Below are 115,343 nucleotides of genomic sequence, written 5' to 3'. Positions count from 1 at the left end.
TTAAAGATGGGGTGTCTGGGGTCATATGAACGAACAATATTCCGCGTTGCGTAGTAATGTCAGTATGCTCGGCAAAGTGCTGGGAGAAACCATCAAGGATGCGCTGGGAGAGAACATTCTTGATCGCGTAGAAACAATCCGTAAGTTGTCCAAATCATCTCGCGCTGGCAATGAAGCTAATCGCCAGGAGTTGCTCACCACGCTACAGAACCTGTCTAATGACGAGCTACTGCCAGTTGCCCGCGCGTTTAGCCAGTTCCTGAACCTGGCCAACACCGCCGAGCAATACCACAGCATTTCGCCAAAAGGCGAAGCTGCCAGCAACCCGGAAGTGATTGCTCGCACCCTGCGTAAACTGAAAGCCCAGCCCAACCTTGATGAAGCCACCATCAAAAAAGCAGTGGAGGCGTTGTCTCTGGAGCTGGTACTGACCGCACACCCGACCGAAATTACCCGTCGCACGCTGATCCATAAAATGGGTGAGGTCAATGCCTGCCTCAAACAACTGGATAACAAAGACATCGTCGATTACGAACGCCACCAACTGATGCGCCGCCTGCGCCAGTTAATCGCCCAGTCCTGGCATACGGATGAAATCCGTAAAATACGTCCCAGCCCGGTTGATGAAGCCAAATGGGGCTTCGCCGTGGTTGAAAACAGCCTGTGGGAAGGTGTGCCGAACTATCTGCGTGAACTGAACGAACAGTTGGAAGAGCATCTGAACTATAAGCTGCCCGTCGATTTTGTCCCGGTCCGATTCACCTCCTGGATGGGGGGTGACCGTGACGGCAACCCGAACGTGACGGCGGATATCACCCGTCATGTACTGTTGCTCAGCCGCTGGAAAGCGACCGACCTGTTCCTGAAAGACATCCAGTTTCTGGTTTCTGAGCTATCGATGGTCGATGCCACTCCGGAGCTCTTAGCGCTGGTGGGTGAAGAAGGGGCGGCAGAACCTTACCGCCACCTGATGAAAATGCTGCGTTCACGCCTGATGACGACCCAGGCCTGGCTGGAAGCGCGTCTGAAAGGCGAAAAATTGCCAAAACCTGCAGGCTTGTTGACGCAAAACGAGCAGCTATGGGAACCGTTGTACGCGTGTTACCAGTCTCTGCAAGCTTGCGGTATGGGTATCATCGCCAATGGCGAACTGCTCGATACCCTCCGCCGGGTGAAATGTTTTGGCGTACCGCTGGTGCGTATCGATATTCGTCAGGAAAGCACCCGTCATACCGAAGCGCTGGGCGAACTGACCCGTTATCTGGGAATTGGCGACTACGAAAGCTGGTCAGAAGCAGACAAACAGGCCTTCCTGATCCGCGAACTGAATTCCAAACGTCCACTGCTGCCACGCAGCTGGGAACCGAGTAACGAAACCCGTGAAGTGCTCGACACCTGTCGAGTGATTGCCGAAGCACCTTATGGCTCTATTGCCGCCTACGTTATCTCGATGGCGAAAACGCCGTCAGATGTGCTGGCCGTTCACCTGCTGCTGAAAGAAGCTGGCATTGGTTTTACCATGCCGGTAGCACCGCTGTTTGAAACGCTGGACGACCTGAACAATGCTGACGATGTTATGACTCAGCTGTTAAATATCGACTGGTATCGCGGTCTTATTCAGGGCAAACAGATGGTCATGATCGGCTACTCTGACTCGGCAAAAGACGCAGGCGTGATGGCGGCCTCCTGGGCGCAATATCAGGCACAGGATGCGCTGATCAAAACCTGCGAAAAAGCCGGCATTGAGCTGACGTTGTTCCACGGCCGTGGCGGTTCAATTGGACGGGGTGGCGCACCAGCCCATGCCGCGTTACTCTCCCAGCCGCCTGGCAGCCTGAAAGGCGGACTGCGTGTGACTGAGCAAGGTGAGATGATCCGCTTCAAATACGGTCTACCGGAAGTCACCATCAGCAGTCTGTCTTTGTACACGGGCGCAATTCTGGAAGCCAACTTGTTGCCACCGCCAGAGCCGAAAGATGCCTGGTGTCATATTATGGACGAGCTTTCAGATATCTCCTGCGAACTGTACCGTGGTTATGTTCGCGAAAACAAAGACTTTGTTCCGTACTTCCGCTCTGCAACCCCGGAGCAAGAGCTGGGTAAATTACCGCTCGGCTCACGTCCGGCAAAACGCCGCCCAACTGGCGGGGTAGAGTCTCTGCGAGCCATTCCGTGGATTTTTGCCTGGACCCAGAACCGCCTGATGCTTCCGGCATGGTTGGGTGCAGGTACCGCGCTGCAAAAAGTGGTTGAAGATGGAAAACAAAGCGAGCTTGAAGCAATGTGCCGCGACTGGCCTTTCTTCTCCACGCGTCTTGGCATGCTGGAAATGGTGTTCTCGAAAGCTGACCTGTGGCTGGCAGAGTACTACGATCAGCGTTTGGTCAAAAAAGAGCTCTGGCCGCTGGGCGAAGAACTGCGTCACCGTCTGGAAGCTGACATCAATGTGGTGCTGGCGATTGCCAATGACTCACATCTGATGGCCGACCTGCCGTGGATTGCCGAGTCTATTCAGTTAAGAAATATTTATACTGATCCGCTAAACGTTCTACAGGCAGAGCTTTTACATCGTTCGCGCCAGGCGGAAGAACAAGGTAAAGCACCGGATCCACGCGTTGAACAAGCGCTGATGGTCACTATCGCAGGTGTTGCTGCCGGTATGCGTAATACAGGTTAAGTTAATCCCCCGTCACCCTCGTGCTATTGCGCGGGGGTGACCTCGAAAACGCTTGTCATAACCACTTCATTTCAAATATATTTCCAGCCTGATTCATTCATTTCATGAATAAATCATCAACAAAACGCGATATTTACGTCGCGAAGCTTCAGTTCCTCTTAATATTTAGCCGCTACTCTTGGCGACACGATTAAAGACAGGCTCACACTATGCAATCCTTACAACTCCAGCCTAAACCTTTGTTTAGCTGGAAAGCCCTGGGTTGGGCGCTCCTCTATTTTTGGTTTTTTTCCACCTTACTACAGGCCGTTATTTATTTCAGTGGTTACAGCGGGTCTACCGGATTACGCGACTCTTTACTGTTCAGCTCACTGTGGTTGATCCCAGTATTCTTATTTCCAAACCGTATTCGCATTATCGCCGCCGTTATTGGCGTGGTGCTGTGGGCTGCTTCACTGGCTGCGCTGAGCTATTACGTTATTTACGGACAGGAGTTCTCGCAGAGCGTTCTGTACGTGATGTTTGAGACCAACGCAAACGAAGCCAGCGAATACCTGAGCCAATACTTCAGCCTGAAGATTGTCCTTATCGCATTGGCCTACACGGCAGTTGCTATTCTGCTGTGGACCCGTCTGCGCCCGGTCTATATTCCGTCACCCTGGCGTTATCTGGTGTCGTTTGCGCTGTTATACGGTCTGATTCTGCATCCGATGGCCGTTAATACGTTTATTAAACACAAACCTTTTGAGAAAACGCTGGATGGCCTTGCTTCACGTATGGAGCCAGCCGCGCCGTGGCAGTTTATCTCAGGCTACTATCAGTATCGTCAGCAACTGACCTCATTGAATAGCCTGCTGAATGAGAACAATGCGCTGCCGCCACTGGCTAACTTTAAAGATAACTCAGGTGATGCCCCGCGCACGCTGGTACTGGTGATTGGTGAATCAACTCAGCGTGGACGCATGAGTTTGTACGGTTATCCACGTGAAACCACGCCTGAGCTGGACGCATTGCACAAATCTGATCCTAATTTAACCGTGTTCAATAATGTCGTGACCTCACGTCCGTACACGATTGAAATCCTGCAGCAGGCGCTGACCTTCGCTAACGAGAAGAATCCGGATTTGTATCTGACGCAGCCGTCACTGATGAATATGATGAAACAGGCGGGGTATAAAACCTTCTGGATCACCAATCAGCAAACAATGACTGCGCGTAATACCATGCTGACCGTATTTTCTAAGCAGACGGACAAGCAGTTTTATATGAATCAGCAGCGTACCCAAAGTGCGCGCGAATACGACAGCAACGTGCTGGCTCCATTTAAAGAAGTCATGGCTGACCCGGCACCGAAAAAGTTCATCATCGTTCATCTGCTGGGTACGCACATTAAGTACAAATTCCGTTATCCGGAAGGTCAGGGCAAGTTCGATAATAATATCGACAACGTTCCTCCGGGTCTGAGCAGCGATGAACTGGAGTCATATAACGATTATGACAATGCCAATGTTTATAACGACCACATCATTGCTAGCCTGATCAAAGATTACAAAGCGACCGATCCGAACGGCTTCCTGCTCTATTTCTCTGACCACGGAGAAGAAGTATATGACACACCGCCGCATAAAACGCAGGGTCGAAATGAAGACAACCCAACTCGCCATATGTATACGGTTCCGTTCCTGCTGTGGACCTCTGAAAAATGGCAGGCCGCGCATCCACGAGATTTCTCCCAGGATGTGAATCGAAAATACAGCAGCTCTGAGCTTATCCATACCTGGTCTGATTTAGCTGGCTTCACTTACGATGGATTCGATCCGACCCGTGCTATTACCAACCCGCAGTTTAAAGAAACAACCCGCTGGATTGGTAATCCGTACAAGAAAAACGCCCTGATTGATTACGATACTCTGCCGTATGGGGATCAAATCGGGAATCAGTAATAGAACGCCTTATCCGGCCTACGATCCACTCAGTCCCGTAGGCCGGAAAGCGCAGCGCCATCCGGTAATTTATCACTTGAGACTCCCCGCTTTCGACGCTACTGTTTCCCTGTCTGCGATCTGCAAGGGATTAACATGTATCACGACATCAGCCATCTTCTCTCCCGCCTGATTAACGGCCCGACACCACTGTGCAAGGTGTATTTCCCCAGTACTAATGGTTCAATGCCAGAGCTGGCATATCAGGTTGATTTTCCGCGACTGGAGATTGTGCTGGAGGGCGAATTCACCGATAGCAGTGTTGCAGGCGCATCCACTACGTTAACGCCTTATGATGTTCTGTATATCCCGGCAGGTGGCTGGAACTTCCCACAATGGCAAACACCGGTAACGACACTGAGCATCTTATTCGGCAAACAGCAACTGGGTTTCAGCGTCGTACAGTGGGATGGTAAGCAGTATCAAAACCTCACAAAGCAACACGTCGCACGACGCGGGCCACGTATCGGTTCTTTCCTGTTACATACACTCAATGAAATGCAGATGCAGCCTCAGGAGCAGCAAACGGCCAGACTGATCGTCTCCAGTCTGCTCAGCCATTGTCGCGACCTGCTGGGAAGCCAGATCCAGACGGCGTCACGCAGCCAGGCGCTTTTTGAAGCTATTCGTGACTATATTGACGAACATTACGCCTCTCCGCTCACCCGGGAATCCGTGGCCCAGGCGTTCTACATCTCTCCAAATTACCTTTCGCACCTGTTTCAAAAAACAGGGACCATTGGCTTTAACGAATACCTGAACCATACGCGGCTGGAGCACGCAAAGACGCTGCTAAAGGGTTACGACCTGAAAGTCAAAGAAGTGGCCCACACCTGTGGATTTGTTGACAGCAATTACTTCTGTCGCCTGTTTCGAAAAAATACCGAGCGTTCACCTTCAGAGTATCGTCGGCAATATCACAGCCAGTTGACGGACAAGAAAGTTAGTCCAGAATAAGATGAGTATGTTGTGGTGCCGACAGTACTTTACGTACGGCACTCATCACCCGTTGAGGTTCCCGCAAAAAAGCGCTAATTCCCGACTGGACGTAGCGACTTTGCGTAAATCGCTCAGCACCTGCCAGCTCAATATCGGTAATCAGCAACACCACATCGGCGCGACTAATATCGTCTTCCGTCAAACGATTCTCCGTTCCCAGCGCCCCCTGAGTTTCAATCTTGATGTTCCACTTGTCCTGCTGAAAGAGTTTTTCCAGCCGCTCGGCAGCCATATAGGTATGTGCGACGCCGCTGACGCAAGCGGTCACTGCAACCAGATATCGAACAGATGCGACTGCCATATCAACCTCCTACGGTTACCTGAAATCCGGCGTCTTCTGCCATCTTACGCAACGTCGCCACCTCTTGTGCTGACGGGGCGGGCACATCCTTCATCGACCACTGCTGCCCAAGAAGGCGATATTTCGGCTCACCATACTGATGAAACGGTAGCAGATGTACTTGCTTTATATCTAATGATGACAATAAGGTCAGCGCACGCTGCATGTTCTCCACGCTGAGCGTAAAGCCCGGAATCAGCGGCAGACGAGGGATCACATTGACCCCCTCACCAACTAATAGCTGTAAATTCTTTAGTACGCGCGGCAGATTCATATTCACCACCTCGCGAGCCTGGCTTTCATCCATAATTTTAAGATCGAAAAGCACCTCATCGCATAACTTTGCCAGCGGGAGCAGACGACTGGCGGGAGCATCCCCCGCCGTTTCAATCGCGCACTGCACACCGTTGCGTCGCAGACGCTGTAAAAACCGGATGGCGAAAGCGGCCTGCATCAGTACTTCGCCACCAGAAAGCGTCACCCCGCCACCAGAGGTTTGAAAGAAAATATCATCTTTCATTACCTCACGTTCCAGCGCATCAAGGGAGATATCACGACCAATGTGCTCAAACGCGCCGGAAGGGCATTCATCGACATCTCGCAGACACGGCGCGCAGTGCAGACATTTACTCTCCCGCCGTACTGTTTCAATACGCGGGGAAATAGATTCAGGATTAGCACACCACGGGCAGGTGTGCGGGCAGCCTTTAAAAAAGACTACAGTGCGGATCCCCTGCCCGTCATTCAGCGAGTAACGCTGAATATTGAAAATGCGTGCAACCTCCTCGCCGGATATCTCCACAACCTCACAGTTGATGTGCGGTCCGGCGAATAATGTCATCCTGAATCTCCTTCGATAATTCGACAAAGAAAGCGCTGTATCCAGCCACGCGAACCACCAGTCCGGCGAAGTCCTGCGGACGCTGCTGGGCTTCCCGCAACGTATCGGCATTCACCACGTTAAACTGGATATGCTGTAGTTTAAGCTGGGTAAACGCCCGCAAGAAATCCGCCAGCTTGCGCAAACCAGCCTCACCTTCCAGCGTGGCCGGTGTGAACTTCACGTTCAATAACGTGCCGTTCGACAGCAGGGTGTTGTCCAGCTTACTAACTGACTTCAGCACCGCTGTCGGCCCCTGCATATCCTGACCGAGCATCGGCGATAAGCCGCCATCAGCCAGCTGCTCCCCGGCATAACGACCGTCCGGCGTCGCCCCAACGACCGATCCCAGCGGTACGTGTGCAGATACGGTATATGAACCGGGTGTAAATTGCCCACCGCGCGGATTCTGGTATTTTTCCACCTCTTTGCAATAATGACGCAGCAGTTCGGCACTGATGTTATCCACATCATCAATATCGTTACCGTATTTCTCAAATCGGTTAATCAGTCTGGCGCGAATTTTCTCGCCCTCCGTCGTAGCGAAATTACGCTTCAATACCGACAACAGCTCGTCAAAACTTAAGCGCTGCTGTTCGAATACCAGCCCATTAAGGGCATGCAGAGAGTCACTCAGGTTGGCAATACCGATCCCTTGTACGCCGGAGAAATTGTAACGCGCTCCACCATCGGTGATATCGCAGCCCTTCACCAGACAATCGTTAATAAACGAGGAGAGCAACGGTACCGGAGCCCAGTCACGATGACCGATGTCGCAAATATTACTCCCTTCCACCATCAGGGTAATGTAGTGGCTGATTTTGGCTCGAATGTGTGACAGCAGACCTCCGAACGTCAACTCGTGGTTACCCTCATTCTCATACAGGCTGATTTCCATCACTTTCAGCAAATTAAACATGGCAATATCGTGCAGACCGTAGGTTCTACCCGGGATCGACAGCTCCACACAGCCCACCACCGCGTAATCTCGCGCATCTTCCAGCGATACGCCCCGGTTCAGGAAAGCAGGCACCACCACTTCGTCGTTAAAGACTTGAGGAATACCGGTGCCCAGGCGGATGGTTTCCGCCGTTTTCATCAGGAATGGCGTATCAATTAACGCATTGGTGCGTACACCGAGATTTGGCTGTGGTAGTTGCACACTCTGGTAGGCATCAAGGCAGAGGAAAGAGAGCACGTTTACCGCACTGCGCCCGCTCTCCGTCAACCCACCAAGCAATGCGGTATACCCCGTCGGGAATCCGGCGAAGTAGCGCGCGCTACTGGTGGAACGCAGCAGCACGATGTCATTGCATTTCACCCACAGCGATTCGAGCAGCTCTTTTAAGAAGGCTGGATCGTCTCCCTGGGTCAGGGAAACCTGGTAAAACGGCAGCATATACTGATCAAAACGTCCCAGCGAGAGCGAGCTGGCATTGGATTCATACTGCAGAATGATGTTCATGTACCAGAACAACTGGCACGCCTGCCAGAAAGTTTGTGGCTTATGTTGCATGTTATGACGAGAGTTAGCAGCAATAGCGAGCAGTTCCTGACGACGATGCGCATCCGGACAGCTTTCCGCCATTTTCTCTGCCAGTGTGGCATAACGTTGAATGTGGTTTTGCGAGGCCTCAAGTAACAACAGCGCCGCCTGATAAAAATGGTTATCCGGATTCAGTCGACTATGTGTACGCATCTGCGATACCAGTTCACCCAACCCGTGTTTCAACAGGTGCGGATAATCAATAATGATATGCCCCTGTCCTTTATCCGTTTGGTTAATGCTAAAAATCTGTGTACTGACTGCCGCCTTCACCTCATCGGTCATCTGGCCGTTGATGAAATCTTTCATCGAGCGTTTTTCCCAGTAGGGAAACAACACCTCGCGATAGAGACGCTTATCTTCTTCGCTGATGTCAAAACGATCCTGCGGACGTGTCGGGAACTGATCCAGCTCCTTAAGCAACCAGTACGGGTCCATTTCCGGCGACATAATACCTGCTCGCGGCTTCACGGTACGGTTCCCGGCAATCAGCTCCTCATCACGAATCGATATTTCAACATGCTCAAGGATATATGCGGTTGCTTTAGCCCGACGCAGAATAACCGGCTCCCCTTCTGTCTGCTGATGGCTAGCGGTATACAGCTGCGCACGCTCGAGCGAAATCTCACGATGGTTTTTAAACAGAGCGGCTTTGAGGCGTTGAATACGATTCGTCATGAGGCAGGCTCCCTGGCATATAAAGTTACGCGGTTTGCGCCAAATGCGCGCCAATCTTGTTCATGATGGCATCGGCACGTTTTACCGCATCGCTAATGTTGACACGAACGATGGTTTTCCCCGCAAAGCGCTCCTCAAACTTGATACCGATATCTTTGGTCAGAATCACCATATCGGCATCTGCCACATCCGCTGCGGTCAGTTCGTTTTCCAGACCAATCGAACCCTGTGTCTCAACTTTTATCTCCCAGCCCCTGGCCTTCGCTGCGTTTTCCAGCGCTTCGGCTGCCATATAGGTGTGTGCAACACCAGAAGGACATGCTGTTACTGCGATAATTTTAGTCATAGCTCATTCCTCACTTAATTCGTTTCAAAATCTAAATCCAGATCGTCTTCATTCTCGTCAACCAGAGACACTTTCTTCCTTGCCAGGCTTTTCAGCACGTTAACGCAGACCGCCGTCACCACTGCCCCAACCACGACCGCCGCGATATAACCCAGTTTTCCTTCCACAACGGGCAGAACAATTAATCCCCCCCAACCGGCATAACACTGTGCGCCAAACAACGCGGCCGTTACTGCACCACAAGTCGAACCGACCATAATGGATGGAATTACGCGCAGTGGGTCAGCAGCAGCAAAAGGAATCGCCCCTTCCGTAACACCAACACACCCCATCACCAATGCGGCTTTACCCGCTTCGCGTTCTTCAGAAGAGAAATTTTTACGACTCATTAGCGTCGCTAGCCCTAATCCCAGCGGTGGTACACAGATCCCCACAGCCGCTATCGCTACCACGGTATAAACACCCTGCGCTACGCAAATCAGCATGAACGCATAAGCAACCTTGTTAATCGGGCCACCCATATCAAAAGCCAGCATCAGACCCATAATGACCGCTAACATCACGACACTGCCCTGCTGCATTCCCTGCAACCATTGCGTCAAATTGGCGGTTAACGCACCGACCGGTTCACCCAGTCCCCACATCATGATGCCCGCAGTAATAAAGGTGCCGACAATAGGAATAACAAAGATGGGCATTACCGAGCGCAACACCTTATGCACCGGAATCTTCTTCAGATAGTGAACAACAATACCGCCGATGACCCCGGCAATTAGCGCGCCAAAGAATCCAGCGCCAAAGCTGTTGCCCACCCAGGCACCAATCGCACAAGGTGCCAGCGCAGAGCGCTCGGCGATCGAGTACCCGATGTATGCCGCAAGAAAAGGCACCATTAAGGTCAGCCCAGCGACACCAATATCGAATAGCTTCTTGAGATTGGGATCGGTCACAGCATCCGGTACAGCTCCTTTGCCATACAGCATGACGGAGACCGCCAGTAAAATACCGCCCGCTACGACGAAGGGGATCATATGCGAAACACCTGTCATCAGGTGCTGACGGGTGTTTTTCAGGATCTGCACCAACTCTTTCATAAGTCGCTCCCGGGCTTTTTGAGGCCCATGTCCATAATGTTGTTGCGGAAACAATAGGCAATCCGATGCAGCGCAGACAGTGGATAAAAAGGCCATTTACTGGATTTTTGTAATATCAGTACAAAAATGCGATCCGCCTCATAACTTGCGGAATACCAGGAATTCTTAAATGGATTAAGACTTGTGAGGTATATCCCACTTTGAAACTTACATTACATTTGTCCAGTTTTTGACAGATTTGTCACATGGCAGGCCTGGGCATTGCCCTTTTATTCTGTAGTCAGAAATCGTTATGGGAGAGAGGCTATGGCCCTGATTGTGGAATTTACTTGTGAGCTACCCAATGGCGTACATGCCCGTCCGGCAAGCCACATTGAAACGCTGTGCAACAGCTTTATCTCACGCATTGAGTGGCATAATCTTCGCACTGACCGAAAGGGCAACGCCAAAAGCGCGCTGGCGCTAATTGGCACCGACACTCTGACAGGTGACAACTGTCAACTGCTGATCTCCGGTGCCGATGAGGAGACTGCTCACCAGAGATTGAGTCAGTGGTTACATGATGAATTCCCTCACTGTGATGCTCCGATGGAAGAGGTCAAAAACAGTGAACTGGAACTGCTTCCGACGTCACTAACGAATCTTAATCCTCAGCTTTTTCGCGCCAGGGCAGTCTGCAGCGGCAGTGCAGGCGGCATGCTGACACTTCTCTCTTCACTGGATCTTAACGCGCTCGGCGAACTCCCAACTGCCAACGATGTGGAAGCCGAGCAATCCATGCTCGATAATGGCCTGACGCTGTTGATGAAGAATATTGAGTTCCGCCTGCTCGACAGCGATGGTGCAACCAGTGCAATTCTGGAGGCTCACCGCTCACTGGCCTGTGACACCTCCCTGCGTCAACATTTGCTGACAGGCATTTCTCGTGGTTTAAGCTGCGCCCAGGCGATTGTCGAAAGCGCCAACCATTTCTGTGATGAGTTCACCCGCTCCAGCAGCAGTTATTTACAAGAACGCGCACTGGACGTACGCGACGTCTGCTTCCAACTTCTGCAACAAGTTTATGGCGAACAGCGCTTCCCGGCACCGGGCAAACTCAGCCAGCCAGCAATCTGTATGGCTGATGAACTCACACCCAGCCAGTTCCTCGAACTGGATAAAACATTCCTTAAGGGCTTATTGCTAAAAAGCGGTGGCACGACTTCCCATACGGTTATTCTTGCACGCTCATTCAATATTCCCACGCTAGTGGGCGTGGATATTGAAGCCTTAACGCCGTGGCAACAACAAACCGCCTACATCGACGGCAACGCAGGCGCGATCGTCGTCGCGCCGACTGAACCCGTTGCCCGCTACTACCAACAGGAAGCCCGCGTACAGGAGGCCTTGCGCAAACAACAGCGTATCTGGCTGACTCAGGAAGCTCGTACTGCAGATGGTATACGTATGGAGGTTGCAGCCAACATTGCTCATTCCGTGGAAGCACAGGCGGCTTTTGGCAACGGTGCAGAAGCCGTTGGCTTGTTCCGTACAGAAATGTTGTATATGGACCGCACCAGCGCTCCCGGTGAAAATGAGCTGTACAACATTTTTTGTCAGGCACTGGAGTCCGCACAAGGACGCAGCATTATTGTGCGGACCATGGACATCGGTGGTGATAAACCCGTTGATTACCTGAATATTCCAGCCGAAGCGAACCCGTTCCTCGGCTATCGCGCAGTCCGTATTTATGAAGAGTACGCTTCGCTGTTTACTACGCAGCTCCGGGCGATACTTCGAGCCTCTGCACACGGCAGCCTGAAAATCATGATCCCAATGATCTCCTCAATGGAAGAGATCCTGTGGGTCAAAGAGAAGCTGGCAGAAGCCAAACAACAGTTGCGTAATGAACATATCCCGTTTGATGAGAAGATTCAGCTCGGCATCATGCTGGAAGTACCATCAATAATGTTTATCATCGATCAGTGTTGCGAAGAAATTGATTTCTTTAGTATTGGTAGCAACGACCTGACCCAGTACCTGCTGGCGGTCGATCGCGACAACGCCAAGGTTACGCGCCACTACAATAGCCTGAATCCAGCTTTCCTGCGCGCTCTGGATTTCGCGGTACAGGCGGTACATCGTCAGGGTAAGTGGATTGGCCTGTGCGGTGAACTTGGCGCAAAAGGATCGGTGTTGCCGCTACTGATTGGCCTGGGATTAGATGAAATCAGCATGAGCGCACCATCCATTCCTGCCGCCAAAGCACGGATGGCGCAACTGGACAGCCGCGCCTGCCGCCAGTTACTGAATCAGGCGATGGCCTGTCGCACCTCGCTGGAAGTGGAGCACTTGCTGGCCCAGTTCCGCATGTCTCAACAGGATGCCCCGCTGGTTACGGCGCAATGTATTACTCTGGATAGCGACTGGCGCAACAAAGAGGAAGTGATCAAAGGAATGACTGACAACCTGCTGCTGGCAAATCGTTGTCGCTACCCGCGCAAGCTGGAAGCCGATCTGTGGGCACGTGAAGCGGTCTTCTCCACTGGATTGGGCTTTAGCTTCGCCATTCCGCACAGCAAGTCTGAACATATTGAACAATCCACGATTAGCGTGGCGCGCCTGACAGCACCTGTACGCTGGGGTGATGAAGATGCACAATTCATCATCATGCTTACGCTCAACAAACACGCCGCCGGTGACCAGCATATGCGTATTTTCTCACGCCTGGCGCGCCGCATTATGCATGAAGAATTCCGCAACGCACTGGTTAACGCGGCATCTGCCGATGCTATTGCCAGCCTGCTGCAACACGAGCTTGAACTTTAAGAGGGTATTTATATGGAACTGTATCTGGATACCGCCAACGTGGCGGAAGTTGAACGTCTGGCCCGCATCTTCCCTATCGCAGGTGTGACCACCAACCCGAGCATTGTGGCGGCAGGTAAAGAGCCCATCTGGGACGTACTGCCACGCCTGCAAAAGGCCATTGGCGAAAATGGCGTTCTGTTTGCCCAGACGATGAGTCGGGATGCGGATGGCATGGTGAAAGAAGCCAAACGCCTGAGCAACGCGGTACCGGGCATCGTGGTGAAAATTCCGGTCACTTCCGAAGGTCTCGCAGCTATCAAACAATTGAAAAAAGAAGGCATTACAACACTCGGCACTGCCGTATACAGCGCGGCGCAGGGACTGCTGGCAGCGCTGGCCGGGGCAAAATATGTCGCACCGTATGTTAACCGTATTGACGCTCAGGGCGGCGACGGTATCCGCACTGTACAGGAGTTGCAAACATTGCTGGAGCTGCATGCACCAAACAGCATGGTGCTGGCAGCCAGTTTTAAAACGCCACGTCAGGCACTGGATTGCTTACTGGCAGGATGTGAGGCAATCACCCTGCCATTAGATGTAGCGCAACAAATGCTCAACACCCCTGCGGTAGAGTCAGCAATAGAGAAGTTTGAGCAGGACTGGAACAACGCATTTGGTCACATCAACCTGTGAAGAGGATTAAAGTATGGATCGCATAATTCAATCACCTGGTAAGTACATCCAGGGGGCAGATGTTATTACCCGTCTTGGCAGCTATCTCAAACCACTGGCAGAACGCTGGCTGGTCGTTGGGGACAAGTTTGTCTTAGGTTTTGCACAACCCGCTGTAGAAAAAAGCTTCCATGATGCCGGTTTATCACTGGAAATCGTGCCATTTGGCGGTGAATGTTCACAAAACGAAATCGACCGCCTGCGCGGTGTGGCTGAACAAGCGAAGTGTGGCGCGGTTCTCGGTATTGGCGGTGGTAAAACGCTGGATACCGCGAAAGCGCTGGCTCACTTTATGGACGTGCCCGTCGCCATTGTGCCAACCATTGCTTCAACCGATGCGCCATGCAGCGCGCTGTCCGTGATTTATACCGATGCTGGCGAATTCGATCGCTATCTGCTGCTGCCCAACAATCCAGACAGGGTTATTGTTGACACCAAAATTGTGGCGGGCGCACCGGCGCGTCTGTTAGCTGCGGGTATTGGCGATGCGCTGGCGACCTGGTTTGAAGCACGCGCCTGTTCACGCAGTGGCGCCACCACGATGGCGGGTGGTCAGTGTACTCAGGCTGCGCTGGCGCTGGCTGAACTGTGCTACAACACGCTGATTGAAGAAGGCGAAAAAGCCATGCTTGCCGCCGAGCAGCATGTGGTTACCCCGGCACTGGAACGCGTCGTTGAAGCCAACACCTATCTGAGCGGCGTTGGTTTTGAAAGCGGTGGTCTGGCTGCCGCGCACGCAATCCATAACGGCCTGACGGCAATCCCGGATGCACATCACTACTACCACGGAGAGAAAGTGGCTTTCGGCACGCTAACGCAACTGGTACTGGAAAACGCACCGGTAGAAGAAATTGAAACCGTCGCCGCATTGTGTCATTCCGTTGGTCTGCCGATTACGCTGGCGCAGCTGGACATCAAACAGGATATTCCAGCCAAAATGCGCATAGTGGCACAAGCAGCCTGTGTCGAGGGCGAAACAATTCACAACATGCCTGGCGGTGCGACACCCGATCAGGTTTATGCCGCCCTGCTGGTGGCAGACCAGTACGGTCAGCGTTATCTGCAGGAATGGGAATAAAATCTGACCAAGACTCCCGGCTCACGCCGGGAGTCTTTTTGAATGTCCTTCCTGTCGCTTCATTTTCCATCCGCCTGCGTTTTCCGGCTCACAAGCGCTAACGCCAGTACAATCAGCACAATGCCGCCGCCTTCAATCGGTCCTGGATTTTCACCAAGCAACCACCAGGAAAACAGCACACCGCATACTGGCACCGCCAGCGTACTTAAACTGGCAATGCTCGCAGGAAGATTTTTCAGCACAAATAACCACAGGCTCCAGGCCAGCGCAGTGGCCAGAATGGCGCTATAGGCCAGTGCCCAAAAGACAATAGGTTGCCAGTTAACTTCCGGTTGGGGCACCCACCAGGCAACGACGCTCATGACCAGCGCGGCATACAGCATTTGCCACGCCGTGAGTGAGAGCAAATCAATCCTGGGATGACGAGCGTACATTCGCTTGGCGACAATTGCGCTCGCCCCCCAGCTCACACCGGAAAGGATCGCCAGCAACGCACTTTTCATCGAGGTGAAATCAAGCTGCCACGGTTGCATCACCAGCACCAGTCCAACAGCGGCAATGCCGATTGCCGCATATTGCATACGTCGAAACCGCTCCCCCAGAAACAACGCCGCCAGGATCACCACCCAGAATGGCATGGTATAAGTGAGGATGGCGACCTTTCCCGCCCCGCCGCTGACCAGCGCCCATTGCGCCAGTCCGATCATGCCACAGGTCTGTAACAACGCTATCGCCAGGGTAAATTTAAACGGCGTCGGTCTTAATCCACGACCACGCAAGAGCAAAACAAGAAATAAGACGAGGGTGCCGAAAATACAGCGAAGAGATGTAAAGTCGAACGCGCCAATATAGCTCGTGACTTGCTTCATGAAGATCCAGCTATAACTCCAGATAAGAGTGAGAACGAGAAGACCACTGACAGCCAGTGGGTTGCTCTTTCCTGAGGCAGACATGATAAATCCCGTAGAGTGACGTTTCCTTTATGTACTATACCTTAAATAATTCGAGTTGCAGGAAGGCGGCAAAGGAAGAAATCCCCAGGGGCATAGATAACTATGTGACTGGGGTTTCTGAGTGTAGCCAACACACCGGCAACTTGAAGTATGACCGGTATATACGCCTCAAAAAAAACTTCAGCGACTGCCGGGAAGCAGCCGCTGAAGTGTTAGACGTTGAGATTACAGCAGATCAAAACGGTCCAGATTCATCACTTTCACCCATGCCGCGACAAAGTCCTTCACGAACTTCTCGTGGGCATCGCTGCAAGCATAAACTTCTGCCAGTGCACGCAGTACCGAGTTAGAACCGAATACCAGATCGGCGCGGGTAGCGGTGTATTTCACATCACCGTTCAGGCGGTCGCGCCCTTCAAACAGTTCTTGCGACTCATCCACCGCTTTCCATTCGTTGCGCATATCCAGCAGATTGACGAAGAAATCATTGCTGAGCACGCCAGGACGATCGGTAAAGACGCCATGCTGGCTACCATCAAAGTTGGTTCCCAGCACACGCATACCGCCCACCAGCACGGTCATTTCCGGTGCGGTTAACGTCAGCTGCTGCGCTTTATCAATCAGCAGCGATTCGGTGGTTGATACGTCAGGACGGGAACGATAGTTACGGAAGCCATCGGCAATCGGCTTCAGCAATTCAAACATCTCAATATCGGTTTGATCCTGACGCGCATCCACGCGGCCTGGAACAAAAGGTACAGTGATACTGACGCCCGCTGCACTTGCTGCCTTCTCCACACCGACAACACCGGCCAGCACGATAATATCGGCCAACGAGGCTGTATGGGCAGATTTATAGATACCTTCCAGCACAGGCAGAACACGTGCAGCAGTGGCATTCACATCCCAACCACGTTGTGGATTCAGCGCCAGGCGAGCACCGTTAGCACCGCCACGTTTGTCACCACCACGGAATGTAGAAGCCGAAGCCCACGCCACCGATACCAGCTCGCCTACGGAAAGTCCGGAAGCCGCGATGGTCGCCTTCAGGTTAAGAATATCTTCTTCGCTTGGGTTGAAGAACGCATGCGGCAGCGGATCCTGCCAAATCAGATCTTCTTGTGGTACTTCCGGTCCAATGTAACGCGCTTTCGGCCCCATATCACGGTGCGTCAGTTTAAACCACGCACGGGCAAAAGCTTCGTTGAACGCCTGCGGATCGTTAAGGAAACGACGAGAGATTTTCTCGAACTCAGGATCAAAACGCAGCGTCAGGTCGGTGACCAGCATCGTCGGCTTACGTTTTTTCGACGGATCAAACGGATCAGGAATGATTTCTGGCGCATCAACCGCTTCAAACTGGATAGCACCAGCCGGGCTGCGAGTTTGTACCCATTCGTATTTGAACAGGTTCTCGAAGAAATAGTTGCTCCACTGGGTTGGTGTTTGCGTCCAGACCACTTCCAGACCAGACGTGATAGCATCTGCGCCCGCACCGCTACCATAGCTGCTGGCCCAGCCTAAACCCTGTGCTTCAATCGGTGCTGACTCTGGGTCGGCCCCGACATGTGACGCAGGTGCTGCACCGTGAGTTTTACCCAACGTATGACCACCACCGATCAGCGCTACGGTTTCTTCGTCGTTCATCCCCATGTTGCCGAATGTCGCACGAATAGCTGCAGCTGCAGAAAGCGGCTCACCGCTGTGATCCGGACCTTCCGGGTTTACATAGATAAGCCCCATCTCGGTCGCGCCCAATGGCGCTTTTGCCAGCTCTTCAGGGTGGCGGTGAGTCAGCCAGGCTTTCTCATCACCCCAGTTTACGTCAAGATCCGGTTCCCAGACGTCTTCACGACCAGCACCAAAACCGAAGGTACGGAAACCTGAGTTTTCCAGCGCTACGTTACCCGCAAGGATAAACAGATCAGCCCAGGAAATTTTCTGACCATATTTCTGCTTAACTGGCCACAGCAGACGGCGTGCCTTATCAAGACTCACGTTGTCCGGCCAGGAGTTCAGTGGTGCAAAACGCTGCTGTCCACGACCCGCTCCACCGCGTCCATCAATAGAGCGATAGGTACCTGCGCCGTGCCATGCCATGCGGATAAATAAACCGGCATAAGTGCCCCAGTCAGCGGGCCACCACGGTTGAGATTCGGACAGGAGGGCTCTGAGATCCCCTTTCAGGGCAGAATAGTCGAGTTTGCTAAATTCTTTGCGGTAGTTAAAGTCCTCACCCAGTGGGTTCGAACGGTTGGAATGTTGGTTCAGCAGATCTACACGGAGTTGATTAGGCCACCAGTCGCGGTTGCTCGTTCCTGCTCCCGCGCTCTGGTCGTGACCGCCTTGATGAAAAGGACACTTACCGGCAGTTGATGCGTTATGGTTATCGTCGGACATGCTCATCTATATGCTCCCTTTACAGTGTTCTGACTACGATATACACCACCAGAGATAAGATATAGTCGAAATAACCCACAGATTCGATAGCTAATTCCTTTTATATTTTAAGTTACAGAGATGTAGATCAAAATGATCAATAAAAAGCCCTCCGTAGAGGGCTGGGGCATCTGTTTAATTCGGTCTTACACCCAGCGTGTGGCAAATAGCGTAGCTCATTTCCGCACGATTGAGGGTATAGAAGTGGAAATCTTTCACCCCTTCACGACTTAAAATCTTCACCATATCCATGGCGATATTCGCCCCAACCAGCTTACGGGTCTCGGCATCGTCATCCAGGCCATCAAACATTGTCGACATCCACGCCGGAATGCGAACGTTAGTCATGTCAGCAAATTTTTTCGCCTGCTTAAAGTTAGAAACCGGCAGAATGCCCGGGATAATCTCCACATCGATCCCCGCAGACACACAGCGATCGCGAAAACGCAGATAGCTTTCCACATCAAAGAAAAATTGGGTGATCGCGCGGTTCGCTCCGGCATCGACCTTACGCTTCAGGTTGAGCAAATCAGCCTGTGCGCTTTTCGCTTCAGGATGCACTTCCGGATAAGCCGCAACTGAGATATCAAAATCTGCGACATCTTTCAGCAAGGTCACCAGATCAGAAGCGTACATATCCGGCTTACCACCACCTGCCGGCAAATCACCGCGCAGAGCAACAATATGACGAATACCGTTGTTCCAGTAATCCTGAGCAATAGTGCGCAACTCATCACGGGTAGCATCAATACAGGTCAGGTGCGGAGCCGCTTCGAGGCCCGTGCGATCCTTAATTCCCTTAATAATGCTGTGCGTGCGGTCACGCTCACCCGAGTTTGCACCATAGGTGACGGAAACAAACTTAGGTTTCAGACTGCTCAGACGATCGATGGAGTTCCACAGGGTTTGCTCCATTTCACTGGTGCGCGGCGGGAAAAACTCGAACGAAACGTTAATCTGACCCTGCACTTCTGCCAGGCTCTGATTCAGGGCTTCCCGCTGGTTGGCGTGAAAAAAGCTCATACCTTACCTCATCAATCTTTTGTCGTTATATGTTGTGTTGTGAACTGCTATACGTTTAGACGTCTAGATGTAAAAATGACGGAAAAGCGCAGTGACGTCAACTGAAAAATCATTGTGGAAGGTGAGGAATACTCAGCGAAGGTGAAATAAATTCATTCTGGTTTGCTGGCAGAAGAGATTTTATCAACGCCGGGAGCCATTTCAGGCGATCTTCCTGCCCTGGTGATATCACCAGACCAGTGTTGATACGCAAATCACAGCCATTCAGCGGGCAAAAAGTCACGCCCTGACGCTGAATAGCCGCAAAAGAGGCGGGGAGAATACTCAGGCCATCGCCATGCGCAATTCGGGCTAACAAAACATCATGTTCAAGAGGTTCTTCAATGCAGGCAGGAGAATAACCTGCGCGTCTGAATATCTGGTGGGTATAGTCGAAAAAGGCCGGATTACGCTCTCTCTTAAACCAGAACAGCGGCCTGTGATTGAGCGTCCTCAGTGACAGCGATTTCTCAGCCGCTTCTGGCCAGGAGGCTGGCAACGCGGCAATCAGCGGCTCATGCCAGGGTAAATCCGTCACCGTAACCCCCGCCGTTTCCAGCGGTAATGCCACCAGCGCAGCATCCAGTTTACCCCGGCGTACCTGCCGCACCAGTTCGGTCGACGCGTGACGTACAATGTGCAGCGTCTCGACACGCTCAACCAAATGCGACTCAAACGATGCAAATATACCTTGCTCAAACGCAGTGCTTAACCCCAGTCGTAGCCCTTGCCCATCCGCTTTCGCCAGTTGGCTCAACGCAAGATAGGTTGTGTCCTGTAGCGTCAGCAGCGGGCGAACCATCTCCAGTACACGCAACCCATCTTCCGTCAGCGAGAGTCCACGGCTATGACGGGTAAAAAGCGTCACCCCCAGGCGAACTTCAAGCTGGCGAATATGGCGACTGAGCGGAGGCTGCGACATAAACAGGCGCTGTGCCGCACGGCTCATGTTGTTCTCTTCCGCTACCACGACGAAATAGCGTAGCAGGCGGATATCCAGAGAATTAAGCGGTTGGGTTGTCATACCGAAAAGGTATCACGAAAACGGTATTATCTATAGAAACGCCCACAACCTATCCTCACGTCATACACCAGACAAACGAGGGATAAACCATGTTTTCAGAACGCTATATTACCGGACAAAAAATGCTGCAACAGGTGGATGGCAAAAGCGGCGACGCAGTGCTGGAAAGCCTGAAAGATATTGCGCCAGATTTCGCCCGCTATCTGCTCGAATTTCCTTTCGGTGATATCTATTCCCGACCGGGACTCGATTTACGCAGTCGGGAAATTGCGACCGTCGCCGCATTAACCGCTCTTGGCAACGCGACGCCACAGTTGAAAGTACACATTGCCGCTGCTCTGCATGTTGGATTAACGCAGGAAGAGATCATTGAGGTGATAATGCAGATGGCTGTATATGCAGGTTTTCCAGCCGCGCTGAATGGCCTTTTCGCTGCAAAAGAGGTCTTTTCAGCTCACGAATAGCGAAGCTGCCCGCCGGATAAGATGCGTTAACATCTTTATCCGGCCTAACAATCACACTGGCCGGATAAACTCAGCGTCATCCGGCAACAAAACTACAGCAGTTGCGCCAGGCGATTGATATCCGACTGAATAGCGCCAGCAGTCACATCTCGACCCGCCCCCGGTCCGCGAATCACCAGCGGGTTATCGCGATACCAGCGACTTTCAATGGCGAACACGTTATCGCACGGCAGTAGCGCCGCCAGCGGATGTTCTGGTCGCACCGCTTCAACACCGACGCGTGCTTTGCCGTTAGCATCAAAACGCGCCACGTAGCGTAGCACCAGCCCCATTTCACGGGCGGCTTCCAGACGCTGTACCATCTGCTCGTTCAGCTCATCGCCATTTTCAAAGAAATGATCAATTGAGCCTTCTTCACAGTGCGCTGGTACCAGGGACTCCACACGAACCTGATCCGGTTCGATATCGTAACCGGCTTCGCGCGCCAGAATCACCAGCTTGCGCATCACATCTTTGCCCGAAAGGTCCACTCGCGGGTCCGGTTCAGTCAACCCCTGCTGCCACGCCTGATCCACCAGATCGGTAAACGGGACAGATCCGTCAAATTGCAGGAACAGCCACGACAGCGTACCGGAGAAGATCCCACTGATCGACAGAATGGTATCACCGCTATCAATCAGATCGCGCACGGTATGGTTGATCGGCAACCCGGCGCCAACGGTGGCGTTATACAACCAATGGCGGCCCGTTTTTTCGAAGGCATCGTGGATTTGGCGATACTTGTTACTGGTGCTCGCGCCTGCCAGTTTATTGGCGCTGATAACGTGAAAACCGTGGCTGGCGAAATCCAGATACTGATCCGCCAGCTGTTCGCTGGCGGTCACGTCCAGCACAACTAAATCATCATACGGGTGGGCGCGCATCCACAGGAACAGCGACTCTTCATCCTGTTCCACTGCTTCGTCATCGAAGAAGGCTAATGCGCGGCTGGCATCCAGCCCTTCATAGTTCAGCAGGCTACGGCGGCTATCCACCACGCCTGCCAGCACAAACTCAAAACCGGTACGTGCAGAAAGCGTGCTTTGTTCACGGGCGAACAGTTCCAGCCAGCGAGAACCAATATTCCCCTTCCCGAACAACACCAGACCAATACGTTTTTCTGCGCGGAAGATAGACTGGTGCAGTCCCTGAATCAGGCTTTCAGTCGGACCGGTACGCAGTACGGCAACCAGACTGATGCCCTCTTCCGACTGCCAGGTAAACTCTACCGGCTGACCTTTCAGTTGCTGCCAGAAACGGTGGCAGTGCAGCGGATTGCGTGTCACGCCAGCCCCAACCATCGCCACCAGCGCCAGCCCCTGACGTAAACGCAGCTCGCCAGGTAAACCGGCCTCATCAAGAATTTTCAGTGCGCCGTCAGCGACTTCTGAGGTGTAGCAAAATTGCAGGAGTTGGCGATCGGGATGCACGCCAACCGCCAGCGGACGCACCTGTGTGCGTTTTAAAATCTGATCGATCTCTTTATACGCCAGCTTAAAGTCCTGACCGCCTGGAACCAGGAATTCAATCAGGCAGACATCGTCATGGCTGGTCACAATACGCGCTCCGGTACCGGAAGCCAGCACGCGTTCAATGCGCGTAGATCCCTGATCCGGCGTATAGCTGCAGCGCAACTGAAGGTCGATATCGCTGCCAGAAACCGGCTGTAAAGTCCGGGCATGCAGAACCGGAGCGGCCAGACGAGCCAGTTCGCTGGCTTCGTCCAGACGCAGCAATGGCAACAGACAGGCATCCTTCACTTTTCGTGGGTCCGCACTGTATACCCCGGCGACATCGCTCCAGATGGTCACCCGGGAAACACCCGCCAGCGCACCGACTTGCGTCGCAGAGTAGTCAGAGCCGTTACGCCCCAGCAATACCGTTTCGCCCGCATTGCTGCGACTGATAAAACCGGTCACTACCAGGCGCTTGCCCGGATGCTGAGCCAGCAGTTGTTGTAATAATGGGTAAGAGAGACCTTCATCCACCTGCGGTTGAGCGCCGCGCTCAGCACGCAAAAACTCACGCGCATCCAGCCAGGTCGACTCCAGCCCCTGCTGATTAAGCACGGCAGACATCAGGCGTGCCGACCACACTTCGCCATGCCCTACGACTTCGGCGTAGACCGCATCGTTCACGCCACTGTCGAGCAAACCGGCCAGGCGCTCCAGATCGTTGATAAACGCGCCGATCAACCCATCGGCCACGTCTGGCGGCAATAAGCCGCTAATAAGTTCGCTCTGATAGCGGCGTAACGCCTGCTGAACCTGATGCGCAGAAAGACGATCGGTCTGGCTTAACTTCAGCCAGCTAATCAACTGGTTAGTGGTGCTGCCTGCAGCTGAAACAACCATCATATCGTCAGGCTGCGAGTACTCCGCCATAATACCTGCGACACGCAAATAACATTTCACGTCTGCCAGACTACTACCACCAAATTTGTGCAGTTGACGACCCTTCGCCCCTGCCTGCGCAATCACACTCATGTTTACCCCTTGTTTGCAGCCCGGAAGCCATTTTCCAGGTCGGCAATTAAATCTTCGCCATCTTCAATACCGGTGGAGATACGCAGCAGCGTTTCAGAAATTCCGGCAGCAGCACGCGCTTCTGGTGCCATACCCGCATGTGTCATGGTTGCGGCGTGGGAGATCAGACTTTCAACTCCCCCTAATGATTCCGCCAGCGTAAACAACGACAACCCGCCCAGGAAGCGACGCAGCGTTTGCTCATCACCATCCAGTTCAAAACTCAACATCGCGCCAAAACCTTTTTGTTGGCGCGCGGCAATCTCATGCCCCTGATTATCCGGCAGTGACGGGTGATACAGTTTTTTCACCAGCGGCTGGGTTTGCAAATAGTCCACAATCGCCTGAGCATTACGTTGTGCCACTTCCATACGCGGTGACAAAGTACGCAGGCCACGCAACAGCAGATAGCTATCAAATGCGCCGCCGGTTACGCCAATATTATTCGCCCACCATGCCAGCTCAGTGACCGTTTCAGGATCTTTCGCAATCACTACGCCAGCCACCACATCAGAGTGACCGTTTAAATATTTCGTGCATGAATGCAACACCAGATCGGCGCCCAATGCCAGTGGATTTTGCAGTGCAGGGCTTAAAAAAGTGTTATCCACAACACTCACCGCGCCAGCTTCACGCGCCAGCTGGCAGATTTTCGCAATATCCACCACGCGTAACAGGGGATTACTCGGGCTTTCCACCAGCACTAACTGCGGTTTTTCCGCCAGTGCCGCCTTGAGTGCCTGCTCATTACCCTGATCGACAAACAGGACGCGATAACAACCGCGCTTCGCCAGACTGTCAAACAGACGATAGCTGCCGCCGTAACAGTCGTGTGGCGCCACCAGTAAATCACCAGGCTTCAGGAACACCGTAGTCACCAGATGGATCGCCGACATGCCAGTATTGGTCAGCACTGCACCAGCCCCTCCTTCCAGCTCAGCCAGCGCGCGCTGGACGACATCACGCGTCGGGTTGCCGCGACGTGAATAGTCATGGGCTCGCGGCTCATTAAAACCAGTGAAGTTATAGGTACTGGAAAGGTGAATCGGCGGGACAACGCAACCGTACTGCTCGTCGTCATTTAATCCGCTACGCACTGCGATGGTGGCCTGTTTACGCGTCATATTGAGGAGTTCCTGGCTGAGCCGGTGAAAAGTCAGGCACCAGAGTAATCATTGTTACAATAGCCGTCAATACATCTGGACATCTAAACTTCTTTGCGTATAGATTGAGCAAACTGGAAATAGCCGTTAAAATTATATGCATTAGCGCACATCTGCGATGGCTAACTTCGTGTCAGGGCCTCGCCACTACGATAAACTACGCGCAATGAAATTATGGCTCGGGCTCAGTTTCCGGCCTCAATATAAATGACAAAGAGGATTAGGTATCTCATGGCTGAATGGAGCGGCGAATATATCAGCCCATACGCTGAGCACGGTAAGAAGAGTGAGCAAGTCAAAAAAATTACGGTTTCCATTCCTCTGAAGGTGTTAAAAATCCTTACCGATGAACGCACGCGTCGTCAGGTGAACAACCTGCGCCACGCCACCAACAGCGAACTGCTGTGTGAAGCGTTTCTGCATGCCTTTACCGGGCAACCGTTACCCAACGATGATGATCTGCGTAAAGAACGCAGTGATGAAATTCCTGAAGAGGCGAAGGTAATTATGCGTGAACTGGGGATCGACCCGGAAACGTGGGAATACTAAACGCCGGGTACAAAAAAAGCGCCGTAAGGCGCTTTTTTTTGACAGCAGAAAAACTTATTTGCTGCCCGGGATGCTGAAACGCTTGTTGAAGCGATCAACACGGCCACCGGTAGCAACATCACGCTGCTTGCCAGTATAGAACGGGTGGCACTGACCGCACACGTCCAGGTTCAGATCGTGACCGACGGTAGAGCGGATTTTCATGACGTTACCGCAAGAGCAGTTTGCAGTAATTTCTTCGTATTTCGGGTGAATATCTTTTTTCATGGGGAAACCTCGGTTTAAGGCCGCGTCGCTCTTCCAGCCCTAACGCCAGACACCACGCGATGTTAATAGTATAGGTCAGTGATACAAATTTGTATCAAAGGCGGCGAATCATACAGAAATTAACCTGCTCATGCAAACTGATCCGCATTCCGCTTCTCACTAATGTGTATACTAACCCGCCAGAATTCAAGTCAGGATGATTAAATGCCCGTTGCGCACGTTGCCTTACCCGTCCCGCTACCCCGCACCTTTGACTACCTCTTGCCGGAAGGCATGAACGCAAAAGCCGGGTGTCGCGTACGTGTGCCCTTTGGCAAGCAGCAGGAGCGTGTCGGCATTGTCCTGTCGGTAAGCGAGCAAAGCGAACTGCCGCTGAATGAATTAAAAGCCGTGATTGAGGTACTGGACAGCGAACCGGTCTATTCCTCCTCCGTCTGGCGTTTACTGCTGTGGGCTGCTGATTATTACCACCACCCTATTGGCGACGTGCTGTTTCATGCTTTGCCTATTCTGCTACGCCAGGGAAGACCTGCCACTAACGCGCCAATGTGGTACTGGTTTGCCACCGAAGAAGGTCAGGTTATTGATTTAAACAGCCTGAAGCGCTCCCCCAAACAACAGCAGGCGCTGGCAGCGCTACGCCAGGGAAAAATCTGGCGTGACCAGGTGGCTGAACTCGAATTTAATGACGCCGCATTACAAGCACTGCGTAAAAAAGGTCTCTGCGACCTGGCGAGCGAAACGCCAGGTTTCAGTGACTGGCGCACGCACTACGCCGTTTCCGGTGAGCGGTTACGGCTAAATACCGAACAGGCCACTGCCGTTGGAGCGATTCACAGCGAATCAGACTGTTTTAGCGCCTGGCTACTAGCAGGCGTGACGGGTTCTGGCAAAACAGAAGTCTATCTGAGCGTACTGGAAAATATCCTCGCCCAGGGCAAACAGGCGCTGGTGATGGTGCCGGAGATTGGTCTGACACCACAAACCATTGCCCGCTTTCGCGAACGCTTCAATGCTCCGGTAGAAGTATTGCACTCCGGTCTGAATGACAGCGAACGTCTTTCTGCCTGGCTGAAAGCGAAAAATGGTGAAGCGGCGATTGTCATCGGTACGCGTTCATCACTGTTTACACCGTTTAAAAATCTCGGCGTAATTGTCATCGACGAAGAGCACGACAGCTCCTATAAACAGCAGGAAGGCTGGCGCTATCACGCCCGCGATCTGGCGGTTTACCGCGCCCACAGCGAGCAGATCCCCATTATTCTCGGGTCGGCCACTCCGGCGCTGGAAACGCTGTGCAACGTGCGGCAAAAAAAATACCGTATGCTGCGCCTGACGCGCCGCGCCGGAAATGCGCGTCCTGCCATTCAGCACGTACTGGATCTAAAAGGTCAGCAGGTACAGGCCGGACTGGCTCCTGCGCTTATCACCCGCATGCGTCAGCATCTGCAGGCGGATAATCAGGTAATTCTCTTTCTTAATCGCCGGGGATTTGCCCCTGCACTGCTATGCCACGACTGCGGCTGGATTGCCGAATGCCCGCGCTGCGATCACTACTACACGCTGCATCAGGCGCAGCATCATTTGCGCTGCCACCACTGTGACAGTCAGCGTCCCATACCGCGTCAGTGTCCTTCCTGCGGTTCTACGCATATGGTACCGGTCGGACTCGGCACCGAACAGCTTGAACAGGCTTTAGCCCCCTTCTTCCCAGGTGTACCGATTTCGCGTATTGACCGCGATACCACCAGCCGTAAAGGGGCGCTGGAGCAGCATCTGGCAGAAGTGCATCGCGGCGGCGCACGAATTCTTATCGGCACACAAATGCTGGCAAAAGGTCACCACTTCCCGGACGTCACACTGGTGGCATTACTGGATGTGGACGGTGCGCTATTCTCGGCAGATTTTCGTTCAGCAGAGCGCTTCGCCCAGCTTTACACACAGGTATCCGGGCGTGCAGGCCGTGCCGGTAAACAGGGTGAAGTGGTGCTGCAAACGCACCACCCTGAACATCCACTGCTGCAAACCTTACTGTATAAAGGTTATGACGCCTTTGCCGAACAGGCACTGGCCGAACGCCAAACGCTGCAGCTTCCACCGTGGACCAGTCATGTGATCGTACGGGCAGAAGACCATAACAATCAGCATGCGCCGATGTTCCTGCAGCAACTGCGCAATCTGATTCAGGCCAGTCCGCTGGCCGACGACAAACTCTGGGTGCTCGGCCCGGTTCCTGCACTGGCACCCAAGCGTGGCGGCCGTTATCGCTGGCAAATTTTGTTGCAACATCCGTCACGCATTCGACTGCAACATATCGTTAGCGGGACACTGGCGTTAATCAATACGCTGCCTGATGCACGCAAGGTCAAATGGGTGTTGGATGTCGATCCCATTGAGGGATAGCCCCCTCATGATGCGAGGCGGATCGTAAAATTAAATATCCATCACACTTTTTATGAAAATTCTGTAACTGCTTCTATTCACTATCTGATAAAAATATTTCAAATGAAGGTTACCCAGGGACAGGTCTGCGCCAGCAGCTCTCTGGCGAGGAGAAAGAGTGAAACCGAATAAGCAGGTCGCTGCCGCTACGATGAAAGATGTTGCCCTGAAGGCGAAAGTCTCCACGGCAACCGTCTCCCGTGCATTAATGAACCCGGACAAAGTCTCTCAGTCCACCCGTAGCCGGGTTGAGCAGGCCGCGCTGGAAGTGGGATATCTCCCCCAATCGATGGGGCGCAACGTTAAGCGCAATGAATCACGTACCATTCTGGTGATTGTTCCGGATATTTGCGACCCGTTCTTTAGTGAAATTATCCGGGGCATTGAGGTCACCGCCGCGGAGCAGGGGTACCTGGTGCTGATCGGTGATTGCGCGCACCAGAACCAGGAGGAAAAGACTTTTCTTAACCTCATTATCACCAAGCAGATCGATGGCATGGTACTGCTTAGCTCACGTCTGCCGTTTGATGCCAGCGTGGAAGAGCAACGCAATTTGCCACCGATGGTGATGTCCAACGAATTCGCGCCAGAGCTGGAGCTCCCCACCGTTCATATTGATAACCTCACCGCTGCGTTTAATGCGATGAACTATCTGCTTGAACTGGGTCATCAGCGTATTGGCTGTATCGCCGGGCCAGAGGATATGCCACTGTGTCACTACCGCCTGCAAGGTTACGTTCAGGCGTTGCGCCGCAGCGGGATTACGGTCGATCCACATTTTATCGCGCGCGGTAATTTTACCTATGAAGCAGGTGCAAACGCACTGAAACAGCTGCTTGAGCTACCACAGCCGCCTACCGCTGTTTTCTGTCACAGCGATGTCATGGCGCTGGGCGCACTCTCATATGCCAAACGTCAGGGCTTAAAAGTACCTGACGATTTATCCATTATTGGCTTTGATAACATTTCACTCACAGAATTTTGTGATCCACCCCTGACAACCGTTGCACAGCCGCGTTTCGATATCGGACGTGAAGCTATGCTGTTACTGCTCGATCAATTACAAGGGCATAACGTCAGTAGTGGCTCACGTTTACTGGACTGTGAGCTTATTATTCGGGGCTCTACGCGGGCATTGACTTAAAGTAAAGTGCTTTCGGACTCCCCTGTCTGGTCAAAGGCCCGCCGCTTAAGTAACATGGCGGGCTGACGAACGAATAAATACAGCGAAACGATAGTGGCACAACGAGATTATGTACGTCGCGGCCAACCGGCACCTTCGCGGCGCAAAAAGAGCACTTCACGGAAAAAGCAACGCAATACGTCAGCGGTATCCCCCGCGATGGTCGCTATTGCGGCAGCCGTACTTGTGACCTTTATCGGTGGTCTGTACTTCATTACGCATCACAAGAAAGAAGAGTCCGAAACGCTGCAAAGCCAGAAAGTCACCGGTAATGGGATCCCACCGAAACCGGAAGAACGCTGGCGATACATCAAAGAGCTGGAAAGCCGCCAGCCGGGCGTGCGTGCGCCAACCGAACCTTCTGCTGGCGGTGAAGTGCTTAACGCCGATCAGCTTACCAATGAGCAGCGTCAGCTCCTGGCGCAAATGCAGGCTGATATGCGTCAGCAGCCCACGCAGCTCAATGAGGTACCGTGGAACGAACAAACGCCTGAACAACGCCAGCAAACTCTGCAGCGCCAGCGTCAGGTGCAGCAACAGCAGTGGACCAACGCACAGCAACAGGCTCAGCAGCCGCGTACGCGGGTAACGGAACAACCTTACCAGCAACAGCAACAGCAACAGCAACAGCAACAGCAACAGCAACAAACGCGTACGGTACAAGCTGCGCCGGTACAACAGCCGCGTCAAACGCAGCCAAAACCGGCGGCCCAACAGCCGTACCAGGATCTGTTGCAGACGCCAGCGCATACCACAGCTGCTCAGCCGAAAACGCAACCAGCCGCGCCGATTACGCATGAAACAGAAGCGCCAAAACAGACGGCAGAGAAAAAAGATGAACGTCGCTGGATGGTTCAGTGTGGATCATTTAAAGGGGCTGAGCAGGCAGAAACTGTGCGTGCTCAGTTGGCCTTTGAGGGCTTCAATTCCCGCATAACCACCAACAACGGCTGGAATCGCGTGGTCATTGGCCCGCTCAAAGGCAAAGAAAATGCCGACAACACTATCAGTCGTCTGAAAGTGGCTGGCCACACAAACTGCATTCGACTCGCTACCGGGGGTTGAAACCCCCAAAATCCCCCCCATCTATACTTGCATTACGCCCCGTACACTGTGCGGGGCCTGTATTCTGCATTTGTAACCAAGGGGTCTGCTCGTGACAACAATAGTAAGCGTACGCCGTAACGGCCATGTGGTAATCGCCGGTGATGGTCAGGCCACACTGGGTAACACCGTAATGAAAGGCAACGTGAAAAAAGTCCGCCGTCTGTACAACGACAAAGTCATTGCGGGCTTTGCGGGCGGCACTGCGGATGCATTCACGCTGTTTGAATTGTTTGAACGCAAACTGGAAATGCATCAGGGTCATCTGGTGAAAGCTGCCGTTGAACTGGCGAAAGACTGGCGAACCGATCGTATGCTGCGCAAACTCGAAGCATTGTTGGCCGTTGCAGATGAAACTGCATCGCTCATCATCACGGGTAATGGCGATGTCATCCAGCCAGAAAACGATCTGATTGCCATCGGCTCCGGCGGTCCCTACGCCCAGGCTGCAGCACGCGCTCTGCTGGAAAACACCGAGCTTGGCGCACGCGAGATTGCTGAGAAAGCGTTGGATATTGCAGGGGATATCTGCATTTATACCAACCACTTCCATACCATCGAAGAATTGAACTCCAAAGCGTAAGGATCCCCCATGTCTGAAATGACCCCACGCGAAATTGTCAGCGAACTGAACAAACACATTATCGGCCAGGATAACGCCAAGCGTTCCGTGGCGATTGCCCTGCGTAACCGCTGGCGCCGTATGCAGCTCGACGAAGAGCTGCGCCATGAAGTCACGCCAAAAAACATTCTGATGATTGGTCCAACCGGTGTCGGTAAAACCGAAATTGCCCGCCGTCTGGCAAAACTGGCCAACGCGCCGTTCATCAAAGTTGAAGCAACGAAATTCACCGAAGTCGGCTATGTTGGTAAAGAAGTTGACTCCATCATCCGCGATTTAACCGACGCAGCCATTAAAATGGTTCGCGTTCAGGCTATCGAGAAAAACCGCTTCCGTGCAGAAGAAATGGCGGAAGAACGTATTCTCGATGTGCTGATTCCTCCAGCCAAAAATAACTGGGGACAGTCAGAACAGCCGCAGGAACCTTCCGCTGCACGTCAGGCGTTCCGTAAAAAACTGCGTGAAGGCCAACTGGACGATAAAGAGATTGAGATTGATCTCGCTGCTGCACCGATGGGCGTAGAAATCATGGCGCCTCCGGGAATGGAAGAGATGACCAGCCAGTTGCAGTCCATGTTCCAGAACTTAGGCGGCCAGAAACAAAAACCGCGTAAGCTGAAAATTAAAGATGCGATGAAGCTGCTGATTGAAGAAGAAGCGGCGAAACTGGTCAACCCGGAAGAGCTGAAACAGGAAGCTATCGACGCCGTTGAACAACACGGGATCGTGTTTATCGACGAAATCGACAAAATCTGTAAGCGCGGTGAATCTTCTGGTCCGGATGTGTCCCGTGAAGGCGTACAGCGCGACCTGCTGCCGCTGGTTGAAGGCTGCACCGTCTCCACCAAGCACGGCATGGTGAAAACCGATCACATACTGTTTATCGCCTCCGGCGCGTTCCAGGTGGCGAAACCGTCTGACCTGATCCCAGAACTGCAGGGTCGTCTGCCAATCCGCGTCGAGCTACAGGCGCTGACCACCAGCGATTTCGAGCGTATTCTGACTGAACCGAATGCCTCTATCACCGTGCAATACAAAGCGCTGATGGCGACCGAAGGCGTGAATATCGACTTCACTGAATCAGGTATTAAACGTATTGCCGAAGCGGCCTGGCAGGTCAACGAAACCACCGAAAACATCGGTGCACGTCGTTTGCATACCGTTCTCGAGCGTCTGATGGAAGATATTTCCTATGATGCGAGCGATTTGAACGGCCAAAGCATCACAATTGATGCCGAATATGTGAGCAAACATCTGGATGCGCTGGTCGCAGATGAAGATCTGAGCCGTTTTATCCTATAATCGCGTTCAATGCATTTTCATCACTGTTGATGGGGCTGATAAAGCCCCATTTTTATTGGCGCTAAATATGACTGAACAACAACAAATTAGCCGCTCACAAGCCTGGCTGGAAAGTTTACGACCTAAGACCTTACCGCTCGCCTTCGCGGCGATCATCGTCGGTACGGCATTAGCATGGTGGCAAGGGTATTTCGATCCGCTGGTTGCTCTGCTGGCATTAATCACGGCAGGACTGCTGCAAATTCTGTCCAACCTTGCGAACGACTATGGCGATGCTGTCAAAGGCAGCGACAAGCCCGACCGCATAGGGCCGTTACGTGGAATGCAAAAAGGGGTCATCACGCAGCAGGAAATGAAGCGCGCGTTGATTATCACCGTGGTCTTGATCTGCTTGTCCGGTCTGGCGCTGGTAGCAGTGGCCTGCCACACGCTGACTGATTTTGTCGGCTTTTTGATACTCGGCGGCCTGTCGATTATCGCCGCTATCACTTATACCGTAGGTAATCGTCCTTACGGCTATATTGGCCTGGGCGATATTTCCGTGCTGGTCTTCTTCGGCTGGCTCAGCGTTATGGGGAGCTGGTATCTGCAGGCGCATACGCTTATTCCCGCGTTGATTTTGCCGGCAACGGCCTGCGGTCTGCTGGCAACCGCCGTGCTCAATATCAATAACCTGCGCGATATCAACAGCGACAGAGAAAATGGCAAAAACACGCTGGTTGTACGTTTAGGCGCCGTCAATGCCCGTCGTTACCATGCCTGCCTGCTGATGGGTACGCTGGTCTGCCTGGCACTGTTTAACCTGTTCTCGCTGCAAAGTCTGTGGGGATGGCTGTTTATTCTGGCCGCTCCGTTGCTGATCAAACAGGCAAGATATGTGATGCATGAGATGGATCCTACAGCGATGCGCCCAATGCTGGAACGCACCGTGAAAGCTGCGCTATTAACTAACTTACTGTTTGTTGTTGGGATTTTCTTAAGTCAGTGGTCCCTTTAACTGACAAATATCAATTAACAATTGATGATTTTGCCAACAGTACACATAGCGCGATATACTAAAAATTCTCGCAGCAACTGAACGTTAAGCCTATGAAATACGATACATCCGAGCTTTGTGACATCTATCAGGAAGATGTCAACGTCGTGGAACCGCTGTTCTCTAACTTTGGGGGACGGTCGTCGTTTGGCGGACAAATCATCACGGTAAAATGTTTCGAGGACAACGGGTTGCTGTACGATCTGCTCGAACAAAATGGCCGTGGTCGAATTCTGCTGGTCGATGGCGGCGGTTCTGTCCGTCGTGCGCTGGTCGATGCCGAACTGGCTCGTCTGGCTGTACAGAATGAGTGGGAAGGTCTGGTCATCTACGGCTCAGTCCGCCAGGTAGACGATCTGGAAGAACTGGACATCGGCATTCAGGCGATTGCCGCTATTCCGGTGGGTGCCGCAGGTGAAGGAACCGGGGAAAGCGATGTGCGCGTCAACTTTGGTGGCGTGACGTTCTTCTCCGGCGACCATCTGTACGCCGACAATACCGGGATAATCCTTTCCGAAGACCCGCTCGATATCGAGTGATCAAAAAAGGCACCGCAAGGTGCCTTTTTTATGCGTTATCGCTGAGTACCGGAAGCAGCTTGCGCCTTATCCAGCCTACACGTAGGGGCGATTACGCGAGAGATTTCGTGTTGTAGCAAGGCGGCAAACGAAGGTATCCCCAGGAGCATAGTAAACTACGAGACTGGGGGTAACTAAGCGCAGCCAACGCTGCTACGGCGCGAAAGATAAAGCGTAATTAGACTTCTTCCATACGGCCGAGCAGAGCATGCAGACGATCCTGCCAGCCATTCTGCTGTTCTTTCAGACTGTTATTCTCACGCTCCAGCTCTTCACGCTGCTGCTGTGCAGACTGAACTTCCTGCGTCAGTGAGTTATTCTTTTCTTTCAGCTCTTCGATTTCCATCTGCAACAGCGTGATGGTATCAATCGCCTGCTGTACTTTTGCTTCCAGTTTCTCAAACACTTCTAATGACATCGTCATACCTCTCCTGAATTGCAAGGCGTTGATGGATAAAAATCCTCGTCCCGATAACCGGCGACGCCTTAATAAAAACGAGCGCACTCTACTTAGCTCCGATTGTATGAAGCCGCGCCATCCCTGTCCAGCAGCATCCCGCGCAGATTGCGGTTTGCAACACTTTTAATCTTTGTCCTGGTGACAGACAGCGCATAACTCAAAAGTGTTAACATATTGGTTAATGAAATGATTCAGCTCACACTCTTTTTGTATAACAAATACCTCGTTATGGCGCGATAACGCTCATTTTGTTGATGTAGTACACACATTTCAATTTCGATATTTCTCGTTTTTGCTCGTTAACGATAAATTAACAGTGTGCCTACCGGCTCCGGGGATGTCAGTGACCTTCTCGAACACAATAAACATTAAACTCTCTTCAGGATCCGATTATGAGTCAAACATCAACCTTAAAAGGCCAGTGCATTGCTGAATTCCTCGGTACCGGGTTGTTGATTTTCTTCGGTGTGGGCTGTGTTGCTGCACTTAAAGTGGCTGGCGCTACTTTTGGTCAGTGGGAAATCAGTATCATCTGGGGTCTGGGGGTAGCGATGGCTATCTATCTGACGGCAGGCGTTTCTGGTGCACACCTGAACCCAGCAGTCACAATCGCACTCTGGTTGTTTGCGTGTTTTGACAAACGCAAAGTAGTACCTTTTATTATTTCGCAAATTGCCGGCGCCTTTTGCGCAGCGGCATTGGTTTACGGGCTTTATTACAATCTTTTCATCGATTTCGAACAAACTAACCATATCGTGCGCGGCAGTACCGAGAGCCTGGGTCTGGCTGGTACTTTCTCCACCTACCCGAACCCGCATATCAATTTTGTGCAGGCCTTCGCGGTTGAAATGGTCATTACCGCTATTCTAATGGGGCTGATTCTGGCACTGACCGACGATGGTAACGGTGTACCTCGTGGTCCGCTGGCACCCCTGCTGATCGGCTTATTGATTGCCGTTATTGGTGCCTCCATGGGTCCACTGACCGGTTTTGCGATGAACCCGGCTCGTGACTTTGGGCCGAAACTATTCGCCGGGCTCGCAGGATGGGGTGAGATTGCCTTTACAGGTGGTCGCGATATTCCTTACTTCCTGGTACCGGTGTTTGGCCCGATTACCGGCGCGATTTTGGGCGCATGGGCATATCGCAAACTGATTGGTCGCCATTTACCGTGCGATGTCTGCGCGATTGAAGAGAAAGACATTGCGGCCAACACTCAACAAAAAGCTTCGCAGTAATGTGACTACGGGACAAAAAATTATGACTGAGAAAAAATATATCGTTGCGCTCGACCAGGGCACCACCAGCTCCCGCGCGGTCGTGATGGACCACGATGCAAATATCGTTAGCGTTTCACAACGCGAATTCGAGCAAATCTACCCGAAAGCAGGCTGGGTAGAACACGACCCAATGGAAATTTGGGCGACCCAAAGCTCCACGCTGGTAGAAGTGCTGGCGAAAGCCGATATCAGTTCCGATGAAATTGCAGCGATTGGTATTACTAACCAGCGTGAAACCACTATCGTCTGGGAGCGTGAGACCGGTAAACCTATCTATAACGCCATTGTGTGGCAGTGTCGTCGTACCGCTGATATTTGCGAGAAACTCAAGCGCGACGGGATGGAAGATTACATCCGTAACAACACCGGCCTGGTAATTGACCCGTATTTCTCCGGCACCAAAGTAAAGTGGATCCTTGACCACGTAGAAGGTTCTCGTGAGCGCGCTCGTCGCGGTGAACTGCTGTTCGGTACAGTGGATACCTGGCTTATCTGGAAAATGACTCAGGGACGTGTACACGTAACGGATTACACCAACGCCTCACGTACCATGCTGTTCAACATCCACTCCCTGGACTGGGACGACAAGATGCTGGATGCGTTGGACATCCCGCGCGCAATGCTGCCGGAAGTTCGTCGTTCCTCCGAAGTCTACGGTCAGACCAACATCGGTGGTAAAGGTGGCACACGTATTCCAATCTCCGGTATCGCAGGCGACCAGCAGGCTGCGCTGTTCGGCCAACTGTGCGTGAAGGAAGGGATGGCGAAAAACACCTACGGCACCGGCTGCTTCATGCTGATGAACACCGGTGAGAAAGCGGTTAAGTCCGAAAACGGACTGCTGACCACCATCGCCTGTGGCCCAACCGGAGAAGTGAACTACGCGCTGGAAGGTGCGGTGTTTATGGCTGGCGCATCCATCCAGTGGCTGCGTGATGAAATGAAACTCATCAGCGATGCTTTCGACTCCGAATATTTTGCCACCAAAGTGAAAGACACCAACGGCGTGTACGTTGTTCCGGCATTCACTGGTCTGGGTGCACCGTACTGGGACCCGTATGCCCGTGGCGCGATTTTCGGTCTGACCCGTGGCGTAAACTCTAACCACATCATCCGTGCAACGCTCGAGTCTATCGCTTACCAGACCCGTGATGTTCTGGAAGCGATGCAGGCCGACTCCGGTATTCGTCTGCACGCACTGCGTGTTGATGGCGGTGCGGTTGCCAACAACTTCCTGATGCAGTTCCAGTCAGACATTCTCGGCACTCGCGTTGAGCGCCCGGAAGTCCGCGAAGTTACCGCACTGGGTGCCGCATACCTGGCAGGCCTGGCCGTAGGTTTCTGGCAGAATCTGGATGAATTGCAGGAAAAAGCTGTTATTGAACGTGAATTCCGCCCTGGTATTGAAACCACAGAGCGTAACTTCCGTTACAGCGGCTGGAAAAAAGCGGTCAAACGCGCCCTGGCGTGGGAAGACCACGAAGAGTAATGCTGAAATGCCGGATGGGGCTAACGCCTTATCCGGCAAAACCTTCTCAACCCTGCACACGCACACACATCAATAATCCAGCCCCTTACCCTGTGCTACACTTCGCGCCATTCCTTTCTGCTACGAGTTTGCAATGAGACGAGAACTTGCCATTGAATTTTCACGCGTGACCGAAGCAGCCGCACTGGCTGGCTATAAATGGCTGGGTCGCGGCGATAAAAACATCGCTGACGGCGCGGCGGTGAACGCCATGCGTATTATGCTCAACCAGGTCAACATCGACGGCACTATTGTTATTGGTGAGGGCGAAATCGATGAAGCACCAATGTTGTTTATCGGTGAGAAGGTTGGGACCGGTCTCGGCGATGCCGTAGACATAGCTGTCGATCCAATCGAAGGCACGCGCATGACAGCAATGGGCCAGGCGAATGCCCTGGCAGTACTGGCTGTCGGTGATAAAGGCTGCTTCCTGAACGCGCCGGATATGTATATGGAAAAGCTAATTGTCGGCCCTGGTGCGAAAGGATCAATCGACCTGAATCTGCCGCTGGAAGCTAACCTGCGTAACATTGCTGCCGCACTCGGTAAACCACTTGGTGAGCTGACCGTCACCATCCTTGCAAAGCCTCGTCATGATGAAGTTATCGCTGAGATGGCGAAGCTGGGCGTACGCGTGTTTGCCATTCCTGACGGCGATGTCGCCGCCTCAATTCTGACCTGCATGCCAGACAGCGAAGTCGACGTACTGTACGGTATCGGCGGTGCACCGGAAGGTGTAGTTTCCGCTGCCGTAATCCGCGCACTGGATGGCGACATGCAGGGCCGCCTGCTGGCACGTCACGACGTCAAGGGCGACAGCGAAGAGAATCGTCGCATTGGCGAACAGGAACTGGCTCGTTGCCAGGCAATGGGCATTGAAGCAGGCAAAGCGCTGCGTCTGGACGAAATGGCGCGCAGCGACAATGTGATTTTCTCAGCGACCGGGATCACCAAAGGCGACCTGCTGGAAGGGATTAGCCGTAAAGGCAATATCGCAACCACTGAAACACTGCTGATCCGCGGGAAATCGCGCACGATCCGCCGCATTCAATCCATTCACTACCTGGATCGCAAAGATCCTGATGTGCAGGCGCACATCCTGTAACAGATTTGTTTGATTGAGCTTTCCAGTCCTCCGGGACTGGAATTTTTTTGTTCAGCGAACGAAGATAAGGCAAGCAAATCAGACAGGAGAAAACCATGGCAGATTGGGTAACAGGTAAAGTCACGAAGGTACATAACTGGACCGATGCCCTGTTTAGTTTGACCGTGCGAGCTCCAGTTCATCCCTTCACTGCTGGTCAGTTTACTAAGCTTGGCCTTGAGATCGACGGTGAGCGCGTCCAGCGCGCCTATTCCTATGTGAACGCGCCTGATAATCCTGATTTAGAGTTTTATCTGGTGACCGTTCCCGACGGTAAACTCAGTCCACGTCTGGCTGCGCTGAAACCTGGCGATGAAGTGCAGGTCGTAAGCGAAGCCGCAGGATTTTTCGTGCTGGATGAAGTTCCCGATTGTGACACGCTCTGGATGCTGGCAACCGGCACCGCTATCGGCCCATATTTGTCGATTCTGCAGTTGGGTAAAGATCTTGATCGCTTTAAAAATCTGGTGCTGGTCCATGCTGCCCGTTATGCCGCCGATTTAAGCTACCTGCCGCTGATGCAGAGGCTGGAAAAACGCTACGAAGGTAAATTACGTATCCAGACCGTCGTCAGCCGTGAAACGGCTACAGGCTCGCTTACTGGACGGGTTCCCGCGCTAATTGAAAACGGCGAGCTGGAAAAAGCAGTTGGGCTGGCAATGGATACCACCACCAGCCATGTGATGCTTTGTGGAAATCCACAGATGGTACGCGATACCCAGCAGTTACTGAAAGAGACCCGGCAGATGACCAAACATCTGCGTCGTCGACCGGGCCATATGACTGCCGAGCACTACTGGTAAGACATTGCCGTGGGTTTATTGATTTTGTAGGTCCGATAAGCGTAGCGCCAGCGGGCGATCTGCCGGATGGCGGCAACGCCTCATCCGGCCTACGCTTTACCCTTTATACTTCACATCCAGCGTATCTACGCCAAATTTGTTTTCACCCTGAGTGCCAACAAACGCGCCCAGATCGATAATCATACCGACCAGAATCAGCGTAGGAATAAAGCGACCTACCACCCACTGCCAGATGCCTGGCAATATCGCCCAGTTTCCGGCCAGCAGCATCCACGCCAGAATCATCAATAGCGCCCACAATCCAGAGCGCCCCCGGTCATGCAGGCGTTTTACCGTCACTGCCGCCGTCGGCCAAAGCAGACAGACCAGGCAAAACGCAGCCGTCTGGATATCGAGTAATTTTTTACTCGCCAGTGAGAACAGAACCAGCATACCGACAATCCAGAGGCCGACCCAAATCCAAAAATCACGGCGTCCGATACGCCCTTTAAATGAGAATAACCACTGCTGTATGGTCATGTAGGTTCCTTTAAAATTGGCCTTCAGAACAGTTTACCCTTTTGACAAGCCCGACAGTTATCGTTTTAATCGTGGACAGTCATAACGAAAGGTACGATTGATGAAGCAAGGATTTACTCTGTTTTTATTATTGTTTTCAGCCCTGTCCGTAAACACTACGGCACTGGCGGAAGAGCACTCGACAGCAACCACAGCCCCCTACCTGCTGGCGGGTGCGCCGACGTTTGATCTGTCGATCAGCCAATTTCGTGAAAACTTTAATACGCAGAATCCAAAACTTGCATTGAATGAGTTCCGTGCCATCGACAGCAGCCGTGATAAGGCAAACCTCACCCGCGCCGCCAGTAAGATCAATGAAAACCTGTATGCGTCATCTGCTCTTGAGCGCGGTACGCTGAAAATCAAAAGCATGCAGGTAACCTGGCTGCCGATTCAGGGGCCGGAACAAAAGGCCGCCAAAGCGAAAGCGCTGGAATACATGAGCGCCATCATCCGCACCGTAGCCCCTTTACTGACCAAAGAACAAAGCCAGAAAAAGCTGCAAAAATTGCTCACCGCAGGCAAAGGTAAGCATTACTACGCAGAAACTGAGGGTGCAATTCGCTATGTTGTTGCAGATAACGGCGAAAAGGGGCTGACCTTCGCTGTTGAACCGATTAAGCTGGCATTATCTGAGAGTCTGGAGGAGTCGAATAAATGACAAAAAGCAAAGCCTTTCCAGGGATGAATCTCTATACTGTTTCACAGACCATGCTGCCCTGACGGGCGGCCATATTCCTTAATTCGCTGATAAAGCGTGGAGAAATGAAATGCGACATCCTTTAGTGATGGGTAACTGGAAACTGAACGGCAGCCGCCATATGGTAAACGAACTGGTTGCTAACCTGCGTAAAGAACTGGCTGGCGTAGCTGGCTGTGCAGTAGCAATCGCTCCACCGGAAATGTATATCGACCTGGCAAAACACGCTGCTGCCGGTAGCCACATCATCCTGGGCGCGCAGAACGTTGACCTGAACCTGTCTGGCGCATTCACTGGTGAAACTTCAGCTGAAATGCTGAAAGACATCGGCGCGCAGTACATCATTATCGGCCACTCCGAGCGTCGTACTTATCACAAAGAGTCTGACGAGCTCATCGCTAAAAAATTCGCTGTGCTGAAAGAACAGGGTCTGACCCCGGTTCTGTGCATCGGTGAAACCGAAGCAGAAAACGAAGCAGGCAAAACTGAAGAAGTTTGCGCACGTCAGATCGACGCCGTTCTGAAAACTCAGGGTGCTGCGGCATTCGAAGGCGTGGTTATCGCTTACGAACCTGTATGGGCTATCGGTACTGGCAAATCTGCAACTCCGGCACAGGCTCAGGCTGTTCACAAATTCATCCGTGACCACATTGCTAAAGCTGACGCGAAAATCGCTGAACAAGTCATCATCCAGTACGGCGGTTCCGTAAACGCAGCTAACGCAGCAGAACTGTTTGCCCAGCCGGACATCGACGGTGCGCTGGTTGGCGGTGCTTCGCTGAAAGCTGACGCCTTCGCGGTGATCGTTAAAGCAGCTGAAGCCGCTAAACAGGCTTAAGTCGTTGCGACGGGAGGCATGCTCCTCCCGTCACATCCGGCGATTCCGTTTTACCAGTATCCCAGCCAGTGCCACCAAAAGGCTCCGGTCACTCCCCAGATAGTCAGGTTGACCACGCTCATCACTAGCCCCGTTTTCCACCACTCCGCCAACGTGACATAGCCCGAACCAAAGATGATGGGTGCAGTACCCGTACCATAATGCGTGAGCGACATCATCAGTGAAGAAGAGAAACCCAGCATCAGTCCAAGCAGTGCCGGGGGAGCGCCGAGACCTAATCCCGCAGCGAAGAACGCCGCGAACATGGCCGTAATATGCGCGGTGGTACTGGCGAAAAAGTAGTGTGAATAGACGTAAAGCAGGATCAGCAGCAGTGTCGCGATACTCCAGTGGACACCGAGATGATCAATTGCACTGCCCACGCTCGTCGCCAGCCAACCCACCAGACCCAGTTTGCTCAGGAAGTCCGCCATCATCACCAGAGCGGCAAACCAGACTATCGTATCCCATGCACCGCGGCATTTAAGAATATCGTCCCAGTTTAATACCCCCGTCACGAGCAGAATGGATAGGCCAATTAACGCCGCACTGGTGGGGTTAACAGCCCAGCCGTTGCCCATCAGCATCGCAGGAACACCCGCCCACAGGCAAAGCAACAAAACGAAAACTGCGAGGGTGATTTTTTCTGCCAGCGATAGCGGGCCAAGCGCACCCAGCTTTTCCCGGGCAAACTGCGGCGCATTCGGCGTACGCGTAATGGCCGGTGGATAGAGCCACCAGATAACGATGGGCATCACGATCAATGAGACGACAGCAGGAAGGAGCGCCGCGATAGCCCACATCCCCCAGGTCATATTCAGCACCCCATCTGACCCTTTAGTCAAAAAGCTAACAATTAAGGGGTTAGGTGCAGTCGCTGTGATAAACATTGCTGAACTGATCGGGTTAATGTTGTAGTTCACCAGTGCAAGATATCGCCCCGTTGAACCATTTTCCTTGTCGCCGGGTTGAGACCCGAGACTTTCTGCAATCGCCCGCATCACCGGATGGATAATGCCGCCGCCGCGCGCGGTATTGCTCGGCGTTACGGGCGCGATCATCGTTTCCGCCAGCGTTAATGCCCAGGCGATACCCAGTGTTCTTTTGCCGAACAAGGCAATAAACCCATAGCCGATACGCGCACCCAGCCCCGTTTTCAACAGACTTTGCGACAGCATGATGGATAACCCAATCAGCCAGATCAGTTGGTTCGAGAAACCGCTTAGCGCGTCGTTCAACGCCGCTGAGGGTTTACCAGGGTTGGTAACGCCTGTCATAGCCACCAGCATAATCGCCACAATTGCGATAGCGCCGATGGGCATGGCCTTGCCAATAATCGCCGCGATCGTGCCGATAAACAGCGCCAACAGATGCCACGCCTCAGGAGTTACGTCAGGGGGGCAAGGAATAATAAACCAGATTGTCAGCGTAATAACGATCGAGATGATGGCAGGCCAACAGCGGATGGGGGTCAATCTGTCCATGAATCAATCCTTGAGTTTCCAGTGCGCAAGTACGCGCTCCGGTATTAACCGGTATCAGCACAAATAAAACAATTCATCATCTCACAAAACAAAAAATTAACACCACGATGAAACTATAATTTCCCTAATACGCTAAACCACACGTAATCCAGCGGCAACAGTACCAGATACGTCGCCACCGCCAGCGTAATACACAGCAACATCCCTGCTCTTGCGGGCACTTTCCCTAACGCCATCGCCACCACAATCGGTGATGCCTGATACGGCAACAACGGGGTGGAATAACCCAGAACCTGAATCATAATCACCGACAGCAGCGGGAACCCGGTCGCATCGGAAAAGCTCTGGGCCAACGTGGTATACAGTGCCGGAACGCCGTTAGCCGTCATAATAAAATTGAGCGCGGTGGTGATACCGGTCAACGCCAGGAAGCTGGTAAACGGTTTATTCGCATCCAACGGCATCACCTGTAACAGTGCTTCGCCCACCGCACTACCAATGCCGGTCTGCGTCACAGTGATCGCCAGCCCCAGGATACCTGCCACATATATACAGGTGCGGATATTTACGCCACTGGAAAACTCCTCCCCATTAATAAAACCAACACGGGGCAACAGCGTAATGACCGCTGCCGTCAGGCCGGTCCAGGCTGGACCAATGCCGTGCCAGCTTTCACTCACCCACATAATCAGCACGACCGTCAACATCCAGGCCAGACGTTTCTCATCACCACTCATCGGTTCAGGTGGCGTCAGATCACGCGGTGCATGAGGCTTGCCGGGGAACAGCCAGCAAATAAGCACAATAAGTACCACACCTTTCAGCCAACCCAGCACAGGCGTATGTAACAGCAAATAGGGAAGGTAATTCAGATGGATACCGTAAGAGCCTTCCGCTGCACCACTCATTACCAGGTTAGGTACGTTCGCGGGTAGAATTGTGGCGGAAAGCTGGAAGGTGCCAAAACCAACGGCTAACGCCAGGCCGTACCAGGCGCGGGTACCATCGGCAATTCCGGCACGTTTCGCCATCGCCGCAACAATCGGCATCAACAACGCAATGCGCCCCATATTGGATGGCATTACAAACGCCAGCGCATAGCTAAGCAGCACCACGCTCGCAACCATTAACGGCCAGGAGTCGGTCAGCCGGGACGACAACGCACGCGCAGCCCGATCCGCCAGTCCCGTTTTACGAATCGCGATACCCAGTATGAAACCGCTAAAGACCAGCCAGAACGCTGACGATGCAAAGCCACCAAAGATCACATCCGGTGGAGCAATTTTGGCCACCATCGCCACAGAAAAGAACAGCAGAGCGGTTATAAACTCCGGTAACAGCGACGTTGCCCAGAGCAGAATGGTGATGCCAACCACCAGAGAAGGAATAAACAGAGGGTGCGTAAGCCAGATCGACATGCCTGTCTCCTGTTGTTTTTTTCAACAAGAATACGGGGACAGGCAAAGAGAGTAAACGCCAGATTAGGTGGGGTTACTTCAGAATATCACATTGATGATCCTGAATTTCCTCGGCGGAGGCGAGATTCAATGACAGCAGATCGCGCTGCGTCGCCAGCAGGACAAAGGAGTCATCGCTCTGGCGTGCCATCGCCAGCGCATAGCTGCCCATGTGCTCACGCGCATCAGGAACTTCTTCCGCCAGCATCATAAACGGGCTACGTTGTACCAGCTCGCTTTCCGTCACGCGGCGCGCCAGATACTGGTGTCCGCGTAGCCCACCGGGTAAAGGCAGCCAGCGAGTACCGATCTTCGCCAGATTGTCATCCAGTTGCGTTCTGACATCAGGACGCAGACAAGAGATATGAATATGAAAGTGGTTTTGCGTGCGACCAGTGACTGAGTTGATCGCCAGTGATACTGCCTTGTCGGGAATTTCCTGACCATATTTCTGACTCATAAAGCTACGCGCCTGCCAGGCGAGCCAGAAAAAGTTTGGCGTGCCCGATTTCAGCAACAGCGGGCTTTCCATCCCGTTAATACGGTAGCCAGGCATCAACAGATATTGCAGAGGGCCGTTACGGTCCTTGAACACCACGTATCCGGCATCCGGCTTAACTTCAGCGCACGGTGCAGGATTTTGGTGTTGTAACTGGTTCGGCAGACATTGCTCAAGCACAATCTGGCGTAACGCGTCCGGATTAGCGGTAAACTTCCAGTAGCCAATGCCCGCCGTCGCAGCGATAACGATCACCACCAGTAAAAAATAGCCTGCTTTTTTCATTGCGCGTTCCCTGTATCTTATTGAAGTGGAAGAGTAACGCAAAATGATGACAAATAAAAAAGCCCGGTCGCATTATGCCACCGGGCCTGAAAACGACATCCGCACTTACCGTTTACTAATCTGATCGAACGTGCCGCCGTTAGAGAAGTGTTCTTTCTGCGCCTTTGTCCAGCCGCCAAACTCCTCGTCGATGGTGAACAGCTTCAGCTTCGGAAACGCATTTTCGTATTTCTTCGCAATTTCAGGATTGCGTGGACGATAGTAGTTTTTCGCTGCAATTTCCTGACCCTGCGGGGAATAGAGATACTTCAGATAAGCTTCTGCCACTGCTTTGGTCTCTTTCTTTTCGACCACTTTGTCGACAACAGAAACGGTCGGTTCCGCCAGGATAGATTCGCTCGGAGTGACAATTTCGAACTTATCTTTACCCAGTTCATTCGTCGCCAGCAGCGCCTCATTTTCCCAGGCAATCAGCACATCACCGATCCCGCGCTCGACAAAAGTATTGGTTGAACCACGTGCGCCGGAATCCAGTACTTCAACGTTTTTAAACAGAGCCTTGACGAAGTCCTGTGCTTTGGCCTGATCGTTGTTGTTGTGGTGCAGCGCGTAGCCCCACGCGGCCAGATAGTTCCAGCGGGCGCCGCCTGAACTTTTCGGGTTTGGCGTAATGACCGACACGCCCGGTTTAACCAGATCGTTCCAGTCATGAATTTGCTTTGGATTTCCTTTGCGGACCAGGAAGACGATGGTGGAGGTGTAAGGCGCAGAGTTATCCGGCAAACGCTTAATCCAGTTTTTATCGATACGACCACGTTCAGCGATGGCATCAACATCATAGGCCAGCGCCAGGGTTACCACATCGGCTTCAATACCGTTAATAACGGAGGTTGCCTGTTTGCCGGAGCCACCGTGTGACTGGCGGATCACGACATTATCACCCGTTTCTTGTTTCCAGTGCGCGCTGAATGCTTTGTTGTACTGTTCGTACAGTTCACGCGTTGGATCGTACGATACGTTAAGTAACTGAATATCCTTTGCCAGAACGCTGGTCGATGCCAGCAATAATGTTAACCCCACGCTCCATTTGTTCATCGCCCAGCTCTCTTATGTTGTGTTGTGATGAGCAAAGCGTGCCAGAAAGCGATCCAAACATTAAAGAATAAAAAAAGATTTGCTATAACTTGGGGGAATAAAAACGAGGGGATGTGCCGGATGGCGACTAACGCCCTATCCGGCCTACAAGTCTCTGCAACCTGTAGACCTGATAAGCGTAGCGCCATCAGGCGCGGAAAAAACAATCAGTACAGTTTTTTCGCGCAGTCCAGCCAGTCACCTTTGAACGGACGCTTCATGTTTTCAATTGCGTCAATGATGTCGTGGTGAACCAGTTGTTCGTTCTGAATGCCGACGCAACGACCGCCATGACCTTCCAGCAGCAGTTCAATGGCATACGCGCCCATACGGGAAGCCAGGATACGGTCGTAAGGCACCGGAGAACCACCACGCTGGATGTGGCCCAGTACGGTTGAACGCGTTTCACGGCCTGTTTCTTTCTCGATGTAATGCGCCAGTTCGTCAACGTCACACATGTGCTCAGTGATGGCGACGATGGCGTGTTTTTTACCTTTCGCGATCCCAGCTTTGATTTCAGCGACCAGATCGTCACGGCTGAATTCCACTTCCGGTACCACAACAAACTCACAGCCACCCGCGATTGCTGCCGCCAGGGTCAGATCGCCACAGTAACGGCCCATCACTTCAACGATGGAAATACGCTGGTGAGAAGAAGAGGTATCACGCAGGCGGTCAATCGCTTCTACCACGGTACCCAGTGCAGTGAAGTAGCCGATAGTGTAGTCAGTGCCTTTAATATCGTTGTCGATCGTGCCCGGCAGACCGATGCACGGGAAACCCATTTCAGTCAGGCGTTTTGCACCCAGGTAAGAACCGTCACCACCAATAACAACCAGTGCATCAATGCCACGTTTCTTCAGGTTTTCGATAGCCACTGCACGCACATTTTCGTCGCGGAATTCAGGGAAGCGAGCAGAACCGAGGAAAGTACCGCCACGGTTAATCATGTCGGATACGCTGTAGCGGTCAAGCTGGACCATACGGTCTTCATACAAACCCAGGTAGCCATCATGGATCCCCATGACTTCCAGTCCTTCCGACAACGCTGCACGTACAACACCACGGATTGCTGCGTTCATGCCCGGCGCATCACCGCCGCTTGTCAACACACCGATTTTCTTAATCATGACTACCTCTGAACTTTGGAATGCAAAATGAAATCTGCTGCCGGAAGTCGATTCCGCATATCGAAACGATCCAACGAATATGCAGATAGTATAACAATCACTTCCTGCTGAATTGATTCAGGTCAGGCCAAATGGTGGTAATTTATACACAAAATGCTGGCCTGGCACACTTTTTACAACGAATTAAACATCTTGCCTTCCCTGGGTACGACGGAACAGGGATCCTGGTGAATAATCACATCCGATCCCGGGAAACGCCGCAAAATTGCCTGCTCAACCTGTTCAGCCACTAAATGCGCCTGAACGAGCGGCAGATTATCTTCCATTTCCAAATGAATCTGAATAAAGCGGGTCGGCCCTGACTGCCGCGTGCGAAGATCGTGAGCGCCGCTGACTCCCGGCCATGACGTCACAATATCAATAATTTCCTGACGTTCCCCATCGGGTAAAGCGCGATCCAGTAAGGATTGCACCGCCTCATACCCCATACGTAATGCGCTATATAAAATATAGATGCCAATTCCGAGGGCAAACAAGGCATCCGCACGATGCCAGCCATACCAGGCAAGGCCAAGCGCAACGAGGATCGCTCCGTTCATCATAACATCAGACTGATAATGAAGCATATCTGCCCGGACAGCCTGACTTTGCGTACGTTTCACAACCCAGCGCTGAAACGTGACCAGTATGATAGTACAAATTAACGCAATGACGGTGACGATCACCCCTACGCCCGGATCTTTCATCGGCGTCGGCTGGACCAGATGCTGAATACCGGTCAAAAACAAAAACAGCGCCGAGCCTGAAATAAACATACTTTGTGCCAGCGCCGCCAGCGATTCTGCCTTCCCATGTCCGAAAGTGTGCTCATCATCAGCCGGTTGCAATGAATAACGCACCACCAAAAGATTGGTCAACGACGCGGCGATATCTACCAGAGAATCCACCAGTGCAGCCAGAATACTCACCGATCCGGTGTACCACCACGCAAAAATTTTGATCAAAAGTAACAGCGATGCCATCACTGTCGCGGCGATTGCCGCCCGGCTCACCAGCCGCCCATAGGTTTGATTCATAAACACTCCTGCCAGGATATGCCGCTAGTATAACGGATGAAGTAAAACAGTCAGGCAATAACAGAGCGTCAAATTTTGGGCAAAAAAAACCCCCACATCATGTGGGGGAAGACAGGGATGGTGTCTATGGCAAGGAAAACAGGGTTACTACTGGGAACGTGAGTTGCTACTACTCAATAAATTCAACGATGAGCTTTTTTGCCATTGCGCCATGTCGCGCAGTTGCTCCATTCGTTGTTCATGTTTCTCATTTAAAACCGCTTGCTGCTCGGGCGTTAACAGGCGATACATCTGGTTGCGAACCTTGGCTATTTCAACCTGGCGGGCAACCTGCTCTTGTGCCATTTTTTCTGCCTGAGCGCGCACAGCGCTTTCATCAAATTTCTCTGCGGTGACAAGGCGATGCATTGTCTCCATTTCGCTAACATTAACAGGAGGCTGCTCATGTCTTGCCTGCTGCATTAAATCTCGCATCTGTTGGCGTTGATGTTCGGTTAAACTGATACCGTCGAACATGTGGCTCTGCGCATTACGTTGCGAGCCGCTTTCTCCCAGGTGCCAGTGATCGCCTGTGACGACTTCAGCTGCATGGCTTAAAGTGCTGAGTGCCAGCGTTGAGGCCATGACGGCAGCGGTAACTTTGCCCATCACTTGCTCCCAAAATCTTTTCTGTCGCGATTCAACGAGAGACAGTTTACGATTCGGGCTGCAAACATGCGTCAGGGGGTGTAAAACAACGTAAAGTCATAGATTAGCGCCGCCTGATGACGTAATTTCTGCCTCGGAGGTACGTAAACAATGAATAAAATCCTGTTAGTTGATGATGACCGAGAGCTGACATCCCTGTTAAAGGAGTTGCTCGAAATGGAAGGTTTCGATGTGCTGGTTGCCCATGACGGGGAGCAGGCACTTGAGCTTCTGGATGACAGCATCGATTTACTTTTGCTCGATGTCATGATGCCGAAGAAAAACGGCATTGATACGTTGAAAGCGCTTCGCCAGACACACCAGACACCTGTAATCATGCTGACCGCACGCGGCAGCGAATTGGATCGCGTACTCGGCCTTGAGCTGGGCGCGGACGACTATTTACCGAAACCGTTTAACGACCGTGAACTGGTCGCGCGCATCCGCGCTATTCTGCGCCGCTCACACTGGAGCGAACAGCAGCAGAACAGCGACAACGGTTCGCCGACGCTGGAAGTGGATGCGTTAAGCCTCAACCCAGGTCGCCAGGAAGCCAGCTTCGATGGACAAACCCTGGAGTTAACTGGCACCGAATTCACCCTGCTCTATTTGCTGGCACAGCATCTCGGTCAGGTGGTTTCTCGTGAACATTTAAGCCAGGAAGTGCTGGGCAAACGTCTGACACCGTTCGACCGTGCTATCGATATGCATATCTCTAACCTGCGTCGTAAGCTGCCAGAGCGTAAAGACGGACACCCGTGGTTTAAAACCCTGCGCGGTCGCGGCTACCTGATGGTCTCCGCTTCATGATAGGGAGCTTAACCGCACGCATCTTTGCCATCTTCTGGTTGACGCTGGCACTGGTGTTGATGTTGGTACTGATGTTACCCAAGCTCGACTCACGCCAGATGACCGAGCTACTGGACAGCGAACAGCGCCAGGGGTTGATGATCGAGCAACACGTTGAAGCTGAACTCGCGAACGATCCACCCAATGATTTGATGTGGTGGCGTCGCCTGTTCCGTGCAATAGACAAGTGGGCACCGCCGGGACAACGTTTATTGCTTGTTACGACGGAAGGACGCGTGATCGGTGCAGAACGCAACGAAATGCAGATCATTCGTAACTTTATTGGTCAGGCGGATAACGCCGACCACCCACAAAAGAAAAAGTACGGTCGCGTTGAGATGGTCGGGCCTTTCTCTGTCAGAGATGGCGAAGATAACTACCAACTGTATCTCATTCGACCTGCCAGCAGTTCACAATCAGACTTTATCAACCTGCTGTTTGACCGACCGCTGTTACTGCTGATCGTCACCATGCTGGTCAGTTCCCCGTTGTTGCTCTGGCTTGCCTGGAGCCTGGCGAAACCGGCACGTAAGCTGAAAAATGCGGCGGATGAAGTGGCACAGGGTAACCTGCGTCAGCATCCGGAACTGGAAGCAGGCCCGCAGGAGTTTCTTGCAGCAGGCGCCAGTTTTAACCAGATGGTGACCGCTCTGGAACGGATGATGACCAGCCAACAACGGCTGTTGTCGGACATCTCCCACGAGTTGAGAACGCCGCTGACGCGCCTGCAACTGGGTACCGCTCTGCTACGCCGTCGTAGCGGTGAGAGCAAAGAGCTGGAACGTATTGAAACGGAAGCACACCGACTGGACAGCATGATCAACGATTTACTGGTCATGTCGCGTAATCAACAGAAAAACGCGCTGGTCAGTGAAACCGTGAAAGCAAACCAGTTGTGGGGCGAAGTGCTGGATAACGCCGCCTTTGAAGCTGAGCAGATGGGTAAATCGTTAACGGTAAACTTCCCGCCAGGGCCGTGGCCGCTGTACGGTAACCCGAATGCGCTGGAAAGTGCGCTGGAGAACATTGTTCGCAACGCCCTGCGTTACTCGCACACCAAGATTGAAGTTGGCTTCGCGGTGGATAAAGACGGGATTACCATCACCGTAGACGATGATGGCCCGGGGGTGAGTCCCGAAGACAGAGAACAGATTTTCCGTCCGTTCTATCGTACCGATGAAGCGCGTGACCGCGAATCCGGCGGTACCGGTCTGGGTCTGGCGATTGTCGAAACCGCTATTCAGCAGCACCGTGGTTGGGTGAAGGCCGAAGACAGCCCGTTGGGTGGTCTGCGTCTGGTTCTCTGGCTGCCGCTGTATAAACGCTCGTAATTAAATCTGTTGTGCCGGGCGGCGACTTCGCCTTACCCGGTCTACGTTTCTGCTGGGGGGAATTATTTCCCCCACAATCTCCGCGAATTGTCTTCGATTTTGCCGCTTAAACGACGTTTCTGCATCGTTCTGGTCCAGCTTTTTGATAATCCCGCAGCCGACAGCAAACGGTGGTACTGCTCATCATCGAACGGCGTATGCCAGGCAATAGCAATTGCCTCCTGTACGCTGACGTCACTGACACGTGAAGTCAGAATCAAGGGGGCATCCGCCGACACCATCCCTGGCGCGATAACGCTGTACAGCCAGCCGGTTTTGCCTGCGTTTTGCATCTGGCTGGCCATATCACTGATGCCAAAATGGTAGTTAAGCTTAAAACACGGCGAGCGCGGCTGCGTGACCTGAATCAGTGCCTCTCCCCAATGGAAGATATCACCGATATAAACATTCTCTTCCGTCATTCCTTCAGTTGAGAGGTTCTCACCAAAGGCGGGGGCAATAAATAACTCTGACTGTTCGGGGAATTCTTGTCTCCAGTGCAGATAGTGTTCACGCGGATAGTGGCACAGCGCGCGGTCCGGTCCACCGTGAATTTTCGTTTCCGCCTGCTCATCGCCTGCCAGACCCAGTTCAGTCAATATCAGCTCGCCATCGACCTGAACTTTCGCAATCGCACTGGGACGGCTTCCTATGTAGTCCCGAATCTTGCCTGTAAAAACATCAACCGGATATCGCATCTGTTCCCTCTCCCGATAAATTTCCCCCATTACACCATATTTATTTTACCCCAGTCGCTCAAAATGAGAGCACGGTTCACATGAAAATTAGGTACACATGCTATCAATGTAAACTGGTTTTGAAACATCATTTCAATTAAGGAGTCAACAACGTGACTGGTCAATCGCAATTTGCTGGCGTCTGGTGTCCGTCCATTACGCCGATGGACAATGATGGCAAGATCGATCTCAACGGTCTGAGTCAGCATCTCAAACGCCTTACCGAGGCAAAGATCGACGTTATTTTACTGATGGGCAGCATTGGGGAATTTGCCTCCTTTACGCTGGAAGAGAGACTGTTGCTGATCCGTGAGGCCCGGGCCATGAGCTCGCTGAAGATGGTCGCAAATGTCTCATCCACATGCCAAAATGATGTTCTGCTGATGGCGCAAGAAGCGTTTCACTCAGGATATGATGCCGTCATGATCCTGCCACCTTACTACTACGGACAAACATCGAAACAGTTGCTGAGCTACTTCCGCCAGCTAGGACAGAAGCTCAGTGGAAAATGGTTTGCCTATAACTTCCCGGCACGTACCGGCTGTGATTTAACGCCTGAACTGGTTGCCACACTCGCCGCTGAGTTCCCGAACTTCGCCGGTATTAAAGACACCGTGGACTGCCAGTCGCATACCCGCAGCATGATTCAGACAACCCGCGCCGTGCGGGAAGATTTTGCTGTGCTCTCCGGCTACGACGAATACTACATTCCTAACCTGCTGGCAGGTGGCGCAGGGATTATCTCAGGGTTGAACAACGTCATGCCGGAACTGTTTGTCAGCGCGCGCGAGGCATTTAAGCAGGGCGACCTGGCGGCGCTACGCGACATTCAGGATAAGATTGGCACGTATATGTCCATCTACGCGATTGGCGAGGATTTTGTCACCACCATTAAAACTGTAGTGTCACGTAAGTATGGTTATTGCTCAGGGGTTTCACGTAATGCAGGTGGGGAACTGAACGAGAGTGAGTGTCGGACAATTGACGAGGTCTTTGTCCTTTAGTTTTGCACCTGATGCCCGGTAGCGCGAACGCTTACCGGGCCTACATTGGCTGGATAAGCGCAGCGCTATCCGGTAAAAAATATTTACTTCACCGTGCCGCGAATATCAATTTCCGCCGCTCTGGCTTTAGCTCTTTTCGACCAGATAGAAGTGATAATCGGCACAAGAATTGATGTCACAATCACCGAGGTTGCCACCAGAGAAGTCGCTGCCGGAGCCATTGGTTTAAACGCTGGAACCATTTCGGCAATCAGCACCGGCGTGGCAACTGCCGCACCTGCAGAGCTGGAAGCCGCAATCCCCGCCGTACCATCCCCGCCGCCAATCAGTTTATCGGCGATAATCAATGGGATACCGGTGACGATAATCACCGCTACGCCCAGCAGTATACCCAGCACGCCGGTCTGAGCAATCACGCTCAAATCAATGGTGTTACCCAATGCGAAGGCAAAGAAAGGTATCAGCGTTTGCACCGCTTTACTGAAGAACTCGCGAAGCTCAGGGTCCAGATTTCCCAGTGCAAAACCAATCAGGAACGGCAACACCGCACCGACAAACACATGCGGTTCAAACGAAGCAATCCCCGCAGTTCCCAGAATGACCATGGTCATGAGCGGGCCGGACTCCAGTGACATCAGGACAAACGCCCCAGCCTCTTCCTTGGTGCCGTATTGCTGCATGATCGAGGCATACAGCCCGCCGTTGGTCATATCCATTGCAGCCACCAGCGCCAGCGTGGACAACCCGGCAAAGAACCCCACCTCCACTCCATGTTCTGGAAGAATGCGCGAAGCGATCGCCGCCACTACCCATGCCACCAGAATCTTGGTTATTACTAACGTGCCAGATTTACGCAGTACGGTTCCGGTGGCGCTTAGCTTAATCGACGCCCCCATGCAAAAGAACCAGACAGCCAGAATCGGCACTGTGCCAGTGATCATACCGTTGGTGAATGAGCCGAAGTATTTTCCGGCGCCGGGTGAAAAGGTGTGACATAACGCGCCCAGAAATAGCGGCACCAGCATCATACCGCCTGGGATTTTCTCTATCGTACGTTTGATATGCATTTCCATCACCTGTAGACATAAAAATGGGGCATTTTTATGGGCGATTGCATCTTGCTTATGAGATGCGCCCGTCTTGATGGAAAGAAGATAGACACTCAGAGGACAGATAAAAGTGATCCTAATCGCACAATAAAACATTGTTTCAATTTAAATGGATCAATGTTCCCATATTGATTTTGATCACAAAAAAGCCCCCACAAGCATGACTTGTAAGGGCTGTATCAGGTCATCAGATCCTGGCCTGATAATCGTAACGCTATCAGGTTTCAGGCATCATCAAACTTATTTTTTCGCCGCAAAACGCGCTGCTGCTTCGTCCCAGTTCACCACGTTCCAGAACTCTTTGATGTAGTCCGGGCGACGGTTCTGGAATTTCAGGTAGTAAGCGTGTTCCCATACGTCCAGACCCACGATCGGGAAGCCAGAAGCACCAGAGATAGCTTCGCCCATCAGCGGGGAATCCTGGTTAGCAGTGGAAACAACAGCCAGCTTGTCACCTTTCAGAACCAGCCACGCCCAGCCAGAACCGAAACGGGTTGCTGCCGCTTTTTCAAATTCAGCTTTAAAGTTATCAACAGAGCCAAAGTCGCGCTCAATAGCGGCTTTCAGATCGCCCTGCAGCGTGGTACCGGTTTTCAGCCCTTTCCAGAACAGGCTGTGGTTAGCGTGACCGCCAGCGTTGTTACGCAGTACGGTTTTCTTATCCGCAGGCAGTTGATCCAGTTTGGTGATCAGCTCTTCAGCAGACAGGTTGGCGAATTCAGGCAGGCTTTCCAGCGCAGCGTTAGCGTTGTTTACATAGGCCTGGTGGTGTTTGGTATGGTGAATTTCCATCGTCTGCTTATCAAAGTGCGGTTCAAGGGCATCATAAGCGTACGGCAGGGATGGCAGTGTATAACTCATAATCATCTCCAGTATTGTCGGGCGGCCAGTGTTAACGCCGCGTAAGCAGTTGAGTCATTATAGTTAATTAAATGATATTGAAAATGATTATCAATGCCGTACTTTTTACATGGCTATTATGAGATGAAAATGTGAGCATTAGCGGAATAATCAGGAGAATTTTGCCAACACGCAGAGAAAACAGGCAACGACATAAAGGACACGGGAGACAAAGCAAGAGATAGTCTCTGGATTATCTCACGAGGAAATATTGCTATGTCTGTCAACATCGCCCTTTTCGGTATCGGCCTCGACACATACTGGCCCCAGTTTACTGGCCTGGAGTCACGACTTCAGGGCTATCTGCAAACAATTGACGAGCGTCTGACGGCGCAACAAGCCACCGTAATTAACGGCGGCCTGATCGATAACGTCGACAAAGCCGACGCCCTTATCAGGCGGTTGCAGCAGCAGCCTGTCGATGCTGTCTGCCTGTACATCAGCACCTATGCCCTCAGCGCAACGGTACTGCCTTTGGTGCAAAGCATCAACAAGCCGGTCATTATTCTGGCCTTACAGCCAGAGCCTGGCCTGCCCTATTCGACGATCCGTCAAATCCCGGATCGGGGCGGGCGTACCGGAGAATGGCTGGCGCACTGCCAGGCCTGTAGCGCGCCCGAACTGGCAAACGTGTTTAACCGCGCGAATATCCGCTTTCAACTGATTGTGGGTGCATTACAGGGCGATGAGTACGTCTGGCAACAAACTGCGCAGTGGCTACAGGCCCTGAACGTACGCCAGATGCTGTCAAACTGTCAGGTCGGCGTACTCGGACACTATTATGACGGTATGGTGGACGTTTACAGCAATATGACGAATTTATCCGCCAGATTGGGCGTACGTTTTAAGCCGCTGGAAATGTGTGAGCTGGCGGAATATCGCGAGCAGGTCAGCGAGACGGACCTCTGCGCTAAACGGCAAGAGACGAACCGCGTGCTACAGGTGGAAGCAGCCTGTGAACCCGCTGAACTTGACCGCGCGCTCACCACGGCCTGCGCCATGGATAAACTTATTGCCCGGAATACCCTTGGCGCACTGGCCTATTACTACGAAGGTCGAAGCGGTAATGCTTACGAAAATATCATCACCTCAATCATCCTCGGTAACACGCTGCTCACCCACCGCGGTATTCCCGTGGCAGGAGAATATGAAATCAAAAACGTGCTGGCAATGAAAATCCAGCAGCTCCTGGGGGCCGGAGGTTCGTTCTCTGAACCCTATGGAATTGAATTTAATGACAATGTTGTACTGTGGGGGCATGACGGCCCGGCACATCCGCTGATGGCGGACGGCCCGGTTAACCTGGTACCGCTGCCGGTTTATCATGGTAAACCCGGTAAAGGTGTATCTATCCAGATGACCGTAAAACCCGGCCCGGTAACCTTTCTTTCAGTTGTTGAAGATGCCGAAAACGGCGTGCGTTTGCAGTATGCCGAAGGTAAAGCTGTGGCGGGTGAAGTACTGGATATCGGCAACACCAACAGCCGCTATCGTTTCCCTTTATCGGCTCGCGAATTCACAACGCAGTGGTGCCTGGGCGGTCCAGCCCACCATTGCAGCATTGGCCTTGGTCATCATGGCGACGTGCTGGATAAACTCGCCTGGCTGCTGGGCATTCAGGCAGTAAAAATCTGCTAACCCGCGACATTTCCGCCCTTCTCAAAAAAGAGGGGCGGAAGATCAATTTGTGATCAACATCCCTATCATCCCCTGAATTTTGCCAGCATTGCCAATCCTGCGGCAGCATGCTGAAGGTTAATTCATTGCTCACTCTTTAGACTTTCGATCATCAAAACGGGAGATTTTTATCCAGCCAGATCGATAATTTAAAAGGAAACAGAATGGGTAACGCAATTACGATGGGGATATTCTGGCATCTTATTGGTGCCGCAAGTGCCGCTTGTTTCTACGCCCCTTTTAAAAAGGTACAACACTGGACCTGGGAAACCATGTGGTCCATAGGCGGTTTTGTTTCATGGCTAATCCTTCCCTGGCTCGTCAGTTCGATCCTGCTACCGGACTTCTGGGCCTATTACCGTTCTTTCAGCGCTTCCACACTGCTGCCGATATTTTTATTTGGCGCGATGTGGGGGATCGGTAACATTAACTATGGTCTGACCATGCGCTACCTCGGCATGTCGATGGGAATCGGGATCGCCATCGGCATTACGCTGATTGTCGGCACCTTAATGACGCCTATCATTGCCGGTAAATTTGATGTGCTCGTCGGCACACCCGGTGGCCGTATGACCCTGTTCGGTGTGCTGGTCGCCCTGATCGGCGTCGCGATTGTCACCCGCGCCGGGCAGCTAAAAGAGCGCAAGATGGGCATCAAAGCGGAAGAGTTCAACCTGAAAAAAGGTCTGATACTGGCGGTGATGTGCGGCTTTTTCTCCGCCGGGATGTCCTTTGCAATGGATGCGGCAAAACCGATGCACGAAGCCGCTGCCGCACTCGGGATCGATCCGCTGTATGTTGCCCTGCCAAGCTACGTGGTGATCATGGGCGGCGGTGCGGTAATCAACCTCGGCTACTGCTTCATTCGTCTGGCAAAAATGAAAAACTTGTCGATAAAAGCCGACTTCTCGTTAGCAAAACCGCTGATTATCAGCAATATCCTGTTTTCGGCGCTCGCCGGGCTGATGTGGTATCTCCAGTTCTTCTTTTACGCCTGGGGCCATGCCAAAATTCCGGCGCAGTATGACTACATGAGCTGGATGCTGCACATGAGTTTCTACGTCCTGTGCGGCGGTATTGTAGGCCTGATTATGAAAGAGTGGAGCAATGCGGGCCGACATCCGGTCAGCGTGCTCAGCCTCGGCTGCGTGGTGATTATCGTCGCGGCCAATATTGTCGGTATGGGAATGGCAAGCTAATCGTTTTGATTACCGAGATGACGCCACTGGCTGGGCGTCATCCCGGTTTCCCGTGTGAACACCACCGAAAAATAGTTACTGTCCTCAAAGCCACAGCGCATAGAAATTTCACTGATCATCAACCGACTATGCTGAAGCAGATACTGAGCATGGCAAATTCGCACTTGCCGGAGGTACTGGTTGATAGTCATTCCTGTCTGGTTACGAAACTGCTGGCGCAAAACACGTTCGCTGCACTGCTCACGGTCGCAAAATTTGTCCAGTTCAAAGGCGTGTTCATGGCTCCCGGCCAGAGCGGTGATCAGTTTATCCAGCAGCGTTTCACTTGATGTCGCCGGAAGCGTGTCCGTGGCATAACGATGCCGTTTCAGGATCATCACCAGTTGTCCAAATAACAGCTCTGCCAGGTCAAAAGCCTGCGGGTCGCGTTGATGGCTCTCATGCTCAAGCTGGCTAATGACCTGCCGGGCTTGAGTCATCCCGGCGCTGCCCAGTCGCCAGTGCGGCTGTCCCGCCGAGTCATTAAATCCTGGGATCGCGCTTTCCCAGCCCAGATTCAACGTCAGCCGTTCCGGGCAGTAGATAATATTCTGCAAAACGAGGTCGTTAACTGAGGTGTAGGAATGTTTATCTTCAGCACGAATATAAAACAGATCGCCACGGGTGATGCGGTACGGGCGATCGTTGAGAACATGCAGGCCATTGCCTCGCCAGACCATAACCAGTTCGCAAAACTCATGGGTGTGCTCAGCAAAGACGTTTTGCGGATAGCGATCGGCAACGGCGACCGCCTGCCGGGCATTGGCAAAAAAGTCTGACTTTAGAAGAATTAACCGCTCAGTCACCGTACCACCTCGATGCTTTGTTGCCTGATGGCGATACGCTTATCAGGCCGACACTGCGCCCTTGTAAGCCGGATAAGACGAAACTGTCATCCGGCGTTAAGGAACGTGATTATCTGAGAACTGGCGGCAAAAAACGTTGATAGCATTCGCGTTACTGGAGGCTGCTTCCCGCAGTGCGGTCACGTCCCTGGCGAATATCGCGTGGCGACCAGTCGAACTCCCGGCGAAACAGCGTCGAAAAGTGGTTACTGTCGCCAAAACCACAGCGATAAGCGATGTCCGTAACACTATCATCGCTGTGGCGTAATAAATGCCGGGCCTTAATGAGCCGCAGACGATTAAGATAGCGCTGTGGCGTCAATCCGGTTTGCTGTTTAAGCTGGCGGTGCATAGTGCGTAAAGAGAGCGAAAACTTTTCGGCTACCGCTTCCCAGCACACCTCATCGGCAAAGTGATCTTCCAGCCACGCCATCAGCTGATTAAGCCGCGCATCATTATCTGTAGCCACTTCCATCAGGCTACTTTTGCGTAACAACACCAGCAGTTGCATAAACAGGATCTCGCGATTTGCCGCCGACGGCGTGTCCATCTCATCACCGAGTTTTTCCATCTGCCCCACCAGCAAACGAACCTGTTGCAACACGCCCTGATTTACCCGCCAGTGGGACGGATACTGACCGTTCAGTTCCTGGGGCAAAAGCTGGTTCAGTCCGGCCAGAAACTGAAACGCATCCGGGGAACGATACAGAATATTTGTCAGACACAGGTTGTCAGTATGTTCATATAAGTGTCTGTCATGATCGCGGACAAAACAGACTGTTCCGCCGCTGATGGTGTAGGGCTGTCCGTTGAACACATGGATACCTGTCCCATGCTCAACCACCACAATTTCATGAAAATCATGGTGATGTTCAGGGAATGCTGACTGAGGAAGCCGCGGTTCAATCGTGAGGGTTGCTTTACCTGTCGGAAAAAAATCCACGCAATGCAGTACGGTCATGATGACATCCTTCCCGATCAAATGAACATGGCTGAATAGTAATTAAGGGTTACCACCCTCACCTTAAATTTTTGACGCCAAAGCGCGTAAACAGAGTTAATTCTTCAAGAAATAGTGGGAAAAAACGGGAATTGCGGAAGGGGTCACACCAGGCAAAATCACCTCCATTACCAGGAATTGTGAACACCATCACGTTCACCTTTGCCAGGCTGCCAGCCGCTTATTGAGGCTGTCACTAACAAGAAGGTACACCTTTCCGGGAGTTCTTAGACTGAGCGTAATAAAACTCAGAAGGACCTCGCTATGACTCTTCGCCATTGTGTCGCTGTCGATCTCGGCGCATCCAGTGGACGCGTAATGCTGGCGCGTTACGACAGTGAACACCGCACCCTGACGCTGCGTGAAATCCATCGCTTCGTTAACTGTCTGCAAAAAACAGACGGTTTCGACACCTGGGACATCGACAGCCTGGAAAACGACATTCGCCTTGGTCTGAAGAAAGTCTGCGATGAAGGCATTCGGATAGACAGCATCGGAATTGATACCTGGGGCGTGGATTACGTTCTGATCGGCAAAAACGGTCAGCGTGTCGGACTCCCCGTCTCTTATCGCGACAGCCGCACAACGGGCGTTATGGCACATGCCATGGCGCAGCTTGGCAAAAGCGAGATCTATCGCCGTAGCGGTATTCAGTTTCTCCCCTTCAACACCTTGTATCAGCTCCGAGCCCTGACAGAACAACAGCCAGAACGGGTCTCCCAGGTGGCCCATGCCTTGCTGATCCCCGATTACTTCAGCTATCGCCTGACCGGTGAACTGAACTGGGAATACACCAACGCCACAACCACCCAGTTAGTCAATATCAACACCGACGACTGGGATGACACTCTGCTGGCCTGGACCGGTGCAGCAAAATCCTGGTTCGGTCGTCCCACACATCCGGGGAACGTTATCGGCAACTGGATTTGCCCGCAGAAAAATCAAATCCCTGTGGTTGCCGTCGCCAGCCACGACACTGCCAGTGCGGTGATCGCGTCACCGCTGGCCGATCAAAACAGCGCGTATCTCTCTTCAGGCACCTGGTCACTGATGGGGTTTGAGAGCAGAACACCGTATACCAACGATACGGCGCTGGCAGCCAATATCACTAACGAAGGCGGCGCGGAAGGACGCTACCGCGTGCTGAAAAATATCATGGGGCTGTGGCTGCTCCAGCGCGTGTTAAAAGAACGGAACATCACCGACCTGACGGCGCTTATCGCCCAAACGCAAGCCTTACCGGCCTGCCGTTCCCTGATAAACCCTAACGACGACCGCTTTATCAATCCTGACGATATGTGCGCGGAAATTCAGGCGGCATGCCGCGAAGCAGGTCAGGCCGTTCCCACGCAAGACGCTGAACTGGCTCGCTGCATTTTCGACAGCCTGGCATTGCTGTACGCCGACGTCCTGCAGGAACTGGCGGACCTTCGGGGTGAGGCATTCAGCCAATTACATATTGTCGGTGGCGGCTGCCAGAACGCGTTACTCAACCAACTTTGCGCTGATGCTTGCGGTATCCGCGTCATGTCCGGGCCAATTGAAGCCTCTACCCTCGGCAATATTGGCGTTCAACTGATGACGCTGGACGAGCTGAACAACGTCGATGATTTCCGCCAGCTAGTGATAGCCAACTATGACCTGACGACCTTCATTCCAAATCCTGAAAGTGAAATTGCCCGCTACCAGGCGCAGTTTCAATCAATACGACAGACAAAGGAGCTTTGCGCATGACCACTCAACTTGAACAAGCCTGGGAACTGGCAAAACTACGTTTTGCAGCGGTAGGTATCGATGTCGAAGAGGCATTACGCCAGCTCGATCGCCTGCCAGTCTCTATGCACTGCTGGCAGGGCGATGATGTCGCTGGATTCGAAAACCCGGAAGGTTCGCTCACGGGCGGTATTCAGGCTACCGGCAACTATCCGGGCAAAGCGCGTAATGCCGTCGAACTACGTGCCGATCTGGAGCAGGCGCTGAGCCTGATCCCTGGTCCAAAACGTCTGAACCTGCATGCTATCTATCTGGAATCCGATACGCCAGTTGCCCGTGACCAAATCAAACCCGAACACTTTAAAAACTGGGTTGAATGGGCGAAAGCAAACCAGTTAGGCCTGGACTTCAACCCATCCTGTTTCTCTCACCCGCTGAGTGCCGACGGCTTCACGCTGGCACATGCTGACGACAGCATCCGTCAGTTCTGGATTGACCACTGCAAAGCCAGCCGCCGCATTTCGGCCTATTTCGGCGAGCAATTGGGAACACCATCGGTGATGAACATCTGGATCCCGGATGGCATGAAAGACATTACCGTCGACCGTTTGGCTCCGCGTCAGCGCCTGCTGGAAGCGCTGGATGATGTCATCAGCGAAAAACTCGATCCAGCGCATCACATCGATGCCGTGGAGAGCAAACTGTTTGGCATCGGCGCAGAAAGCTACACCGTCGGCTCCAACGAGTTCTACATGGGCTATGCCACCAGCCGCCAGACTGCGCTGTGCCTGGATGCGGGTCACTTCCACCCGACTGAAGTCATTTCCGACAAGATCTCCGCTGCCATGCTGTACGTACCTCGCCTGCTGCTGCACGTCAGCCGTCCGGTACGTTGGGACAGCGACCACGTGGTGTTGCTGGATGATGAAACCCAGGCGATTGCCAGCGAGATCGTCCGCCACAACCTGTTCGACCGTGTACACATCGGTCTCGACTTCTTCGATGCCTCAATCAACCGCATCGCGGCCTGGGTTATTGGCACCCGCAATATGAAAAAAGCCCTGTTGCGTGCGCTGTTAGAGCCGACTGAACAGCTTCGTCAGCTCGAAGCCAGTGGTGACTACACCGCACGTCTGGCCCTGCTGGAAGAGCAGAAATCTCTGCCGTGGCAGGCGGTCTGGGAGATGTATTGCCAGCGTCATGACGCTCCGGCAGACAGCCAGTGGCTGGACAGTGTCCGCGCCTATGAAAAAGAGATTCTGAGTAAACGTAAATAACCCTGATTGCCGGATGGCGCTGCGCTGATCCGGCCTACGGAAACGACATACATCGTAGGCCCGATAAGGCGTAATCCGCCATCGGGCAACAAAACAGACAGGAACACCAAACATGCAGAACATAACCACATCCTGGTTCGTTCAGGGAATGATCAAAGCCACTTCTGATGCCTGGCTGAAAGGCTGGGATGAGCGCAACGGAGGCAACCTGACGCTGCGCCTGGATGAAGCGGATATTGCGCCCTTTACCGCCGATTTCCACAAAGAACCACGTTATATCGCGCTGAGTCAGCCGATGCCGCTGCTGGCGAACACGCCTTTTATCGTCACCGGCTCCGGCAAATTCTTCCGCAACGTCCAGCTCGATCCGGCAGCAAATTTGGGCGTAGTGAAAATCGACAGCGACGGTGCGGGCTATCACATTCTTTGGGGGCTGACCCACGAAGCCGTTCCAACTTCCGAACTGCCAGCTCACTTTCTTTCCCACTGTGAGCGCATTAAAGCCACCCACGGTAAAGACCGGGTGATCATGCACTGCCACGCGACCAACCTGATTGCCCTGACCTACGTGCTGGAAAACACCACCGCGCTGATCACCCGTAAACTGTGGGAAGGCAGCACCGAGTGCCTGGTAGTGTTCCCGGATGGCGTCGGCATTCTGCCGTGGATGGTGCCTGGCACCGATGAAATCGGGCAGGCCACCGCGCAGGAAATGCAAAAGCACTCACTGGTACTGTGGCCGTTCCACGGCGTGTTCGGCAGCGGCCCTACACTCGACGAAGCGTTCGGTTTGATAGATACCGCAGAGAAATCTGCTGAAGTTTTAGTCAAAATTTATTCGATGGGCGGTATGAAGCAAACCATCACGCGTGAAGAGCTGATTGCTCTCGGCAAACGTTTCGGCGTCACCCCGCTTGCCAGCGCATTAGAGCTGTACTGATACCTCCCACCGTAGGCCTGATAAGGCGCGCCAGCGTCGTCATCAGGTAATAACACAATGCCGGATGGCAGTTCGCTTTATCCGGCCTACAGGACATTACTTTTAAGGAGAATATTCATGAGCTTTATGTTGGCACTTCCTAAAATCAGTCTTCACGGCGCAGGGGCAATTGACGACATGGTTAATCTGGTCGCTAACAAGCAATGGGGTAAAGCGCTGATCGTTACCGATGGTCAACTGGTCAAGCTGGGCCTGCTGGATAGCCTGTTTGCCGCGCTTGATACGCATAAAATGTCGTATCACTTATTCGACGAGGTGTTCCCTAACCCAACAGAAGAACTGGTGCAGAAAGGCTTTGCGGCGTATCAGGACGCACAGTGTGATTACATTATCGCTTTCGGCGGCGGCAGCCCAATCGATACCGCCAAAGCGGTGAAAATTCTGACCGCAAACCCTGGTCCGTCTACCGCGTATTCCGGGGTGGGCAAAGTGAAAAATGCGGGCGTACCGCTGGTCGCAATTAACACCACCGCAGGCACAGCGGCAGAAATGACCAGTAATGCGGTGATCATCGATTCCGCGCGCAAGGTCAAAGAGGTCATTATCGATCCGAACATTATTCCTGATATCGCCGTGGATGACGCCAGCGTCATGCTGGAAATTCCGGCCTCTGTCACCGCGGCCACCGGTATGGACGCCCTGACTCATGCGATTGAAGCCTATGTTTCCATCGGCGCGCATCCACTGACCGACGCCAACGCGCTGGAAGCCATTCGCCTGATCAACCTGTGGCTGCCAAAAGCGGTTGACGATGGTCATAACCTCGAAGCGCGTGAACAAATGGCGTTTGGCCAGTACCTGGCGGGCATGGCGTTCAACAGCGCCGGCCTCGGGCTGGTGCATGCGCTGGCACATCAGCCGGGCGCAACGCATAACCTGCCGCACGGCGTTTGCAACGCCATCCTGCTGCCCGTTATCGAAAACTTTAACCGCCCGAACGCCGTGGCTCGCTTTGCTCGCGTAGCGCAGGCAATGGGTGTCGATACCCGAGGGATGAGCGATGAGACCGCAAGCATGGAAGCCATCAACGCTATCCGCGCGTTAAGCAAACGTGTCGGTATTCCTGCTGGGTTTAGTTCGCTTGGCGTCACCAAAGAGGATATCGAAGGCTGGCTGGACAAAGCACTGGCCGATCCGTGTGCACCATGTAATCCGCGCACCGCCAGCCGCGACGAAGTCCGCGAGCTGTATCTGGAGGCGTTATGATCCGCAAAGCCTTTGTGATGCAGGTGAATGCTGATGCACATGAAGAGTATCAGCGTCGTCATAATCCCATCTGGCCGGAACTGGAAGCCGTACTGAAAGCCCACGGCGCACATCACTATGCCATTTATCTCGACCAGGAACGCAATTTACTGTTCGCCACCGTTGAGATTGAGTCCGAAGAGCGCTGGAATGCGGTAGCCAGTACCGACGTTTGTCAGCGCTGGTGGAAGCATATGCGTGACGTAATGCCTGCCAATCCGGACAACAGCCCGGTAAGTGCAGAGCTAAAAGAAGTGTTTTACCTGGAGTGATGTGTACATCGGATGGTGCTTGCGCTTGACCGGCCTACGGCGAATACAGTCCACAGGCCGGATAAGGGTGCAAGCACCATCATCCGGCACAACGTCATTTTGAGATCAGTTCTGCTCTGCCACCAGAATTGCCTGCGTGTCAGGCTCCAGCGCTTTAAAGATATGTTCCTGATCAGCGGGGTAACAAATGTAGTCCCCTTCTGCCAACTCCTCGGGGGCTTCGGTCAGTCCCACCAGCGCCTTGCCCTGCGTCACAATAATGTGCTCGACCGATCCCGGCGGATGCGGGTGAGAAATACGATCTGCTCCCGGTTGTGTCAGCAGCAAATAGATATCCCTTCTTGCACCCGGTGGACAGGCTGCCAGTAAAATCGCCTGATAATGAGCCTGCTCAGCTACCACTTTTGTCCCTTCGCCGCGACGTATCACCTGGGTTTTTTGCTCCAAAGGCTCCAGCAACCGTGCGAAGGGAATATCCAGCGCCACACACAGCGACCACAGCGTTTCCAGGCTAGGATTTCCATTGCCCGCTTCCAGTTGCGAAAGCGTGGATTTTGCAATCCCCGCGCGTCGTGCAATCTCTGCCAGTGACAGACCGGTACGCTGACGTTCGCGCACCAGGCTTTTCGCAATCATACTGATGGGTTGGGTCATACATGACTCCATGTTTTTTATATCGAACGAATCGTTCGACTTGTAAAGCAAATCTGTTACGTTCATTATAATGGAAATTCGTTCGATATAGCCAAAACAGTATGAAACATTATTTTTCCAGTCTTAAAGGCGACACGATAAAAGCAATACTTTTAGTGTGTCTGGCGGTCGGTGTGGTAGGGATGTCTTACGGCTCACTGGCAATGGCTTACGGATTTCCACTTTGGGTACCGTTTGTACTCTCCATTACTGTGCTGGCTGGCGCATCCGAATTTATGTTTATCGGCATTGTCGCCAGCGGGGGTAACCCGCTGGCCGCAGCGGCAGCCGGGCTGCTGGTTAACGCCCGTCACGTCCCGTTTGGCGTTACGGTGCGCGATCTGGTGGGAACACGTGCCGCCAGTTTCCTCGGCTGCCATATCATGAACGATGAAAGCGTGGTGTTTGGCCTGTCGCAAAAAACACCGGAGCAGCGTAAAGCGGCCTACTGGCTGTGCGGTTTGGGCGTCGCCATTATCTGGCCATTGGGCACGCTGCTTGGGGCGATGGTTGGCAAGCTGTTGCCAGCACCAGAAACCATCGGTCTGGACGCCGTGTTTCCCGCCATTCTGCTGGCCTTAGTTGTTCCGGCATTTAAAAACCGCACCACACTGGTCCGCGCCTGTAGCGGTGCTGCGCTGTCGCTCGCCGCCGTACCTTTTGCCCCGGTGGGACTGCCGGTGTTGCTCTCACTGTTTGGCCTACTGACGAGGAAAAAATAATGGGCAACATGACGCTGTTTATCGTCGGTATCGCCATCCTGTCTCTGGGAACGTATCTAATGCGTTTAGGGGGAGCAAAACTGGGTAGCCGCCTGGCGTTCTCCGAGCGTTCCCAGGCGCTGCTTTCAGATGCTGCAACGGTATTACTGTTCTCCGTCGCACTGGCAACCACCTTTTATGAAGGCGAACATTTTGCCGGTATGGCGCGCCTGCTGGGTGTTGGCTTCGCCGTATTTCTCGCCTGGCGTAAGATGCCACTAATTGTGGTGATTATTGCCGCGGCGGTCATGACAGCACTGTTGAGAATGGCAGGAATAAATTGATTCCTCCTTTAACCTGATGACGACAAATTCATCAGGTTAATTTTCCATATGATTATGTGTAGCACCCCGCAAAAACAGTACCCGACTCAGCGGTGTATTGTCACATTTCCCCGACATATTGCCGCTCATCTCTTCACCGTCCCACCGTTAAAATCAAATCAAACAGGTTTTAATGGAGTCTTACCATGGCAGCCCTCACCGCAAACTGTCTTGATCTGAATATTCAGGGCAATAGCGTTTATTCCATTCTAAAGCAGTTCGCAAATATGGCATTTAAGAACGGCTATATCACCGATCGCCCCCTGTTCCTGCAAACGCTGCTGCTACGAGAAAAATTGCATTCCACCGGATTTGGATCGGGTATCGCTGTTCCCCACGGCAAAAGCACCTGCGTGAAGCAGCCCTTCGTTCTGTTTGCGCGTAAATCCGAAAGCGTGGACTGGAAAGCCAGCGACAGTGAGGACGTCAACTGCTGGATATGCCTCGGTGTACCGCAAACCGGCGAAGACTCCCAGGTCCAAATCATCGGCACCCTGTGCCGAAAAATTATCCATCAGGATTTCATCAACCAACTGAAACAGGGCAACGCTGAACAGGTTCTTGCCTTGCTAAATCAGACCTTAACTTCATAAGGAAGCGGCTATGGAGTCATCCTTACGTTTAGTGGCGATCACCAACTGTCCTGCGGGAATCGCCCACACCTACATGGTGGCAGAAGCGCTGGAACAGAAAGCGCAGTCACTTGGTCATACGATTAAAGTCGAAACTCAAGGCTCAAGCGGCGTCGAAAACCGCCTGACCAGCGAAGAAATAGCCGCTGCGGACTACGTGATTCTGGCAACGGGACGCGGCTTAAGCGCCGAAGATCGGGTTCGGTTCTCCGGGAAGAAAGTGTATGAGATCGCTATTTCCCAGGCGTTGAAAAATATCGATCAGATATTCACGCAACTTCCTTCACATTCGCAGCTGTTTACAACAGATAGTGGCATGAAATTAGGTAAACAGGATGTTCAGCAAGGCAGTGTGATGAGTCATCTGATGGCGGGAGTTTCCGCCGCGCTGCCGTTTGTTATTGGCGGCGGTATTCTGGTTGCGCTCGCCAATATGCTGGTGCAGCTCGGTTTACCGTATACCGATATGTCGAAAGGTGCGCCGTCGTTTACCTGGGTAGTCGAGTCTATCGGCTATCTCGGCTTCACCTTTATGATCCCGATTATGGGCGCATACATCGCATGGTCGATTGCTGATAAACCCGCTTTCGCTCCGGCATTTCTGGTTTGCTATCTGGCGAACGATAAAGGATTGCTGGGCACCCAGTCTGGTGCGGGTTTTCTCGGCGCGGTGGTGCTGGGACTGGCGGTCGGCTATTTCGTGCTGTGGTTTCGCAAAGTACGCCTCGGCAAAGCGCTCCAGCCGCTGCTCGGCTCAATGTTGATCCCATTCGTGACTCTGCTGGTGTTTGGGGTATTGACCTGGTATGTCATTGGCCCGGTGATGTCCGACATCATGAGCGGATTACTGCACTTCCTGAACACTATTCCCCCATCAATGAAAATGGGTGCAGCCTTTCTTGTCGGAGCGATGCTGGCATTCGACATGGGCGGACCAATCAACAAAACTGCATGGTTCTTCTGCTTCTCACTCCTGGAAAAACAGATCTACGACTGGTACGCCATCGTCGGTGTAGTGGCACTGATGCCCCCCGTCGCAGCGGGTATCGCTACATATCTGGCGCCTAAACTGTTTACTCAACAGGAGAAGGCCGCCGCCAGTAGTGCGATTGTGGTAGGCGCAACGGTTGCGACTGAACCCGCAATCCCTTACGCGCTGGCCGCACCGTTACCGATGATCACTGCCAATACGCTCTCTGGCGGTATTACTGGCATGCTGGTAATCGCCTTCGGAATCAAACGGCTGGCGCCGGGATTAGGTATCTTTGATCCGCTGATCGGCCTGATGTCGCCGGTTGGGTCGTTTTATCTGGTGCTGGCAATCGGTCTGGCACTGAACATTGCGTTAATCATCATCCTTAAAGGACTGTGGCTCAAACGGAAAGCTAAGGCCGCGCAGCAGGAGCTTGCACATGAACAATGAATTACTTCAGCAGTTATGCGAGGCCAGTGCCGTCAGCGGCGATGAGCAGGAAGTGCGCACCATCCTCATCAATTCGCTAGAGTCCTGCGTGGATGAAATTACCTTTGACGGTCTGGGTAGTTTTGTCGCCCGCAAAGGACATCGGGGACCGAAAGTTGCAATCGTCGGCCATATGGATGAAGTCGGTTTTATGGTGACGCATATCGACGCTAGCGGTTTTCTGCGTTTTACCACTATTGGTGGCTGGTGGAACCAGTCGATGCTCAACCATCGGGTAACCATTCGCACCCGCGAAGGATGTAAAATTCCTGGCATCATTGGCTCCGTAGCGCCCCATGCTTTAACGGAAAAGCAGAAACAACAACCACTGAACTTTGACGAAATGTTCATTGATATTGGTGCGAAAAGTCGTGAGCAGGTGAAAAAACGGGGCATCGCCGTCGGTGATTTCATCAGCCCGGAGGCGAATTTCGCTCGTTGGGGTGAAGATAAAATAGTGGGTAAAGCGCTGGATAATCGCGTCGGTTGCGCTCTGATGGCGGAGCTGTTGCAGACGGTGGATAACCCTGAAATTACCCTGTACGGCGTCGGCAGCGTGGAGGAAGAAGTTGGGCTGCGCGGAGCGCAAACCTCAGCCGAGCACATTAAACCTGACGTGGTGATCGTGCTCGATACCGCCGTCGCGGGCGACGTGCCGGGAATCGACAGCATCAAATACCCGCTGAAACTGGGTGATGGGCCAGGCCTGATGCTGTTTGATAAACGCTATTTCCCTAACCAGAAGTTGGTCGCCGCGTTAAAAGAGAGCGCGGAAAGCAGTGGTGCCCCGTTGCAATTTTGCACCATGAAAACCGGCGCAACGGACGGCGGTCGCTACAACGTGATGGGCGGCGGTCGCCCCGTCGCGGCATTGTGCCTGCCCACCCGCTATCTGCACGCCAACAGCGGCATGATTTCTGCAACAGACTATGACGCCCTGTTTACGCTGGTGCGAGAACTGTTGTGTTCACTGACTGCAGAGAAGGTCGAAGAGTTTACCCACTTTCGCCAGGATATCGATACACGAACTCGTTCGGGTTACATCAAAGCGGCAAATGAATGAATCCACAGGAGCGTACAGGTAGTACGTAACCGGGGTGAATGAATACGGCCAACGCAGAAGCAGCCTGAAAGAGGAAATGTATATGTTGAACGACCGCCAGTTAAAGATCGTGGACATTCTGGAACAGCAGGCCAGCCCGCTTAGCGAGCTGGCACGACAAACTGGCGTTTCGGGCAGAACCATCCTGCGTGATATTGATTACCTTAATTTTACTCTGAGCGGCAAAGCGCGTATCCAGCCAGGTGGCAGCGCGGGATATCAGTTGGATATTGTTGACAGACGTAGCTACTTCCAGCTTCTGCAACGACATGATAATGATGACCGGTTGCTGGCGTTTCTATTACTGAACACCTTCACGACCCGCCTGCAGCTGGCGTCTGCGTTAAACTTACCCGAGACCTGGGTGGCCGACAGATTACCGCGCCTGAAGCAACGCTATGAGCGCACATTTAGCATTTCCAGCCGTCCGGGCGTGGGGCACTTCATTGATGAGCCGGAAGAAAAACGTATTATTCTGCTGGCGAACTTGTTCAAAAAAGACATGTTCCTGATCCCGCTACCAGGCCTCACACATGACAATATTGAACGGCTCAACGTTGCATGTGAAGGCCTCGATGAACTCCCCCTGATATCAGGTGAATACCTCGCCAGCCTGGTACTGGCGGTCTATGCCTTGCGCAATCAGCTCACCGCCTGCTGGCCCGAATGTCGGCATACGTCGCTGAAAAATACCGTGGAACAGAGTGGGATCTACCTGGGAGATAACGCATTCAGAACGCTGAGTGGGTTGCTGGAAATGCAGCAACAGCAAGCCGCGGCGATAACCCCCGGTGCTATAATTTCAGTGCTACAAAAGTTACCGGGCACCACCTCACTCAACATTATCGATAGCCAGTTGGTTGATAACATCACCGGACACTTACTGAGATGTGTTGCAGCACCTGTCTGGATACCTGAACATCGCCAGAGCAGCATGAACAATCTAAAAGCAGTCTGGCCAGCCGCCTTCGATATGAGTTTGCGTTTTATTGCCCTGCTGCGTGAGCAGTTAAATACTCCACTTTTTGATAGTGATCTGACCGGGCTGTATTTTGCCTGCGCACTGGAACGGCATCAAAATGAGCGTCAGCCCATTATGTTGTTATCTGACCAAAATGCGATTGCCACGATTAACCAGCAAGCCATTGAACGGGATGTATTAAATTGCCGGGTAATCATTGCGCGTACGCCTGGCGAACTGAATGCAATTTTCCAGGAAGTAAAACCGTTACTGATCATCAATAACAGCCATTATTTACTTGATGATTCAGTAAAAAATGTCATCACCATTAAAAGCATCATTACCTCGGCAGGAACAGAGCAGATCAAAAACTTTCTTGCCACGGCCTTTATTCGCCAGCAGCCGGAGCGTTTTTTTTCAGCGGCGGGTAGCTTTCATTATCCGAATACACCGGACGAAAGCTGGCGGAGCATTATTGTGAAAATTTGCGCACAGCTCGTGACGCAAGAACATATGACTGATGATGAAGCGCGGCATATCTGCGCTCGTGAGAGCGAAGGTGAAAATCTGATTGTCAACCGGCTGGCGATCCCCCATTGCTGGAGTGAGCAGGAACGCCGCTTTCGCGGTTTTTTTATTACTCTCACCCATTCGGTGCAGGTTAACAACGAACCGGTCAGCCATGTCCTTATCGCATGTGCCGCCGCCGACGCACGGCATGAATTAAAAATCTTCAGTTATCTGGCCAGCGTGCTGTACCGCCATCCAGCCGAAGACATTATCGAATTAACTGGCTATGAAGCATTTATCTCGCTACTAAAAGAGTAACCACAGAAATGAAAAAAGCGCCCTGAGGCGCTCTTTCAACAATGGTCTGCAATATTATTTCAGCAGTTCAGCGGTCATATGCACGCGGTTACCGGTGTATGCCTGAGTAATTTTATAATCGCTGGCACCTGCACGTTCAGCCTGTGCAGCGATTTTTGCTTCAGCGCTGTCCAGTGTAGAACCGGTTGCAGTAACTGATTGAGCAGCGAAAGAACCGAATGAAGTAGCGAGAGCGATAACTGCGACAAAAGTTTTGATGCTTTTCATGATATAAACCCTTTAACTTAGTTGTTTGAATAAGGCACCGTGCCTTGATGTGATAAATAATAGCCCTCACATCACACAACTAAAAGCGGAAGGATTTGCCAGTCTTGTTCAATTTTTTTGAATTTATATCATTCAGCAATCAGACGCTGTGGGTGCGTATAAATTGTCGCCCTACCCGGTTTGCAAAAACCCACCAGCGTCAGGTTACAACGTTCGGCAACTTCAACGGCGAGCGTCGTAGCCGCAGAAACAGCGAACAGGATCTCAACACCACACATCGCTGACTTCTGCACCATCTCATAGCTGGCACGACTGGAAACTAATACCGCCCCCTGCTGCCAACTTTCCCCTTCGATTGCGCGCCGCCCCAGTAATTTATCCAGTGCAACATGGCGGCCAACATCTTCATGCCCGCCCGCCAGAATCCCCGACGGCTGTACCCAGGCCGCCGCATGCGTGCAGCCAGTACGTTGACCTACGGGCTGGAAATCATTCAGATGCGTTAATGCGCGATCGAGGTCCGCCAGATCAAATGTCTGCGTAAACGGCAGAGGCTGGACCGGCTTACCAATGTCATTGAGTTGTTCCACGCCGCAAACGCCGCAGCCAGTGCGACCTGCCAGTGCGCGACGACGCTCCTTCAACCCCATAAAACGGCGGCTGGAGAGTTCAACCTGCACCTCAAGTCCGTTACAGGAAGGAACCACTTCCATCCCGAAGATATCTTGTGGGCTCTCAATAATGCCTTCAGAAAGCGAAAAGCCCAGCGCGAAATGCTCAAGATCTTTCGGTGATGCCATCATCACCACGTGTGAAATCCCGTTGTAAACCAGCGCAACAGGCACTTCTTCAGCCACCTCATCCGGCTGAGGATGTTGCAAATCCTCACGTTTCCAGAGGGTCAACTGACGTGATCCCGTAACAGTCGTCACATTTTGGTTGTTTTCTTGAATAATCTTATTCACTTTCTTTTAACCATATTGGAACACACATACCAACATTGTGGTATTCTTTACAAACCCCTCCTGGACGGAGGGAAATTCACCCAATTCTGGACCTTTGCGGTCCCGTCCGCAAAGAAAAATAACAACCACTTCCCTCGCGTTCGCGTTACAAAAAACGAAGGGAACGTGACAATGTCGAAACAAGGAGCGAACCATGCAGGTCAGCAGAAGGCAGTTCTTTAAGATCTGCGCTGGCGGTATGGCAGGCACCACGGCAGCGGCACTGGGCTTTGCACCCGGCGTAGCGCTAGCGGAAACACGGCAATATAAATTGCTGCGCACCCGCGAAACCCGTAACACCTGCACTTACTGTTCCGTTGGCTGTGGACTGTTAATGTACAGTCTCGGTGACGGAGCAAAAAACGCCAAAGCATCCATCTTCCATATCGAGGGTGATCCGGACCATCCGGTCAACCGTGGTGCGCTTTGCCCTAAAGGGGCCGGTCTGGTGGATTTTATCCATTCCGAAAGCCGCCTCAAATTCCCGGAATACCGCGCGCCTGGCTCCGATAAATGGCAACAAATCAGTTGGGATGAGGCATTTGACCGCATCGCTAAACTGATGAAAGAAGACCGCGACGCAAACTACGTTGCGCAGAACGCCGAAGGCGTTACCGTTAACCGCTGGCTTTCAACCGGGATGCTGTGTGCTTCCGCTTCCAGTAATGAAACCGGCTACTTAACGCAAAAATTCTCTCGCGCGCTCGGTATGCTCGCGGTCGACAACCAGGCGCGTGTCTGACACGGACCAACGGTAGCAAGTCTTGCTCCAACATTTGGTCGCGGTGCGATGACCAACCACTGGGTCGACATCAAAAATGCCAACCTTATCGTGGTGATGGGCGGTAACGCCGCTGAAGCTCACCCGGTCGGATTCCGCTGGGCGATGGAAGCCAAAATTCACAACGGCGCGAAGCTGATTGTGATCGATCCGCGCTTTACGCGAACTGCTGCTGTGGCTGATTTTTATGCCCCAATTCGTTCTGGTACTGACATTGCATTCCTGTCAGGCGTTTTGCTGTACCTGCTGAATAACGAAAAATTTAACCGCGAATACACCGAGGCCTATACCAACGCCAGCCTGATTGTGCGTGAAGATTATGGCTTCGAAGATGGCCTGTTCACCGGCTATGACGCGGATAAACGCAAGTATGATAAAACCAGTTGGAACTACGAGCTGGATGAAAAAGGCTTCGCCAAACGCGATGTCACCCTGCAACATCCGCGCTGTGTCTGGAACCTGCTGAAAAAACACGTTTCCCGCTACACGCCGGACGTCGTAGAAAACATCTGCGGTACGCCGAAAGCCGACTTCCTGAAAGTCTGCGAATATATCGCTGAAACCAGCGTGAAAGATAAAACCGCCTCGTTCCTGTACGCGCTGGGCTGGACACAACACTCCGTTGGTGCGCAGAACATTCGTACCATGGCGATGATCCAGTTGCTGCTTGGCAATATGGGTATGGCTGGCGGCGGTGTTAACGCCCTGCGTGGTCACTCCAACATCCAGGGGCTGACTGACTTAGGTTTGCTGTCACAAAGCCTGCCAGGCTATATGACGCTGCCAAGCGAAAAACAAACCGACCTGCAAACCTACCTTGCTGCTAACACACCAAAACCGTTGCTGGAAGGTCAGGTAAACTACTGGGGCAACTACCCGAAATTCTTCGTTTCGATGATGAAGGCCTTCTTTGGCGATAAAGCGACAGCGGAAAATAGCTGGGGCTTCGATTGGCTGCCGAAGTGGGACAAAGGGTATGACGTTCTGCAGTACTTCGAGATGATGAACCAGGGCAAAGTGAATGGCTACATCTGCCAGGGCTTCAACCCGGTTGCCTCATTCCCTAACAAAAACAAGGTAGTGGCTTCACTGTCGAAACTGAAGTTCCTGGTAACTATCGATCCGCTCAACACCGAAACGTCCACCTTCTGGCAAAACCACGGTGAGTCGAACGATGTTGATCCCTCGAAAATCCAGACTGAAGTTTTCCGCCTGCCGTCCACCTGCTTCGCGGAAGAAAACGGTTCTATCGTTAACTCTGGTCGCTGGCTGCAATGGCACTGGAAAGGTGCGGATGCCCCAGGGATTGCCGCCACTGACGGTGAAATCCTCGCCGGTATCTTCCTGCGTCTGCGTAAAATGTACGCCGAACAGGGCGGCGCAAACCCGGAACAGGTGCTGAGTATGACCTGGAACTACTCCACACCACATGAACCGGCTTCGGAAGAAGTGGCGATGGAGAGTAACGGTAAAGCGTTGGCTGACATCACCGATCCGGCTACCGGCGCGGTTATCGTCAAGAAAGGACAACAGCTTAGCTCGTTTGCCCAGTTGCGCGATGACGGTACGACCTCCAGCGGTTGCTGGATTTTCGCCGGAAGCTGGACGCCGGAAGGCAACCAGATGGCGCGTCGCGATAACGCCGACCCGTCGGGCCTTGGCAATACGCTGGGCTGGGCATGGGCATGGCCGCTCAACCGGCGCATTCTGTATAACCGTGCCTCCGCTGACCCACAGGGTAACCCGTGGGATCCGAAGCGCCAGATCCTGAAATGGGATGGGGCGAAATGGAGCGGGATGGATATTCCGGACTACAGCGCCGCCGCACCTGGCAGCAATGTCGGACCGTTTATCATGCAGCCCGAAGGTATGGGACGTCTGTTTGCTATCGATAAAATGGCAGAAGGCCCATTCCCGGAACACTACGAGCCGTTTGAAACCCCACTGGGGACTAACCCGCTGCACCCGAACGTTATCTCTAACCCTGCCGCCCGTATCTTTAAAGGCGACGAAGAAGCACTGGGGAAAGCAGATAAGTTCCCGTACGTCGGGACAACGTATCGCCTGACCGAGCACTTCCACTACTGGACCAAACATGCGCTGCTGAACGCCATCGCCCAGCCAGAACAGTTTGTAGAAATTGGTGAGAAGCTGGCGAATAAGCTCGGTATATCCCACGGCGATACTGTCAAAGTCTCCTCTAACCGCGGCTACATTAAAGCCAAAGCAGTGGTGACAAAACGCATTCGCACGCTGAAGGCAAACGGTCAGGATATCGACACTATCGGTATTCCTATTCACTGGGGCTACGAAGGCGTGGCGAAAAAAGGCTTTATCGCTAATACGTTAACGCCATTCGTCGGTGATGCGAACACGCAGACACCGGAATTTAAGTCCTTCCTCGTGAACGTGGAAAAGGTGTAACGGAGACGACCTATGGCTTATCAATCGCAAGACATCATTCGTCGTTCCGCCACTAACGGTTTCACGCCCGCGCCTCAGGCGCGGGACCATCAGGAAGAGGTGGCAAAGCTTATCGACGTCACCACCTGCATCGGCTGTAAAGCATGTCAGGTGGCGTGTTCGGAATGGAACGATATCCGTGATGAAGTGGGTAACAACGTTGGGGTATATGACAACCCAGCTGATTTAACCGCCAAATCCTGGACGGTGATGCGTTTCTCGGAAGTGGAACAAGACGACAAACTCGAATGGCTTATCCGTAAGGATGGCTGTATGCACTGCGCCGATCCGGGCTGCCTGAAGGCATGTCCGGCTGAAGGCGCAATCATTCAGTATGCCAACGGTATCGTCGACTTCCAGTCAGAGCAGTGTATTGGCTGCGGTTACTGCATCGCGGGCTGCCCGTTCGACGTGCCACGACTCAACCCGGACGATAACCGCGTCTATAAATGTACGCTGTGCGTTGACCGTGTCGTGGTCGGGCAAGAACCGGCCTGCGTGAAAACCTGCCCAACCGGCGCGATTCATTTCGGTACCAAAGAGTCGATGAAAACGCTGGCAGGCGAGCGCGTGGCGGAGCTGAAAACTCGTGGTTACGACAATGCGGGTCTGTACGATCCAGCGGGTGTTGGCGGTACGCACGTAATGTATGTATTGCACCACGCCGACAAGCCGAATCTGTATCACGGCCTGCCGGAGAACCCGGAAATCAGCGCCACCGTGAAGTTCTGGAAAGGCATCTGGAAACCCCTCGCAGCCGTCGGCTTTGCAGCGACATTTGCGGCCAGTATCTTCCATTACGTCGGTGTCGGTCCGAACCGTGCGGAAGAGGAAGAAGACAATCTGCATGAAGAAAAAGACGAGGTGCGCAAATGAAACGACGTGACACCATCGTGCGCTACACGGCGCCGGAACGCATCAACCACTGGATCACCGCCTTCTGTTTCATCCTGGCGGCAGTGAGCGGGATGGGCTTTCTCTTCCCGTCTTTTAACTGGCTGATGCAAATTATGGGCACTCCACAACTGGCGCGAATTCTGCACCCGTTTGTCGGTGTGATCATGTTTGCCTCGTTTATCATCATGTTTTTCCGTTACTGGCACCACAATCTAATCAATCGGGATGATATCTTTTGGGCGAAGAATATTCGTAAGATCGTCGTCAACGAGGAAGTAGGTGACACGGGACGTTATAACTTCGGCCAGAAATGCGTATTCTGGGCGGCGATTATCTTCCTGGTCCTGTTGCTGGTGAGTGGAGTGGTCATCTGGCGTCCATATTTTGCGCCTGCTTTCTCAATCCCGGTGATCCGATTCGCGTTAATGCTGCATTCATTTGCCGCAGTAGCGTTAATTGTGGTTATCATGGTGCACATTTACGCCGCCCTTTGGGTGAAAGGCACCATTACCGCGATGGTGGAAGGATGGGTCACCAGTTCATGGGCGAAGAAACATCACCCACGCTGGTACCGTGAAGTCCGCCAGAAACAGGAAAAGTCATCTGAATGAGTATTCGCATAATCCCGCAAGATGAGCTGGAGAAGAGCGATAAACGCACGGCGGATATGATTCCGCCGTTATTATTCCCCAGGCTCAAAAATTTGTATAACCGCCGTGCTGAACGTCTGCGCGAGCTGGCTGAAAACAACCCGCTGGGTGATTACCTGCGCTTTGCCGCGCTGATCGCCCATGCACAGGAAGTGGTGCTGTACGACCATCCGCTGCAGATAGACCTGACCGCACGCATCAAAGAAGCAAACGATCAGGGCAAGCCGCCGCTGGATATCCACGTCCTTCCACGCGATAAGCACTGGCAAAAGCTGCTGCAATCGTTAATTGCTGAGCTGAAACCGGAAATGAGCGGTCCAGCTTTAGCAGTGATCGAGAATCTGGAAAAAGCCTCAGAGCAAGAGCTGGAACTGATGGCCAGTGCGCTGTTTGCTTCTGATTTTGCGTCTGTCAGCAGCGATAAAGCGCCGTTCATCTGGGCCGCTCTGTCACTCTACTGGGCACAAATGGCAAGCCTGATCCCCGGAAAAGCGCGTGCAGAATACGGTGAACAACGCCAGTTCTGCCCAGTGTGCGGTTCGATGCCAGTTTCCAGTATGGTGCAAATTGGTACCACTCAGGGGCTGCGCTATCTGCACTGCAACTTGTGTGAAACCGAGTGGCACGTCGTGCGCGTGAAGTGCAGCAACTGCGAGCAAAGCCGTGATTTGAACTACTGGTCACTGGATAACGAGCAGTCAGCTATTAAAGCTGAAAGCTGTGGCGACTGCGGAACTTACCTGAAGATTTTATATCAGGAAAAAGACCCTAAAGTAGAAGCTGTTGCCGACGACCTCGCCTCACTGATGCTGGATGCGCACATGGAACAAGAGGGTTTTGCCCGCAGTTCCATCAACCCGTTCCTGTTTCCGGGAGAGGGAGAGTAAATTCTCTGTTGTACCGGGCGGCGTAAGTCGCCCAAGTTACCATTCGTATGGCGTCGTCACGCCCGGTATTCCGGCAAAGTCCCTGGTGTTACGCGTGACCAGTTCAAGGCGATGAACCTGCGCTGTCGCCAGAATAATGGCATCCGGAAGTTTCATTCCATACTCTTGGCGCAAAGCAACACTTCGCTCGGCAATTTCCTGCGATACACCGATAACATTAAATGCGCTCATCGCAACGCGCGTGCGGTGCTCCTGATTGTACTTTTTGGCACCAACCATCACTTCCATCCAGGTAATAAGGCTAATCGCATTCTGCGGCGGCCATGCATCTAACGCTTGTTTTGCTTCGCACCGCCCGCTGAATAAGTCGATTAAAATATTGGTGTCAAAAAGTGCCGATCCATTAGCCATTACCACTCCTCACGCAGTTTGCGCTGGTATTCCACACCGTCTTCTTCACAGCCCTGCCATAAGCCAAGTGCGCTAGAAATCGTGGTTTCTGCCTGCTCCTGTCTTTCCAGATATTGCTCAACCGCCTCTCGCAACAGTTCCGCGCGGGGAAGATTGCGCTGCACTTTGAGATCGTCCAGTCGTTTAATCACTTCATCTGATAAATCGAGTAAAATTCGGCCCATACCAAGTCCAACCATCACGCTCATATATATCTCCAGTATATCACTCAAGATTAAAACACGAGCAATTTATACCCGGTAAATTCTAAAGAGAAGAGCTCTGCGAGTGGTTAATTTACTTTTGCGAGCCGCTTTCCAGAATCACTGTCCAGACAAAATTCTCCATTTTCTTTTGCTAATATCCAGGCTATAACACTGTATATTCACACAGGTTAAAGACAAAAAAATGGCACTGGAAAATGGAATTGCACAGCTGGTTGAAGAGTTTATTGCAGCGGGTCGCCCTTCTTCACGCACACAGAGTATTGATGACCGGAGAGCAGGGTACATCGCCAGCACCGTGCTCGCCGGGGAAACAGAAACCCACGTACAGGTTGAAGATATTGAACTCGATGCCATGACATTTCGCGTCGTTTCGCCGCCCGGCGTCTCGGGTTTACTGCCCTGCGTCATCTATTATCATGGTGGTTGCTTTGTCAGCGGTGGATTTACGACACATGATAACCAACTGAGGCAACTTGCCTGGTACAGCGGCTGCCGGGTGATTGCGGTGAAGTACCGCCTTGCGCCAGAACACCCTTTCCCGGCAGCACATGATGATGCCGAAAGAGGGTCTAATATCATCTGGAAGTATGCCGAGAAACTGGGTGTAGACCGCAATAACATCACGCTTACTGGCGATAGCGCGGGCGGGCATCTGGCGCTGGTCACCGCACTACGCCTGAAAGCCAAAAATATCTGGCAACCCGCCAAGCTTATTCTGATTTACCCAATGCTGGATGCAACCGCCAGGTTTGAGAGTTATACCCGTAATGGGCAGGATTACATCATTACTCGCGACACGCTGCTGTCTGGCTATGAGATGTATTTGTCGCATACCGATCCTCTCCACCCTGAGGCCAGCCCATTGTGGCGGGATGATTTCAACGGTTTACCACCCACACACATCATTACCGCTGAATTTGACCCACTACGCGATGAAGGTGAAGCCTTGTATCAACGGTTCCTGGAGCAAGGTGTAGAGTGCACCTGCCAGCGTTATTTCGGTGTCATCCACGGTTTTTTTCAGCTTGCAGGTATTAGCCATGCGGCACGCAATGCTATACGTGACGTGGCCTGGAGAGTGGGATACCTTCAATGATGCAGTAAAAACTATTTCTTTGTGAAGCCAAAGGTGCAGCGAAGCCGAGCATCACAAGGCGCTCGCAGCACCCTGTAATTTTCCGGCAGACGCGTTCATCGAATAAAAAGGAATCCCTTTCTGATTACTCTTCCTCGTTGCCGCCCTCTTCCAGCGGTCCGAAGGGTTTCGCAGGCAACACGATGTACGTGCCTTCAAATACCACGCCCGCCGTATCATCGCCAAACAGCTCTACCTGCATCTGAACTCGCGCCTTGCGGCCTCTCGCCAGACGGTCGAGGTCTCCACTCAGTGAGCCCAGATCAGCGATGGCAGTGGGTTTCCCGGTGATAGGCCTGCTGTATCGGATATGTGCGTCGGCGAGGATAATTGTCCCGCCCAGATGGCGCTCGCGTAACATCAACCAGATGAGTCCCCAACCGGTTAATGTCGCCAGTGAAAACAGGCTTCCCGCGAACAAGGTATGGTGAGGATTTTGATTGCCGGTCTCGGGCATCGTCGTAATAAATTTTTGCCCGGTATACTGCTGAATACGCACACCCATCTTCTCACTCAACGGAATATGCTCGTACCAGGCTTGCTGTAACTGCCCACACCAGTCACCACGATGGAGAATATCATCCAGCGTAGCTATGGGTTTAATCATCAAAAAGTGGCGCACTGGCGTGGTCTGCGGCGTGGTAATTTCTCCCTGACTCACAAATCCCAGCTTGGCGAAAAATTCGACTGCGTCTTCACGGGCGCTGCAGGTTACGCGCTTAACGCCTTCCTGACGCGCCACGGACTCGAGGGTCATCGCCATTAGCGTTCCCAGTCCCTTCTCCTGTACTGACGGATCAACCGCCATAAAGCGTATAGAGGCTTCGTTATCCGCGTTGATGTACAGACGGCCTACAGCAACTAGATTACCCTCTTCATCCACCACCATCTGGTGATGAGCCATGGCATCCCAGGCATCCCGTTCTGAGCCTTTTGGCTGGTGCAGCGGTTTACGCAGCATCTCCCAGCGGAACTGGTAGTAACGCTCCAGTTCTTCTTCTGTTTGCGGTACTCGAAGGTGATACATAGTTGTATTCTCTCTTGTTACCCGCGACCACGCCGGAAGCTGGTTCATACCTGTAACCAGAACGTCACGGGGCCATCATTAACCAGTGAAACCTGCATATCAGCAGCGAATCGTCCGGTCTGCGTGTTCATTTCCTGCTGACGGCAGCGCTCAACGAAGTACTCGTACAGCGCCTCTGCCCGATCGGGTGCCGCACCCTTTGAAAATCCGGGGCGCATACCGCGTTCGGTATCTGCCGCCAGCGTAAACTGTGATACCACCAGCACACTGCCACCGGCCTGCTGCACGTTCAGATTCATCTTACCTTCGGAATCACTAAAAATTCGATATCCGAGCACGCGTTCACACAGGCGGTTCGCTTTCTGTTCGTCATCATCCTTTTCGACACCTAATAAGACCAAAAGTCCTGGGCCGATTTCACCCGTCACCTCGCCCTCCACGGTGACGCTGGCACGGGTTACGCGCTGAATTAATGCAATCATGGTTGCTCTGCTTCTTCTTGTTCTGCGGCTTGTTTAAGTTTGCGGTATTCCCCGAGAGTGACAGTTATTTCCGCGCCTAGCAAGACGATACACCACGTCCAGTACACCCAGACAAATAAAATGGGGATCACCGCCAGGACACCGTAAATAAGCTGATAAGACGGGAACATAGTGATGTAGAGCGCAAATCCTTTTTTCCCGGCTTCGAACAAAACGGCGGCGACAAATGCCCCGATCACCGCATCGCGATTGGGTACGCGCGTCGTGGGTACGATGCTGTAAAGCAGCCAGAATGAGAGCCAGGAGAGCACCAACGGAAAAATGCGCAGTACATCATCAATGACTGAGTTGAGATCGCTGGCCCAGCGAAGTGACAACAGATACGAACTGATTGCCAGGCTGGCCCCTGCCAACAGCGGACCCAACGTTAAAATCATCCAGTAGACAGCAAAAGAATACACTTTAGGCCGTGTACGCTTGCTACGCCAGATGGTATTCAACGCGCTGTCTATGGCATACATCAGCAATAGCGACGTCACAATCAGCCCACACGCGCCAACAGCCGTCATTTTGTTTGAGTTTGCGACAAACTGTTCGATATAACGCTGAATGACATCACCTGTCGCCGGGATAAAATTAGCAAAAATAAAATGCCGTAGCTGAATGCTGACGTCAGAAAACATCGGAAATGCGGCGAAAAGAGCAAAAACAACGGCGATAAGCGGCACTAATGAGAGCAATGAAACGTAGGCAAGATTTCCTGCCAGCGTCGTCATATTGTCCTCATCAATGCGATGCCATAATAGCTTAAGCCAGGCCCATACAGGACGCGTATGATGCCGGGCTTTTTGGTGTACATTTTTTAGCATAACAACTTCGCGAAATAGTCAGGAATGGTCGTTTTATCGACGACCTGGATACTGGTGATGCCTAGCCGGTTAGCCCCTTCAATATTATCGGCGTTGTCATCAAAAAAGACCGCATCCGCAGCGGAAAAACCTTCAGACTGCAGGACATGCTGGTAAATCCGCGCTTCCGGTTTACGCATGCCGAGTTCCTGGGAAAGATAAATATGGTCAGCAGCCTGACGAACTTCAGGATACTCATCCGGCCAAAACGTCGTGTGCAAGCGGTTGGTATTCGAGAGCACGACCACGCGATGCCCTTGCTCACGCAGTTTATGCATAATGTCGATCACTTCAGGTCGTAATGCGACGAAAACAGCCTGCCAGCCATGAGAGAACTGCTCATAACTCAACGGAAGCGCCATGTCATGGCACAGAGCCTCGGCAAAGGCCTCATCCGTTATTTCACCCCGTTCATGCTGGTGAAAAGCATCTCCCATGGTAAAACTTTGCTTCAACGAAGCCAGCGGTACACGACTCAGATCGCTCCATGTACCTAACACGCGATTGAAGTCGATATCGACAATCACATTACCCAAATCAAAGATATAGAGCATGCCCTTCTCCTTACTCGCCGTGGATGAATAACTGTAGCGGGAAAGGAGAAGTTTGACTATGAGTCCCTGTCGGGATTATTCGGTAATTACCTTAGTCTTCATGACTAAATTGCCAGCGAGACTCAATCACCAGTGGAAGATCGACGCTGACAAATTGTGGCGTCACATTTATTGCATTCGGTGCCTGAGTGAGCGGGTTGACACAGGTTGCATCGGGCTGTTTATCAAAGACAACCAGACTTTGTGCAGCCGATGTCATCACCATGCTCAGCTTTCCTGGCCATTGTAATCTGACATGAAGATCGGCATTAAAACCAAAGCAGTCATCCCATGGACCAAGCTGCGGAGAGACCTTGTTGCCTGTCGGTAGTTCATTACTTCCAGCTTCTTCCTGCCAGTCGGCATTAAAGCTCACCCGCAATTCCTCATCTTCATGCTGCGCATCCAGGTGTTTAACAAACCAGGGGTGCCAGCCTGCTGATGCCGGAAAGGTTTCTGACATAGAACGAATTTCTAATCGCAGAATTAGCGCGTTGTCTTCTAGGGCTAGCGTTTGCAAGACCTCACCCTGCCAAGGCCAAGGCGCACCCAACGGCATACGCAGCATCAATTTATCTTTCTTATGTTCAATAATTTCCCATGATGAATAACAAGCCATACCGTGCAAAGCATGGGGGGGCTTATTAGCCGGTAAATCATACTGCTTCTCACCCACTTTCAGCGTTGCATACCCGAGGCGCCCCGCCCAAGGGACCATGGGAAAGCAGCCATATTGAAACGCCCTGCGCTGCGGTTCCCATTGCCTCAAGACTTCAAAGCCAAATGCCTGTAGCGAGGTAATTCTGGCACCATCACGCGGAAAGACCTGAAGACGGAGATGGCCTTTTTCCAGCAAAACCGGTTGGCCGATAGGCCCTGGCCAGGGGGCATCAAACGCACGCTGTAATGCTTGTTGATGTTCGGTACTCAGTTCAGTATTCATTTAATTTTTCTCTGATATTTAGGTAAGAAGTTAATTATTGTTAGCGTCATTTTTGTTGTCCGAATGTGGCTCAATAAGCCAGACGCAAATAAATGAAAGTATTGAGATAACAAACAGAAACAGTGCTACATACCACGGCTTACCGCCACCCAGAGCCAGCAAACTGGAGGCAATCAACGGGCTTAACCCGCCCAGAATGGCAGAAAACTGATAGGCAAATGACAGCCCCGTATAACGAACCCGGGTACCGAACATGCGGGTAAACAGCGTGGGCTGTACCGCAAACATCATCGTAGGCCCCAGGTTATAACCAAGGATCATGCAGCCCCAGATGATAAGAGTGTTCTTTGTGTCCAGCAGCAAGAAGAAGGGGAACGCAAACAGAATACAAAAGCCCGCCCCGAGCAGGTACATTTTTCGTTGCCCGACACGGTCAGAGATCCAGCCAATTAACGGACAACTCACAATACCAATCGCTGAAGCGATCAGCATACCGTTGAGTGGGATATCCCTTGATAACGCCAGTTGACTGGAAATATAGACAATCCCAAACGCGTTGATGATGTTCGATGAAACACTCTCTGCCAACCTGGCACCAAGCGCCAGCAGAATATTGCGCGGGTGTTTACGGAAGAGTTCAATCAGCGGAGGGGTCGATTTGGTCTGCGTTACAGCATTTTTTTGCTGTTTAAAATCCAGAGTCTCTTCGGTATGAAGTCGTATGAACATCCCCACAATTAACATGATGGAGGATAACCAAAATGGGATACGCCATCCCCAGGAAAGAAATTCCTCCTGGGTCAGGAAATGGTTACACAGTGCGAATACGCCCGTTGCCAGCATAATTCCGACTGAGGCCGCCGTTTGCGGGAGCGAACCTAAAAATCCACGCTTCGCCTCGGGAGCAGATTCAATGGTCATCAACGCCGCTCCACCATACTCGCCTCCCAAACCAAACCCCTGAACCAGACGCAAAATCATCAATATAATCGGCGCCCAGATACCAATATCCTGGTATGTTGGTATAAAACCGATTAAAAACGTTGAGGAGCCGACAATTGCTAATGTCCAAATCAGCGTTATTTTGCGGCCAACTTTATCGCCGAAATGACCAAAAACAATGCCGCCTAGTGGACGGGATAAAAAGCCCACGCCAAAGGTTGCGAAAGCGGCAATCAAACCAATAAAAGGATCACTATCAGGGAAAAACAGGGGAGCAAAGACCAGTCCTGCCGCTGTTCCGAAAATAAAAAAGTCGTACCATTCCATCAACGCTCCAGCAAAACTCCCCATGACAACACGCCTCATGGCTTTGCCGGATAGTTCTTTCCCTGGTGTATGTTCTTTTTCAGCCATAATTTTCCTCTCCGGGTCGGCGAGAAATCTGCTCAACAGAATCACTTAAAGACGGAGGATTTTTATGAGAAAGCGCGCCTACACATGCGACGCGCTTGCTTGTTATTTCTCCAGCTCAGCCAGCACCTCAGCATCTTCAGCATCAACATTTGCACCAAGTGGTTCCCACTTAATCAATACACATGTCAGAAAGCCGAGGAAAGGAACAATTGCCAGCCAATAGAATGCTTCTGTCTTTAATGCCCCCCACAACATAGGCCAGAAGATCAACCCAGCTATCGCCCCCGTACGCATAATGGCACGCGCGAATCCTACACCGGTCGGACGAATGGTTGGCGGATAAGAAAGCGTGGCGATGGTCATTCCCAGACCACCAGGGCCAGCAGAGTGGAAGAAAATAATTGCGCCCAACAACCCTAAAGAAAGCCATGGATTTGTGGTTGCCAGCGTTCCTAATGCCAGCAACGCTACCGTCACGACAGCGAATCCATACATTGACTGAAGACGTGTCCCCAGCCGCTGGAGAATAAGTGAGCCGATCAATCCCCCGGTAATTCCACATAACGCATTCACAACTGCGGAACCGCTAAGCGCGCCGGTTAATCCTCCACTCAGTATTCCCGCCAGGGTCAACGGTAAATAAACACCCACAGCGTTATATTGCCAAGCCTGCATTGTCGCCACGACGCAACCGAGGATGGTACGTTTGCGGTAACGTGAATTAAATAAGATGCCATATCCACCGTGAAACTTACTTTCTGTTTTTTCGGAGGAAATATCATTGTTTTTTGACGTGGCAGCAACGCGAGCATGGACACCATAACGTTTTGCCAGAATACCGCAGGCTTCATCATAACGTCCGACTCGCGCAGCCCACATTGCAGACTCACCAATAAAGAAGTAACGCAGGATCATGATAATGACGGCAAAAATAGCGCCAATGAAAATCCCATAGCGCCACAATTGCTCTTCAGCAATACCCGACAGCAGCAGCGGGAGCAGCACAAGATAGACAACTGTAGTTGAGACATACCAGGCCATTTGCCAGAGGTTAACTGACGAACCAGTCTTCCTGGAGGTTGAACCTCGTAGTTCCGCAACTGCGTTTGTTGCCAGAGGGAAATCAATGCCCAGGCCAAATCCCATAATCACACGGCACACTAGCACCCACCATATATTGGGGGCTATCGCGACAGCTGCTGCACCAATCGTGCACAACCCCATCCCGATGATAAATGCACGCTTTTGACCAAAGCGATTAATCACACGGTTCGCCAACAACCCACCAATCAGGGCTGCAACTAAAACAGATGCGTTGACCGTTGCCGCAAGGCCCGGTGAAATACCAAATTGCAGTGCGATATATTTGTTACCAAACCCCACCATCGCCGCCTGATAAGCATCAATAAGAATACCGCCCAGAGCGATAAAAATGATGCCGACACTGGTGTTTACTGCTGAATGTTTATTAACAATATCAATCACGTCCTGGGGACGACCGATCGAATAAGGTGCAGGACTGGTGATGTGACTCATCGCAGTATCCTTTTTCATTGTTGTAGGGTGGCGCTACCATTAAGTAGCGCCAGACAGAGGGTTATGCCATCAAGCCTCAGCAAATTGCAGCATGACTTTTATCGAGTCATTTTGCTGCGCACGTTCAAACGCCTTCGCCGCATCTTCAATCGGGAATAGATCGGTCACCAGTTCGCTGGTATCAAACCGCCCATCCGCAAGCCACTCGATTACCGCATCAAAGTCTTCCGGGATATACATGCCAGAATTCAGTAGATCACGTTCGAAACGCTGCATCATCGGGAGAGGGATTTCGCGTGGACCGCTTGGTACGCCCATACACACCACGGTTCCCCCGGCATAGACATGGGTAAAGGCATCATTCAGCGTGGCTTGCGCAGCAACAACATCGATTGCACCCGTAAAACGAGCCTGCGGATCCAGTTCCCCCGGAGCGCAAACTTCTGCCGCCCCCAGCTTTAACGACAGCGCTCGTTTGTTAGGATCAGGTTCGATGACGGTGATTTTTCCTGCCCCCATGATGCGCAGCGCCTGCACAATGGATAAACCAATGGTTCCGGCACCAATCACTAATACACTTTCCAGAGAAGCTGTCGGCATACGGCTCACACAGTGACGCGCGCAGGCTGCCGGTTCAGCAAAAGCAAGCGTCTTAAGTGGCAGGGAAGCAGGGGCAACATGACAGTTTCGCGACGGAACAATATGTTGCGATCGGGCGAAGCCCGGCGCGCGGAAACCAGCTACCTGCGGAGGTTCACACAAATTAAAGCGGCCGGCTTTACAGGCTCGACACTCCATACAGGCCATAATCGGGTCGACAACAACATGGTCGCCCGGTTTAACATTCGTCACCTCACAGCCAACCTCTGTTACACGTGCCGCTATTTCATGTCCTGGCACAACCGGGGGTTTGGCAAAGGGATGCCCCCCTTTCAGTACATGCAGATCAGAGCCGCAAATTCCGTAGAAAACAGGGGCAATGCGGACTTCCATCGGTTTAAGTTCCTGGTGCGGCAGCTCAACATATTGAGTCGTCACTGTCCCAATATCAGAAAATAGAACTTGGGTAATCTTATCCATGGTTCTGCTCCAGATTCGTTAAAAATCGGTGATTAACGCTGAGAAATACCTTCATCCACAATTTCTGCCAGACGTTGTAAACGTGGAACGGACACATCACGCAGCATAGTTTGCGGATCCTGAGCGCCAACAACCGACGCCCATACAGCACGCCCAGCCAGGAATCCCGAAGCACCACCCTTCATGGCGATGCGAACTGCGCGGCCAAAGATATCCGCATCAACGCCAGAGGAGAGAATGACCCATGGCATTTTCATTTGATCATGTAACTTTTGACATGCAGCAAGCAGGGTCTGTTCATCACCTTTGCCGCCTAATGGCATTTCCGCTTTATAGAGGTCGGCATCAGTGCAGCCAAGCTCCGCCGCAGCAGCAACAATGGCACTTTCCTTGTCAAATACCCAACCGCGACGTGGGGGACGGACGACCGGCTCAATGATGCTAACCAGCCCGGCACTACGGCATCGTTGAACAAACTCCTCCACCATGGCCAGACGTGCTTCCGCTGGTTCATCTTCGCGCCATAGCACCAACAGCTTCATCGCTTTTGCCCCCATCTCACGGGCTTTATGAGGGTCAATTGCCCTGTCGATTTCTACACTATCTACCGGGATACCATTGCCCGGGACAAAATGGTCAGCCGCCACAATCAGGCCGCATGAATCCGCTACTGCGCCCTGTGAGACAATCTGCTCGAGGCAAAATTGTTTATCGGCCAGAACCGCAGAGGCATAAGGAGACAGAATTTGGGTCGCAGCGACTTTAAAATCAGTTAATACGCTGTCAGCAACTGGTTTAGGATGCCCTGAAGCAGCAAACATCAGGCGCATAGCTTCACGCTGATCGACAGCCAGCATGGCAAATCCTCCACCAGGGCGAGAAATATCTTTCAGCGTGTATGAGGTATTGTGGGAAGACATAGTAACTCCTGTGAATGTTTAAAATTTAAAGTGAATCTGGTCGACCAGCCTGCTGACGAACCTGAGATAACAGAGCGCTCCAGTCCTGACGGCCTCTACCATTCTCACTGGCGCTGGTGTAATACGTTTCAGCAGCAATCCCCATATTGAGTGGTGCACCGGTCTGGCTGGCGACATCGACAGCAATACGTAGATCTTTCAACGCCAGGTCCACCATAAATGCCGGGGAAAGATCCCCTTTCAGCACTTTGCCAGGCCAGGTTGTCGTAAAGTGCCCCTTACCTGCGGCCGTACCGCTCATGACCTTGATTGCTACATCCAGACTCAGACCCAATGATTCGCAAAGCACTGCTGCTTCCGCTGACAAGGCATTTAGCGCGATGCTCATGTAATTGTTGATAAGCTTTACGCGGATCCCCATACCAGGCCCCCCGGCTTCTACCAACTCATTTCCCATGCACATCAAAACTGGACGCGCGCGTTCAACCTGTTCAGGTGTACCGCCCGCGAGGATCAGCAGCGTACCGTCGATAGCGTTAACGGACGTTCTGCCTACCGGAGCATCCATCATGCTGATGCCTTTCTCTTGCATTTCATTAATCAACGCATCAGTCTGCAATGGATGAATGGTGGACATATCAATAACCAGCGCATCATGAGACAGACCTTCACTCACCCCATCTTTGCCCAGTAGCACTTGCCGAACGATGTCGCCATTTGGCAGCATAGTGATAATGAATTCGGCACCTTTAGCAGCTTCGGCGGGAGTTTGGGCAGCAATTGCACCTTTTTGTACTAACTCATTAACGGCCTGTTGGTTTACGTCGAACACGCGTAAGGCATGTCCCTTTTGCAACAGATTGTTAGCCATTGGGCTGCCCATCTGACCCAATCCCAAAAATGCAACGGTAATCATGAACGGTCTCCTGTCTTAGGTTGACAAAATAATTACAAACAAAAACTCATTTCCGTCTGTTTTTGAGCATATTTGTAATTTATGACGAAAAACAAGACATACGTCACTAATTTGATCATTTATGTCATTAAAATGAACAAAAGAAGACAGGATCACACAGGACTAAACAAATATGACCAGAATCGCATGTGTTGGAATTACCGTTCAGGACCGTATTTACTCGTTAAACACGCTGCCTGACGGCGGTGGGAAATATCAGTCAAATCAATATCTGGAGACAGGTGGCGGCCCGGCAGCAACAGCGGCCGTCGCTATTGCCCGGCTCGGCGTTGACGTCGATTTTATCGGTCGGGTGGGTGATGACAGTTGTGGGAATACCTTGCTTAACGAACTTCAGGGCTGGGGGGTTAATACACAATTCTGTCGTCAGTACCCAAATTCCCGTTCATCTCAATCCGCAATATTGGTTGATCAACACGGCGAACGCATCATCGTGAACTATCCAAGCCCGGATCTCGATACAGATGCAAAGTGGCTAGAATCGATTGATTTTACTCGCTATGACATCGTTCTTGCAGATGTGCGTTGGCATGAAGGGACATTAAAATCCTTCGCACTGGCACGTGCAGCTGGTGTACAGACGCTACTGGATGCAGATATGACACCGCAAGATATAACCCCATTGGTGGCACTTGCCGACCACGCGGTTTTTTCGGCTCCAGGACTTAAGCGAATGACTGGGCAGGATAATACACAACATGCTCTAAAACTGGCTGCCGGGCGAACTGATGGTAAAGTGTACGTTACGCTTGGTGGCGAGGGGTCGCAATGGATTGAAAATGAACATATGTATCAACAGGCTGCATTTTCAGTCAATGTGGTAGATACAACCGGAGCAGGCGATGTTTTCCACGGTGCAATGGCGGTTGCTCTTGCAGAGAAAATGCCCACCGAACAAGCGATCAGCTTCGCAAGTGCGGTGGCCGCGATGAAATGTACTCAGGCTGGCGGACGAGCCGGAATTCCTAATCGTGCGCAAACCGAATCATTTTTGTCACTTTATGCGTAAAATAACCAGCAATTACGGGGAAGAAGTCCAGGAGTATTCATGAGCATCATTGAAGTCACCGGTAATCCGCGACACGATCAGCTTGTTCATTACATTACAGAACGCGGCTATATGAATATCGAAGAGCTGGCGCAGTTGCTGGATGTTTCCACGCAAACTGTGCGCCGGGATATTCGTAAGTTGAGCGAACAGGGCCTGATCACCCGACATCATGGTGGAGCCGGACGAGTATCCAGCGTCATGAATACCGCCTTTGAACAGCGGGAGTTGTCTCTTACTCAGGAAAAAGAAGCGATCGCGGAGGCGGTTGCTGACTATCTTCCTGAGCGTTGTACGGTTTTTATTACCATCGGAACAACGGTAGAGGCCGTCGCGCGGGCTTTGTTAAATCGCCGGGACTTACGCATCATTACTAATAGCCTTCGTGTTGCGCAGATCCTGTATAAGAATCAAGATCTTGAGGTAATGGTGCCTGGCGGAACATTACGTGCTCATAATGGCGGTATTGTTGGCCCTGGCGCAGTGAACTTCATTGAAGGATTCAGAGCCGATTATTTGATTACCAGCATTGGTGCCATTGAAGAAGACGGCACGCTACTGGAATTTGATGTTAACGAAGCGCTTGTAGCTAAAACTATGATCAAACATGCACGTAATACGCTGTTGGTTGCCGATCATACTAAGTTTACCGCCTCGGCTGCTGTTTCTATTGGTAATATGCGTAAAATTCGGGCATTTTTTACCGATGCTCCACCGCCAAACTCCTTCAGGCAATTGCTTGATATAGAGAATATTGAACTGGTTGTTGCTGATCAGGTGACCTCCTGATCCGTTTGATAAAAAAGCCGCTGATAATCAGCGGCTTTTTCGTATTCTTCGATATCGAAGCCTGTTACGCCTCTGCAGTTTCCAGCATTTTCTTGCGTTGGCTAATCCGTTTAACCAGCATCACGGAGACAATCGCACCGCAGAAGGCAAAGCACGCCATGATGCCAAACACGATTTTGTAGCCGATAAGACCTGGGTTTAAATCCAAAATATATCCGTACAGACTGAAGCAGAACATCGCCGGGGCGTAACCGATAAAGCTGCCCAGCGCCATTGCAGCGCCCGTCTGGTTCTCGGCAATTTTGGCTTCACCAATCGGGGCAAAGAAAACAGCGCGCTGCGTAAAGACGATCGCACCGAAGCCCAGTGTACACACCATGCCTAAATAAACCGGCATACTTTCATGCGGCAGAATCATCAGCAACACCAGAGCTACCGTGCTGATCATGAACGTATAGCATAAGTATTTACTGGGTGATTTCAGGATCTTATCCGAGATCATCCCGCCAATCGGGCCACCGACCATTTTCAGACAGTACTGGTTAATAATCCCATAAGCCCCCACCAGCGCGACCGGCAGCATATAGATGTTTTTCAGGAACGGGATGAAGAATGTTAATCCACAATAGACGGCATACACAAAGAAGACGTTGAAGGCGATTAACCAAATGGTTTTATCCTTCAATACCGATGTCATGCTGGGATTTTTCGGCGCATCTTCTGCATCCTGCACTTTTGCCACAGGCGCATCTTCTTTATCATTCAGCACAAAGAAGATAATGATCCCCACGATAATCACGATGGCAGAGTAGAACCAGATACCGGCTTTGAATCCCAGCAACCCGCTACCGAACCAGGTAAAGACGGCCAGCGCGGAAAATGCGACAACCGTATCAACAATACCGCGGCCCGTTTCGAAGAAACCAAACAATCGACCCTGTTGTTCACTATTCCCCAGACGGCTAACAGATTTTAATAGCACTGGCCAGTTCATCATGTCACAGGTGACGCCAAACAGCGCCCAGACAAAGAGGATCCCCCAATAGCCAGGCATAGAGGTCAAATAGACCCCCAACAATCCCGTGGCAATAAGAGAAAAAGACATGGTGTATTTACGTGGCAATTTATCTGCAAAATAAATAGATAAGAAAAAGCCCACGGTAGTCACAAATGAGTTCACTGACATTGCATTACCAATTTGACCATTGGTCAAATGGAAGTATTCTTGCATCGGAATATAGAACGCATCTTTCAGTGAAGGTAATTTGTAGATTGTACCGCCGCACAGCGTTAACAGGCTAAAAAGTGCCCATTTCTTTTTTGTGAGCATAGCATCCCCTAAATGATTATTTAAATCATTTGTTTTGAAAATAACAATATGACCATTCCCCTGGAATGGTTTAAGCAACCTAAAAAGAAACGAAGATTTTTTAATTAGTTAGAATATCATGTGCCTCATTTTTAATTTGTTGTAGCACACTACGCACAAATTTTAATTGTTGAATAGCATCGTTTTTTTCTTTAATTAGACGTTCTTCCAGAAGATCAGCTGCAGGCAACGGTGTTTCACTCATTTGGCGCCATGGGATCCATGGATTATCACCTTCATTTTCAAAACGAAACGCTGGAGCATAATAATCAACTTCCTCTTCCAGTCCGTAAGCCATTACCTGTGGCTTATCATCACCTAAACAGATCAGTTTGGTCAGTAGCGCCTTAAATGGCATATCTCCCTGGCCCGATGTACAGGCTTTGTGGCCCAGCCCCGCTTTTTCATTAATGATTAACGCATCTTTAATATGCACCTGAGTAATGTGCGGTGACATCGTATCTAGCGCTGTTAACGGATGTTCATTCGCATTGATCATATTTGCGAAATCAAAGAGTAAAGAGAGTGACTCCATATCGCTGTTCTGAATTAATGACACTAATTCATGGCTCTTCAAGTCTTCATGCTGTTCTAACGTAAATATCAGTCCGCTATCCTGATATCTTTCACGCAAATATTTGATATCTTGAGTTATTGTTGCAAGAACATCCTGAAGATTTCCTTCGTAGCGTGGATAAAATCTTACGGAAGAGGCACCTGTTTTTAAGGCAATAGAGACGGCCTGGTCAATGGCCTTTTTATCAGAGGAGCTGGTTTCAATATGAATATCCAGCTGCAACTTACGCGCTTTATCACCAAATGCTGACAGCTCATTGTCATTCATATTTTCCAGAGAATAACGCTCACCATCAAGAACGTGAATTTTCACGCCGCGCAGATTATTTTCATTAGCAATATCTAATAAATCATTCGGTAATATTCGCTCAAGACGCATATTTAAATGATAAGCATACGCGTGTAGATATAGGGGGAGGTTATCTACACGAGCCAGAATTTTATGTGCATTATCTTTAGTGACCATAAACGTACCTACAAGTTAATGAAGAGATCAACTGCTTCAAATCGCCAATACTCAATATCTATTTGCACGATGTTGCCATCGCTGTCGGCCCGATGTTTTTCAATAAGAATGGCAGGCATTCCAGCAGAGCCGCCAATAAATTTACTAATATCACCGGCCATTCTGACAGGTTTAAAAACCAGTTTTTTGATTACCGTTTCTTTTTTATATTCGTTTTCCCACACTGAAGAAAATGACTGACTTTCAAGCTGTTCAATAAAACCCGGAGCAACCTTCGGATTAATATACGTTTCGTGATAGAAAACCTTATGCCCTTCCAGTGCTCCCCAACCCGTTATCCGATACAGTTCATCAGACGGCGTAGCAGCTACCAGCGGAGCGGTAGCTTCAGGATAGTGAGATACCCGGCTTTTCTCGATAAATCCCCAGGAAGGCTCTCTGCCCTGCTCAAGCGCTGCGCGCTGAAAGCTTGCCGATAATTCCGGGCTGTAGTTAAAACGAGCCTGTGTGACAAACCATCCTTTGCGGTCTTTACGAAAGATTTTGGATTCAGACTCGAGGTTTAATAACGCCTGACGTAACGTCATACGCTTGATACCCAACAGCTCTCCCAGTTCTCTTTCTGAAGGGAGTTTTCCGCCCGGTGTGGTGATCCCATCTTTTAACCAACGATCTAACTTCTCTTTCGCATTTTCAACGGTCGACTGATTACTCGTCATTGTTTAATCCATTTGGTTTAAACCAGATGGTTTTATCATACGCTGACGTCGAAAAAGAAAGCAAACACACGCATCGAGCTTTAGAAATAATTGTGACAAAGCTCTCTTATGGCAGGAATCTGAAGTGGAAGTGGTTAAGACGGCAGGCAGGGATTAAGCGTAACTCTCACCTGATTCCAGGAATAACAGGCAAAAAAAACCCCACCAGTAGGCGGGGTCTTGTCACGAAAAGAGCGTTAATTACTCTTCTTTCGCGCCACGCATTGCACGGCGACGATCGTTTTCGGTCAGGTGACGTTTACGGATACGGATGGAAGTTGGAGTAACTTCTACCAGCTCGTCGTCATCGATGAATTCCAGAGCCTGCTCCAGAGTCATCTTAACCGGCGGAACCAGAACCGTTGCTTCGTCAGTACCAGACGCACGCATGTTGGTCAGTTTCTTACCGGTCAGGCAGTTTACAGTCAGGTCGTTAGAGCGGCTGTGAATACCGATGATCTGGCCTTCGTAAACTTCAGCACCGTGACCCAGGAACAGCTTACCGCGATCCTGCAGGCTGAACAGTGCGAACGCAACTGCTTTACCCTGACCGTTGGAGATCAGTACGCCGTTCTGACGCTGGCCAACATCACCCGCACGAACATCGTCGTAATGGCTGAAGGTGGAGTACAGCAAGCCGGTACCGGAGGTCATGGTCATGAATTCTGAACGGAAACCGATCAGACCACGGCTTGGGATCACGTAGTCAAGACGTACGCGGCCCTTACCATCTGGATTCATGTTTTTCAGGTCGCCTTTACGCTCACCCAGAGCCTGCATCACAGAACCCTGGTGCTGCTCTTCGACGTCCAGCGTGACGTTTTCGAACGGCTCTTGTTTACGGCCGTCGATTTCGCGGAAGATAACTTTCGGACGGGAAACCGCCATTTCGAAACCTTCACGACGCATATTCTCGATCAGAACTGACAGGTGCAGCTCACCACGACCGGATACACGGAATGCATCCGCATCTTCGGTTTCTTCAACACGCAGTGCCACGTTGTGCACCAGCTCTTTGTTCAGGCGGTCAAGGATCTGACGAGAGGTAACATATTTACCTTCTTTGCCACAGAACGGAGAGGTGTTTACGCAGAAGAACATGGTTACGGTCGGCTCATCAACAGACAGTGCCGGCAGCGCTTCGACATTTTGCGGGTCGCAAATAGTGTCAGAGATGTTCAGCTCGCCCAGACCGGTGATCGCGATGATATCGCCCGCTTCAGCAATGTCACTCTCAATACGTTCCAGACCCAGATGGGTCAGGACCTTACCGACTTTACCGTTACGAGTTTTGCCTTCGCTATCAATGATAGTGATCTGCTGGTTCGGTTTAACTTTACCGCGTTTGATACGACCGATGCCGATAACACCAACATAGTTGTTGTAATCAAGCTGAGAGATCTGCATCTGCAGCGGGCCATCAAGGTCAACGTTCGGTGCTGGTACACGATCAATGATGGTCTGATACAGCGGAGTCATATCTTCAGCCATATCTTCGTGATCCAGACCCGCGATACCGTTCAGCGCAGAAGCGTAAACGATAGGGAAGTCCAGCTGCTCGTCGGTAGCATCAAGGTTAACGAACAGGTCAAATACCTGATCAACAACCCAGTCAGGACGCGCGCCCGGACGGTCAACTTTGTTGATAACAACGATTGGTTTCAGGCCATGGGCAAAGGCTTTTTTGGTCACGAAGCGCGTCTGCGGCATCGGACCATCCATTGCATCAACGACCAGCAGTACGGAGTCTACCATGGACATTACACGTTCAACTTCACCACCGAAGTCGGCGTGCCCAGGGGTATCAACGATGTTGATACGGTAGTCATTCCATTTGATAGCGGTGTTTTTAGCGAGGATGGTAATCCCACGCTCTTTCTCCAAATCGTTGGAGTCCATCACGCGCTCTTGGGTTTCAGCACGTGCATCGAACGTACCGGATTGTTGGAGCAGCTTGTCTACCAGGGTGGTTTTACCATGGTCTACGTGCGCGATGATGGCGATGTTACGCAAATTTTCGATCACAACTTTGCCTCAGGCATTTTAGAAATAGCGCGTTATTGTACACGGATTAATCGCAGTACAAAACAGGATCACAAACATCCTCCGCAAACAAGTATTGCAGAGTTTCTTTGTGATCACATTCACGGAGCGTTAAAAGGGGTATTTTGATGTCCATTGCACCAATATGGTGCCTAATGTTCACATTAAAGCACTATAATGGTGCAATACAACATTCATGGTGCAGCCCCTTTGCACGATGGTGCGCATGATAACGCCTTTTAGGGGCAATTTAAAAGTTGGCACAGATTTCGCTTTATATTTTTTACGGCGACACGGCCAATTTTTTGCAGAATTGTAGACTTCGTTACCACGACGACAATGACCAATCCGGGAGAGTAAGTATGTCCGCTGAACACGTTTTGACGATGCTGAATGAACACGAAGTGAAGTTTGTTGATTTACGCTTCACCGATACTAAAGGTAAAGAACAGCACGTCACTATTCCTGCTCATCAGGTAAATGCCGAATTCTTTGAAGAAGGCAAAATGTTTGACGGCTCCTCAATCGGTGGCTGGAAAGGCATTAACGAATCAGACATGGTTCTGATGCCAGATGCTTCTACTGCTCTCATTGACCCGTTCTTTGAAGAGTCTACTCTGATCATCCGTTGCGATATCCTGGAACCAGGTACGCTGCAAGGTTATGACCGCGACCCGCGTTCTATTGCTAAACGTGCTGAAGAATACCTGCGCGCTACCGGCATCGCAGACACCGTTCTGTTCGGGCCAGAGCCAGAATTCTTCCTGTTTGATGACATCCGTTTCGGCGCATCCATCTCCGGTTCCCACGTCGCTATCGATGACATCGAAGGTGCCTGGAACTCCTCCACCAAATATGAAGGTGGTAACAAAGGTCACCGTCCTGGCGTGAAAGGCGGTTATTTCCCGGTTCCTCCGGTTGATTCCTCCCAGGACATCCGTTCTACCATGTGTCTGATCATGGAAGAAATGGGCCTGGTTGTTGAAGCGCATCACCACGAAGTGGCGACTGCGGGTCAGAACGAAATTGCTACCCGCTTTAACACCATGACCAAAAAAGCGGACGAAATTCAGATCTACAAATATGTGGTTCACAACGTTGCACACCGTTTCGGTAAAACAGCGACCTTTATGCCAAAACCAATGTTTGGCGATAACGGTTCCGGTATGCACTGCCACATGTCCCTGTCCAAGAACGGCGTAAACCTGTTCTCTGGCGACAAATATGCTGGTCTGTCTGAGCAGGCGCTGTTCTACATCGGTGGTGTTATCAAACACGCGAAAGCAATTAACGCCCTGGCAAACCCGACCACCAACTCCTACAAGCGTCTGGTCCCGGGTTACGAAGCACCGGTAATGCTGGCTTACTCTGCCCGTAACCGTTCTGCATCTATCCGTATTCCGGTAGTCGCCTCTCCGAAAGCACGTCGTATCGAAGTGCGTTTCCCGGACCCAGCGGCTAACCCGTACCTGTGCTTCGCCGCGCTGCTGATGGCTGGCCTTGACGGTATCAAGAACAAAATCCATCCTGGCGAAGCCATGGATAAAAACCTGTATGACCTGCCGCCAGAAGAAGCGAAAGAGATCCCACAGGTTGCTGGCTCTCTGGAAGAAGCACTGAAAGAACTGGATCTTGACCGCGAGTTCCTGACTGCAGGTGGCGTATTCACCAATGAAGCGATTGACGCGTACATTGCACTGCGTCGCGAAGAAGATGACCGCGTACGCATGACGCCGCACCCGGTAGAGTTCGAGCTGTACTACAGCGTTTAACCGTATCTTAATAATCCGACGAATTTCACGTTGCGGCAAAGCGGCAACTGAGCAAATCCCCAGGAGCATAGATAGCTATGTGAGTGGGGTGAGCGAAGGTAGCCAACGCAGCAGCGACGTGGAAGGCGCCAGGAGTTTTTTAGTTGCCGTGGAACTTTTAGCCCATCACACGATGGGCTTTTTTCTCCACCAACAACCTGATCCTTCGCGCTTTTTCTAAGTAAAAAGCTATAATGCACTAAATTGGTGCAACCTTTTTCAGGAGACTGCTGAATGGCAACCGGCACGCTGCCCGATGCTGGGCAGATCCTCAATTCGTTAATCAACAGCATTTTACTTGTCGATGATGAGCTGGCGGTACATTACGCCAACCCCGCGGCACAGCAGCTGCTCGCCCAAAGTTCTCGTAAACTGTTTGGTACACCGCTTCCTGATCTGTTGAGCTATTTCTCTTTGAACATCGGACTGATGCGAGAGAGCCTGGAAGCTGGCCAGGGCTTTACGGACAACGAAGTGACGCTGGTAATAGACAGCCACTCACATATCCTCTCAGTGACCGCTCAGCGGCTTCCTGACGGCCTTATCCTGCTGGAGATGGCCCCAATGGATAACCAGCGCCGTCTGAGTCAGGAGCAGCTCCAGCATGCTCAACAAATTGCGGCCCGCGATCTGGTACGCGGACTGGCGCACGAAATTAAAAACCCACTGGGCGGGCTACGTGGTGCTGCGCAGCTTCTCAGTAAAGCACTCCCGGACCCGGCGCTGACAGAATATACCAAAGTCATTATTGAGCAGGCCGATCGCCTGCGTAATCTGGTTGACCGTTTGCTGGGTCCACAACAGCCAGGTATGCACGTTACGGAAAGTATTCACAAAGTGGCTGAACGCGTGGTAGCACTGGTCTCAATGGAACTACCGGAAAACGTCACGCTGATTCGTGATTACGACCCAAGTCTTCCAGAGCTGCTGCACGATCCAGATCAGATAGAGCAGGTTCTGTTGAATATCGTGCGCAATGCGCTACAGGCGTTAGGGCCAGAAGGTGGCGAGATTATTCTGCGAACCCGCACCGCTTTCCAGCTCACGCTACACGGTATGCGTTATCGCCTGGCTGCACGTATTGATGTTGAGGATAACGGTCCGGGTATTCCCCCTCACTTGCAGGATACGCTGTTCTACCCAATGGTCAGCGGTCGCGAGGGTGGTACCGGACTTGGATTATCCATCGCCCGTAATTTGATTGATCAACATTCCGGCAAAATTGAATTTACCAGTTGGCCGGGTCATACCGAGTTCTCGGTTTACCTGCCTATCAGGAAATAAAGGTGACGTTTATGCAACGAGGAATAGTCTGGGTAGTTGATGACGATAGTTCCATCCGTTGGGTGCTTGAACGTGCGCTCGCAGGGGCAGGACTTAGCTGCACGACATTTGAAAGTGGTAAAGAAGTGCTGGATGCGCTGGCCAGCAAAACGCCAGACGTGCTGTTATCGGATATCCGAATGCCGGGTATGGACGGCCTGACGCTGTTAAAACAGATCAAACAGCGCCATCCAATGCTTCCGGTCATCATAATGACGGCACATTCCGATCTGGATGCCGCCGTCAGCGCCTATCAGCAAGGGGCTTTCGATTATCTGCCTAAGCCTTTTGATATCGACGAGGCTGTTGCACTGGTCGAGCGCGCTATCAGCCATTATCAGGAACAGCAGCAACCGCGGAATATTCAGATCAACGGCCCGACGACCGATATCATCGGTGAAGCCCCCGCGATGCAGGATGTATTTCGCATTATTGGGCGACTTTCCCGTTCTTCAATAAGCGTATTAATCAACGGTGAATCCGGGACAGGTAAAGAGCTGGTCGCCCACGCCCTGCACCGTCACAGTCCTCGCGTCAAAGCGCCTTTTATCGCACTTAATATGGCGGCTATCCCGAAGGATTTGATCGAATCTGAGCTGTTTGGCCATGAAAAAGGGGCGTTTACCGGTGCGAATACCATTCGTCAGGGGCGCTTCGAACAGGCCGACGGTGGCACACTTTTCCTCGACGAAATTGGTGATATGCCGCTGGATGTACAAACGCGGTTATTGCGCGTATTAGCCGACGGACAATTTTACCGCGTTGGCGGCTATGCGCCAGTGAAGGTGGATGTACGTATCATCGCGGCGACACATCAGAATCTCGAACTGCGTGTGCAGGAAGGCAAGTTCCGTGAGGACTTATTCCATCGTCTGAACGTTATTCGCGTCCATTTGCCGCCGCTGCGTGAACGTCGGGAAGATATCCCCCGCCTGGCTCGTCATTTTCTACAGGACGCCGCCCGCGAACTGGGCGTCGAAGCCAAGCAATTACACCCCGAAACCGAAGCAGCGCTCACACGTCTTGCCTGGCCGGGGAACGTGCGCCAGCTTGAGAACACCTGCCGCTGGTTAACCGTAATGGCCGCCGGGCAGGAAGTGCTAATTCAGGACTTACCGGCTGAACTGTTTGAGGCCACAGTTCCAGATGCCCCTTCGCACTTGCAACCGGACAGCTGGGCAACCTTACTGGCACAGTGGGCTGACAGGGCATTACGTTCCGGTCATCAAAACTTACTGTCTGAGGCGCAACCTGAAATGGAACGTACGCTGTTAACCACTGCGCTACGCCATACCCAAGGGCACAAACAGGAAGCGGCACGCTTGTTAGGATGGGGGCGTAACACCTTGACGCGTAAATTAAAAGAACTCGGAATGGAGTGACGATTTGTCACTGTGTAAAGATTGATAATTGAGCGCAAATTGCTGCTATTTTGTACTTTACTGTTCCGATGAGTTAAGTATGATCGTGCCCGGCAAACGGGGAGAAGTCATCATGCTGGAATCAATCATTAATCTTCTGTCGAGCGGTTCAGTAGAAAGCCATACGCCACAAACTGCGGTTGCCGCAGTGCTGTGTGCGGCGCTGGTTGGACTGTTTAGCTGAATGCGTGCCGGGTGGCGCTAACGCTTATCCAGCTTACAGGTTGTCACAACTTGTAGGCCCGGTAAGCGGTAGCGCCACCGGGCAACGTCACTAAATCACCCGCGAGAACTGCTGTATCCGTGCTTTCTGACGCAAATAAGCATCAAAGCACATGCAGATATTACGGATCAGCAGGCGACCTTTTGGCGTAACCTGAATCCCCTTCTCATTGACGTCCACCAGCCCATCTTCCGCCAGCGGTGCCAGCAGTTTCAGGTCTTCGGCAAAATATTCAATAAAGTTCAGCCCCCATTGCTGCTCCACGGCGGCGTAATCGAGGCGGAAGTTACAGATAAGCGCCTTAATAACGTCACGGCGAATGCAGTCATCACGGGTTAACGCGATCCCACGCCACAAAGCATCACCGCACTCATCTACCTGCTGATAGTAAAGCTTCAGCTCTTTCTGGTTCTGTGCGTAACAGTCGCCAATCATACTGATGGCAGAAACACCCATCCCCAGCAGGTCAGTATCACCCTGGGTGGTGTAGCCCTGGAAATTACGATGCAGAACGCCTTCTCGCTGCGCAACTGCCAGCTCATCATCCGGGCGGGCAAAGTGATCCATCCCAATGAACTGATAGCCAGTTTCGGTCAGTGAGGAGATGGTTTCCTGCAGAATATCCAGCTTCTGTTGCGCGCTGGGCAGATCAACATCTTTGATCTTGCGCTGGGCGGCAAAAAGCGTCGGCAGGTGCGCATAGTTAAAGACGCTCAGGCGGTCGGGATTCAGCTCTGCCACACGCTTCAGAGTGAAAGCAAAGCTCTCCGGCGTCTGTTTTGGCAGCCCGTAAATAAGGTCGATATTCGTCGAGGTAAAGCCAATATCACGCGCATGATTAAGCAGCGCAAAAATGAACTCCTCGTCCTGTTCGCGGTTCACCAGACGCTGAACTTCTTTGTTGAAGTCCTGCACCCCCATGCTCAGGCGGTTAAACCCTTCTGCACGTAAATGATCAAGGACATCCAGCTCGATTTCACGTGGATCCACTTCGATCGAGATTTCGGCATCAGCGTTAAAGTGGAAGTTGTCACGTAACAACGTCATCAAACGGCTGATCTGTACTTTATTCAAATAAGTGGGGGTGCCACCGCCCCAGTGCAGCTGGCTAACATGTCGTCCGGCAAACAACGGTGCACGATGAATAATTTCTTGTTCCAGCACATCCAGATATTGATCGGCTTTATGCTGCTGACGAGTCACAATTTTGTTGCAGCCACAGAAGTAGCACAGTTTGTGGCAAAACGGGATATGGACGTATAAAGAGAGTGGACGTTCAGGGTAGCGCGCAACGGCCTGCGAAAACGCCTCTGCACCGTAGTCTTCAGAAAACTCCAGCGCGGTCGGGTACGAGGTATATCGTGGCCCGGAATAGTTATATTTCTGGATCAGGGCCAGATCCCAGTCTATTAGCTGTTCAGACATGCTCACTCCTTCCGATGGCGTTTCTGGCGAGTACGGCGTACCGGCTTAGTCCCATTGTGGGTGATAAGCCGGCTGCGCAGCCACTTTTGGCGCCGCGACAATCGCTGTAGTTTAACGAATAACCACACCAGATAACATATAACCGGAAGGGTTATAAGCAGGACAGGAAGGCCCACGGTACAAAACCGTTAGTTACCACCCTTCAGCAGGCGCATCATATCTTCCTGCTTTTCATCCTCTTCATCTTCCTCTTCGTCGTCATAGGAGAGACCCAGCTTTTGCATCAGCTCATCAATGCGATCCAGCTTGGCATCAACCCATGCCTGATCTTCATCACTCAGGGTTTCTCCCGCTTCAAGACGTTCCAGCAGCGCATCCAGGCGCTCATCCGTTTCCAGTAAATCCAACTCAGCCTGTGGTGAAAGCATAGGTTTCTCACTCTTCGGTTTGTGCTGTTTGGTGACCTTTTCGGTCACACCCAATGCAATGGGGGTTTTACTGCCAATACGAGGATCTTTGTGCTTACTTTGGTTTCCGCCACCTGATGCGCCGTCACTACCGGTCGCACGGCTACCTGCCGCATGACCACGGTGTTTTTTCTGGCGTTTACGGTCACGGGCTTCCTGGTTAATCTCTTCGCGTGTTTTACGGCGCGCTTTTGCAGGACCTTTACCGCGTGGTGTAGAAGTTGGTTTCATCATGATTCGTCTTTGGCTGTTTTTATTCAGTATATAATTGCGCCGGAATCTAGCAGAAATAAAGAAAAAAGGCGACAGAGTAATCTGTCGCCTTTTTTCCTGACTCTCACCCTTAACAGGCTTTACAATCCATGTTGGCTATCAACACACCCTGTTTTTCCCTTAGCCTGAAACATTCCGTGTTGTTTCCATTTCCTTTTACTAACGTCTCCGGACGTTTGTCTTCCTGACAATCCTGTGTCTTCGCCTCCTGGCGCTCCTGACCCTCATCCTGAGTCGTATATCCTGTAAGCTTCCTCGCTATGGACGCTACTTTACCCTTTTGGCTTAACCGTACAAGTAACCTGGGTAGTAATTTCAGCTTTTCAGAGTATAAATAATGGTTAATTATCTGATTTATTTGAGTTATATCATTATTTGCTCTGTCATATCGCATAGATTCGATCGGCAATGTCTCACAAAGCGCGCGGTTTTTACTTACACAACACACTTGTCGAAAAGCCAGCCTTTTGCTGGTGTTCAGGTATAATCGCTGCAAAGCCTTGATTGATGGAGACGACCGCTTTGACTAATTTGAATTATCAACAGACGCACTTTGTGATGAGTGCGCCTGATATTCGCCATTTACCTTCCGATACGGGAATCGAAGTGGCTTTTGCTGGCCGTTCCAACGCAGGCAAATCCAGCGCGCTAAATACCCTGACAAATCAAAAGGGTCTGGCGCGTACCTCTAAAACACCTGGCCGTACACAGCTCATCAACCTTTTTGAAGTTGTTGACGGCAAGCGTCTGGTTGACTTGCCGGGATACGGTTATGCAGAAGTTCCGGAAGAGATGAAGCGCAAATGGCAACGCGCGCTTGCTGAATACCTGGAAAAACGTCAGAGCCTGCAAGGTTTGGTTGTCCTGATGGACATTCGCCATCCACTAAAAGATCTCGATCAGCAGATGATTCTGTGGGCAGTAGAGAGCAACGTTCAGGTTCTGGTATTACTGACCAAAGCGGACAAACTGGCCAGCGGTGCACGGAAAGCCCAATTGAATACGGTACGTGAAGCGGTGCTGGCATTTAATGGCGATGTACAGGTCGAAGCATTCTCATCGCTGAAGAAGCTGGGCGTGGACAAACTGCGTCAGAAGCTGGATGTCTGGTTTAGCGAACTGGCACCGATTGAAGAGATGCAGGACGGGGAATAATCCACTGATATGCCGGATAGTGACGTTACACGCCTTATCCGGCCTACAGATCTTTATTATTGCTTTAAATAATTCGAGTTGCGTAAAGGCGGCGATACCAGGAAAAATTCGTCGGAAACGACTTTGAACAGCTGAAGGCGCCTCCGGTGAGGGACTGGAGTGAGCAAGAAAGCCAACGCATATACAGCTTGAAGTATGACGAGCACAATAAAAAACGCCCCAGTCATTACTGACTGGGGCGGCTAAAATATTCAGCCAAATCCGATTACGTGAAGTAAAAGGTCTGAAAGATAGAACATCTTACCTCTGTACCCTACGCGAATAACTTTACTCTTTTTTGAGCAGCTCAGAAAGTACTTTTTGTAATTTTTTTTCAATCCCGACATAGGGAATTCTAATGAATATCACAAAAAACTCTATCTTATGTTGCTTAGTTACGAAAAGAGCGCGTTATTCATTGAACCCTTAGTGCGCTTGATCCCAGTTTTCACCACTACCCACTTCCACCAGTAACGGCACATCAATCCGCGTCCCATTTTCCATCAGTTGATGGATCTTTTTCGATACGCTTTCCAGGTCATCTTTATGCACTTCAAATACCAGTTCATCGTGTACCTGCATGATCATGCGTACGCGCGGCTGCTCGGCTTGTAGCCATCCGTCCACATCTATCATGGCTCGCTTGATAATATCTGCAGCAGTACCCTGCATCGGGGCATTAATCGCTGCGCGTTCAGCACCGGCGCGGCGAGCGCCATTACTGGATTTAATATCCGGCAGATAGAGGCGACGCCCTTCCAGGGTTTCAACATACCCTTGCTCTTTTGCCTGTGCGCGCGTGCGTTCCATGTATTCCATTACGCCAGGGTAACGTTCGAAGTAGAGATCCATGTATTTCTGCGCTTCTTTACGCGGAATATTCAACTGGCGCGCAAGACCAAAAGCGCTCATCCCATAGATCAGACCAAAGTTGATAGCTTTCGCACTGCGACGCTGCTCGTTGGTCACAGAATCGAGCGACAAGCCAAAGACTTCAGCAGCCGTTGCGCGGTGAATGTCCTTCCCTTCAGCAAACGCAGTGAGCAGGCCTTTGTCACGCGAGAGATGCGCCATAATACGCAGTTCAATCTGCGAGTAGTCCGCAGAGACAATAACGTAGTCTTCTGGTGCAATAAACGCCTGGCGAATACGACGACCTTCCTCATTACGAACCGGAATATTTTGCAGGTTAGGGTCGGTAGAAGATAAGCGACCAGTAGCCGTGACTGCCTGATGGTACGAGGTATGTACGCGTCCGGTTTTAGGATTGATCATCAAAGGAAGTTTATCCGTATAGGTAGACTTCAATTTTGCCAACCCACGATATTCCAGAATCACCTTCGGCAATGGGTAATCCAGCGCTAACTCTTCCAGCACTTCTTCCGACGTTGACGGCGCACCACCCGGTGTTTTCTTCAGCGGTTTGATACCCTGCTTTTCAAACAGAATGGTTTGCAGTTGCTTGGTAGAAGAGAGGTTAAATGCCTCTCCAGCTATCTCATGCGCTTTTTTCTCCAGCTCCGTCAAACGCAGTGTTAGCTCTTCTGAATGTTTGTGCAGTACCGCCGGATCAATTTTCACACCATTGCGTTCTACGCGAGACAGTACTGGTACCAGCGGCATATCGATCTTCTCGAACACATTTAGCGGCCCTTGATGCTTTTGCAGTTCTGGCCACATTTTCAAGTGCAGCTGTAACGTAACATCAGCATCTTCCGCGGCATAACGTCCGGCTTCTTCCAGTGCAATCTGGTTAAAGGTCAGTTGGTTTTTACCCTTCCCGGCGATCTCTTCAAAAGTGATCGTTTTATGTTTCAGCCAACGATCGGACAGGCTGTCCATGTCGTGTCGTCCGGCAACACTGTTGAGAATGTAGGATTCGAGCATGGTATCAAAGACGATGCCGCGCAGCTCAATTCCGTAGTTTGCCAGTATGCCACGATCGTACTTCAGATTTTGCCCAACCTTATGCGCCTTTTCATCTTCCAGCAGCGGCTTCAGCAGCGTCAACGCACGGTCGCGAGAGATCTGATCGGGAGCATCCAGGTAATCATGGGCAACAGGAACATATGCAGCTATGCCTGGCTCAATGGCAAAAGAGAGACCAACCAGGTTCGCAGAGATGTTATCCAGGCTGTCAGTTTCAGTATCAAAGGCAAAGACCGGTGCTTTTTTTAGCTTCGTAATCCACTCTTCCAGCGTCGCTTCGTCCAGAATAGTGACATAGTTATCGAATGAGAGAACTGTTGCCGGCTCCTCAGGCGTTTCATCGATAGCTATTGTTTCCTGTGGTTTTGCTGCTGGCTTTGTTCCTTTCGCCTGCAGCCATTTGCCGGCTTCAACGTCAGCAACCCAGCGTTTGAACTCATATTGCTTAAACAGGCCAAGCAGTTCGTCAGCTGCAGGCTGGCGCACTTCCAACTGCTCACAGGTTAATTCAAGTTCAACATCCGTTTTAATCGTGGCCAACTTATAAGAAAGGTATGCCACTTCTTTATTCTGCTCGAGTTTGCCAGCCATGGTTTTTGCACCACGGAAGGTTAGCCCCGCGATTTTGTCTGATTCAGCATAGAGGGTATCCAGCCCTCCCAGTCCCTGAAGCAATGCCTGAGCTGTTTTTTCACCCACTCCCGGAACACCTGGAATGTTATCGGAGGAGTCGCCCATCAGCGCCAGGAAATCGATGATCAGCTCAGGTGGCACGCCATACTTATTCACTACCTCATCCGGACCGAGGATAGTATTGGTCATAGTATTGATAAGCGTGATATTTGGTGTCACCAGTTGAGCCATGTCTTTATCACCGGTACTGATCAGCACCGGGCGCCCTATTTTCTCTGCTTCTCGCGCCAGCGTACCGATGACATCGTCCGCTTCCACACCGGAAACCGCCAGTAACGGCAGCCCCATCGCTTTGACCATCGCATGTAAAGGTTCTATCTGCGCACGCAGATCGTCCGGCATTGGCGGACGATGTGATTTGTAATGCTCGAATAACTCATCACGGAAGGTTTTACCCTTAGCGTCGAAGACCACTGCAGCATGCGTCGGCTGGTATTGCAGAATCAAGCTACGCAGCATGTTGAGGACACCGTACATAGCGCCCGTAGGCTCTCCCGAGCTGTTGGTCAGCGGCGGAAACGCATGGTATGCGCGATACAGGTAAGATGAGCCATCTACGAGGATAAGTGGGTTTTCTGGGATCTGAACCATAATGTCCGTGCCTGTTTATCAGATTATGGGTAAAGGATGCCACAGACAGGATGAAAACATGAGTTTTTCACCGTATTTGTGGAAAAACTTTTGCAGATCTTCTGGACTGTCCGCAAAGTGAGCTGTGGATAACTTTGTGAGTAAATAATTTTCAGCCCTTTAAATACAGCAAGATAATTTATAAAGCATAATAATTTTATATATTTTTCATCGCGTTATATTGAGCAGCAGAATTTTATAGCTTATTTTAGACTTATATCTGGATGTGGATAGATATTACCGTTTTTTCTATTCAGCGAAGACCCGTCATTTGGTTCGTTTTCTGATAAAATCAGCCCCTTGCGCCTCTTTCGCGCACTATCTATGGCTAACCTTTTGAATAATTTAATTATGACGAGAATACTCGCTGCGATAACGCTGTTGCTGAGTATCGTATTGACCATATTGGTCACGATTTTTTGTTCTGTGCCGATCATCCTTGCCGGGGTTGTAAAACTCCTTTTGCCCTTTCCCATCGTCTGGCGCAAGGTATCCGTCTTCTGTAATTTCATGATGTACTGCTGGTGTGAAGGTCTGGCGTTACTGTTACACCTTAATCCGCGACTGAAGTGGGACGTTGAAGGACTGGAAGGTCTTAGCAAGAAAAACTGGTATCTGCTCATCTGCAATCACTACAGCTGGGCTGATATCGTTGTGCTTTGCGTTTTGTTCCGTAAACACATCCCCATGAATAAATATTTCCTTAAGCAGCAACTCGCCTGGGTCCCCTTTATTGGACTGGCATGCTGGGCGCTGGATATGCCGTTTATGAAACGCTATTCGCGCGGCTATTTGCTCCGTCATCCGGAACGACGCGGTAAAGATGTGGCAACAACGCGTCGCTCTTGTGAGAAGTTTCGCCTCCATCCGACAACCATTGTGAATTTTGTTGAAGGTTCGCGCTTCACGAAAGAGAAGCACCTGCAAACCCGCTCGCCATATCAAAATCTATTGCCCCCCAAGGCCGCGGGCATTGCGATGGCGCTAAATGTACTAGGGTCTCAGTTTGATAAATTGCTCAACATTACGCTGTGTTATCCAGAAAACAGTCATCGTCCTTTCTACGATATGCTGAGTGGCAAGCTGACACGCATTGTCGTGAGAGTGAATCTGGAGACAATTAAAGAAGAACTGCACGGTGATTACGTTAACGATAAAGGATTTAAACGTCGGTTCCAGCTATGGCTGAATACGCTGTGGAGTGAGAAAGACATGCAACTTGATGCGATTAAAGCCTCACATAAAAAAGCCGGTCAGTGACCGGCTTTTTCTTTTACTTCTGACCAACCAGATATTTCACGGTATCAGCATACTGCTGTACAAAGATATCCATGCTGCTGGTATCCATACCCTGCGGATTTACCTGATACTTACCATTAACAAACATCGCCGGGACGCCCTGCAGTTGCAGATCAGCCGCCGCTTTTTCCTGCTGTGCGACGAGTGATTTCACCACGAAGCTATTCCATGCAGCATCATAGTCTTCACCTTTAATACCCGCATCGACAAACACTTTACGAATATCAGCAACAGACTGGACGGTCTGCGTTTTCTGTACCCCTTCAAACAACGGTACAGTAACTTTATCTTCAACGCCCAGTGCCAAAGCAACAGCCCACGCCTGAGTCAGGTCTTTGCCAAGAGGCCCCAAAAACTCAACGTGATATTTGGTCATTTTGGTGCCTTCCGGCAGTTTTTTCTTCACGTTATCAGAGACGTGAAGCACTTCTTCAAACTGGTAGCAATGCGGGCAGTAGAAGGAGAAAAACTCCAACACCTGAGGCTCACCCACAATAGGCTTTTCCAGTGTGATGTACTGCTTGCCATCCTGGAATTGCGCTGCCGATGCGCTAAAAGCTAAGATCATACCAGCCAGCGCCAGCCATATTTTTTTCATGTTCAGGTCTCTCCGATTAATACATTGGCGTTAATTGTAAGGGGGGGTCTTGCAGAATTTTAGCCTGCTCAATAAAGGTCGCGGTCTGACGTTGCCAGTAATCTTCCCCGGTTAACCATGGAAAGTTTTTAGGGAACGCAGGGTCAGCCCAACGTCGAATCAGCCAGGCAAGATAATAAACTAAACGCATGGCGCGTAAAGGTTCAATGAGTCCGATTTCAGCGATGTCAAACTCACTAAACTCTTCATAAGCCTCAATAATGGTTTCAAGCTGCATACGTTGTTCTGCTTTATCGCCATTAAGGAGCATCCATAGATCCTGTATTGCCGGACCATTACGAGCATCATCTAAATCGACGAACATCGGGCCATCACGCCACAGAATGTTCCCGGCATGGCAGTCACCGTGCAATCGTAGCGTTTCAAAACGGGTATGCCAGCGCTCGGTAACCACTGTGATGAGCGCATCCGTTGCCTTAAGGAAAGCTGCCTTTTGCCCTGCAGGAATGATCCGCGCATGCTCGAAAAGTTTACGCGGCTCAGTCAGATACTCTTCAAGACCAATTGTCGGTCGAAAGGCAAAAGAACGTTTACGTCCAGTTTGATGCAGGCGTCCCAGATAGCGGCCCACCGCCTCCATCTGATCGATGTTGTCGGCTTCAAACTGGCGGCCACCCACACTGGGAAATATCGCATAGTGAAATCCCTGATGACCCAATAACGTCTGGCCATCAAACACAATTGGCGCCGCAACGGGTACATCATCGCGCACCAGTTCAAGGGCAAACTGGTGTTCTTCCAGTATTTGATCAACAGACCAGCGTTCAGGACGGTAAAACTTTACGACAAAACGTCGACGGTCTTCATCCTGGAATTGATAGACACGATTTTCATAGCTGTTAAGCGGGGTCAGCCCGGAATCCACCCGGATCCCCTGCTCAAACAGTGCATCCATGATGGTATCCGGGTGTAGCGTCTGGAAAGTAAAAGCGTTGTCGTTCATCCCATCATCCGGAAAATACTACGAATGATTCAGGATATCATTTCGCAGCGCTTTCGGTGGCGGCGATTACAAGGTTTTACTCTTTAATTACGCCACGTGCTCGCAGGAGTGCAGTTTTAAAATCTTCTTCATAATCTTTTTGAATACCTGGAATCACTGCGTCTTTCGCAGAGTCGCGCATTTTCAGGTGGTAGATCAGAATATCATCAGTTAAATCCGCCAGTTCTCCGTCAAAACCTGACTCTTTTGCCAGTTTCTGCAAAAATTGCATCAGGTTAAGATCGGGTTCTTTCTGCCAGGCCGGCTGGAGGAGTTCAATAACTTCATTCAGACGTTTACATTTCATGGTTGTGCTCCTTAGTCTTAATACGAATACGTTAGCAGGGTCAATCCCACATTAAAAGAGGCGATATCAGTGATTCTGGATAGTGCAATAACAGGGGTTGTTCTGGCTGGCGGTAAGGCCAGACGAATGGGTGGAACAGATAAAGGCCTTCTTGAACTTCACGGTAAGCCGTTATGGAGACACGTGGCGGATACCCTCGCCTTGCAGGTTAAGACCGTCGTGGTTAACGCCAATCGCCATCAGGATGTTTATCAACAAAGCGGCTTGAAAGTTATCCCCGATTTATTGGCCGATTTTCCTGGCCCGCTGGCCGGAATGCTGTCAGTTTTTCAGCAGGAAGCTGGTGACTGGTTTCTATTCTGTCCTTGCGATATGCCATATATTCCCCACAGCCTGGCCGCACGTTTAAAAGAGCAACGTAGCTCTGCGCCAGTCGTATGGGTGCACGATGGAGAACGGGATCACCCGACAATTGCGCTGATGAATAGAAAAATAGTGCCGTTGTTACAGGACTACCTTCAGTCTGGTGAACGACGCGTAATGGTCTTTATGCGTCTGGCTGGCGGGCATGCCGTCGATTTCAGCGATCACAGAGACGCATTCGTAAATGTGAATACACCAGAAGAACTCGCGAGATGGCAGACAAAATCATGATCCCATTACTCGGCATTGCGGCATGGAGTGGTACAGGAAAAACCACACTGCTCAAAAAGCTGATACCGGAACTGTGCGCCAGAGGTATTCGCCCTGGATTGATCAAGCATACACACCACGATATGGACGTCGATAAACCCGGCAAAGATAGCTATGAACTGCGTAAAGCTGGAGCAGCTCAAACACTGGTCGCCAGCCAGCAGCGCTGGGCATTGATGACGGAAACGCCAGAAGAGCCCAAGTTGGACTTAACATATCTGGTGAGCAGAATGGATGCTTCAACGTTAGATATGGTGCTTGTCGAGGGTTTTAAGCATGAAGCTGTCGCGAAGATCATGCTTTTTCGTGAAGGTTGTGGTCGCAACAAGGAAGAATTAACGATTGATGAACATGTTGTCGCGGTTGCAAGCGATGTTCCACTCATGGTGGATGTTCCATTGTTAGATATAAACGATATACCACAGATAGCGGCATTTATTTTACGGTGGCTAAAGCAATGAACGTGATCCGGATGAGGCGTTTACGCCGAATCCGGCACTTTTCACAACGCATAGACGCAAAAAAGCCCATCCGGCAGGATGGGCTTCTTCACTGGTTTGATGCCTGGCAGTTCCCTACTCTCGCATGGGGAGACCCCACACTACCATCGGCGCTACGGCGTTTCACTTCTGAGTTCGGCATGGGGTCAGGTGGGACCACCGCGCTACAGCCGCCAGGCAAATTCTGTTTATCAACACGCTTTCGCATGTCAATTTAATCTGTATCAAGCTGAAATTTCGTCTCTTTCGCCAAAACAGCTTCGGCGTTGTAAGGTTAAGCCTCACGGTTCATTAGTATCGGTTAGCTCAATGTATCGCTACACTTACACACCCGACCTATCAACGTCGTCGTCTTCAACGTTCCTTCAGGAGACTTATAGTCTCAGGGAGAACTCATCTCGGGGCAAGTTTCGTGCTTAGATGCTTTCAGCACTTATCTCTTCCGCATTTAGCTACCGGGCAATGCCATTGGCATGACAACCCGAACACCAGTGATGCGTCCACTCCGGTCCTCTCGTACTAGGAGCAGCCCCCCTCAATTCTCCAGCGCCCACGGCAGATAGGGACCGAACTGTCTCACGACGTTCTAAACCCAGCTCGCGTACCACTTTAAATGGCGAACAGCCATACCCTTGGGACCTACTTCAGCCCCAGGATGTGATGAGCCGACATCGAGGTGCCAAACACCGCCGTCGATATGAACTCTTGGGCGGTATCAGCCTGTTATCCCCGGAGTACCTTTTATCCGTTGAGCGATGGCCCTTCCATTCAGAACCACCGGATCACTAAGACCTGCTTTCGCACCTGCTCGAGCCGTCACTCTCGCAGTCAAGCTAGCTTATGCCTTTGCACTAACCTCCTGATGTCCGACCAGGATTAGCTAACCTTCGTGCTCCTCCGTTACTCTTTAGGAGGAGACCGCCCCAGTCAAACTACCCACCAGACACTGTCCGCAACCCGGATCACGGGTCTACGTTAGAACACCAGCCATTAAAGGGTGGTATTTCAAGGTTGGCTCCATGCAGACTGGCGTCCACACTTCAAAGCCTCCCACCTATCCTACACATCAAGGACCAGTGTTCAGTGTCAAGCTATAGTAAAGGTTCACGGGGTCTTTCCGTCTTGCCGCGGGTACACTGCATCTTCACAGCGAGTTCAATTTCACTGAGTCTCGGGTGGAGACAGCCTGGCCATCATTACGCCATTCGTGCAGGTCGGAACTTACCCGACAAGGAATTTCGCTACCTTAGGACCGTTATAGTTACGGCCGCCGTTTACCGGGGCTTCGATCAAGAGCTTCTCCTTACGGATAACCCCATCAATTAACCTTCCGGCACCGGGCAGGCGTCACACCGTATACGTCCACTTTCGTGTTTGCACAGTGCTGTGTTTTTAATAAACAGTTGCAGCCAGCTGGTATCTTCGACTGATTTCAGCTCCATGAGTAAATCACTTCACCTACATATCAGCGTGCCTTCTCCCGAAGTTACGGCACCATTTTGCCTAGTTCCTTCACCCGAGTTCTCTCAAGCGCCTTGGTATTCTCTACCTGACCACCTGTGTCGGTTTGGGGTACGATTTCGTGTTACCTGATGCTTAGAGGCTTTTCCTGGAAGCAGGGCATTTGTTACTTCAGCACCGTAGTGCCTCGTCATCACACCTCAGCGTTAAAAGGTACCGGATTTACCTGGAACCTCCGCCTACATGCTTAAACCGGGACAACCGTCGCCCGGCTAACATAGCCTTCTCCGTCCCCCCTTCGCAGTAACACCAAGTACAGGAATATTAACCTGTTTCCCATCGACTACGCCTTTCGGCCTCGCCTTAGGGGTCGACTCACCCTGCCCCGATTAACGTTGGACAGGAACCCTTGGTCTTCCGGCGTGCGGG

106 protein-coding genes, 1 rRNA gene and 2 other annotated features are annotated in these 115,343 nt (G+C 51.7%); of the genes, 52 read left to right on the top strand and 55 right to left on the bottom strand.

The features are described from left to right. Nucleotides 1-25 precede the first annotated feature (25 nt). From ppc to SK36_RS22755, 3 genes are all read left to right on the top strand, one after another. Nucleotides 26-2,677: a phosphoenolpyruvate carboxylase gene (ppc, locus tag SK36_RS22765; protein WP_045449361.1), complete on the top strand. Its 2,652-nt coding sequence runs from the start codon at nucleotides 26-28 to the stop codon at nucleotides 2,675-2,677. 209 nt (nucleotides 2,678-2,886) lie between these two features. After that, entirely contained in the window at nucleotides 2,887-4,620 is a 1,734-nt protein-coding gene (locus SK36_RS22760; protein ID WP_045449359.1) for a phosphoethanolamine transferase CptA, read from the top strand. A gap of 135 nt (nucleotides 4,621-4,755) precedes the next feature. Further along, nucleotides 4,756-5,616 carry an AraC family transcriptional regulator gene (locus SK36_RS22755; protein ID WP_045449357.1) on the top strand — a complete coding sequence of 287 codons (861 nt, stop codon included), beginning with the start codon at nucleotides 4,756-4,758 and terminating at the stop codon, nucleotides 5,614-5,616. Here the strand turns inward: SK36_RS22755 and SK36_RS22750 are convergent. The 5 genes from SK36_RS22750 to SK36_RS22730 are packed head-to-tail and all read right to left on the bottom strand — an operon-like array spanning nucleotide 5,603 to nucleotide 10,542. Then, complete coding sequence (locus SK36_RS22750; protein ID WP_045449354.1) at nucleotides 5,603-5,959, bottom strand: PTS fructose-like transporter subunit IIB; 357 nt, start codon at nucleotides 5,957-5,959, stop codon at nucleotides 5,603-5,605. The two genes, SK36_RS22755 and SK36_RS22750, sit on opposite strands and share 14 nt — an antisense overlap. Before the next feature lies 1 nt (nucleotide 5,960). Beyond that, nucleotides 5,961-6,839: a [formate-C-acetyltransferase]-activating enzyme gene (locus SK36_RS22745; protein ID WP_045449352.1), complete on the bottom strand. Its 879-nt coding sequence runs from the start codon at nucleotides 6,837-6,839 to the stop codon at nucleotides 5,961-5,963. Continuing rightward, complete coding sequence (locus SK36_RS22740) at nucleotides 6,805-9,102, bottom strand: formate C-acetyltransferase (protein WP_045449351.1); 2,298 nt, start codon at nucleotides 9,100-9,102, stop codon at nucleotides 6,805-6,807. Before SK36_RS22740 ends, SK36_RS22745 begins: the two co-directional genes overlap by 35 nt. 25 nt (nucleotides 9,103-9,127) lie before the next feature. Beyond that, nucleotides 9,128-9,448 carry a PTS fructose-like transporter subunit IIB gene (locus SK36_RS22735; RefSeq protein WP_045449349.1) on the bottom strand — a complete coding sequence of 107 codons (321 nt, stop codon included), beginning with the start codon at nucleotides 9,446-9,448 and terminating at the stop codon, nucleotides 9,128-9,130. A gap of 14 nt (nucleotides 9,449-9,462) precedes the next feature. Then, a complete protein-coding gene (locus SK36_RS22730) occupies nucleotides 9,463-10,542 on the bottom strand; it encodes a PTS fructose transporter subunit EIIC (RefSeq protein ID WP_045449347.1) in 1,080 nt (359 codons plus the stop codon). A gap of 306 nt (nucleotides 10,543-10,848) precedes the next feature. Here SK36_RS22730 and ptsP point away from each other — a divergent pair, with 306 nt between their 5' ends. From ptsP to gldA, 3 genes are read left to right on the top strand one after another with little or no spacing between them, the layout of a single operon-like run. Beyond that, on the top strand, nucleotides 10,849-13,350 hold the full coding sequence (gene ptsP / locus SK36_RS22725; RefSeq protein ID WP_048223409.1) for a phosphoenolpyruvate--protein phosphotransferase: 2,502 nt from the start codon (nucleotides 10,849-10,851) through the stop codon (nucleotides 13,348-13,350). Nucleotides 13,351-13,362: 12 nt separating this feature from the next. Beyond that, a complete protein-coding gene (gene fsa, locus SK36_RS22720) occupies nucleotides 13,363-14,025 on the top strand; it encodes a fructose-6-phosphate aldolase (protein WP_045449343.1) in 663 nt (220 codons plus the stop codon). 13 nt (nucleotides 14,026-14,038) lie between these two features. Then, nucleotides 14,039-15,142 (top strand): bifunctional L-1,2-propanediol dehydrogenase/glycerol dehydrogenase, encoded by a 1,104-nt coding sequence (gldA, locus tag SK36_RS22715; RefSeq protein ID WP_048223407.1) that lies wholly within the window; start codon nucleotides 14,039-14,041, stop codon nucleotides 15,140-15,142. A gap of 59 nt (nucleotides 15,143-15,201) precedes the next feature. On the opposite strand, the gene SK36_RS22710 is transcribed toward gldA, so the two are convergent. The 4 genes from SK36_RS22710 to SK36_RS22695 all read right to left on the bottom strand — a co-directional run bounded on the left by SK36_RS22710 (nucleotide 15,202) and on the right by SK36_RS22695 (nucleotide 20,620). Beyond that, nucleotides 15,202-16,095: a DMT family transporter gene (locus tag SK36_RS22710; RefSeq protein ID WP_045449339.1), complete on the bottom strand. Its 894-nt coding sequence runs from the start codon at nucleotides 16,093-16,095 to the stop codon at nucleotides 15,202-15,204. A gap of 225 nt (nucleotides 16,096-16,320) precedes the next feature. After that, nucleotides 16,321-18,501, bottom strand: coding sequence for a catalase/peroxidase HPI (gene katG / locus SK36_RS22705; RefSeq protein ID WP_048223404.1), 2,181 nt, complete (start codon nucleotides 18,499-18,501; stop codon nucleotides 16,321-16,323). A gap of 168 nt (nucleotides 18,502-18,669) precedes the next feature. After that, nucleotides 18,670-19,557, bottom strand: coding sequence for a methylenetetrahydrofolate reductase (gene metF, locus SK36_RS22700; RefSeq protein ID WP_045449335.1), 888 nt, complete (start codon nucleotides 19,555-19,557; stop codon nucleotides 18,670-18,672). A 109-nt stretch (nucleotides 19,558-19,666) separates the two neighbouring features. Continuing rightward, nucleotides 19,667-20,620 (bottom strand): LysR family transcriptional regulator, encoded by a 954-nt coding sequence (locus SK36_RS22695; protein WP_048223402.1) that lies wholly within the window; start codon nucleotides 20,618-20,620, stop codon nucleotides 19,667-19,669. Between the two features lie 89 nt (nucleotides 20,621-20,709). On the opposite strand from SK36_RS22695, the gene SK36_RS22690 reads away from it, so the two are divergent. After that, nucleotides 20,710-21,084: a carboxymuconolactone decarboxylase family protein gene (locus tag SK36_RS22690; RefSeq protein WP_045449331.1), complete on the top strand. Its 375-nt coding sequence runs from the start codon at nucleotides 20,710-20,712 to the stop codon at nucleotides 21,082-21,084. A gap of 92 nt (nucleotides 21,085-21,176) precedes the next feature. Here SK36_RS22690 and metL read toward each other — a convergent pair whose 3' ends face one another. Then, nucleotides 21,177-23,609, bottom strand: coding sequence for a bifunctional aspartate kinase/homoserine dehydrogenase II (metL, locus tag SK36_RS22685; protein WP_045449329.1), 2,433 nt, complete (start codon nucleotides 23,607-23,609; stop codon nucleotides 21,177-21,179). A gap of 2 nt (nucleotides 23,610-23,611) precedes the next feature. Beyond that, complete coding sequence (metB, locus tag SK36_RS22680) at nucleotides 23,612-24,772, bottom strand: cystathionine gamma-synthase (protein ID WP_045449327.1); 1,161 nt, start codon at nucleotides 24,770-24,772, stop codon at nucleotides 23,612-23,614. A gap of 270 nt (nucleotides 24,773-25,042) precedes the next feature. Between metB and metJ the strand changes: the two genes are divergently transcribed. Continuing rightward, complete coding sequence (gene metJ / locus SK36_RS22675) at nucleotides 25,043-25,360, top strand: met regulon transcriptional regulator MetJ (RefSeq protein WP_003862042.1); 318 nt, start codon at nucleotides 25,043-25,045, stop codon at nucleotides 25,358-25,360. A gap of 54 nt (nucleotides 25,361-25,414) precedes the next feature. Here metJ and rpmE read toward each other — a convergent pair whose 3' ends face one another. Then, nucleotides 25,415-25,627 (bottom strand): 50S ribosomal protein L31, encoded by a 213-nt coding sequence (rpmE, locus tag SK36_RS22670; protein ID WP_008787040.1) that lies wholly within the window; start codon nucleotides 25,625-25,627, stop codon nucleotides 25,415-25,417. Nucleotides 25,628-25,831: 204 nt separating this feature from the next. Here rpmE and priA point away from each other — a divergent pair, with 204 nt between their 5' ends. From priA to rraA, 7 genes are all read left to right on the top strand, one after another. Beyond that, nucleotides 25,832-28,030, top strand: coding sequence for a primosomal protein N' (gene priA, locus SK36_RS22665; protein ID WP_048223394.1), 2,199 nt, complete (start codon nucleotides 25,832-25,834; stop codon nucleotides 28,028-28,030). Nucleotides 28,031-28,187: 157 nt separating this feature from the next. Beyond that, nucleotides 28,188-29,213: a DNA-binding transcriptional regulator CytR gene (cytR, locus tag SK36_RS22660; protein WP_045449321.1), complete on the top strand. Its 1,026-nt coding sequence runs from the start codon at nucleotides 28,188-28,190 to the stop codon at nucleotides 29,211-29,213. Nucleotides 29,214-29,306: 93 nt separating this feature from the next. Continuing rightward, a complete protein-coding gene (gene ftsN, locus SK36_RS22655; protein ID WP_075261821.1) occupies nucleotides 29,307-30,317 on the top strand; it encodes a cell division protein FtsN in 1,011 nt (336 codons plus the stop codon). 91 nt (nucleotides 30,318-30,408) lie between these two features. Next, complete coding sequence (gene hslV / locus SK36_RS22650) at nucleotides 30,409-30,939, top strand: ATP-dependent protease subunit HslV (protein WP_003028805.1); 531 nt, start codon at nucleotides 30,409-30,411, stop codon at nucleotides 30,937-30,939. A 9-nt stretch (nucleotides 30,940-30,948) separates the two neighbouring features. Further along, the gene (hslU, locus tag SK36_RS22645) at nucleotides 30,949-32,280 is read left to right on the top strand and encodes an ATP-dependent protease ATPase subunit HslU (protein WP_045449318.1); all 1,332 of its coding nucleotides are present in this window, start codon (nucleotides 30,949-30,951) and stop codon (nucleotides 32,278-32,280) included. Nucleotides 32,281-32,347: 67 nt separating this feature from the next. Beyond that, nucleotides 32,348-33,277, top strand: a complete 930-nt coding sequence (menA, locus tag SK36_RS22640; protein WP_045449316.1) for a 1,4-dihydroxy-2-naphthoate polyprenyltransferase — start codon at nucleotides 32,348-32,350, stop codon at nucleotides 33,275-33,277. Between the two features lie 92 nt (nucleotides 33,278-33,369). Further along, nucleotides 33,370-33,855 (top strand): ribonuclease E activity regulator RraA, encoded by a 486-nt coding sequence (gene rraA, locus SK36_RS22635; protein ID WP_045449315.1) that lies wholly within the window; start codon nucleotides 33,370-33,372, stop codon nucleotides 33,853-33,855. Between the two features lie 217 nt (nucleotides 33,856-34,072). On the opposite strand, the gene zapB is transcribed toward rraA, so the two are convergent. Next, nucleotides 34,073-34,318, bottom strand: a complete 246-nt coding sequence (gene zapB / locus SK36_RS22630; RefSeq protein WP_136345562.1) for a septal ring assembly protein ZapB — start codon at nucleotides 34,316-34,318, stop codon at nucleotides 34,073-34,075. A 428-nt stretch (nucleotides 34,319-34,746) separates the two neighbouring features. Between zapB and SK36_RS22625 the strand changes: the two genes are divergently transcribed. From SK36_RS22625 to fpr, 4 genes are all read left to right on the top strand, one after another. Further along, nucleotides 34,747-35,592: an MIP/aquaporin family protein gene (locus tag SK36_RS22625; protein WP_045449313.1), complete on the top strand. Its 846-nt coding sequence runs from the start codon at nucleotides 34,747-34,749 to the stop codon at nucleotides 35,590-35,592. 22 nt (nucleotides 35,593-35,614) lie between these two features. Continuing rightward, on the top strand, nucleotides 35,615-37,123 hold the full coding sequence (gene glpK / locus SK36_RS22620) for a glycerol kinase GlpK (protein WP_045449312.1): 1,509 nt from the start codon (nucleotides 35,615-35,617) through the stop codon (nucleotides 37,121-37,123). 133 nt (nucleotides 37,124-37,256) lie between these two features. After that, entirely contained in the window at nucleotides 37,257-38,267 is a 1,011-nt protein-coding gene (gene glpX / locus SK36_RS22615) for a class II fructose-bisphosphatase (protein ID WP_045449305.1), read from the top strand. Nucleotides 38,268-38,362: 95 nt separating this feature from the next. Further along, complete coding sequence (fpr, locus tag SK36_RS22610; RefSeq protein WP_048223389.1) at nucleotides 38,363-39,109, top strand: ferredoxin--NADP(+) reductase; 747 nt, start codon at nucleotides 38,363-38,365, stop codon at nucleotides 39,107-39,109. A 96-nt stretch (nucleotides 39,110-39,205) separates the two neighbouring features. Here fpr and SK36_RS22605 read toward each other — a convergent pair whose 3' ends face one another. Further along, nucleotides 39,206-39,628 carry a DUF805 domain-containing protein gene (locus SK36_RS22605; RefSeq protein WP_045449302.1) on the bottom strand — a complete coding sequence of 141 codons (423 nt, stop codon included), beginning with the start codon at nucleotides 39,626-39,628 and terminating at the stop codon, nucleotides 39,206-39,208. Nucleotides 39,629-39,728: 100 nt separating this feature from the next. Between SK36_RS22605 and SK36_RS22600 the strand changes: the two genes are divergently transcribed. Together SK36_RS22600 and tpiA are read left to right on the top strand one after the other, a co-directional pair. Next, nucleotides 39,729-40,328: a YiiQ family protein gene (locus tag SK36_RS22600; RefSeq protein ID WP_045449300.1), complete on the top strand. Its 600-nt coding sequence runs from the start codon at nucleotides 39,729-39,731 to the stop codon at nucleotides 40,326-40,328. A gap of 109 nt (nucleotides 40,329-40,437) precedes the next feature. Then, nucleotides 40,438-41,205: a triose-phosphate isomerase gene (gene tpiA, locus SK36_RS22595; protein ID WP_003028783.1), complete on the top strand. Its 768-nt coding sequence runs from the start codon at nucleotides 40,438-40,440 to the stop codon at nucleotides 41,203-41,205. A 50-nt stretch (nucleotides 41,206-41,255) separates the two neighbouring features. Here tpiA and SK36_RS22590 read toward each other — a convergent pair whose 3' ends face one another. The 7 genes from SK36_RS22590 to cpxP form a co-directional block, all read right to left on the bottom strand. Beyond that, nucleotides 41,256-42,728 (bottom strand): DASS family sodium-coupled anion symporter, encoded by a 1,473-nt coding sequence (locus SK36_RS22590; protein ID WP_048223382.1) that lies wholly within the window; start codon nucleotides 42,726-42,728, stop codon nucleotides 41,256-41,258. A gap of 113 nt (nucleotides 42,729-42,841) precedes the next feature. After that, nucleotides 42,842-44,146 carry an SLC13 family permease gene (locus SK36_RS22585; protein WP_048223379.1) on the bottom strand — a complete coding sequence of 435 codons (1,305 nt, stop codon included), beginning with the start codon at nucleotides 44,144-44,146 and terminating at the stop codon, nucleotides 42,842-42,844. Between the two features lie 73 nt (nucleotides 44,147-44,219). After that, on the bottom strand, nucleotides 44,220-44,969 hold the full coding sequence (locus tag SK36_RS22580; RefSeq protein WP_045449291.1) for a CDP-diacylglycerol diphosphatase: 750 nt from the start codon (nucleotides 44,967-44,969) through the stop codon (nucleotides 44,220-44,222). Nucleotides 44,970-45,074: 105 nt separating this feature from the next. Beyond that, complete coding sequence (gene sbp, locus SK36_RS22575) at nucleotides 45,075-46,064, bottom strand: sulfate/thiosulfate ABC transporter substrate-binding protein Sbp (protein ID WP_048223378.1); 990 nt, start codon at nucleotides 46,062-46,064, stop codon at nucleotides 45,075-45,077. Between the two features lie 206 nt (nucleotides 46,065-46,270). After that, entirely contained in the window at nucleotides 46,271-47,233 is a 963-nt protein-coding gene (pfkA, locus tag SK36_RS22570; protein ID WP_045449287.1) for a 6-phosphofructokinase, read from the bottom strand. Nucleotides 47,234-47,406: 173 nt separating this feature from the next. Further along, nucleotides 47,407-48,309 carry a CDF family cation-efflux transporter FieF gene (gene fieF / locus SK36_RS22565; protein WP_045449286.1) on the bottom strand — a complete coding sequence of 301 codons (903 nt, stop codon included), beginning with the start codon at nucleotides 48,307-48,309 and terminating at the stop codon, nucleotides 47,407-47,409. 147 nt (nucleotides 48,310-48,456) lie between these two features. Then, the gene (gene cpxP / locus SK36_RS22560) at nucleotides 48,457-48,957 is read right to left on the bottom strand and encodes a cell-envelope stress modulator CpxP (RefSeq protein WP_045449284.1); all 501 of its coding nucleotides are present in this window, start codon (nucleotides 48,955-48,957) and stop codon (nucleotides 48,457-48,459) included. Between the two features lie 150 nt (nucleotides 48,958-49,107). Here cpxP and cpxR point away from each other — a divergent pair, with 150 nt between their 5' ends. Together cpxR and cpxA are read left to right on the top strand one after the other, a co-directional pair. After that, nucleotides 49,108-49,806, top strand: a complete 699-nt coding sequence (gene cpxR / locus SK36_RS22555; RefSeq protein ID WP_005121756.1) for an envelope stress response regulator transcription factor CpxR — start codon at nucleotides 49,108-49,110, stop codon at nucleotides 49,804-49,806. Further along, a complete protein-coding gene (gene cpxA / locus SK36_RS22550; RefSeq protein WP_045449282.1) occupies nucleotides 49,803-51,176 on the top strand; it encodes an envelope stress sensor histidine kinase CpxA in 1,374 nt (457 codons plus the stop codon). Before cpxR ends, cpxA begins: the two co-directional genes overlap by 4 nt. A gap of 62 nt (nucleotides 51,177-51,238) precedes the next feature. Here the strand turns inward: cpxA and yiiM are convergent, their stop codons facing one another. Beyond that, nucleotides 51,239-51,913, bottom strand: coding sequence for a 6-hydroxyaminopurine reductase (yiiM, locus tag SK36_RS22545; protein WP_048223377.1), 675 nt, complete (start codon nucleotides 51,911-51,913; stop codon nucleotides 51,239-51,241). 152 nt (nucleotides 51,914-52,065) lie between these two features. Here yiiM and SK36_RS22540 point away from each other — a divergent pair, with 152 nt between their 5' ends. Continuing rightward, nucleotides 52,066-52,956, top strand: coding sequence for a dihydrodipicolinate synthase family protein (locus SK36_RS22540; protein ID WP_045449278.1), 891 nt, complete (start codon nucleotides 52,066-52,068; stop codon nucleotides 52,954-52,956). A gap of 83 nt (nucleotides 52,957-53,039) precedes the next feature. On the opposite strand, the gene kdgT is transcribed toward SK36_RS22540, so the two are convergent. Next, nucleotides 53,040-54,023, bottom strand: a complete 984-nt coding sequence (kdgT, locus tag SK36_RS22535) for a 2-keto-3-deoxygluconate transporter (protein ID WP_045449276.1) — start codon at nucleotides 54,021-54,023, stop codon at nucleotides 53,040-53,042. Between the two features lie 282 nt (nucleotides 54,024-54,305). Next, nucleotides 54,306-54,926 carry a superoxide dismutase [Mn] gene (sodA, locus tag SK36_RS22530; protein ID WP_045449275.1) on the bottom strand — a complete coding sequence of 207 codons (621 nt, stop codon included), beginning with the start codon at nucleotides 54,924-54,926 and terminating at the stop codon, nucleotides 54,306-54,308. Nucleotides 54,927-55,181: 255 nt separating this feature from the next. On the opposite strand from sodA, the gene SK36_RS22525 reads away from it, so the two are divergent. Next, entirely contained in the window at nucleotides 55,182-56,603 is a 1,422-nt protein-coding gene (locus tag SK36_RS22525; protein ID WP_048223374.1) for an L-fucose/L-arabinose isomerase family protein, read from the top strand. Nucleotides 56,604-56,806: 203 nt separating this feature from the next. Continuing rightward, on the top strand, nucleotides 56,807-57,841 hold the full coding sequence (gene rhaT, locus SK36_RS22520; protein ID WP_045449272.1) for an L-rhamnose/proton symporter RhaT: 1,035 nt from the start codon (nucleotides 56,807-56,809) through the stop codon (nucleotides 57,839-57,841). Here rhaT and rhaR read toward each other — a convergent pair. Both rhaR and rhaS read right to left on the bottom strand, forming a co-directional pair. Further along, complete coding sequence (rhaR, locus tag SK36_RS22515) at nucleotides 57,838-58,686, bottom strand: HTH-type transcriptional activator RhaR (protein ID WP_045449271.1); 849 nt, start codon at nucleotides 58,684-58,686, stop codon at nucleotides 57,838-57,840. The genes rhaT and rhaR overlap by 4 nt on opposite strands. A 151-nt stretch (nucleotides 58,687-58,837) precedes the next feature. Continuing rightward, nucleotides 58,838-59,686 carry an HTH-type transcriptional activator RhaS gene (rhaS, locus tag SK36_RS22510; protein ID WP_045449270.1) on the bottom strand — a complete coding sequence of 283 codons (849 nt, stop codon included), beginning with the start codon at nucleotides 59,684-59,686 and terminating at the stop codon, nucleotides 58,838-58,840. 303 nt (nucleotides 59,687-59,989) lie between these two features. On the opposite strand from rhaS, the gene rhaB reads away from it, so the two are divergent. From rhaB to rhaM, 5 genes are all read left to right on the top strand, one after another. Continuing rightward, nucleotides 59,990-61,459: a rhamnulokinase gene (gene rhaB, locus SK36_RS22505; RefSeq protein ID WP_045449269.1), complete on the top strand. Its 1,470-nt coding sequence runs from the start codon at nucleotides 59,990-59,992 to the stop codon at nucleotides 61,457-61,459. Continuing rightward, nucleotides 61,456-62,715 carry an L-rhamnose isomerase gene (gene rhaA / locus SK36_RS22500; RefSeq protein WP_048223370.1) on the top strand — a complete coding sequence of 420 codons (1,260 nt, stop codon included), beginning with the start codon at nucleotides 61,456-61,458 and terminating at the stop codon, nucleotides 62,713-62,715. Before rhaB ends, rhaA begins: the two co-directional genes overlap by 4 nt. Before the next feature lie 112 nt (nucleotides 62,716-62,827). Continuing rightward, the gene (gene rhaD / locus SK36_RS22495) at nucleotides 62,828-63,655 is read left to right on the top strand and encodes a rhamnulose-1-phosphate aldolase (RefSeq protein ID WP_045449266.1); all 828 of its coding nucleotides are present in this window, start codon (nucleotides 62,828-62,830) and stop codon (nucleotides 63,653-63,655) included. A gap of 117 nt (nucleotides 63,656-63,772) precedes the next feature. Next, nucleotides 63,773-64,921, top strand: coding sequence for a lactaldehyde reductase (gene fucO, locus SK36_RS22490; RefSeq protein ID WP_048223367.1), 1,149 nt, complete (start codon nucleotides 63,773-63,775; stop codon nucleotides 64,919-64,921). Then, the gene (gene rhaM, locus SK36_RS22485; RefSeq protein ID WP_045449257.1) at nucleotides 64,918-65,232 is read left to right on the top strand and encodes an L-rhamnose mutarotase; all 315 of its coding nucleotides are present in this window, start codon (nucleotides 64,918-64,920) and stop codon (nucleotides 65,230-65,232) included. The genes fucO and rhaM overlap by 4 nt, the downstream gene beginning before the upstream one ends. A gap of 105 nt (nucleotides 65,233-65,337) precedes the next feature. Here rhaM and SK36_RS22480 read toward each other — a convergent pair whose 3' ends face one another. Beyond that, a complete protein-coding gene (locus SK36_RS22480; protein WP_045449256.1) occupies nucleotides 65,338-65,886 on the bottom strand; it encodes a helix-turn-helix domain-containing protein in 549 nt (182 codons plus the stop codon). A gap of 101 nt (nucleotides 65,887-65,987) precedes the next feature. On the opposite strand from SK36_RS22480, the gene SK36_RS22475 reads away from it, so the two are divergent. The 6 genes from SK36_RS22475 to SK36_RS22450 all read left to right on the top strand — a co-directional run bounded on the left by SK36_RS22475 (nucleotide 65,988) and on the right by SK36_RS22450 (nucleotide 71,994). Further along, nucleotides 65,988-66,647, top strand: a complete 660-nt coding sequence (locus SK36_RS22475; RefSeq protein ID WP_045449254.1) for an AzlC family ABC transporter permease — start codon at nucleotides 65,988-65,990, stop codon at nucleotides 66,645-66,647. Beyond that, on the top strand, nucleotides 66,647-66,970 hold the full coding sequence (locus SK36_RS22470; RefSeq protein WP_048223363.1) for an AzlD domain-containing protein: 324 nt from the start codon (nucleotides 66,647-66,649) through the stop codon (nucleotides 66,968-66,970). Before SK36_RS22475 ends, SK36_RS22470 begins: the two co-directional genes overlap by 1 nt. Before the next feature lie 185 nt (nucleotides 66,971-67,155). Then, on the top strand, nucleotides 67,156-67,602 hold the full coding sequence (locus tag SK36_RS22465) for a PTS fructose transporter subunit IIA (protein WP_045449250.1): 447 nt from the start codon (nucleotides 67,156-67,158) through the stop codon (nucleotides 67,600-67,602). A 10-nt stretch (nucleotides 67,603-67,612) separates the two neighbouring features. Next, entirely contained in the window at nucleotides 67,613-69,064 is a 1,452-nt protein-coding gene (locus SK36_RS22460; RefSeq protein WP_045449249.1) for a PTS fructose-like transporter subunit IIBC, read from the top strand. After that, entirely contained in the window at nucleotides 69,054-70,166 is a 1,113-nt protein-coding gene (locus SK36_RS22455; RefSeq protein WP_048223359.1) for an aminopeptidase, read from the top strand. The genes SK36_RS22460 and SK36_RS22455 overlap by 11 nt, the downstream gene beginning before the upstream one ends. An 82-nt stretch (nucleotides 70,167-70,248) precedes the next feature. Next, nucleotides 70,249-71,994 (top strand): putative frv operon regulatory protein, encoded by a 1,746-nt coding sequence (locus SK36_RS22450; protein ID WP_045449245.1) that lies wholly within the window; start codon nucleotides 70,249-70,251, stop codon nucleotides 71,992-71,994. A 54-nt stretch (nucleotides 71,995-72,048) separates the two neighbouring features. On the opposite strand, the gene SK36_RS22445 is transcribed toward SK36_RS22450, so the two are convergent. Next, nucleotides 72,049-72,261: a YdgH/BhsA/McbA-like domain containing protein gene (locus tag SK36_RS22445; protein ID WP_045449244.1), complete on the bottom strand. Its 213-nt coding sequence runs from the start codon at nucleotides 72,259-72,261 to the stop codon at nucleotides 72,049-72,051. Nucleotides 72,262-72,389: 128 nt separating this feature from the next. After that, nucleotides 72,390-73,226, bottom strand: coding sequence for a formate dehydrogenase accessory sulfurtransferase FdhD (gene fdhD / locus SK36_RS22440; protein WP_045449242.1), 837 nt, complete (start codon nucleotides 73,224-73,226; stop codon nucleotides 72,390-72,392). Between the two features lie 193 nt (nucleotides 73,227-73,419). Here fdhD and fdnG point away from each other — a divergent pair, with 193 nt between their 5' ends. Genes fdnG through fdhE form a run of 4 tightly spaced genes read left to right on the top strand, consistent with a single transcriptional unit; the run spans nucleotide 73,420 to nucleotide 78,943 of the window. Next, the gene (fdnG, locus tag SK36_RS22430; protein ID WP_136345561.1) at nucleotides 73,420-76,470 is read left to right on the top strand and encodes a formate dehydrogenase-N subunit alpha; all 3,051 of its coding nucleotides are present in this window, start codon (nucleotides 73,420-73,422) and stop codon (nucleotides 76,468-76,470) included. A gap of 12 nt (nucleotides 76,471-76,482) precedes the next feature. Beyond that, nucleotides 76,483-77,385: a formate dehydrogenase O subunit beta gene (gene fdoH, locus SK36_RS22425; RefSeq protein ID WP_045449238.1), complete on the top strand. Its 903-nt coding sequence runs from the start codon at nucleotides 76,483-76,485 to the stop codon at nucleotides 77,383-77,385. After that, complete coding sequence (gene fdoI / locus SK36_RS22420; protein WP_045449236.1) at nucleotides 77,382-78,017, top strand: formate dehydrogenase cytochrome b556 subunit; 636 nt, start codon at nucleotides 77,382-77,384, stop codon at nucleotides 78,015-78,017. Before fdoH ends, fdoI begins: the two co-directional genes overlap by 4 nt. Further along, nucleotides 78,014-78,943, top strand: a complete 930-nt coding sequence (gene fdhE, locus SK36_RS22415) for a formate dehydrogenase accessory protein FdhE (protein ID WP_045449235.1) — start codon at nucleotides 78,014-78,016, stop codon at nucleotides 78,941-78,943. The genes fdoI and fdhE overlap by 4 nt, the downstream gene beginning before the upstream one ends. Nucleotides 78,944-78,979: 36 nt before the next feature. On the opposite strand, the gene SK36_RS22410 is transcribed toward fdhE, so the two are convergent. Both SK36_RS22410 and SK36_RS22405 read right to left on the bottom strand, forming a co-directional pair. Further along, a complete protein-coding gene (locus tag SK36_RS22410) occupies nucleotides 78,980-79,354 on the bottom strand; it encodes a type II toxin-antitoxin system VapC family toxin (protein ID WP_048223353.1) in 375 nt (124 codons plus the stop codon). After that, complete coding sequence (locus SK36_RS22405) at nucleotides 79,354-79,602, bottom strand: ribbon-helix-helix domain-containing protein (RefSeq protein WP_048223351.1); 249 nt, start codon at nucleotides 79,600-79,602, stop codon at nucleotides 79,354-79,356. Before SK36_RS22405 ends, SK36_RS22410 begins: the two co-directional genes overlap by 1 nt. A 199-nt stretch (nucleotides 79,603-79,801) precedes the next feature. Here SK36_RS22405 and SK36_RS22400 point away from each other — a divergent pair, with 199 nt between their 5' ends. Further along, nucleotides 79,802-80,716, top strand: coding sequence for an alpha/beta hydrolase (locus SK36_RS22400; protein ID WP_048223348.1), 915 nt, complete (start codon nucleotides 79,802-79,804; stop codon nucleotides 80,714-80,716). A gap of 124 nt (nucleotides 80,717-80,840) precedes the next feature. Here the strand turns inward: SK36_RS22400 and fabY are convergent, their stop codons facing one another. The 10 genes from fabY to yihU form a co-directional block, all read right to left on the bottom strand. Beyond that, the gene (gene fabY, locus SK36_RS22395; RefSeq protein ID WP_045449228.1) at nucleotides 80,841-81,782 is read right to left on the bottom strand and encodes a fatty acid biosynthesis protein FabY; all 942 of its coding nucleotides are present in this window, start codon (nucleotides 81,780-81,782) and stop codon (nucleotides 80,841-80,843) included. Nucleotides 81,783-81,826: 44 nt separating this feature from the next. Then, nucleotides 81,827-82,264, bottom strand: a complete 438-nt coding sequence (dtd, locus tag SK36_RS22390; protein ID WP_045449226.1) for a D-aminoacyl-tRNA deacylase — start codon at nucleotides 82,262-82,264, stop codon at nucleotides 81,827-81,829. Next, the gene (locus tag SK36_RS22385) at nucleotides 82,261-83,133 is read right to left on the bottom strand and encodes a virulence factor BrkB family protein (RefSeq protein ID WP_048223346.1); all 873 of its coding nucleotides are present in this window, start codon (nucleotides 83,131-83,133) and stop codon (nucleotides 82,261-82,263) included. The genes dtd and SK36_RS22385 overlap by 4 nt, the downstream gene beginning before the upstream one ends. Next, complete coding sequence (yihX, locus tag SK36_RS22380) at nucleotides 83,127-83,726, bottom strand: glucose-1-phosphatase (protein ID WP_048223344.1); 600 nt, start codon at nucleotides 83,724-83,726, stop codon at nucleotides 83,127-83,129. The genes SK36_RS22385 and yihX overlap by 7 nt, the downstream gene beginning before the upstream one ends. 91 nt (nucleotides 83,727-83,817) lie before the next feature. Further along, complete coding sequence (locus SK36_RS22375) at nucleotides 83,818-84,708, bottom strand: aldose epimerase family protein (protein WP_048223341.1); 891 nt, start codon at nucleotides 84,706-84,708, stop codon at nucleotides 83,818-83,820. Between the two features lie 30 nt (nucleotides 84,709-84,738). After that, a complete protein-coding gene (locus SK36_RS22370; RefSeq protein ID WP_048223340.1) occupies nucleotides 84,739-86,064 on the bottom strand; it encodes an MFS transporter in 1,326 nt (441 codons plus the stop codon). A gap of 102 nt (nucleotides 86,065-86,166) precedes the next feature. Then, nucleotides 86,167-87,600 (bottom strand): MFS transporter, encoded by a 1,434-nt coding sequence (locus SK36_RS22365; RefSeq protein WP_045449214.1) that lies wholly within the window; start codon nucleotides 87,598-87,600, stop codon nucleotides 86,167-86,169. 69 nt (nucleotides 87,601-87,669) lie between these two features. Then, a complete protein-coding gene (locus SK36_RS22360; protein ID WP_045449212.1) occupies nucleotides 87,670-88,680 on the bottom strand; it encodes a zinc-dependent alcohol dehydrogenase in 1,011 nt (336 codons plus the stop codon). Between the two features lie 32 nt (nucleotides 88,681-88,712). Beyond that, nucleotides 88,713-89,600, bottom strand: coding sequence for an aldolase (locus tag SK36_RS22355; RefSeq protein ID WP_045449211.1), 888 nt, complete (start codon nucleotides 89,598-89,600; stop codon nucleotides 88,713-88,715). 25 nt (nucleotides 89,601-89,625) lie between these two features. After that, nucleotides 89,626-90,516 carry a sulfolactaldehyde 3-reductase gene (gene yihU, locus SK36_RS22350; protein ID WP_048223338.1) on the bottom strand — a complete coding sequence of 297 codons (891 nt, stop codon included), beginning with the start codon at nucleotides 90,514-90,516 and terminating at the stop codon, nucleotides 89,626-89,628. Between the two features lie 172 nt (nucleotides 90,517-90,688). Between yihU and SK36_RS22345 the strand changes: the two genes are divergently transcribed. Further along, nucleotides 90,689-91,585 (top strand): sugar kinase, encoded by an 897-nt coding sequence (locus tag SK36_RS22345; RefSeq protein ID WP_045449207.1) that lies wholly within the window; start codon nucleotides 90,689-90,691, stop codon nucleotides 91,583-91,585. Between the two features lie 39 nt (nucleotides 91,586-91,624). Continuing rightward, a complete protein-coding gene (locus tag SK36_RS22340; protein WP_045449205.1) occupies nucleotides 91,625-92,413 on the top strand; it encodes a DeoR/GlpR family DNA-binding transcription regulator in 789 nt (262 codons plus the stop codon). Nucleotides 92,414-92,477: 64 nt separating this feature from the next. Here the strand turns inward: SK36_RS22340 and SK36_RS22335 are convergent, their stop codons facing one another. From SK36_RS22335 to typA, 4 genes are all read right to left on the bottom strand, one after another. Continuing rightward, complete coding sequence (locus tag SK36_RS22335) at nucleotides 92,478-93,743, bottom strand: MFS transporter (RefSeq protein WP_045449204.1); 1,266 nt, start codon at nucleotides 93,741-93,743, stop codon at nucleotides 92,478-92,480. A gap of 100 nt (nucleotides 93,744-93,843) precedes the next feature. Next, nucleotides 93,844-94,824, bottom strand: a complete 981-nt coding sequence (locus tag SK36_RS22330; protein ID WP_048223334.1) for a sugar phosphate isomerase/epimerase family protein — start codon at nucleotides 94,822-94,824, stop codon at nucleotides 93,844-93,846. A gap of 8 nt (nucleotides 94,825-94,832) precedes the next feature. Beyond that, nucleotides 94,833-95,543: a GntR family transcriptional regulator gene (locus tag SK36_RS22325; RefSeq protein WP_048223332.1), complete on the bottom strand. Its 711-nt coding sequence runs from the start codon at nucleotides 95,541-95,543 to the stop codon at nucleotides 94,833-94,835. A gap of 240 nt (nucleotides 95,544-95,783) precedes the next feature. After that, nucleotides 95,784-97,607: a ribosome-dependent GTPase TypA gene (gene typA, locus SK36_RS22320; RefSeq protein WP_045449198.1), complete on the bottom strand. Its 1,824-nt coding sequence runs from the start codon at nucleotides 97,605-97,607 to the stop codon at nucleotides 95,784-95,786. A 380-nt stretch (nucleotides 97,608-97,987) separates the two neighbouring features. Here typA and glnA point away from each other — a divergent pair, with 380 nt between their 5' ends. The 4 genes from glnA (at nucleotide 97,988) to SK36_RS24800 (ending at nucleotide 102,364) form a co-directional block, all read left to right on the top strand. Then, a complete protein-coding gene (gene glnA, locus SK36_RS22315; protein ID WP_045449196.1) occupies nucleotides 97,988-99,397 on the top strand; it encodes a glutamate--ammonia ligase in 1,410 nt (469 codons plus the stop codon). A 273-nt stretch (nucleotides 99,398-99,670) separates the two neighbouring features. Beyond that, nucleotides 99,671-100,720 (top strand): nitrogen regulation protein NR(II), encoded by a 1,050-nt coding sequence (gene glnL, locus SK36_RS22310; protein ID WP_045449194.1) that lies wholly within the window; start codon nucleotides 99,671-99,673, stop codon nucleotides 100,718-100,720. Nucleotides 100,721-100,731: 11 nt separating this feature from the next. After that, nucleotides 100,732-102,141 (top strand): nitrogen regulation protein NR(I), encoded by a 1,410-nt coding sequence (glnG, locus tag SK36_RS22305; RefSeq protein WP_045449862.1) that lies wholly within the window; start codon nucleotides 100,732-100,734, stop codon nucleotides 102,139-102,141. Between the two features lie 112 nt (nucleotides 102,142-102,253). Then, nucleotides 102,254-102,364 carry a YshB family small membrane protein gene (locus tag SK36_RS24800; protein ID WP_096758886.1) on the top strand — a complete coding sequence of 37 codons (111 nt, stop codon included), beginning with the start codon at nucleotides 102,254-102,256 and terminating at the stop codon, nucleotides 102,362-102,364. A gap of 90 nt (nucleotides 102,365-102,454) precedes the next feature. Here SK36_RS24800 and hemN read toward each other — a convergent pair whose 3' ends face one another. The 3 genes from hemN to SK36_RS22290 form a co-directional block, all read right to left on the bottom strand. Continuing rightward, nucleotides 102,455-103,828, bottom strand: a complete 1,374-nt coding sequence (gene hemN / locus SK36_RS22300) for an oxygen-independent coproporphyrinogen III oxidase (RefSeq protein WP_048223330.1) — start codon at nucleotides 103,826-103,828, stop codon at nucleotides 102,455-102,457. Between the two features lie 188 nt (nucleotides 103,829-104,016). After that, nucleotides 104,017-104,526: a Der GTPase-activating protein YihI gene (gene yihI / locus SK36_RS22295; protein WP_240703920.1), complete on the bottom strand. Its 510-nt coding sequence runs from the start codon at nucleotides 104,524-104,526 to the stop codon at nucleotides 104,017-104,019. A 112-nt stretch (nucleotides 104,527-104,638) separates the two neighbouring features. Beyond that, nucleotides 104,639-104,887 (bottom strand): hypothetical protein, encoded by a 249-nt coding sequence (locus SK36_RS22290; protein ID WP_045449860.1) that lies wholly within the window; start codon nucleotides 104,885-104,887, stop codon nucleotides 104,639-104,641. A 203-nt stretch (nucleotides 104,888-105,090) separates the two neighbouring features. Between SK36_RS22290 and yihA the strand changes: the two genes are divergently transcribed. Then, the gene (yihA, locus tag SK36_RS22285; RefSeq protein WP_048223516.1) at nucleotides 105,091-105,723 is read left to right on the top strand and encodes a ribosome biogenesis GTP-binding protein YihA/YsxC; all 633 of its coding nucleotides are present in this window, start codon (nucleotides 105,091-105,093) and stop codon (nucleotides 105,721-105,723) included. 251 nt (nucleotides 105,724-105,974) lie between these two features. On the opposite strand, the gene SK36_RS25305 is transcribed toward yihA, so the two are convergent. From SK36_RS25305 to SK36_RS25115, 3 genes are all read right to left on the bottom strand, one after another. Beyond that, nucleotides 105,975-106,022, bottom strand: a complete 48-nt coding sequence (locus tag SK36_RS25305; protein ID WP_071892919.1) for a small protein SpfP — start codon at nucleotides 106,020-106,022, stop codon at nucleotides 105,975-105,977. A gap of 166 nt (nucleotides 106,023-106,188) precedes the next feature. After that, nucleotides 106,189-108,975 carry a DNA polymerase I gene (polA, locus tag SK36_RS22280; protein WP_048223326.1) on the bottom strand — a complete coding sequence of 929 codons (2,787 nt, stop codon included), beginning with the start codon at nucleotides 108,973-108,975 and terminating at the stop codon, nucleotides 106,189-106,191. Between the two features lie 242 nt (nucleotides 108,976-109,217). Beyond that, nucleotides 109,218-109,526 (bottom strand): hypothetical protein, encoded by a 309-nt coding sequence (locus SK36_RS25115; protein ID WP_231593102.1) that lies wholly within the window; start codon nucleotides 109,524-109,526, stop codon nucleotides 109,218-109,220. Between SK36_RS25115 and SK36_RS22275 the strand changes: the two genes are divergently transcribed. Further along, complete coding sequence (locus SK36_RS22275; RefSeq protein WP_223307033.1) at nucleotides 109,411-110,274, top strand: acyltransferase; 864 nt, start codon at nucleotides 109,411-109,413, stop codon at nucleotides 110,272-110,274. The genes SK36_RS25115 and SK36_RS22275 overlap by 116 nt on opposite strands. Nucleotides 110,275-110,287: 13 nt before the next feature. Here the strand turns inward: SK36_RS22275 and dsbA are convergent, their stop codons facing one another. The 3 genes from dsbA to SK36_RS22260 form a co-directional block, all read right to left on the bottom strand. Continuing rightward, nucleotides 110,288-110,911, bottom strand: coding sequence for a thiol:disulfide interchange protein DsbA (gene dsbA / locus SK36_RS22270; RefSeq protein ID WP_045449183.1), 624 nt, complete (start codon nucleotides 110,909-110,911; stop codon nucleotides 110,288-110,290). A gap of 16 nt (nucleotides 110,912-110,927) precedes the next feature. Further along, nucleotides 110,928-111,914 (bottom strand): serine/threonine protein kinase, encoded by a 987-nt coding sequence (locus SK36_RS22265; RefSeq protein WP_048223324.1) that lies wholly within the window; start codon nucleotides 111,912-111,914, stop codon nucleotides 110,928-110,930. Between the two features lie 76 nt (nucleotides 111,915-111,990). Then, the gene (locus tag SK36_RS22260) at nucleotides 111,991-112,260 is read right to left on the bottom strand and encodes a YihD family protein (protein WP_042325406.1); all 270 of its coding nucleotides are present in this window, start codon (nucleotides 112,258-112,260) and stop codon (nucleotides 111,991-111,993) included. 69 nt (nucleotides 112,261-112,329) lie between these two features. On the opposite strand from SK36_RS22260, the gene mobA reads away from it, so the two are divergent. After that, nucleotides 112,330-112,914: a molybdenum cofactor guanylyltransferase MobA gene (mobA, locus tag SK36_RS22255; RefSeq protein ID WP_045449178.1), complete on the top strand. Its 585-nt coding sequence runs from the start codon at nucleotides 112,330-112,332 to the stop codon at nucleotides 112,912-112,914. Continuing rightward, a complete protein-coding gene (gene mobB / locus SK36_RS22250; RefSeq protein ID WP_045449857.1) occupies nucleotides 112,911-113,414 on the top strand; it encodes a molybdopterin-guanine dinucleotide biosynthesis protein MobB in 504 nt (167 codons plus the stop codon). Before mobA ends, mobB begins: the two co-directional genes overlap by 4 nt. Nucleotides 113,415-113,515: 101 nt before the next feature. Here the strand turns inward: mobB and rrf are convergent. Then, a 5S ribosomal RNA gene (gene rrf / locus SK36_RS22245) occupies nucleotides 113,516-113,631 on the bottom strand. 105 nt (nucleotides 113,632-113,736) lie between these two features. Further along, nucleotides 113,737-114,609, bottom strand: a sequence feature (23S ribosomal RNA rRNA prediction is too short). A gap of 3 nt (nucleotides 114,610-114,612) precedes the next feature. Further along, nucleotides 114,613-115,343 (bottom strand) — a sequence feature (23S ribosomal RNA rRNA prediction is too short).

Source organism: Citrobacter sp. MGH106 (assembly GCF_001037495.1).
Taxonomy (GTDB): Bacteria; Pseudomonadota; Gammaproteobacteria; order Enterobacterales; family Enterobacteriaceae; genus Citrobacter; species Citrobacter murliniae.
Note: the sequence above shows the minus strand (reverse complement) of the source record. Positions and strands in the feature narration are given on the sequence as shown.

What these genes read in the sequence shown, in the direction of transcription:
- SK36_RS22730 (WP_045449347.1), bottom strand. Translation starts at nt 10,542, where the DNA reads ATGAAAGAGTTGGTGCAGATCCTGAAAAACACCCGTCAGCACCTGATG.
- SK36_RS22335 (WP_045449204.1), bottom strand. Translation starts at nt 93,743, where the DNA reads ATGCTCACAAAAAAGAAATGGGCACTTTTTAGCCTGTTAACGCTGTGC.
- mobB (WP_045449857.1), top strand. Translation starts at nt 112,911, where the DNA reads ATGATCCCATTACTCGGCATTGCGGCATGGAGTGGTACAGGAAAAACC.
- kdgT (WP_045449276.1), bottom strand. Translation starts at nt 54,023, where the DNA reads ATGCATATCAAACGTACGATAGAGAAAATCCCAGGCGGTATGATGCTG.
- fabY (WP_045449228.1), bottom strand. Translation starts at nt 81,782, where the DNA reads ATGTATCACCTTCGAGTACCGCAAACAGAAGAAGAACTGGAGCGTTAC.
- SK36_RS22710 (WP_045449339.1), bottom strand. Translation starts at nt 16,095, where the DNA reads ATGTCTGCCTCAGGAAAGAGCAACCCACTGGCTGTCAGTGGTCTTCTC.
- cpxR (WP_005121756.1), top strand. Translation starts at nt 49,108, where the DNA reads ATGAATAAAATCCTGTTAGTTGATGATGACCGAGAGCTGACATCCCTG.
- ptsP (WP_048223409.1), top strand. Translation starts at nt 10,849, where the DNA reads ATGGCCCTGATTGTGGAATTTACTTGTGAGCTACCCAATGGCGTACAT.
- SK36_RS22450 (WP_045449245.1), top strand. Translation starts at nt 70,249, where the DNA reads ATGTTGAACGACCGCCAGTTAAAGATCGTGGACATTCTGGAACAGCAG.
- sodA (WP_045449275.1), bottom strand. Translation starts at nt 54,926, where the DNA reads ATGAGTTATACACTGCCATCCCTGCCGTACGCTTATGATGCCCTTGAA.
- SK36_RS22375 (WP_048223341.1), bottom strand. Translation starts at nt 84,708, where the DNA reads ATGAATACTGAACTGAGTACCGAACATCAACAAGCATTACAGCGTGCG.
- SK36_RS22325 (WP_048223332.1), bottom strand. Translation starts at nt 95,543, where the DNA reads ATGACGAGTAATCAGTCGACCGTTGAAAATGCGAAAGAGAAGTTAGAT.
- yihX (WP_048223344.1), bottom strand. Translation starts at nt 83,726, where the DNA reads ATGCTCTATATCTTTGATTTGGGTAATGTGATTGTCGATATCGACTTC.
- pfkA (WP_045449287.1), bottom strand. Translation starts at nt 47,233, where the DNA reads ATGATTAAGAAAATCGGTGTGTTGACAAGCGGCGGTGATGCGCCGGGC.
- SK36_RS22265 (WP_048223324.1), bottom strand. Translation starts at nt 111,914, where the DNA reads ATGAACGACAACGCTTTTACTTTCCAGACGCTACACCCGGATACCATC.
- fdoH (WP_045449238.1), top strand. Translation starts at nt 76,483, where the DNA reads ATGGCTTATCAATCGCAAGACATCATTCGTCGTTCCGCCACTAACGGT.
- SK36_RS22365 (WP_045449214.1), bottom strand. Translation starts at nt 87,600, where the DNA reads ATGAGTCACATCACCAGTCCTGCACCTTATTCGATCGGTCGTCCCCAG.
- SK36_RS22475 (WP_045449254.1), top strand. Translation starts at nt 65,988, where the DNA reads ATGAAACATTATTTTTCCAGTCTTAAAGGCGACACGATAAAAGCAATA.
- SK36_RS25115 (WP_231593102.1), bottom strand. Translation starts at nt 109,526, where the DNA reads ATGAAATTACAGAAGACGGATACCTTGCGCCAGACGATGGGAAAGGGC.
- SK36_RS22330 (WP_048223334.1), bottom strand. Translation starts at nt 94,824, where the DNA reads ATGGTCACTAAAGATAATGCACATAAAATTCTGGCTCGTGTAGATAAC.
- rhaA (WP_048223370.1), top strand. Translation starts at nt 61,456, where the DNA reads ATGACCACTCAACTTGAACAAGCCTGGGAACTGGCAAAACTACGTTTT.
- glpK (WP_045449312.1), top strand. Translation starts at nt 35,615, where the DNA reads ATGACTGAGAAAAAATATATCGTTGCGCTCGACCAGGGCACCACCAGC.
- SK36_RS22385 (WP_048223346.1), bottom strand. Translation starts at nt 83,133, where the DNA reads ATGCTAAAAAATGTACACCAAAAAGCCCGGCATCATACGCGTCCTGTA.
- SK36_RS22405 (WP_048223351.1), bottom strand. Translation starts at nt 79,602, where the DNA reads ATGAGCGTGATGGTTGGACTTGGTATGGGCCGAATTTTACTCGATTTA.
- yihI (WP_240703920.1), bottom strand. Translation starts at nt 104,526, where the DNA reads ATGAAACCAACTTCTACACCACGCGGTAAAGGTCCTGCAAAAGCGCGC.
- SK36_RS22695 (WP_048223402.1), bottom strand. Translation starts at nt 20,620, where the DNA reads ATGACAACCCAACCGCTTAATTCTCTGGATATCCGCCTGCTACGCTAT.
- SK36_RS22340 (WP_045449205.1), top strand. Translation starts at nt 91,625, where the DNA reads ATGAGCATCATTGAAGTCACCGGTAATCCGCGACACGATCAGCTTGTT.
- fucO (WP_048223367.1), top strand. Translation starts at nt 63,773, where the DNA reads ATGAGCTTTATGTTGGCACTTCCTAAAATCAGTCTTCACGGCGCAGGG.
- fieF (WP_045449286.1), bottom strand. Translation starts at nt 48,309, where the DNA reads ATGAATCAAACCTATGGGCGGCTGGTGAGCCGGGCGGCAATCGCCGCG.
- SK36_RS22480 (WP_045449256.1), bottom strand. Translation starts at nt 65,886, where the DNA reads ATGACCCAACCCATCAGTATGATTGCGAAAAGCCTGGTGCGCGAACGT.
- SK36_RS22755 (WP_045449357.1), top strand. Translation starts at nt 4,756, where the DNA reads ATGTATCACGACATCAGCCATCTTCTCTCCCGCCTGATTAACGGCCCG.
- fdhE (WP_045449235.1), top strand. Translation starts at nt 78,014, where the DNA reads ATGAGTATTCGCATAATCCCGCAAGATGAGCTGGAGAAGAGCGATAAA.
- SK36_RS22740 (WP_045449351.1), bottom strand. Translation starts at nt 9,102, where the DNA reads ATGACGAATCGTATTCAACGCCTCAAAGCCGCTCTGTTTAAAAACCAT.
- hslU (WP_045449318.1), top strand. Translation starts at nt 30,949, where the DNA reads ATGTCTGAAATGACCCCACGCGAAATTGTCAGCGAACTGAACAAACAC.
- ppc (WP_045449361.1), top strand. Translation starts at nt 26, where the DNA reads ATGAACGAACAATATTCCGCGTTGCGTAGTAATGTCAGTATGCTCGGC.
- rhaB (WP_045449269.1), top strand. Translation starts at nt 59,990, where the DNA reads ATGACTCTTCGCCATTGTGTCGCTGTCGATCTCGGCGCATCCAGTGGA.
- SK36_RS22690 (WP_045449331.1), top strand. Translation starts at nt 20,710, where the DNA reads ATGTTTTCAGAACGCTATATTACCGGACAAAAAATGCTGCAACAGGTG.
- glpX (WP_045449305.1), top strand. Translation starts at nt 37,257, where the DNA reads ATGAGACGAGAACTTGCCATTGAATTTTCACGCGTGACCGAAGCAGCC.
- metJ (WP_003862042.1), top strand. Translation starts at nt 25,043, where the DNA reads ATGGCTGAATGGAGCGGCGAATATATCAGCCCATACGCTGAGCACGGT.
- zapB (WP_136345562.1), bottom strand. Translation starts at nt 34,318, where the DNA reads ATGACGATGTCATTAGAAGTGTTTGAGAAACTGGAAGCAAAAGTACAG.
- katG (WP_048223404.1), bottom strand. Translation starts at nt 18,501, where the DNA reads ATGAGCATGTCCGACGATAACCATAACGCATCAACTGCCGGTAAGTGT.
- SK36_RS22455 (WP_048223359.1), top strand. Translation starts at nt 69,054, where the DNA reads ATGAACAATGAATTACTTCAGCAGTTATGCGAGGCCAGTGCCGTCAGC.
- gldA (WP_048223407.1), top strand. Translation starts at nt 14,039, where the DNA reads ATGGATCGCATAATTCAATCACCTGGTAAGTACATCCAGGGGGCAGAT.
- rhaM (WP_045449257.1), top strand. Translation starts at nt 64,918, where the DNA reads ATGATCCGCAAAGCCTTTGTGATGCAGGTGAATGCTGATGCACATGAA.
- SK36_RS22600 (WP_045449300.1), top strand. Translation starts at nt 39,729, where the DNA reads ATGAAGCAAGGATTTACTCTGTTTTTATTATTGTTTTCAGCCCTGTCC.
- SK36_RS22745 (WP_045449352.1), bottom strand. Translation starts at nt 6,839, where the DNA reads ATGACATTATTCGCCGGACCGCACATCAACTGTGAGGTTGTGGAGATA.
- yiiM (WP_048223377.1), bottom strand. Translation starts at nt 51,913, where the DNA reads ATGCGATATCCGGTTGATGTTTTTACAGGCAAGATTCGGGACTACATA.
- polA (WP_048223326.1), bottom strand. Translation starts at nt 108,975, where the DNA reads ATGGTTCAGATCCCAGAAAACCCACTTATCCTCGTAGATGGCTCATCT.
- fpr (WP_048223389.1), top strand. Translation starts at nt 38,363, where the DNA reads ATGGCAGATTGGGTAACAGGTAAAGTCACGAAGGTACATAACTGGACC.
- glnA (WP_045449196.1), top strand. Translation starts at nt 97,988, where the DNA reads ATGTCCGCTGAACACGTTTTGACGATGCTGAATGAACACGAAGTGAAG.
- SK36_RS22355 (WP_045449211.1), bottom strand. Translation starts at nt 89,600, where the DNA reads ATGTCTTCCCACAATACCTCATACACGCTGAAAGATATTTCTCGCCCT.
- priA (WP_048223394.1), top strand. Translation starts at nt 25,832, where the DNA reads ATGCCCGTTGCGCACGTTGCCTTACCCGTCCCGCTACCCCGCACCTTT.
- rhaD (WP_045449266.1), top strand. Translation starts at nt 62,828, where the DNA reads ATGCAGAACATAACCACATCCTGGTTCGTTCAGGGAATGATCAAAGCC.
- cpxP (WP_045449284.1), bottom strand. Translation starts at nt 48,957, where the DNA reads ATGGGCAAAGTTACCGCTGCCGTCATGGCCTCAACGCTGGCACTCAGC.
- rpmE (WP_008787040.1), bottom strand. Translation starts at nt 25,627, where the DNA reads ATGAAAAAAGATATTCACCCGAAATACGAAGAAATTACTGCAAACTGC.
- SK36_RS22590 (WP_048223382.1), bottom strand. Translation starts at nt 42,728, where the DNA reads ATGGACAGATTGACCCCCATCCGCTGTTGGCCTGCCATCATCTCGATC.
- metL (WP_045449329.1), bottom strand. Translation starts at nt 23,609, where the DNA reads ATGAGTGTGATTGCGCAGGCAGGGGCGAAGGGTCGTCAACTGCACAAA.
- SK36_RS24800 (WP_096758886.1), top strand. Translation starts at nt 102,254, where the DNA reads ATGCTGGAATCAATCATTAATCTTCTGTCGAGCGGTTCAGTAGAAAGC.
- fdoI (WP_045449236.1), top strand. Translation starts at nt 77,382, where the DNA reads ATGAAACGACGTGACACCATCGTGCGCTACACGGCGCCGGAACGCATC.
- SK36_RS22585 (WP_048223379.1), bottom strand. Translation starts at nt 44,146, where the DNA reads ATGTCGATCTGGCTTACGCACCCTCTGTTTATTCCTTCTCTGGTGGTT.
- SK36_RS22625 (WP_045449313.1), top strand. Translation starts at nt 34,747, where the DNA reads ATGAGTCAAACATCAACCTTAAAAGGCCAGTGCATTGCTGAATTCCTC.
- SK36_RS22465 (WP_045449250.1), top strand. Translation starts at nt 67,156, where the DNA reads ATGGCAGCCCTCACCGCAAACTGTCTTGATCTGAATATTCAGGGCAAT.
- metF (WP_045449335.1), bottom strand. Translation starts at nt 19,557, where the DNA reads ATGAGCTTTTTTCACGCCAACCAGCGGGAAGCCCTGAATCAGAGCCTG.
- rhaS (WP_045449270.1), bottom strand. Translation starts at nt 59,686, where the DNA reads ATGACCGTACTGCATTGCGTGGATTTTTTTCCGACAGGTAAAGCAACC.
- SK36_RS22370 (WP_048223340.1), bottom strand. Translation starts at nt 86,064, where the DNA reads ATGGCTGAAAAAGAACATACACCAGGGAAAGAACTATCCGGCAAAGCC.
- dtd (WP_045449226.1), bottom strand. Translation starts at nt 82,264, where the DNA reads ATGATTGCATTAATTCAGCGCGTAACCCGTGCCAGCGTCACCGTGGAG.
- glnL (WP_045449194.1), top strand. Translation starts at nt 99,671, where the DNA reads ATGGCAACCGGCACGCTGCCCGATGCTGGGCAGATCCTCAATTCGTTA.
- sbp (WP_048223378.1), bottom strand. Translation starts at nt 46,064, where the DNA reads ATGAACAAATGGAGCGTGGGGTTAACATTATTGCTGGCATCGACCAGC.
- SK36_RS22605 (WP_045449302.1), bottom strand. Translation starts at nt 39,628, where the DNA reads ATGACCATACAGCAGTGGTTATTCTCATTTAAAGGGCGTATCGGACGC.
- SK36_RS22260 (WP_042325406.1), bottom strand. Translation starts at nt 112,260, where the DNA reads ATGAAATGTAAACGTCTGAATGAAGTTATTGAACTCCTCCAGCCGGCC.
- SK36_RS22360 (WP_045449212.1), bottom strand. Translation starts at nt 88,680, where the DNA reads ATGGATAAGATTACCCAAGTTCTATTTTCTGATATTGGGACAGTGACG.
- SK36_RS22460 (WP_045449249.1), top strand. Translation starts at nt 67,613, where the DNA reads ATGGAGTCATCCTTACGTTTAGTGGCGATCACCAACTGTCCTGCGGGA.
- yihU (WP_048223338.1), bottom strand. Translation starts at nt 90,516, where the DNA reads ATGATTACCGTTGCATTTTTGGGATTGGGTCAGATGGGCAGCCCAATG.
- SK36_RS22445 (WP_045449244.1), bottom strand. Translation starts at nt 72,261, where the DNA reads ATGAAAAGCATCAAAACTTTTGTCGCAGTTATCGCTCTCGCTACTTCA.
- rraA (WP_045449315.1), top strand. Translation starts at nt 33,370, where the DNA reads ATGAAATACGATACATCCGAGCTTTGTGACATCTATCAGGAAGATGTC.
- metB (WP_045449327.1), bottom strand. Translation starts at nt 24,772, where the DNA reads ATGACGCGTAAACAGGCCACCATCGCAGTGCGTAGCGGATTAAATGAC.
- SK36_RS22760 (WP_045449359.1), top strand. Translation starts at nt 2,887, where the DNA reads ATGCAATCCTTACAACTCCAGCCTAAACCTTTGTTTAGCTGGAAAGCC.
- tpiA (WP_003028783.1), top strand. Translation starts at nt 40,438, where the DNA reads ATGCGACATCCTTTAGTGATGGGTAACTGGAAACTGAACGGCAGCCGC.
- hemN (WP_048223330.1), bottom strand. Translation starts at nt 103,828, where the DNA reads ATGTCTGAACAGCTAATAGACTGGGATCTGGCCCTGATCCAGAAATAT.
- dsbA (WP_045449183.1), bottom strand. Translation starts at nt 110,911, where the DNA reads ATGAAAAAAATATGGCTGGCGCTGGCTGGTATGATCTTAGCTTTTAGC.
- SK36_RS22525 (WP_048223374.1), top strand. Translation starts at nt 55,182, where the DNA reads ATGTCTGTCAACATCGCCCTTTTCGGTATCGGCCTCGACACATACTGG.
- rhaT (WP_045449272.1), top strand. Translation starts at nt 56,807, where the DNA reads ATGGGTAACGCAATTACGATGGGGATATTCTGGCATCTTATTGGTGCC.
- SK36_RS22410 (WP_048223353.1), bottom strand. Translation starts at nt 79,354, where the DNA reads ATGGCTAATGGATCGGCACTTTTTGACACCAATATTTTAATCGACTTA.
- SK36_RS22345 (WP_045449207.1), top strand. Translation starts at nt 90,689, where the DNA reads ATGACCAGAATCGCATGTGTTGGAATTACCGTTCAGGACCGTATTTAC.
- SK36_RS22750 (WP_045449354.1), bottom strand. Translation starts at nt 5,959, where the DNA reads ATGGCAGTCGCATCTGTTCGATATCTGGTTGCAGTGACCGCTTGCGTC.
- menA (WP_045449316.1), top strand. Translation starts at nt 32,348, where the DNA reads ATGACTGAACAACAACAAATTAGCCGCTCACAAGCCTGGCTGGAAAGT.
- cpxA (WP_045449282.1), top strand. Translation starts at nt 49,803, where the DNA reads ATGATAGGGAGCTTAACCGCACGCATCTTTGCCATCTTCTGGTTGACG.
- fsa (WP_045449343.1), top strand. Translation starts at nt 13,363, where the DNA reads ATGGAACTGTATCTGGATACCGCCAACGTGGCGGAAGTTGAACGTCTG.
- SK36_RS22470 (WP_048223363.1), top strand. Translation starts at nt 66,647, where the DNA reads ATGGGCAACATGACGCTGTTTATCGTCGGTATCGCCATCCTGTCTCTG.
- SK36_RS22735 (WP_045449349.1), bottom strand. Translation starts at nt 9,448, where the DNA reads ATGACTAAAATTATCGCAGTAACAGCATGTCCTTCTGGTGTTGCACAC.
- SK36_RS22580 (WP_045449291.1), bottom strand. Translation starts at nt 44,969, where the DNA reads ATGAAAAAAGCAGGCTATTTTTTACTGGTGGTGATCGTTATCGCTGCG.
- SK36_RS22400 (WP_048223348.1), top strand. Translation starts at nt 79,802, where the DNA reads ATGGCACTGGAAAATGGAATTGCACAGCTGGTTGAAGAGTTTATTGCA.
- glnG (WP_045449862.1), top strand. Translation starts at nt 100,732, where the DNA reads ATGCAACGAGGAATAGTCTGGGTAGTTGATGACGATAGTTCCATCCGT.